The sequence below is a fragment of the Schaedlerella arabinosiphila genome (assembly GCF_003885045.1).
Taxonomy (GTDB): domain Bacteria; phylum Bacillota; class Clostridia; order Lachnospirales; family Lachnospiraceae; genus Schaedlerella; species Schaedlerella arabinosiphila.
In genome coordinates this window covers 1-115,343 of record NZ_RHJS01000001.1, presented here as the reverse complement: position 1 = coordinate 115,343, position 115,343 = coordinate 1, and the positions used below count along the sequence as shown (strand labels likewise).

102 protein-coding genes and 2 pseudogenes (1 of these 104 running past the window's edge) are annotated in these 115,343 nt (G+C 42.9%); 35 read left to right on the top strand and 69 right to left on the bottom strand.

What is annotated here, in order from left to right; genetic code table 11:
* From EBB54_RS00480 to EBB54_RS30320, 7 genes are all read left to right on the top strand, one after another.
* Nucleotides 1–1,028, top strand: partial view of a sensor histidine kinase gene (locus EBB54_RS00480; protein ID WP_243127455.1) — the 3' portion only. The gene continues 418 nt to the left of window position 1, outside the view; only the last 1,028 of its 1,446 coding nucleotides appear in the window; its start codon lies off the left edge, out of view; it ends in the stop codon at nucleotides 1,026–1,028.
* The gene (locus tag EBB54_RS00475; RefSeq protein WP_125125913.1) at nucleotides 1,012–1,350 is read left to right on the top strand and encodes a hypothetical protein; all 339 of its coding nucleotides are present in this window, start codon (nucleotides 1,012–1,014) and stop codon (nucleotides 1,348–1,350) included. Before EBB54_RS00480 ends, EBB54_RS00475 begins: the two co-directional genes overlap by 17 nt.
* 96 nt (nucleotides 1,351–1,446) lie before the next feature.
* Nucleotides 1,447–2,175, top strand: coding sequence for a DUF6033 family protein (locus EBB54_RS00470; RefSeq protein WP_125125912.1), 729 nt, complete (start codon nucleotides 1,447–1,449; stop codon nucleotides 2,173–2,175).
* A 94-nt stretch (nucleotides 2,176–2,269) separates the two neighbouring features.
* Nucleotides 2,270–2,893: a DUF6033 family protein gene (locus EBB54_RS00465; RefSeq protein ID WP_125125911.1), complete on the top strand. Its 624-nt coding sequence runs from the start codon at nucleotides 2,270–2,272 to the stop codon at nucleotides 2,891–2,893.
* A 16-nt stretch (nucleotides 2,894–2,909) separates the two neighbouring features.
* Nucleotides 2,910–3,473: a DUF3879 family protein gene (locus EBB54_RS00460; protein WP_125125910.1), complete on the top strand. Its 564-nt coding sequence runs from the start codon at nucleotides 2,910–2,912 to the stop codon at nucleotides 3,471–3,473.
* Complete coding sequence (locus tag EBB54_RS00455) at nucleotides 3,460–4,065, top strand: DUF3879 family protein (protein WP_243127451.1); 606 nt, start codon at nucleotides 3,460–3,462, stop codon at nucleotides 4,063–4,065. The genes EBB54_RS00460 and EBB54_RS00455 overlap by 14 nt, the downstream gene beginning before the upstream one ends.
* A 710-nt stretch (nucleotides 4,066–4,775) precedes the next feature.
* Nucleotides 4,776–4,934 carry a hypothetical protein gene (locus EBB54_RS30320; RefSeq protein ID WP_162307040.1) on the top strand — a complete coding sequence of 53 codons (159 nt, stop codon included), beginning with the start codon at nucleotides 4,776–4,778 and terminating at the stop codon, nucleotides 4,932–4,934.
* Between the two features lie 447 nt (nucleotides 4,935–5,381).
* On the opposite strand, the gene EBB54_RS00445 is transcribed toward EBB54_RS30320, so the two are convergent.
* Nucleotides 5,382–5,927, bottom strand: coding sequence for a Uma2 family endonuclease (locus EBB54_RS00445; RefSeq protein ID WP_125125909.1), 546 nt, complete (start codon nucleotides 5,925–5,927; stop codon nucleotides 5,382–5,384).
* Nucleotides 5,928–6,340: 413 nt separating this feature from the next.
* Between EBB54_RS00445 and EBB54_RS00440 the strand changes: the two genes are divergently transcribed.
* Entirely contained in the window at nucleotides 6,341–7,009 is a 669-nt protein-coding gene (locus EBB54_RS00440) for a hypothetical protein (RefSeq protein ID WP_125125908.1), read from the top strand.
* Nucleotides 7,010–7,617: 608 nt separating this feature from the next.
* The gene (locus tag EBB54_RS00435; RefSeq protein ID WP_125125907.1) at nucleotides 7,618–8,892 is read left to right on the top strand and encodes an ATP-binding protein; all 1,275 of its coding nucleotides are present in this window, start codon (nucleotides 7,618–7,620) and stop codon (nucleotides 8,890–8,892) included.
* Nucleotides 8,893–9,159: 267 nt separating this feature from the next.
* Here EBB54_RS00435 and EBB54_RS00430 read toward each other — a convergent pair whose 3' ends face one another.
* The 22 genes from EBB54_RS00430 to EBB54_RS29840 form a co-directional block, all read right to left on the bottom strand.
* The gene (locus tag EBB54_RS00430) at nucleotides 9,160–10,260 is read right to left on the bottom strand and encodes a tyrosine-type recombinase/integrase (protein ID WP_125125906.1); all 1,101 of its coding nucleotides are present in this window, start codon (nucleotides 10,258–10,260) and stop codon (nucleotides 9,160–9,162) included.
* A 296-nt stretch (nucleotides 10,261–10,556) separates the two neighbouring features.
* Nucleotides 10,557–11,267, bottom strand: a complete 711-nt coding sequence (locus EBB54_RS00425; RefSeq protein ID WP_125125905.1) for a hypothetical protein — start codon at nucleotides 11,265–11,267, stop codon at nucleotides 10,557–10,559.
* Nucleotides 11,268–11,459: 192 nt separating this feature from the next.
* Nucleotides 11,460–12,818: an ATP-binding protein gene (locus tag EBB54_RS00420; protein ID WP_125125904.1), complete on the bottom strand. Its 1,359-nt coding sequence runs from the start codon at nucleotides 12,816–12,818 to the stop codon at nucleotides 11,460–11,462.
* Nucleotides 12,819–12,917: 99 nt separating this feature from the next.
* On the bottom strand, nucleotides 12,918–13,694 hold the full coding sequence (locus tag EBB54_RS00415; protein WP_125125903.1) for a hypothetical protein: 777 nt from the start codon (nucleotides 13,692–13,694) through the stop codon (nucleotides 12,918–12,920).
* A 24-nt stretch (nucleotides 13,695–13,718) separates the two neighbouring features.
* A complete protein-coding gene (holA, locus tag EBB54_RS00410) occupies nucleotides 13,719–14,603 on the bottom strand; it encodes a DNA polymerase III subunit delta (RefSeq protein WP_125125902.1) in 885 nt (294 codons plus the stop codon).
* Between the two features lie 160 nt (nucleotides 14,604–14,763).
* Nucleotides 14,764–17,529, bottom strand: coding sequence for an ATP-dependent helicase (locus EBB54_RS00405; protein WP_125125901.1), 2,766 nt, complete (start codon nucleotides 17,527–17,529; stop codon nucleotides 14,764–14,766).
* A complete protein-coding gene (locus tag EBB54_RS00400) occupies nucleotides 17,526–18,356 on the bottom strand; it encodes a hypothetical protein (protein WP_125125900.1) in 831 nt (276 codons plus the stop codon). Before EBB54_RS00400 ends, EBB54_RS00405 begins: the two co-directional genes overlap by 4 nt.
* Nucleotides 18,346–19,173 carry a hypothetical protein gene (locus EBB54_RS00395; protein WP_125125899.1) on the bottom strand — a complete coding sequence of 276 codons (828 nt, stop codon included), beginning with the start codon at nucleotides 19,171–19,173 and terminating at the stop codon, nucleotides 18,346–18,348. The genes EBB54_RS00400 and EBB54_RS00395 overlap by 11 nt, the downstream gene beginning before the upstream one ends.
* Before the next feature lie 3 nt (nucleotides 19,174–19,176).
* Nucleotides 19,177–19,869 (bottom strand): ThiF family adenylyltransferase, encoded by a 693-nt coding sequence (locus EBB54_RS00390; protein WP_125125898.1) that lies wholly within the window; start codon nucleotides 19,867–19,869, stop codon nucleotides 19,177–19,179.
* A gap of 15 nt (nucleotides 19,870–19,884) precedes the next feature.
* Entirely contained in the window at nucleotides 19,885–21,372 is a 1,488-nt protein-coding gene (locus tag EBB54_RS00385; protein WP_162307039.1) for a Mov34/MPN/PAD-1 family protein, read from the bottom strand.
* Between the two features lie 19 nt (nucleotides 21,373–21,391).
* Nucleotides 21,392–22,087 carry a hypothetical protein gene (locus tag EBB54_RS00380; protein WP_125125896.1) on the bottom strand — a complete coding sequence of 232 codons (696 nt, stop codon included), beginning with the start codon at nucleotides 22,085–22,087 and terminating at the stop codon, nucleotides 21,392–21,394.
* 122 nt (nucleotides 22,088–22,209) lie between these two features.
* On the bottom strand, nucleotides 22,210–22,470 hold the full coding sequence (locus EBB54_RS00375) for a hypothetical protein (RefSeq protein ID WP_125125895.1): 261 nt from the start codon (nucleotides 22,468–22,470) through the stop codon (nucleotides 22,210–22,212).
* A gap of 72 nt (nucleotides 22,471–22,542) precedes the next feature.
* Nucleotides 22,543–23,496: a phosphoadenosine phosphosulfate reductase domain-containing protein gene (locus EBB54_RS00370; protein WP_125125894.1), complete on the bottom strand. Its 954-nt coding sequence runs from the start codon at nucleotides 23,494–23,496 to the stop codon at nucleotides 22,543–22,545.
* Nucleotides 23,462–24,055, bottom strand: a complete 594-nt coding sequence (locus EBB54_RS00365; RefSeq protein WP_125125893.1) for a hypothetical protein — start codon at nucleotides 24,053–24,055, stop codon at nucleotides 23,462–23,464. Before EBB54_RS00365 ends, EBB54_RS00370 begins: the two co-directional genes overlap by 35 nt.
* A 435-nt stretch (nucleotides 24,056–24,490) precedes the next feature.
* On the bottom strand, nucleotides 24,491–25,279 hold the full coding sequence (locus tag EBB54_RS00360; RefSeq protein ID WP_243127450.1) for a tyrosine-type recombinase/integrase: 789 nt from the start codon (nucleotides 25,277–25,279) through the stop codon (nucleotides 24,491–24,493).
* Nucleotides 25,280–25,543: 264 nt separating this feature from the next.
* Nucleotides 25,544–25,759 carry a hypothetical protein gene (locus EBB54_RS00355; RefSeq protein WP_243127449.1) on the bottom strand — a complete coding sequence of 72 codons (216 nt, stop codon included), beginning with the start codon at nucleotides 25,757–25,759 and terminating at the stop codon, nucleotides 25,544–25,546.
* A 123-nt stretch (nucleotides 25,760–25,882) separates the two neighbouring features.
* Nucleotides 25,883–26,038, bottom strand: a complete 156-nt coding sequence (locus tag EBB54_RS29985) for a hypothetical protein (RefSeq protein WP_154677757.1) — start codon at nucleotides 26,036–26,038, stop codon at nucleotides 25,883–25,885.
* A 132-nt stretch (nucleotides 26,039–26,170) separates the two neighbouring features.
* The gene (locus EBB54_RS00350; protein ID WP_125125891.1) at nucleotides 26,171–27,190 is read right to left on the bottom strand and encodes an Rpn family recombination-promoting nuclease/putative transposase; all 1,020 of its coding nucleotides are present in this window, start codon (nucleotides 27,188–27,190) and stop codon (nucleotides 26,171–26,173) included.
* Between the two features lie 60 nt (nucleotides 27,191–27,250).
* Nucleotides 27,251–27,529, bottom strand: a complete 279-nt coding sequence (locus EBB54_RS00345) for a hypothetical protein (RefSeq protein WP_125125890.1) — start codon at nucleotides 27,527–27,529, stop codon at nucleotides 27,251–27,253.
* Between the two features lie 34 nt (nucleotides 27,530–27,563).
* On the bottom strand, nucleotides 27,564–30,008 hold the full coding sequence (locus EBB54_RS00340) for a hypothetical protein (protein ID WP_125125889.1): 2,445 nt from the start codon (nucleotides 30,006–30,008) through the stop codon (nucleotides 27,564–27,566).
* The gene (locus EBB54_RS00335; RefSeq protein WP_125125888.1) at nucleotides 29,989–32,118 is read right to left on the bottom strand and encodes a hypothetical protein; all 2,130 of its coding nucleotides are present in this window, start codon (nucleotides 32,116–32,118) and stop codon (nucleotides 29,989–29,991) included. The genes EBB54_RS00340 and EBB54_RS00335 overlap by 20 nt, the downstream gene beginning before the upstream one ends.
* A gap of 528 nt (nucleotides 32,119–32,646) precedes the next feature.
* Entirely contained in the window at nucleotides 32,647–32,925 is a 279-nt protein-coding gene (locus tag EBB54_RS29840; protein ID WP_148099322.1) for a hypothetical protein, read from the bottom strand.
* Nucleotides 32,926–33,168: 243 nt separating this feature from the next.
* On the opposite strand from EBB54_RS29840, the gene EBB54_RS00330 reads away from it, so the two are divergent.
* Complete coding sequence (locus EBB54_RS00330; protein ID WP_125125887.1) at nucleotides 33,169–33,417, top strand: helix-turn-helix domain-containing protein; 249 nt, start codon at nucleotides 33,169–33,171, stop codon at nucleotides 33,415–33,417.
* Nucleotides 33,418–33,556: 139 nt separating this feature from the next.
* On the opposite strand, the gene EBB54_RS00325 is transcribed toward EBB54_RS00330, so the two are convergent.
* The 4 genes from EBB54_RS00325 to EBB54_RS00310 form a co-directional block, all read right to left on the bottom strand.
* Nucleotides 33,557–33,967 carry a HEPN domain-containing protein gene (locus tag EBB54_RS00325; RefSeq protein WP_243127448.1) on the bottom strand — a complete coding sequence of 137 codons (411 nt, stop codon included), beginning with the start codon at nucleotides 33,965–33,967 and terminating at the stop codon, nucleotides 33,557–33,559.
* Nucleotides 33,957–34,307 (bottom strand): nucleotidyltransferase domain-containing protein, encoded by a 351-nt coding sequence (locus tag EBB54_RS00320; RefSeq protein ID WP_125125886.1) that lies wholly within the window; start codon nucleotides 34,305–34,307, stop codon nucleotides 33,957–33,959. The genes EBB54_RS00325 and EBB54_RS00320 overlap by 11 nt, the downstream gene beginning before the upstream one ends.
* A gap of 867 nt (nucleotides 34,308–35,174) precedes the next feature.
* Nucleotides 35,175–35,708, bottom strand: a complete 534-nt coding sequence (locus tag EBB54_RS00315; protein WP_148099321.1) for a hypothetical protein — start codon at nucleotides 35,706–35,708, stop codon at nucleotides 35,175–35,177.
* Between the two features lie 75 nt (nucleotides 35,709–35,783).
* Nucleotides 35,784–36,761 carry a Kiwa anti-phage protein KwaB-like domain-containing protein gene (locus EBB54_RS00310; protein ID WP_125125884.1) on the bottom strand — a complete coding sequence of 326 codons (978 nt, stop codon included), beginning with the start codon at nucleotides 36,759–36,761 and terminating at the stop codon, nucleotides 35,784–35,786.
* 259 nt (nucleotides 36,762–37,020) lie between these two features.
* Here EBB54_RS00310 and EBB54_RS00305 point away from each other — a divergent pair, with 259 nt between their 5' ends.
* Nucleotides 37,021–37,269: a helix-turn-helix domain-containing protein gene (locus tag EBB54_RS00305; RefSeq protein WP_125125883.1), complete on the top strand. Its 249-nt coding sequence runs from the start codon at nucleotides 37,021–37,023 to the stop codon at nucleotides 37,267–37,269.
* A gap of 278 nt (nucleotides 37,270–37,547) precedes the next feature.
* On the opposite strand, the gene EBB54_RS29835 is transcribed toward EBB54_RS00305, so the two are convergent.
* Nucleotides 37,548–37,754 carry a hypothetical protein gene (locus EBB54_RS29835; protein WP_148099320.1) on the bottom strand — a complete coding sequence of 69 codons (207 nt, stop codon included), beginning with the start codon at nucleotides 37,752–37,754 and terminating at the stop codon, nucleotides 37,548–37,550.
* Between the two features lie 298 nt (nucleotides 37,755–38,052).
* Between EBB54_RS29835 and EBB54_RS32595 the strand changes: the two are divergent.
* From EBB54_RS32595 to EBB54_RS00285, 4 genes and pseudogenes are all read left to right on the top strand, one after another.
* Nucleotides 38,053–38,669: pseudogene (locus EBB54_RS32595) on the top strand (IS91 family transposase); the annotation flags it as partial.
* Between the two features lie 33 nt (nucleotides 38,670–38,702).
* Nucleotides 38,703–38,972, top strand: coding sequence for a sensor histidine kinase (locus EBB54_RS00295; RefSeq protein WP_193554331.1), 270 nt, complete (start codon nucleotides 38,703–38,705; stop codon nucleotides 38,970–38,972).
* Between the two features lies 1 nt (nucleotide 38,973).
* On the top strand, nucleotides 38,974–40,503 hold the full coding sequence (locus EBB54_RS00290) for a response regulator transcription factor (protein ID WP_125125882.1): 1,530 nt from the start codon (nucleotides 38,974–38,976) through the stop codon (nucleotides 40,501–40,503).
* Nucleotides 40,504–40,551: 48 nt separating this feature from the next.
* The gene (locus EBB54_RS00285; protein ID WP_125125881.1) at nucleotides 40,552–41,277 is read left to right on the top strand and encodes a hypothetical protein; all 726 of its coding nucleotides are present in this window, start codon (nucleotides 40,552–40,554) and stop codon (nucleotides 41,275–41,277) included.
* Nucleotides 41,278–41,325: 48 nt separating this feature from the next.
* On the opposite strand, the gene EBB54_RS00280 is transcribed toward EBB54_RS00285, so the two are convergent.
* From EBB54_RS00280 to EBB54_RS00265, 4 genes are all read right to left on the bottom strand, one after another.
* Nucleotides 41,326–42,549, bottom strand: coding sequence for an MFS transporter (locus EBB54_RS00280; protein ID WP_125125880.1), 1,224 nt, complete (start codon nucleotides 42,547–42,549; stop codon nucleotides 41,326–41,328).
* Nucleotides 42,550–43,130: 581 nt separating this feature from the next.
* On the bottom strand, nucleotides 43,131–43,697 hold the full coding sequence (locus EBB54_RS00275) for a winged helix-turn-helix domain-containing protein (protein ID WP_125125879.1): 567 nt from the start codon (nucleotides 43,695–43,697) through the stop codon (nucleotides 43,131–43,133).
* Nucleotides 43,698–44,770: 1,073 nt separating this feature from the next.
* Nucleotides 44,771–45,295, bottom strand: coding sequence for a flavoprotein (locus tag EBB54_RS00270; protein ID WP_125125878.1), 525 nt, complete (start codon nucleotides 45,293–45,295; stop codon nucleotides 44,771–44,773).
* Between the two features lie 40 nt (nucleotides 45,296–45,335).
* Nucleotides 45,336–46,616 (bottom strand): radical SAM/SPASM domain-containing protein, encoded by a 1,281-nt coding sequence (locus EBB54_RS00265; protein ID WP_125125877.1) that lies wholly within the window; start codon nucleotides 46,614–46,616, stop codon nucleotides 45,336–45,338.
* Between the two features lie 573 nt (nucleotides 46,617–47,189).
* Between EBB54_RS00265 and EBB54_RS00260 the strand changes: the two genes are divergently transcribed.
* Nucleotides 47,190–47,384 (top strand): hypothetical protein, encoded by a 195-nt coding sequence (locus tag EBB54_RS00260; RefSeq protein ID WP_125125876.1) that lies wholly within the window; start codon nucleotides 47,190–47,192, stop codon nucleotides 47,382–47,384.
* Nucleotides 47,385–47,992: 608 nt separating this feature from the next.
* A complete protein-coding gene (locus EBB54_RS29830; protein WP_148099319.1) occupies nucleotides 47,993–48,304 on the top strand; it encodes a hypothetical protein in 312 nt (103 codons plus the stop codon).
* Between the two features lie 573 nt (nucleotides 48,305–48,877).
* On the opposite strand, the gene EBB54_RS00255 is transcribed toward EBB54_RS29830, so the two are convergent.
* From EBB54_RS00255 to EBB54_RS30865, 3 genes are all read right to left on the bottom strand, one after another.
* The gene (locus EBB54_RS00255; RefSeq protein WP_162307038.1) at nucleotides 48,878–49,204 is read right to left on the bottom strand and encodes a helix-turn-helix domain-containing protein; all 327 of its coding nucleotides are present in this window, start codon (nucleotides 49,202–49,204) and stop codon (nucleotides 48,878–48,880) included.
* 635 nt (nucleotides 49,205–49,839) lie between these two features.
* Entirely contained in the window at nucleotides 49,840–50,400 is a 561-nt protein-coding gene (locus EBB54_RS30870) for a hypothetical protein (RefSeq protein ID WP_243127447.1), read from the bottom strand.
* Nucleotides 50,401–50,427: 27 nt separating this feature from the next.
* A complete protein-coding gene (locus EBB54_RS30865) occupies nucleotides 50,428–50,709 on the bottom strand; it encodes a hypothetical protein (protein WP_243127446.1) in 282 nt (93 codons plus the stop codon).
* Nucleotides 50,710–50,739: 30 nt separating this feature from the next.
* Here EBB54_RS30865 and EBB54_RS30860 point away from each other — a divergent pair, with 30 nt between their 5' ends.
* Entirely contained in the window at nucleotides 50,740–51,123 is a 384-nt protein-coding gene (locus EBB54_RS30860; RefSeq protein WP_243127445.1) for a hypothetical protein, read from the top strand.
* 682 nt (nucleotides 51,124–51,805) lie between these two features.
* Here the strand turns inward: EBB54_RS30860 and EBB54_RS29980 are convergent.
* From EBB54_RS29980 to EBB54_RS00140, 23 genes are all read right to left on the bottom strand, one after another.
* Nucleotides 51,806–52,003, bottom strand: a complete 198-nt coding sequence (locus EBB54_RS29980) for a hypothetical protein (RefSeq protein WP_162307037.1) — start codon at nucleotides 52,001–52,003, stop codon at nucleotides 51,806–51,808.
* A gap of 805 nt (nucleotides 52,004–52,808) precedes the next feature.
* Nucleotides 52,809–52,949, bottom strand: coding sequence for a hypothetical protein (locus EBB54_RS29975; protein WP_154677755.1), 141 nt, complete (start codon nucleotides 52,947–52,949; stop codon nucleotides 52,809–52,811).
* 2 nt (nucleotides 52,950–52,951) lie between these two features.
* Nucleotides 52,952–53,965 (bottom strand): hypothetical protein, encoded by a 1,014-nt coding sequence (locus tag EBB54_RS00240; protein ID WP_125125873.1) that lies wholly within the window; start codon nucleotides 53,963–53,965, stop codon nucleotides 52,952–52,954.
* 2 nt (nucleotides 53,966–53,967) lie between these two features.
* On the bottom strand, nucleotides 53,968–54,948 hold the full coding sequence (locus EBB54_RS00235; RefSeq protein WP_125125872.1) for a hypothetical protein: 981 nt from the start codon (nucleotides 54,946–54,948) through the stop codon (nucleotides 53,968–53,970).
* Between the two features lie 28 nt (nucleotides 54,949–54,976).
* Nucleotides 54,977–55,462 (bottom strand): hypothetical protein, encoded by a 486-nt coding sequence (locus tag EBB54_RS00230; protein WP_125125871.1) that lies wholly within the window; start codon nucleotides 55,460–55,462, stop codon nucleotides 54,977–54,979.
* Nucleotides 55,459–56,502 (bottom strand): hypothetical protein, encoded by a 1,044-nt coding sequence (locus tag EBB54_RS00225; RefSeq protein WP_125125870.1) that lies wholly within the window; start codon nucleotides 56,500–56,502, stop codon nucleotides 55,459–55,461. Before EBB54_RS00225 ends, EBB54_RS00230 begins: the two co-directional genes overlap by 4 nt.
* An 11-nt stretch (nucleotides 56,503–56,513) precedes the next feature.
* Nucleotides 56,514–57,101 (bottom strand): hypothetical protein, encoded by a 588-nt coding sequence (locus EBB54_RS00220; protein ID WP_125125869.1) that lies wholly within the window; start codon nucleotides 57,099–57,101, stop codon nucleotides 56,514–56,516.
* A gap of 37 nt (nucleotides 57,102–57,138) precedes the next feature.
* Nucleotides 57,139–58,857 carry a hypothetical protein gene (locus EBB54_RS00215; protein ID WP_125125868.1) on the bottom strand — a complete coding sequence of 573 codons (1,719 nt, stop codon included), beginning with the start codon at nucleotides 58,855–58,857 and terminating at the stop codon, nucleotides 57,139–57,141.
* A gap of 28 nt (nucleotides 58,858–58,885) precedes the next feature.
* Complete coding sequence (locus tag EBB54_RS00210; RefSeq protein ID WP_125125867.1) at nucleotides 58,886–59,431, bottom strand: hypothetical protein; 546 nt, start codon at nucleotides 59,429–59,431, stop codon at nucleotides 58,886–58,888.
* A gap of 46 nt (nucleotides 59,432–59,477) precedes the next feature.
* Complete coding sequence (locus EBB54_RS00205) at nucleotides 59,478–60,419, bottom strand: bifunctional lytic transglycosylase/C40 family peptidase (RefSeq protein ID WP_125125866.1); 942 nt, start codon at nucleotides 60,417–60,419, stop codon at nucleotides 59,478–59,480.
* 9 nt (nucleotides 60,420–60,428) lie between these two features.
* The gene (locus EBB54_RS00200) at nucleotides 60,429–63,245 is read right to left on the bottom strand and encodes an MFS transporter (protein WP_125125865.1); all 2,817 of its coding nucleotides are present in this window, start codon (nucleotides 63,243–63,245) and stop codon (nucleotides 60,429–60,431) included.
* A gap of 10 nt (nucleotides 63,246–63,255) precedes the next feature.
* Nucleotides 63,256–65,475: a VirB4 family type IV secretion system protein gene (locus tag EBB54_RS00195; RefSeq protein ID WP_125125864.1), complete on the bottom strand. Its 2,220-nt coding sequence runs from the start codon at nucleotides 65,473–65,475 to the stop codon at nucleotides 63,256–63,258.
* Complete coding sequence (locus tag EBB54_RS00190) at nucleotides 65,468–66,487, bottom strand: hypothetical protein (protein WP_125125863.1); 1,020 nt, start codon at nucleotides 66,485–66,487, stop codon at nucleotides 65,468–65,470. Before EBB54_RS00190 ends, EBB54_RS00195 begins: the two co-directional genes overlap by 8 nt.
* 15 nt (nucleotides 66,488–66,502) lie before the next feature.
* Nucleotides 66,503–66,892: a hypothetical protein gene (locus EBB54_RS00185; protein ID WP_125125862.1), complete on the bottom strand. Its 390-nt coding sequence runs from the start codon at nucleotides 66,890–66,892 to the stop codon at nucleotides 66,503–66,505.
* Nucleotides 66,889–67,239 (bottom strand): hypothetical protein, encoded by a 351-nt coding sequence (locus EBB54_RS00180; protein WP_125125861.1) that lies wholly within the window; start codon nucleotides 67,237–67,239, stop codon nucleotides 66,889–66,891. Before EBB54_RS00180 ends, EBB54_RS00185 begins: the two co-directional genes overlap by 4 nt.
* Nucleotides 67,240–67,317: 78 nt before the next feature.
* Nucleotides 67,318–67,689, bottom strand: coding sequence for a hypothetical protein (locus EBB54_RS00175; RefSeq protein ID WP_125125860.1), 372 nt, complete (start codon nucleotides 67,687–67,689; stop codon nucleotides 67,318–67,320).
* Between the two features lie 509 nt (nucleotides 67,690–68,198).
* Nucleotides 68,199–68,516 carry a helix-turn-helix domain-containing protein gene (locus EBB54_RS00170; RefSeq protein WP_125125859.1) on the bottom strand — a complete coding sequence of 106 codons (318 nt, stop codon included), beginning with the start codon at nucleotides 68,514–68,516 and terminating at the stop codon, nucleotides 68,199–68,201.
* 293 nt (nucleotides 68,517–68,809) lie between these two features.
* Nucleotides 68,810–70,084 (bottom strand): radical SAM/SPASM domain-containing protein, encoded by a 1,275-nt coding sequence (locus EBB54_RS00165; RefSeq protein ID WP_193554330.1) that lies wholly within the window; start codon nucleotides 70,082–70,084, stop codon nucleotides 68,810–68,812.
* Between the two features lie 74 nt (nucleotides 70,085–70,158).
* Nucleotides 70,159–71,160 (bottom strand): S8 family serine peptidase, encoded by a 1,002-nt coding sequence (locus EBB54_RS00160; RefSeq protein ID WP_243127443.1) that lies wholly within the window; start codon nucleotides 71,158–71,160, stop codon nucleotides 70,159–70,161.
* Nucleotides 71,161–71,239: 79 nt separating this feature from the next.
* Nucleotides 71,240–72,745 carry an ABC transporter ATP-binding protein gene (locus EBB54_RS00155; protein ID WP_279229953.1) on the bottom strand — a complete coding sequence of 502 codons (1,506 nt, stop codon included), beginning with the start codon at nucleotides 72,743–72,745 and terminating at the stop codon, nucleotides 71,240–71,242.
* 97 nt (nucleotides 72,746–72,842) lie between these two features.
* A complete protein-coding gene (gene ltrA, locus EBB54_RS00150; protein WP_004070134.1) occupies nucleotides 72,843–74,141 on the bottom strand; it encodes a group II intron reverse transcriptase/maturase in 1,299 nt (432 codons plus the stop codon).
* 759 nt (nucleotides 74,142–74,900) lie between these two features.
* Complete coding sequence (locus tag EBB54_RS00145) at nucleotides 74,901–75,806, bottom strand: Fic family protein (RefSeq protein ID WP_125125856.1); 906 nt, start codon at nucleotides 75,804–75,806, stop codon at nucleotides 74,901–74,903.
* A 74-nt stretch (nucleotides 75,807–75,880) separates the two neighbouring features.
* A complete protein-coding gene (locus EBB54_RS00140) occupies nucleotides 75,881–77,242 on the bottom strand; it encodes a hypothetical protein (protein ID WP_125125855.1) in 1,362 nt (453 codons plus the stop codon).
* A 411-nt stretch (nucleotides 77,243–77,653) separates the two neighbouring features.
* On the opposite strand from EBB54_RS00140, the gene EBB54_RS00135 reads away from it, so the two are divergent.
* Complete coding sequence (locus EBB54_RS00135; protein WP_125125854.1) at nucleotides 77,654–79,282, top strand: hypothetical protein; 1,629 nt, start codon at nucleotides 77,654–77,656, stop codon at nucleotides 79,280–79,282.
* A gap of 1,169 nt (nucleotides 79,283–80,451) precedes the next feature.
* The gene (locus tag EBB54_RS00130; protein ID WP_125125853.1) at nucleotides 80,452–81,693 is read left to right on the top strand and encodes a hypothetical protein; all 1,242 of its coding nucleotides are present in this window, start codon (nucleotides 80,452–80,454) and stop codon (nucleotides 81,691–81,693) included.
* A 739-nt stretch (nucleotides 81,694–82,432) separates the two neighbouring features.
* On the opposite strand, the gene dnaX is transcribed toward EBB54_RS00130, so the two are convergent.
* From dnaX to EBB54_RS00110, 4 genes are read right to left on the bottom strand one after another with little or no spacing between them, the layout of a single operon-like run.
* Nucleotides 82,433–83,917, bottom strand: coding sequence for a DNA polymerase III subunit gamma/tau (gene dnaX, locus EBB54_RS00125; RefSeq protein ID WP_125125852.1), 1,485 nt, complete (start codon nucleotides 83,915–83,917; stop codon nucleotides 82,433–82,435).
* Nucleotides 83,918–83,958: 41 nt separating this feature from the next.
* Nucleotides 83,959–84,870, bottom strand: a complete 912-nt coding sequence (locus tag EBB54_RS00120; protein WP_125125851.1) for an AAA family ATPase — start codon at nucleotides 84,868–84,870, stop codon at nucleotides 83,959–83,961.
* A gap of 18 nt (nucleotides 84,871–84,888) precedes the next feature.
* Nucleotides 84,889–85,941, bottom strand: coding sequence for a single stranded DNA-binding domain-containing protein (locus tag EBB54_RS00115; protein WP_125125850.1), 1,053 nt, complete (start codon nucleotides 85,939–85,941; stop codon nucleotides 84,889–84,891).
* Nucleotides 85,910–87,697, bottom strand: a complete 1,788-nt coding sequence (locus EBB54_RS00110) for a hypothetical protein (RefSeq protein ID WP_125125849.1) — start codon at nucleotides 87,695–87,697, stop codon at nucleotides 85,910–85,912. The genes EBB54_RS00115 and EBB54_RS00110 overlap by 32 nt, the downstream gene beginning before the upstream one ends.
* A 1,524-nt stretch (nucleotides 87,698–89,221) precedes the next feature.
* On the opposite strand from EBB54_RS00110, the gene EBB54_RS00105 reads away from it, so the two are divergent.
* Complete coding sequence (locus tag EBB54_RS00105) at nucleotides 89,222–90,070, top strand: ParA family protein (RefSeq protein ID WP_125125848.1); 849 nt, start codon at nucleotides 89,222–89,224, stop codon at nucleotides 90,068–90,070.
* Nucleotides 90,071–91,111 carry a ParB/RepB/Spo0J family partition protein gene (locus EBB54_RS00100; protein WP_125125847.1) on the top strand — a complete coding sequence of 347 codons (1,041 nt, stop codon included), beginning with the start codon at nucleotides 90,071–90,073 and terminating at the stop codon, nucleotides 91,109–91,111. It begins immediately after the preceding gene.
* A 101-nt stretch (nucleotides 91,112–91,212) separates the two neighbouring features.
* Here EBB54_RS00100 and EBB54_RS00095 read toward each other — a convergent pair whose 3' ends face one another.
* The 4 genes from EBB54_RS00095 to EBB54_RS00080 all read right to left on the bottom strand — a co-directional run bounded on the left by EBB54_RS00095 (nucleotide 91,213) and on the right by EBB54_RS00080 (nucleotide 98,713).
* A complete protein-coding gene (locus EBB54_RS00095) occupies nucleotides 91,213–92,433 on the bottom strand; it encodes a DUF3854 domain-containing protein (protein WP_125125846.1) in 1,221 nt (406 codons plus the stop codon).
* Nucleotides 92,434–93,674: 1,241 nt separating this feature from the next.
* Nucleotides 93,675–94,628 carry a hypothetical protein gene (locus tag EBB54_RS00090; protein WP_125125845.1) on the bottom strand — a complete coding sequence of 318 codons (954 nt, stop codon included), beginning with the start codon at nucleotides 94,626–94,628 and terminating at the stop codon, nucleotides 93,675–93,677.
* 46 nt (nucleotides 94,629–94,674) lie between these two features.
* Entirely contained in the window at nucleotides 94,675–97,143 is a 2,469-nt protein-coding gene (locus tag EBB54_RS00085) for a TraM recognition domain-containing protein (RefSeq protein WP_125125844.1), read from the bottom strand.
* Nucleotides 97,130–98,713, bottom strand: coding sequence for a replication-relaxation family protein (locus EBB54_RS00080; protein WP_162307036.1), 1,584 nt, complete (start codon nucleotides 98,711–98,713; stop codon nucleotides 97,130–97,132). Before EBB54_RS00080 ends, EBB54_RS00085 begins: the two co-directional genes overlap by 14 nt.
* 381 nt (nucleotides 98,714–99,094) lie before the next feature.
* Here EBB54_RS00080 and EBB54_RS00075 point away from each other — a divergent pair, with 381 nt between their 5' ends.
* Entirely contained in the window at nucleotides 99,095–99,298 is a 204-nt protein-coding gene (locus EBB54_RS00075) for a cold shock domain-containing protein (RefSeq protein ID WP_125125842.1), read from the top strand.
* A 264-nt stretch (nucleotides 99,299–99,562) separates the two neighbouring features.
* Here the strand turns inward: EBB54_RS00075 and EBB54_RS32070 are convergent.
* A pseudogene (locus EBB54_RS32070) lies at nucleotides 99,563–99,804 on the bottom strand (IS1182 family transposase); the annotation flags it as partial.
* A 106-nt stretch (nucleotides 99,805–99,910) separates the two neighbouring features.
* Between EBB54_RS32070 and EBB54_RS32065 the strand changes: the two are divergent.
* The 12 genes from EBB54_RS32065 (at nucleotide 99,911) to EBB54_RS31715 (ending at nucleotide 111,887) form a co-directional block, all read left to right on the top strand.
* Nucleotides 99,911–100,606, top strand: coding sequence for a transposase (locus EBB54_RS32065; RefSeq protein WP_243127454.1), 696 nt, complete (start codon nucleotides 99,911–99,913; stop codon nucleotides 100,604–100,606).
* 109 nt (nucleotides 100,607–100,715) lie between these two features.
* On the top strand, nucleotides 100,716–101,915 hold the full coding sequence (locus EBB54_RS00065) for an ATP-binding protein (protein WP_125125841.1): 1,200 nt from the start codon (nucleotides 100,716–100,718) through the stop codon (nucleotides 101,913–101,915).
* A gap of 38 nt (nucleotides 101,916–101,953) precedes the next feature.
* Nucleotides 101,954–102,229, top strand: a complete 276-nt coding sequence (locus EBB54_RS00060; RefSeq protein ID WP_125125840.1) for a hypothetical protein — start codon at nucleotides 101,954–101,956, stop codon at nucleotides 102,227–102,229.
* A complete protein-coding gene (locus EBB54_RS00055) occupies nucleotides 102,207–102,785 on the top strand; it encodes a YecA family protein (protein ID WP_125125839.1) in 579 nt (192 codons plus the stop codon). Before EBB54_RS00060 ends, EBB54_RS00055 begins: the two co-directional genes overlap by 23 nt.
* Before the next feature lie 97 nt (nucleotides 102,786–102,882).
* Nucleotides 102,883–103,119, top strand: a complete 237-nt coding sequence (locus EBB54_RS00050) for a flagellar export protein FliJ (RefSeq protein WP_125125838.1) — start codon at nucleotides 102,883–102,885, stop codon at nucleotides 103,117–103,119.
* Nucleotides 103,120–103,343: 224 nt separating this feature from the next.
* Nucleotides 103,344–104,351 (top strand): LacI family DNA-binding transcriptional regulator, encoded by a 1,008-nt coding sequence (locus EBB54_RS00045; protein ID WP_162307034.1) that lies wholly within the window; start codon nucleotides 103,344–103,346, stop codon nucleotides 104,349–104,351.
* Nucleotides 104,348–106,123: a glycoside hydrolase family 13 protein gene (locus EBB54_RS00040; protein ID WP_125125836.1), complete on the top strand. Its 1,776-nt coding sequence runs from the start codon at nucleotides 104,348–104,350 to the stop codon at nucleotides 106,121–106,123. The genes EBB54_RS00045 and EBB54_RS00040 overlap by 4 nt, the downstream gene beginning before the upstream one ends.
* Nucleotides 106,124–106,157: 34 nt before the next feature.
* The gene (locus EBB54_RS00035; RefSeq protein ID WP_125125835.1) at nucleotides 106,158–107,456 is read left to right on the top strand and encodes an extracellular solute-binding protein; all 1,299 of its coding nucleotides are present in this window, start codon (nucleotides 106,158–106,160) and stop codon (nucleotides 107,454–107,456) included.
* 182 nt (nucleotides 107,457–107,638) lie between these two features.
* Nucleotides 107,639–108,526: a carbohydrate ABC transporter permease gene (locus EBB54_RS00030; protein WP_125125834.1), complete on the top strand. Its 888-nt coding sequence runs from the start codon at nucleotides 107,639–107,641 to the stop codon at nucleotides 108,524–108,526.
* A gap of 11 nt (nucleotides 108,527–108,537) precedes the next feature.
* Nucleotides 108,538–109,383, top strand: coding sequence for a carbohydrate ABC transporter permease (locus tag EBB54_RS00025; protein WP_125125833.1), 846 nt, complete (start codon nucleotides 108,538–108,540; stop codon nucleotides 109,381–109,383).
* A 101-nt stretch (nucleotides 109,384–109,484) separates the two neighbouring features.
* A complete protein-coding gene (locus EBB54_RS00020; RefSeq protein WP_243127441.1) occupies nucleotides 109,485–111,389 on the top strand; it encodes an alpha-amylase family glycosyl hydrolase in 1,905 nt (634 codons plus the stop codon).
* Between the two features lie 306 nt (nucleotides 111,390–111,695).
* On the top strand, nucleotides 111,696–111,887 hold the full coding sequence (locus tag EBB54_RS31715; RefSeq protein ID WP_330554301.1) for an AAA family ATPase: 192 nt from the start codon (nucleotides 111,696–111,698) through the stop codon (nucleotides 111,885–111,887).
* Nucleotides 111,888–112,063: 176 nt separating this feature from the next.
* On the opposite strand, the gene EBB54_RS00010 is transcribed toward EBB54_RS31715, so the two are convergent.
* Together EBB54_RS00010 and EBB54_RS00005 are read right to left on the bottom strand one after the other, a co-directional pair.
* Nucleotides 112,064–113,788, bottom strand: coding sequence for an AAA family ATPase (locus tag EBB54_RS00010; protein ID WP_125125832.1), 1,725 nt, complete (start codon nucleotides 113,786–113,788; stop codon nucleotides 112,064–112,066).
* Nucleotides 113,789–114,645: 857 nt separating this feature from the next.
* The coding region (locus EBB54_RS00005) for a hypothetical protein (RefSeq protein ID WP_205128740.1) at nucleotides 114,646–115,343 on the bottom strand (698 nt) is incomplete at its 5' end.

Genomic DNA, 115,343 nt, shown 5'->3' with positions numbered 1-115,343 from the left:
TGGCCGGGACGCAGCTTATCCAGTATGCCGGCATCGCCCTGCTACTGTACTTTTCGCTGAGAAAGATTGTGCAGAATTTCCGGGAAAAGGATTATTTTATCAGCAGGACGGAGCTGCTGTTCATCCTTACCCCATCAGCGGTGGGCTTGATGATCTGTATGCTCCTGCGCATCATCATGATCACGCTGGAGGACGGCGTACCTAAAATGCTGTATGACAGATATCCAATCCTCGTCCTCGTGATTCCCGCAATCCTGCTCCTGTCGCTGCTCTCCATCCTGTACGGGGTGAAGCTGTTCCAGGACATGATCTGTTGGAACAGGGAAAAGAGCGGCAGGATTGTCCTGGAAAACCAGATAAGCAGCCTGCAGGAACACATGGAGGAGATGGAGCGCATCTATTCCGGCATACGGGGCATGAAGCATGACATGAAGAACACCCTTGCCGTCATCCAGCGCCTTTCCGCAGGGGAAGGGGGCGGGGAGCTGCAGGAGTACCTGTCGGAATTGAACAGGGGGCTTGAAAAGCTGGAAGTGCGGTTCAGGACGGGGAACACGGTGGTGGATACCCTGCTGAACATGAAATATCATGAGGCTGTGCGGGATATGCCTGATCTAAGGATGGATGCGGATAAGCTGCTGCTCCCGCAGGGAATCCAGATACACAGCTATGACATAGGCGTCATCCTGGGGAATGCGGTGGACAATGCGATTGAAGCCTGCCGGAAGCTGAAAGCGAAAGAGCCAGGGGCGGATGCCTTTATCCGCATAAGCTCCTTGCAGAAAGGGAACCTGCTCATCCTGAAAGTAGAGAACAGCTTTAACGGGCGGCTGGTGCTTAAGGCGAAGGAGGAGTTCCCTGTGACGGATAAGGCGGACAGGAAATCCCACGGGATAGGGCTTGTCAACATCAAAAGCACGGCGGAGAAATATCAGGGAACAATGGATTTCAGAGTAAAGGATAGGGTGTTCATCCTGTCGGTGATGATGAAAAATGAAAGGAGAGAGGAAGATGCAAAAAGATCTTGAACTTGCAGAGAAAGTGATGGCAAACGTTGAGAATTTTATCGCCACATATCCTGCAACTCCGGGGTGTTCCTATCTGATTGAATTGGATGAAAATGGAGAAATCTCCAAGTACCGTGTGACCAGCCTTGGAACAATTACCGTATCATCGTCAGAATTTGTTGAAGCCCGCAGAGCAAGGGAAGCAAAACACGCAGAATATGAAAGGCTGGCGGAGGAGGCCGCCCTGAAACACAAAATGTTGGCACAGGAAACGGACAGAAGATATTACCAGAGTAAGGCAGTTTCGATTGCCGCATATGAGGCGGCGGGCATTTTGAAGTAAGGGAGTAGTTGTCTGGACTTATTGTAAGGGAGCGGATTTAGTCCTGAATGACAGATGGCTGCGATATAAATATGTTTTGGAAGGAGAAGATTTATTGTGAGCATTTTAGGGATAAACGGTACTTTGGCGGGCGCATATCAGTATGCGAACAGGACACAGAAAACGGGCACGAATAAGACAGGGTTTGCAGAGCAGTTGCAGAAAACGGGAGAAGCGGCAGATACGTCAAAGGTGGATGCATACACGGAATACCTCCGGTCAAAGTATGGCAATGTGAGAATCCAGAGTGTCGGGAAAGACCAACAGAGCCTTGACAGGGTGGGAAAGAGCATGAATGGCAGTGATGTTGCTATTGCACCGAACATTCTGGAACAGATGGCAGATGACCCGGAAAAGGCAGCTTACTATGAGGGCAAGATAGATGATTTCTTTAATGCCACTCCGAGACTAAAAGCGTCTTTTGCGGCACAGGGGCTTGACTACCAGCCGTGCGGGGTAGTCGTCCATGAGGATGGGAGCGTTACCTATATCGGCGGTTGTAGCGATTCCCCAGAGCGTGTGGCAGAAGTGAATGCCATCAATAAGGCAAAGCGGGAGAAAGAGGCGGCACAGCGGAAATCGAGTATGGAGCGCAGCCAGGAGGCGGCGGATGAACGGAAAGAGCAGATGGAGATCATATATAAGCAAAGGAGCATGGCGGAGTTCTTTGTCAGCCATAAAGAAGATATAGGCAGAGTTACATATATGGGTACGCCGGGAGTTATGGGTTCTACGATTACGGCTTATGAGAAAAATATTATGGATGCGGCGGGCATTTTGAAGTAAGGAACATCATGCCCGGACTTACCATAAGGGGGCATGGGCGGCTCCGAATGACAGAGGGGCCGCAGGTAAGATTTTTTGAAGGATGATGATTATTATGGCAATTTTAGGAGTAACGGATTACACAAACACTTATGCGGCAGACAGGGCAAACGCGAGCAGTTCCCTTAACGGGGATTCGCAGGCGTACCTGAATAGTCTGAAAGAGAAATACCCGGATGTGAATATAACGGTGGCAGACTTCAGGAATGGGAAACAGGAAGATGCCTATATGCTTGGGAGCAGGGGCTATAACAACATAGCGGTTTCTTCCAGTATCGTGGAGAAGATGGCGAAAGACCCGGCAGCGGCGGCGAAGTATGAGAAAGTCTTTGCAGAAATGTCCGGCAATTCGGAGCGGATTGAGAAGTTTGCAAGGGAGAACAATGACGAGATACTCAGTGCAGGTGCCCTTATTGACAAAAATGGGAAAGTATCTTACTGGATGTCTGGCAGGAGCAGGGACATAATGGAGAACCCTGGCACGGTTTATAAAGAAAAGGTACAGAAGCAGATCGCGGAAAAACGTGCGAAGAAGAAAGAGGAGGAAGCCTTAAAGGAGAAGAAGCTGGCAAAGGCTGAATCCGTGGAAAAACTGATGGAACAGATAAAGGCGGGAACAAGCCAGCCTGTGAAAGTGCAGGAAGAAGGCAAAGGCACACAGTTGGATTTGACCATATAGAAGGAGGGATTTTATCATGCGTATAGGAAATAACAGCCAGGGAATCTGGCAGCTTTTATCAAGGATGAATGGGGGCAAAGCAAATACGAATATGCCTTTCGCCGGGGCAAGGCGTTCCGGTGCGGGCGGCAGGAATACTTTGGAGGATTTTCTTACCGGCCACCGTAAAAATTCTTATGGCGTGGAAGGTATGAGAATCACAGCCAATAGCAAAAGGATTATAAAAGTGTCTGATGAGATGAAGCAGCTTGTTTTGGATGATGTGAAAAAAGCGTATTACAAGTATAACGGAATGTCAGGGGAAAGTGGAGACGAATGGGAGGCATCTGCCCGTATTAAAAATAATTATTATAAGACGCTGAAAGTAGGTGACCGTTCAGCAGCATCGTGGACATTACAGCAGTTGGAAATAAGCATTGGAAGAAAAGCAGCCAGTGCCGTGAAAGAAAAGATACCCGGATGGACGCATGGCAAGCCTATTCCTGCGGGAGTTCTGGATGAGATTTTTGCGGATGAGAGCATCACGTCAATGGTATCAGGAAAATCATCCAGGACAAAAGGTTTAGATGAAAAAATCTGATAGAAGGAGGGATTTTATTATGCACATAGGAAATAACAGCCAGGGAATCTGGCACCTTTTATCAAGGATGAATGGTGGCAAGGCAAATACGAATATGCCTTTCGCCGGGGCATCGAAAGGAAACTATTGTGGCAATACCATTGATGATTTGCGTTCCGGACACTTTAAAAATTCCTATGGAGTAGAGGGCATGGGAATCACAGGAAGGACAGATTGGAAACGGATCGTCAACGTATCAGATGAAATGAAGCAGCACGTTTATGAAGATGTTAAAAAGGCATTTTATAAGTATGGTGGGATGTCTGGTGATAATACTGCTGAGACGGATGCATATTATGACAAGATTCATTCCTATGTGAAGTCATTAGATTTAAGTACCCGCCGTGCTGCACCGTGGACGTTGAGTCAACTCCATTTAGAAATTTCTGGAAGGGTAACACAGGCTGTAAAGGAAAAAGACCCTACATGGACAGCCGGAAAACCAATTTCCCATGAGATACTGGATGAGATTTTTGCAGGTGATACTATCTATCAGGACAGTGTAAATGCCTTGTACTCTAAAGGCAGCAAAGGGCTGGATATACAGATATAATCTTTACACCCTATTCCGCAGAGGCGCAAAAACCATGCGCCCCTGCTGGGGATTATCTGGAAGGAGGTGAAGGTCGGTATGGAATTTGACAGGGGAAGTTAGGTGGTATGTCTGCATAGAGGTATAAACCGCTCGGACTTATTGCGAGGGAGCGGGTACGGTCCTGACCGACAGATGGGCCGCAATAATAAAAATAGTGGAGGACATTTGGAGATGAGGCAGGGAACAGTTCTTCCGTAAGGAACAGTGTGAGGGCGGCGGGGCAGACTTCGGCATTGTATGCATACCGTGTATCGGCGGTTTTGGCAGTACGTAATGTAAAGCCCGCTTATGATACATACGAATCCGAGAATTACAGGATTGTGCCGGACAACGAGGCGGGGTGTTTTGACATCTATAATAAGCAGGGAGAAAGGATAGGCGCTTTTGACTATTCTGACATCAAAGTCAGGCAGGACAGCCAGACAGGGAAAGGTATGAGGCCCTTGCGGAGACCTACTTCAATAAATATCCCAACCTGATCCACGATAAGAACGCCGCATACATATGGGCTGATCTGGAGATAAAGGGGCTGGCGCAGCATACGAAGGACAGCATTGTCTCTATGGGCTTTAACGGGATGTCCTATAATGACAATTTGTTTGGCGCAACTAAAACAGATTAATTCATAAGAAATGAAACAAACCTTGTATGTTGAGTGTGTCGTGTTGATGTCATGGGTTGAGAAATGGAAAAGTGGAAAAGTGCAGAAAGCAAGGGATTTCCGGGAGTTGGGATTGTTTGGACAATGGTTTTGGCTACTGGATTTTTTGCGTTTAAAGGGCTGGTCGAAACTGATCTACCGTGAAAAATGGCGGAGAGTTGAGTAGACAGCTTGGATAAATGGTTTGTTGGGCATAGATAGGATTGACAATTTGATACAATGCACCCAAGAGAGTGTCAGATAATCTGTGTAAATTTCCAGACCACAATTCTAATTTTATCGAATTGTCTAAATCCTGTAAAGGCGGAAACCCTTGCCTTGACAGGATTCCGGCAATTCGAGTTATGATAATCAAGCAGTCAATGCGAATATTCAGACAATTTACTTACACAGATTATCTGACACTGCCGCACATCGGCAGCATTACGCCCAAAACTGGACAGCTTGAACGCGAGCACATATGAAACTAACCGCTTTTAAACGATTGTTTTAACTGGACAATCTAACCGCTGCACAGATATCTCTATCTGTATCTTTAGTATATGCGATTTCATAGAAAAAATCAATATCGTTCAAAAAATTTTTCCAGCTGTGCGGTTGCAATCCGACAGTTTTATTGCAGTAACTCGGATACTTTGATTGTCAGGCCGTTAAATATATGAACCGGTATTTCTTCATCAAATAAAAAAGCATTTGAGTCTTCTTCTCCCTCAAAGGAATAAGTCTGTACCACTTTTTTCAAAGGATTTACGATCCAGTATTCACGCACCCCGGCAGTACGGTATTTGAACAGTTTTACGGAATAGTCCATTCGTGAGCTGCTGGGGGAAACAATCTCAATGATCCAGTCGGGCGCGCCTTCGCATCCACGATCGGACAGTTTGCTTTTATCGCAAATGACGGAGATATCAGGTTCCACCCATGTTTTATCATTTGCTGTAAGGTTTACGGCAAATGGGGCTGGATAAACTTTACAGAAACCATTTTTTAAATGGATATAATTATGAATCGTAGAATAAAGTTCACCAACTAATTCCTGATGGATGCGGTATGGCGGGGCCATGGCGTACAGCTTTCCATCAATCAGTTCTGCGCGCTGGCCTTCTGGAAGGTTCCAGTAATCTTCGGATGTATATACCTGCTTTTGCGGCAGTGCCATAATATCACTCCTTTTCATGATTAAGTGCATAAAAGGTTAATCCTGATTTTATAGAATAAGCTTGAGCTATATATTTTTTTGAGTATATCACGATCCATCTGATTATTCAATTTGATATTATATTTTTTAATTACTTTTTTACATGCAATTCATTGCAATGAATTGCATGTAAACGACCTGTCGGATTGCAACTGCACAGCTGGAAATTTTTCGTTTTTTTCAGTTAACCGTCCAGGATGACGTGATGGAGAAGTTGCTCCGTGTAAGGAAAGGAATGTAGAATTATTTGAAAATAGTTTTTTCTGTAAAAGCCTTGATAATTATCCAGCAGGTGCTATAATATAACGATTTAGCAAATCAATGCTGAATGGGAGGCTTGGGAATAAATGAAAAACATAAAGGAGAGTAAAGCCATGCAACACGATTTTCATTTTATTTCTAAGAAAGAGCCAAAAGTAAAAAAGGCATATGAGGATATCCAAAATATGCTCAAAGAAGTCCAGAAGCTGGTCGGGGAGAAGTTTACATTCAGGTTTGATGTGGTGGGCAGCTATAAGCGGAACATGATCACCTACGATGCCAAATCAAATGTAGGATATGACTTTGATTTTAATATCGAAGTCAATGATGGCGATGAAAAGTATACGCCAAAACAGTTAAAGGATGTTCTTCGGAACGCAATAGGCGCTGTTTGTGTGAAATACGGATATGATTATCCGGAGGATTCCACGCGTGTCCTGACGATTAAGAAGAAAAACAGGAAAGAATCACGTATCCTCCATAGCTGTGATTTTGCAATCGTAAATAACTATATTGACGATGAAGGATATGAGTGCCAAGAATATATCCACTTTGACAAGCCTCATAGGAACTACACATGGTGCGAACAGCCGGGGGGATATTATATGCTGCCGGAAAAGATTGAATGGATCAAGGAGAATGGCTTATGGGATGAAGAGATGAAAGAGTTATACATTGAAAAGAAAAATAAGAATGACAATCCGGATATGTATTCGAGATCCATTTTTGCCATGACTGTTCATGAGATATGCCAGAAGTTCGGGTTTTATGAAGATAAATAACAATGGAGCCGTCGGTAAGACTGCTCTCTTATGTTGTGTGCCGAGTATGAAAGCCCCATATTTGTATCCACATACAGATATTCTGAAGAATCTTGCATGATATACAGGACAGGGAAGTGTTATCGTGCATGGAAGCAGAATATCCGAGTATACGGCCTGCTAGACAGATACTCCGCTCGTGCAGAAATTGCTGGAGTGGGGTATTTGTTTGTCGAGGTTCGGGCATTTGAAGTAGTTAACGTCCTAAGCGGGGGCGCGGACAGTCATTCATCGTCTGTCTGCGTCCTGTTCTTTTATTTCCTTAGCTCCCCTGTTATTTGAAACAAACTTTTAGAAAAATGTGTGCTCATCGGGCGCACGGTGAATTTGTTTAAAAAGATGCCGGAATAGTTTTTATAGAAACCAAAATTACGTTAAAATAAACGGAAGCAAAAGTATGAACCTATATTTCTTATTCCCCTGTATGCGGCTATTCAAAAATGTTGATTTGATTTAGACAGAATTTTATTGACGGTATTCCGGATTTTGGCTATAATAAAACTATAATTTGATTTAGTCGAATATATTTATTCAAATTACCTATACTGTAATGGAAGGGAGAGATTGTCATGGCATATATTAAACGAGCTGCAGAAGATACGATTGCACAGGTTTCTAAAATGTTTCCCGTACTGTTGGTGACTGGCCCAAGGCAGGTGGGTAAAACGACTCTGCTGCAAAGACTGGCAGAGATACAGCAAAGCACAGGGATAGAACGAAAATATGTAACCTTGGATGATCCTGACGTAAGATATTTGGCAAAACGTGATCCAGCGTTATTTTTACAGAGATATTCTCCGCCGGTATTGATTGATGAAATTCAGTACGCAACAGAATTGCTGCCCCATATTAAAATGAGCGTAGACCGTACCAAAAGAAAAGGCGATTTCTGGATTACGGGATCGCAGGTCTTTCGTTTGATGAAAAATGTAAGCGAAAGTCTTGCGGGACGGGTCGGCATTGTGAATTTATTGGGATTGACCGATGCGGAAATTTATCAGGAGCCAAGCGAACCATTCCAAACGGATGCGTCACACTTGATGAACCGTTTATCTGTAAGGAACCAGAAGGGCTTAAATGAAATTTACGGCAGAATTTTCAAAGGTTCCATGCCGGAGCTTTATGCAGATGAAAATGTGGACTGGGAGACCTATTACCGTTCCTATGTGAACACATACCTGCAGAGAGATATCCGCGATCTTGCACAGGTTGCCGATGAGATGCAGTTTTATAATTTCATGACGGTTGTAGCCGCACATACCTCAAAGCCTGTTGTCTATGAGGAATTGGCAAACGCCGCTGGTATTTCGGCGCCAACGGCGAAAAAATGGCTGTCTATTTTGGTATCGTCCCATATTATTGCCCTTGTACAGCCATACCACAATCATGCTCTGAAACGGGTTGTGAAGATGCCTCTCCTTCATTTTTTGGATACCGGTCTGGCAGCTTATCTCCTAAAATGGGGAAATCCCGAAGCATTGGAAAGAGGGGCCATGTCCGGAGCGTTCTTTGAGAGCTATGTGTTTTCAGAAATCTATAAAAGCTATCTGAACGCAGGAAAGGAGCCGCCTATCTTCTATTACAGGGATAAAGACCAGAAGGAAATCGATTTGCTGCTTTATCAAAACGGGATTCTTTCCCCGATAGAGATCAAAAAGGCAGCGTCCCCTGGCAAAACAGCAATTAAGAATTTCAATGTGTTAGAGCCCGTGACGCGCGAGGGGGCTTTCGAAGGTTTAGAATCTCTAAAAGTAGAGATCGGGACAGGAAGTGTAATTTGCATGGCAAACGACTTATTGCCTGTGGATGAAAAAAACTGGTTTGTTCCGGTTTGGTTAATTTAGTCAGTGGTTCGAGCCATTGAATATATAGCATAGGATTTTCTGCTGAAAGGAGATGCATCTGCCAATTTCCTGTAATATTTGTAGAAATCTTTAAAAACCCAATGATATTCAGTTTTTCCGAATGGATGGTGGAGGATTTTGGGCGTATTTAGAATATCAGACCTCGCCGTCAGACGACTTTTCATCGGGAGGTCTGATACAGTCATCAGTTTATGACTACAGCCTTATGACTCGGATATGCGATAGGAAGCCTAAAAAATTACTTTTTCATTTTTGACTGCCTTTTTTTATAGAAACGATATTCGCCGCCCGTTTCCGATTATCATTACTCATCTCGGCATAATGCTTTTTAGTAGTATTTACATCTTTGTGCCCAAGAACATCCGCCACAAGATAAATATCCCCAGTTTCTTTATATAAAGCAGTCCCATATGTGCTCCGAAGCTTATGAGGAGTAATTTTCTTATTCGTATTTATCATTGTACAGTATTTTTTCACCATTACCTCTATACTGCGGACCGCCATACGGTTTCCCCTAAGAGAAACAAACAGCGCTTTCTCTTCATCATTGCCTTTCAACAGGGATTCTCTGGGGGATAATGGCTTTATTTCGTCATTTGGCTCCTCCTGATTTTCCAGGATTCCCAAATAGTAGCAGAGTGCGTCCCGTATGTCATCTCCAAAATATATGTATGCTTCATTTCCACCTTTCCGGATCACCCGGAACGTCTGGTTATTAAAATCTACATCAGTAATATCCAATCCTGCCAATTCTGATACACGCATTCCAGTTCCCAAAAATGATGTTAAAATGGCACGGTCACGGGCCATCGTGAGGTTATGAAATTTTTTCTGGCGGTCCGTCATATTGGTCGGACTCTCGACCGCATCCATCAGATCAAAAATCTGTTCCTGATCCAAAGTAATAATGACTTTATCATGAACCTTGGGACGATCAACCGCAGTCAGCGGGTTATTTGATACGGCCTGGCGCTTATTAAAGAAGCTGTACATATTACTGAGGGCAGATAATTTCCTGGCTTTTGCAGATTCGCCGTTTCGGTATTCCGTACCTTCAAAAACATAATAATTAAGATGTTCCAGATATTCATCCATATCGGCCGGGGTCATTTCTTCAAGAACCTTTAAGGGTAGTTCCTTAATCTGATAATCCTTATAAAGCGGATTGCTCATAATAATAAACTGTAAAAAGGTATAAATGTCCCTGCAGTAACCGGTCTGTGTCCGCGGCAATGTGGATGAAGCGATGCCCCTAAAATAATCTGTACAAAACGGCGGCATTTCTTTTAACAAAGCCCGCAGAGCCAATATGTTTTGTTTTTTTACGGTTTCCGTATATTCACTCATAAAAATCATCCTTACTTTTATTTCATTCATATTATTGCGTAAAACCTGCATTTCACGCAATAATATGAATTGCTATTATTCTACTCCGCAAAATACAAATTGTCAATATCTCAAAAAATATTCCAACTAATTTGTGGAAATGATTCTGTATTTGTAAAAACACCAGTTTGCACCTTCCAGGTTCTTTTTGTTGATTGATATACTGAACGAAATCAAATGGCAAAAATCAGCCGGACTAAAAAAGGGTCGGTATGTAAACAGAATATACAGACCCTTTCCATTTACTATAATAACTACTAATGCAGTGTCCGGGCAGATGAAATTATATCTTCCACCTCATACAAGGTTGCCGGCATAACAGGCCTGCATAAGTTATAGAGTGTATCTAATGCATTATCTGCTTCCAATAATTGCTTAAGCTTATCTTCCGTCAAAGGCTTGGCTGTCACCACTTTTAAGATTGTAGCTTTGAGTGCCAGTTCCTCTGGATCAATTACAGAATCCTCTTTTTGACTATATAAATTTTTCTTCATAAGATTTTTGAGTTCATAGTTGAGTTTTCTGTCTAATGTATCTTTATTTTGTTTGGGAGTAGATGAAAGAATATATCTTGCATGAACATTTCCATCACCCATAAGCAGACGATAGACATAACCGCCAATATACTGCATGCGGTCAAAAGCCTCTTCGGACTCACATAAAGTTTTTCCTGTAATGAATGATATTTGCTTATATATCTTTTCCTCTGAAATAAAGACATCCATAGCAATATCCAAATAAATCCCTTCACTTCCACCCCATTGTGCATTACAGTGCAAACCGGAAATTTCAGGAAATGCTTCATCGACATAACGCATTGGATAACTCAGGGAAAAATATTCATCCGGACATAACCCTTCCTCTATCAATATTTTCTTTATGTCATTAAACACTTCCTGGATCGTTCGCGGTTCATAAATCTTGGTTCCATCGCTTTTTTGAATCATATTTTCTGTTTTCACTCTCATATAAATGCCTCCTCCTGTAAAAAAATATTTTTTGGAGAAATTCCTGCTCACGTATGTATCTCCAATCAAAATTTTAAACAAAAATAGCTGCTTCATTGAGCAGCCGTCTCTACCGTATTTCATTGAAAAATATTGTTCCTGAGTAAAACAGAGAATCCCCTTAAGAGATCCTCTGTTCATTGCCCTATTACGCTAAAACTTAAATCTTCCGATTCCATAAATTGGAATGGTATATACATTATCTGCAATTCCCCCATGGGTATTGCCTTTGGCAAATAAAATGAAATCAGCTTTGTTGCGTTCTAATACTGTCTGTATCGTTTTGCTGTTCTTTTTTCCCGCTTTAACTTCAATCGCATAACTCTTATGTTCCTTAATGGTCTTGACATAAAAATCTATCTCACCATTGCCCAGTGTTGCAAATGCAGGTGTTTCCAATGCAATCTCACTTGGATGGCCAATCCTGCGTCTCAAATCCAGATATACGAAATTCTCATTTACGATTCCTGCTATATCAGCTTCAGAGCAGCCGATATGCATCAGGAAATAGGTTGTAAGCCCGACATCCATAAAGTAACAACGGGATTTTGCCTTAAAATCCAAAATATTACACTCCGGAAGCTTCCCTGCAAAATCAATGATCCCAGCGCCGCTTAACCAGTCTATTGCACGATTGACAGACGCTTTTGTAATATTTCCGGAATAATTTTTTACCACAATATTTTGAAGTTCCTCACGGAAACTGTCCTTTTCAAATCCCTTTTTCTCTTTTACAAGAATCCGGGCGATACAGGAAAACATATTGTCATACACTTCTTCATCAAGAATATCCTGAAAGTAACGTTTGCTTTCATTAACAAAAAGTTTCAGGATTTTCAGTAATACTTCCCGGCAATCATCTATAGATTTACTCTTTAAATACTGCAATACGACTGCCGGATATCCGCCGATGGACGTATATATCTTATACAGGCCGTTTAGTTCTTCATAGATGGCCCCTTCACTGTTCCCATAAAGATCAACACCTTCATATAGAGAATGCTTCCCCATTGCTATAAGGAACTCTTCGAAATTCAGTGTCTGGATTTCAATGGAGTCCAGATCGCCGGCAGAATATTTGAATTCTTTATTCAGGATTCTTCCAAGATAACTTCCAGTAATGATAAAATCACTCTTCAGCAAACGGGTAAATTCGCGAATACGGTTATAAACAGCCGCTGATTCCTGGATTTCATCAATTATGATAACTGTATCCTCAGAATCTACAAAATCAGGCCGGTATCTTTTGATAAGCTCATAAACAGGGTTTTCACATGACAATCCTTTTTTCATCTCTTCTCGCAGATCATTGTAATGCTCAATAAAAATTTCTCCTGAAAATTCAAGAAGATTGACATATATTTTCTGCTTATACTGCTCATCTGCAAATTTATTAACAATATATGTCTTTCCTACCTGACGGGCGCCGGACACCTCCAGTGTGGAATGATCCGAATGATTTTTCCATGTAAGAAGGCGGTCGTATGCCTGCCGTTTCAAATAATTGTCCATAATCACACTCCTTGCGATACAATCACTCTGTCTAAATGAATTATAGCAGATTAACCCGTGATTTCCAACAATAACCTTTTCCATCTCTTTTAATCTCTTTTAATCCGCACATCCCCGCGCATATTTCCAAAACCAGTACATTTCCATATTTTCAGTGGCCGGTATCCCTGCTTTTTGCATCTGTTCGAATGATGGTTCCAATTCTTGCAGATAAGCTCCTTTGATAATACTGAACCCAATCTTATTTTCCGCCATTTTCGCTTCCTCGAAGATTTCACGATGGCAGCAATATACTTTATACCAGTGCTGCCGCCCTGCCTTCAGGCATCCAATACAATTGGCATGCTTGGATTCTGCGTAAATAGCCGGCCTTTGGATGCCGATTTCCTCAATATCATGTATTGTACGGCTCCATTCTGCCAATGGGAACATGCTCTGATATCCGATCTTCTGTAAAAGCCTTCGGCGCCTTTTGATTCGGCTGCATTCCGAGGAATCGAAGCCGTAGATCAACGTAATCTCCTTTGACATGCCTTCTCTGCAGATTGGATAATTTTCTTCCAGCCATTGGTAAAACGGCCGGGTTTTTAAAAAATAAGTGCAGATCTCACGTCCGGTACGGAATTTGAACATTTTGTATTTCAGGCTCAAAGCAAGCGGGGACATCTGCTCAAAATCTTCGCAGTTTGCATAAGTTACAGGCAGATATAGAGATGCTGCAACCTCCTGCTTAAATATTTTGATTTTTGGAGATTCCACTTTCGAGCTGATGTTATGATTCAGCAAGATCACATGTTCCCTGCCAAAACGCCAGACTGTTTCTACAGCGGCCAAGGCAGAACTGTGGCCGCCGCTAAAGCATACTGCATATTTCATAGATTGAATCAGCTCCTTACCCTTTTATAGTTCACACAGCTTTGCCAGTACAGTCTTTAGTGCAATTTCCGGCTTATAAAAGCCGCGTTTAACCTTATTGACAGCTCCGTCTAAAATATCCATGGCCTGGCTGCATTGTTCTGCAGAAAGTCTTGGGACAAAGGTTCTGTAATTGATTCCTAATTCCTGCATAGAGCAATTACAACGCTGCATTTTATAGGCAATACGGTAGCTGCGGAGAAGCAGCGATAAAATTCCGACCACATTGTTCGGCTGGCTTCTCAGCAGCAGGTCAGCCTGGCGGAATACATCTCCGTATTGTCTGTTCATGATCAGGCGGATCAGAGAAAATATATCTTCCTTTTCACGATCCATGACCATGCTTTCCACCACATCTTTTGTAATCTTTTTTACCGCACAGACACGTTTCAAAGAATGGAGTACGTCATACAGGTTTGTATCCTCCGAATCGTAATTCACCAATTGCAGAAAAAGCCGGTATGCTTCTGATGTAATTTCGCATCCGGCTTTTTTTATGTACTGCGTGATCGTCTTTTCAAGCGTCTCCTGTGGCAGTTTGTTATATACCTTCATTTCCTCTTTTTTAAAAGATTTAAAAATCTTGGTCCTTCGGTCTGCTTCATCACAGAAAATATAGACTTCTGCCCTTTTCCCCTGTACAGCGATAAATTCGATCAGCTCCGTACATTCGGTCAGCTTTCCGGCCCGGAAGATCATGATCTTTTTATCTCCTAATAAAGGGTATTGGCATAAAAATGCTTTCTCTGTTTCTCCAAATTCATTCGTATCCAGTAAATTAAATTCCGGAGTTTCAACTTTTTTAGTAAGCTCCTCCCGGAATTTGTCGATCAGATACGGTTCCTCTCCATAGATCAGATATTTCGGCATATCATATTCTCCTTGCTAATAATAAGACAAAAAGCAGGAATCCCTTTTTTATAAGGAGAATTCCTGCTTTAAAGGCGTTTCATTTTTATTTTCTGAAATAAACTTCAGAAACATACTTAATCTGTATCAAAAAAATCCAGAACTTATCAGGGCAAAGCTCTTAAGCATAATCTAAACCTCCCATTTCATCCAATTTTTCCCTGAACTCACGCAGAAACATACTCTTTCCTTTGCATATTTCCGTAACATACAGCTTTTCCTTTGCTCTTGTAAGGGCTACATACAGCAGACGCCGGTCCTCCTGCGGGTCTCCGCGTTCGAACGCGTCTACCCCATACACCAGCACCGTTTCAAATTCTTTTCCCTTGGAATCATGTGCCGTCAATAAATGAATCCGCCCCTTCTCTTCTTCGGAACCGTACAGGCGGGTCTCATCATGGAATTTTTTCACCGCAGTCAGATACTGCCATAATTCCTTTGGTGTCCGTATATTCCGTTCCCGGATCATTTCACCCAGAACTTCCGCAGTCTCCCGGCTGTCCGGACTGTTGCCGCAAAAAGCCTTGGTCACGTTGGGAACTGCCCGGTCCGGCGGCATGGAAAAAAGGCTGCTGGCGCGATAAATGCCTGCAAATGCCTGAAAGACGGCGCTGTATGTCCCATCAGCGGACAAATACACGCTTGCCTCCTCCGCATCAAAGGGCAGGATTTCGCCCTGATCCAGATAATCCTCATATAAAGTATTCCTGCAGTCCTTTTTATTCGGATGGATTCCGGATGCCAAAAGCAGGCGATACCAGATCTTATCCTCTGAATAGATGCCGAGATATAAAGCCAGCAGATCCAGGATATCCTGGAATGCAGGAGACTGATACAGATAATATTTTGGCCGGTCATACTGCAGTATATCCTTTTCAGGATGCTCGGAATTATATGTTTCCAGCATACTGCACATACTTTCCAGCTCCCGGTTTGTTCTGGCGATCACGGCAATCTGCTCCGGCCGGCATCCCCCATCCAGTAAGTCGTGGATAAACGCGCCGATGCGGTTGGATCGGAAATCTCGAATCAGGACAGGACGTGCATTTCCCTGGAGATGTGCCTGCATCCGGAACGGCACCCGGTCATGATTATGTCCGATCAAAGTATTGGCAGCGTCCAGTATGCCTGTGGAAGACCGAAAATTATCGGCCAGCCGGATATCTGCCGCCTCCGGATAAAGAACCGGAAAATCAAGCATAAACCGGTTGCTGCCCCCGCGGAACCCATAAATCGACTGATCCGCATCTCCGTAAATCGCAATATTGTTTTGAGGCGCTTTTACCAGAAGCCGGATAAAACGGGACTGCATCTCGTCCAGATCCTGGGCTTCATCTACCATGATGTAATCATAGGACTCCTGTACTTTCTGACGGACCACCTGGGATGATTCTAATATTTCTGCGCCGAGACGGACCTGGTCATCGTATAAAATATATCCCGAGGAATGGAATTTCTGGCCGTACATTTCCTTTATACAAAAGATTCCGGCAGTATCCTTATCCGGATATACCTCCTCAAACCGATGGATTCCCTGCTTATCAATAAAATCAAAATCCCTGAGCAGGCTGTCTAAAAACCCGTGTTTCCGGCCGGGCTTCTCATAGCATATCCCGTGAATGGCCGGCGCCTCGTTCAAAACCTGCAGCAGCATCTGCATACAGTCCACCCTGGTTGCCAGCCTCCGCCTTCCAACCATATATTCATGCTGCCGTACAATCCCAAAAGCAAGTGCATGAAGTGTCGAGACTACTGGTTTTTTACTTGACGTGACCCTCGCCAGGATTTCTTTTGCCGCGTTCTTTGTAAAAGTGACTGCCAGTATCCTCTCCGGGGAATGTCCGCCTTCGATCAGGTCCCGGATACGTGCGGTCAGAACGGCTGTTTTCCCGGCGCCAGGGCCGGCGCATACGCGTAATGGCCCGTCCCGGTGCCGGATCGACCGCTTTTGATCTCCGGTATAGTCCATCGAATCCTCCGGCTGCCTGACCGCCGGCTGTTCCCCGGGTGTATCGCCGGTAACCCTTATCGGACGAAGTCCGTCCGTCCCGCAGGGACATGCATTATGGGATGCCCTTTGGGTATGCCTTTTTGGATCTTCCAGGGGTGTCTGCACCTGATACCGGCAGATATCTTCAAATACACAATTTCTGCAGTTGGCTTTCCGCCTTCTCATCAGAAGCCCCCGAAGTGCTTCGGTAATGCCACCTTTCTCCATATCCGGAAAATCCAACTCGGTAAACCGTACCATATGATCTGTCCGGCTGTCCTCAAGTACCGGACCCGTCTTCTCTTCTGCTTTTTCAGGTTCCAGACCGGCAATCATGATATCAACCGCCCTGTCCGGATATTTCCTTTTCATACCGCCCATGAGGCAGAGCATTTCTGCCGTATAAAAGATCTTTTTTCCGGCAGCTTGCGCATAACGGCGGCAAGAATCAGGGAATTTCGGATACAGCAGGATACCCAGTACAGCGCCGTCCTTTTCCTCCGCAATCAGGTCTGCGGTTATCTGCAGACGCCGAATCCGACAGCCTTCGTATTCTTCCTGAAATTCCATTTCCAGGTCAGCTCCCGCATATATAGTGCCTCTGATATTTGCTCTGAACCAGCAGTACAGGCGTTTCATCCGGAACAGGCTGTTCCGGACCGCCTCCTTTTTCTGCCAGTGGAGCTCAAACCAGCAAGCTTTTAGATTCTCTTGAAGGAAGGCTTCCATTTTCCCGGATATTGCATCCCATTCTTTCCGTTCTGCCAGATACTCTGCCAGCATCCCAAGGGCATGCTTTTTTACGTTATATTTCTGGAACTCTTCGTCCAGAATCACCTGCTTCAATTCATACTTTTTCGGGCATTGGAGCAATACGGTGAGTTCCTCCGTCCTCATTGCTCTATCCTCAATTCCGTGTCTCCCCTGATTGTTTCTCTTACCTTGTTTTTAAAATCTTCGAACAAAAGCCGGAACACGAAACAGGACAGGGTCCATGTAAAATTTAAGCAGGTTATATCCAGAAAACCATAACCATTGTAGCCTGTATCGAAACAAATATAATAATATTCTCCCAGAAAACCATGGCTGTGTTCCGACTGAAAAAATAAGGGATATTCCAGGTCACTGACCACCGTATCCAGCGCCTCCCGCTCTTTTCTCAGGTACGTGTCCACGAACCCGCCAAATTTTTCACAGAAGGTATGGTAGATATATATTTCCCGGTTCCGGAGGATATAGACTTCGCCGTCCTCCATACAGCGTGCATCCTGGATCAAATTCAGATTCTTCAGGATGAAAGGCCTCCAGGACGGCTCGACCTGCCGCAGTTTTCTTTTAAGGTATGTTTTCCTTCCATACTGAGGGATATCCCATTCATTGTATTCGATTTGGATATGTATGATTTCGAAATGTGCCTGAAATGCCATATCCGCAAACAGATTCCAACAGTTTTCCTTATATTCGGCCATAAACTCTATCCCATCATCGTATTCTGACAGTTCTTTTATGTAATCGAGTAAAAACCATTTACTGTCATTGTCAACAATGTACATTTCCGTACCGTATTTTTGGTTGAATTTTTCCAGAAAACGTTGAATCAGCAGGATTGACAGCACAAAAAATATATCCGTATTTATAAAGCATAAAAGATTCTCATAAAAACTTTTTTCCCACTGTTCAGAAAACGGATGCCTGTCAATTTCCATAATTTCTTTAAAATTCATCCTCTTCACCTCTTCTTTGTAATGCCTCTGCAGTAAAATCGAATATCTCATCTGCCAGATCCAGCAGCTTTTCCAGTACATACAGAGCAGTAAAAAAATTCCAGTTTAAATCCTTATAGGAAATTTCGTCATCCAGGTCTGCGCCAAAACAAAATCCGATGATATACTCTTCCTTCTTTAAGGTCCATGCTTTTCTCCAGTCCTTCCATACAGGAAATCTCAGAGTTGACAGCGCGTTCTGAATCTGCCTGTTCTCCTGTGAGAACTGGTTGCCAATAATCTGCGGGTTTTCGTCCGTAAACCATAGATAGTCCGCCAGTCTTTTGCTGGTCAAATAGACGGTCTCCCTTCCAAATTGAAAATCCATGCTGTCCAGAACCGGTTCCGGCATCTGGCGGAACAGCTCCAACTGTTTACCGAAGAACAGCCGGCTTTGATGATCTATCAGGCTTTCTTTTCTGGAACTGTCATCCATTTGGAGCCAAAACTCCCATTCTGTTCCCGTAAGTTCTTCTATTCCGGCCAAGTCGATTATTTCCAGGTTGAAAGACGACCACTCCGGCATCGAGAACAACAGTGCTTCTCCTGTCATCTGCAAGATCTGATACACATCATTCAGCCTGTTTCGCATTTGCGGAAAACGGACATTGTGGAAAGGTATCTTGATTTCCCCGGCGGTCAGCTTTTTGAAATAAGCGAATCCCAGCATCAGCACATAAAACGTATGCCGTCCGTCATCTGTCAGCCAGGCTTCCCATTCGTCCCACTCCCTTGGAAAAGGCGCAGTGGTTATGCGTGCCAGTTTCTGCCTGTCCATCCATCACACCTCCTGAAAACGCAGAAATCCTTTAAAGGTATCAAAATAATAGATTCCGCCCTCCCATTCGTCGCCGGATAAAAACTCTACCGTACATTTCAGCAGTATATTGGCAGCAAAAAGATTGGTCAGCAGATGCTGAGGCGACGATATATTTGTTTGCTGGCAGCTTTCCCATCTTCTTGGAACAGACACATCCTCGAGAATCTCTGGAAAGTAATGCACTCTGTCCGGACTCAGTTCGGTCCCATCAATACGCACTGCCGCCACCACTTCGCCTGCGGAATACTCATTGGCTGCATCCAGATAAAAACAGGACTCGGCCGACTGGAAATAGTCATGCATCACCTTCCTGCAGGCGTGGTTATCCACGCATCCGACCAGCAGCATAACCATATTTTTGTCTTCAAATTTACTCAGGTCTGAGACGCTGTCTATATATTCCGGATAATATTCACAGGAAACCTGGAAGGCTTCCTGCAGGATCTCGGACATGACTTCCGCTTTTTTCCGCCCCACATCCTGGGGAAGAAACGGCTGCCTTGAAATATTGCTCTCTTCTACCAGGTCGCCGTCGGCCAGCAGTATGCGGCAATATTGCCGCATACTGTTCCGATAAAGAAATCGCCCCAGTTCCTTGATAAAATTTCCTCCTGTGCCGCCGCATCCTACAATAATTATGTTAAATTTTGACATTCTATATCCTCCTTTTTAAGCAGTTCCTTCCTGTACGAATATCTGCGGCAGGGACAGTGTCCCGAAGAACCCCGCCATCCCCGCGCGCAGTGCATATGTATGTTCCCTTTGGTCCAGGTTTCCGATGACCATATACAGCCGGATTCCTTTTTCATCACTGTTATCAACCCCGGAGAAAAAGGCATTGAACCGTCCATGGCTGTGTATATCCATGACCAGAACCTTTTCCCGTTCCATTTTCATATTTCTGCGGAATACGACGGTACCGGGAGTCGTTTGCTGTTCCGGTTCATAGAGCTCATAGCCTCTTGTTTTTCTGTCAAAGAAGATCTGTACAGCGTATTCATTGACCGGGTTCCTCTTAAAAACGCGTTCTGTCTCCGCAATCAGCTCCCAGGGTATCTTCGGTGCGGTCATTTCAAATCTGACGGCTCCTCCCGCCGAGATATTGCGCCGGAAAATTCCGAACGGGGTCGTTTCTACACGCCATTTCTCCCGATTTTTGTCCTTTTTGATCTCATGCCGCCATTCCGGGTCATTCGAAAAAATCTGAAGCCCCTTCCTGGAGCTCTTTAAGATCGGAACCACAAAATGCTGTTTATCATAAAGCATCTCCGTACGCTCCTTGGAATATTCCGGATAGGTGGCTTCCAGGACTTCCCGGATCTCGTCCAGCGTTGCCGAGTTCTGGCCATGGAAGTCTTCCGGCTGTACCAGGATAGAAAATCCGCCCGCTTTGAGCTCTACCGGTAGGGATATGTTTGAATTTCCTTTCGCATCTTCTTTTTCCGGAACCGGAAATAAAAGATTCAGTCCCTCCTGATAGGCAAACCCGCATTTGGAAAATTCCGGATACTTTTCGGAATATTTTTCCCGAAGTGCTTCCATGGTTACTTCCGCGGTCTCAAAATCCTCCGCCTGATAGGTTTCCTGAATATCCAGATATCCAACCGTCACAGGAAGCGTGTACGCCTTGCCGCGCGGTGCGCTCTGATCCATAAACGGAATCAGCAGTTTCTGCTTTTCATCGTATTGGAACTTGCAGCCTTCATATTCCGGATGCTCCTGTATCCACAGCCTGCGGATCTCATCCAGAGAGATCTTCGTATCTGCCCACAATGTTTTCTCGCCGGCAACGACTTCCAGCGGAAATTCTAGTTTTTCATCCTGTGTAAATGCGCTGTAGAGAATCTCCGGTTTGACATAGGTGCCGATATTTTCAGATCCTTCTTTTACATCTAAAACATGAATCTTAAAATAAATGCCTGCCAATTCCCGGAAGGTACGGCGTATTTCGCTCTTCAGCTTCTCTTCACTCCATGCGGTCTCATTCACGTCCGTAAAGACCCTGCGCAGATGTCCTCCGCAGAATTGGATCGGCAGCTTATACTTTGCTGTTGTCTTATTCTCTTTTTTCTTTTTTTCTTTCTTTGCCGCAGGCTTCTTTTCCAAGCCCTGCAGTTCCTCTTCCTCAATTCCAAATGCGGAAAATAAATCGTTCATTTTCGTCCTCCTCTTCATCCTAAAAATCCTTCCACAAGCTTCCGACGGTTCCCTTGCCGCTGTTCACCAGAATCTCATCCGGAAAATTCTGCCTTTTTTTCAGTTGTTCAAATACATTCCTCAGGTTTTCTATCTTCCATACAGTGGACTTTCCTGCCGTATATAAATCATTATTGCATGGGCTGGTGTAAAACATGGAGCAGATCACATCCAGCTTCTGCAGGTCTGTAATCTCCGGCAGCACATTGGTTCCCCAGCATACGATGTGGGAAGAAGTATTCACATTCCCATAGGGATAATTATACAAAACCGATTTTTCGTTCCACTGTCCTCCTTTCAGCGCATAGATTTTTGTGTTCATAACCTTTCCCTTTTGTATGGAATAAAAAAACAGCAGTGCAGGAAACGGGATTTCATACCGCGTATTCTCAAACTGCACGACTGTTTTTGCCGGCGGAACGATCATCTGGATCTTACCGCTGATTGCCATTTCTGAATCTCTTTTTATTGCACCGTCATAATAATGCTGCGGGAGCTTACCGATCCTGCAGAAATTGTCCTCCTTTACTTTGGCGCCGTTCAGCGCATTCAGAAAATGTTCCGCATCCACATATTTTGCAGTGTGGATTCCGCTATCATCAATCAGTTCCACGCGTACGGCCCGGTAATAATCTCCTCCGAAGCGTTTGTTGTCCCAGGTAGCTTTTATCTGCATATTGTCCTCCTTTTTTCCTGGACGGCCGCGAATTGTAACGCATCTGCCTCTTAAAGAGCCGCCTGATGGCGGGAGGCCAGATGACTGCAGCCGCTATTTTACTTGCCGAATGCCCTGCAGCTTTATATTGCCCTTCTTATGGAAACGCTGCTTTTAGGCATATTCTTTAGATCAATCATCGGGAAATCCTCCTGAAATTCCCTGGAAAGGATTTCGTTCAGATTTTCCAACAGCTCTGCAATGTCCTCTAATGTTGCTTTTGCAAAATATTTTTTATTTCCGGATACGATCCGCAAAACCTGTCTGTATTCGTCATTTGGCTCCGGCCCCTTCTCTTCCATTTCAAGAATCGCCGCCGCTAAATATCCTGCATCAAATTTCATGCATTTCCTCCTCTTTTTTCACATGGCTGTCCGTTTCTGACTGCAGATTTCCTGCAATCCTGACGTCTTCTTCTAATGTACAAAACCACAATAATTCAGTACATAATCGAACCCCAGGCCTCCGCTGTACAGCGGACGCATACAGTAATCATAAAGTGAATGGTTCTCCGCCTTCATCCGTTCAAAACGATTGGGGCGTGTTTCCAGATGGCATCCCATACAGCAATAGACACAGCCGCTCCTCCTGACACCGGTATTCTGATAAATACCGTTTTTAAAAATAATTTTTCCGTATATACTGCAAAAATGCAGTCGGTTTTCTGATATATACCGTAATATGTCCTGGCGGGTCCAGAACCCGAGGGGACGTGACCGCGGATGGTCCGTACTATATACATTACATCCATATTTGTTGTAATCCCTCTGTCTTCGAAAACCTTCATCCTGAGTAATCCCGATATACGGCACTCGCCCGGTTTCCCTGTTATACTGATCAAATGGCTGTTTTTTCATGATAGTGCAGCATTCTTCGCTGATATCAAATGGTGCATGAATTAAAAATTTCCATTTTTCAGCCAGCTTCCCAAAATTCCCCCTTTCATCTCCGTGTAGAAGGTAGTTCCGATAACGCTCGCTTAAGTTCCCGTGCCGCAGTTTTCGGATCTTAGATGCAGTTTCTTTGCTGATCAGCGGATAACCACAGACACGCAGCACATCCCGGAAGGACATTCTCGGTTTCAATACAGTTACATCATCATATCGGGAGACAAAAGATATAATCTCCGGATATTCTAATCCTGTGTTCACAAAAATAAGCGGTATTTTTCCCACGGTCTTGCGCACCAGATCCACAAGGACCGTAGAATCCAGCCCGCCTGAAAAGGAAACATAGACATCCCCGTCATGGGATTCATACCAGTCCCAAATTCTCATCCTGGATAAATAGACCTTTGCATCATAAGGGAGATATTTCCTTTGCGCAAACTGCCATTCATTTAGTTTCAAATCCTGGTCCATAATAAACATTTGCTTTCCCTCTTGTCTTTCCATGATTCCCTTTGTTCATAATAAAATGATAATCAATCTCCTCTCCTGCCAGATACAGGATAAAAACAGCCGCTTCATATAAAAAAAAGTTCTGAGAAATCAAGGCATCTCCTTTTTCATCAGAACTCTTCTTATATTTAGGCTCTCCGGATCTTAAAAATCTGTTGAGCCATTTCTGTGCCGTTTCTATCGCGTTCTCCCTACTTCCTATTATCCTGCCTTTTTCCAATGTACTTTCTGTCATGACAACTGTTTCTGCTGTGTCAAACCGATAGAGCCCGAGATTTAACTGCTGCTGAAAGTAACGCAGTGTTTTATGAGACAGGTACAGTTTTTTTATGACTGCGCTCACCTCATATTCATCAAATATCTCTCCATCCTCCACTATTTCCGCAAGTCGGAACGCATCTGCGGAATAGGCGCAGTAGAAGCCAAGCGCCGCATGATAGTTATAATAATCACTCCGGCCTGCCATTCCATGACAGGCCATGAAACCTATGATCTCCTGATCCATTTCCTGTTCTCTCAGATCAGCCATCCCGTACCTCCTCGCTATAGAGATAAAATTGCTGAGATGCAGGTTTCTTGCTCCGTTTCATTATTTTGGCTGCTGCATTTGTTGTCTGCATAAACAACGACCTCCTTTTATCAATTTTATAGAATAACAAAGAGTTTCGCTTGCGAAACTCGCGCCTACGGCGGTCGCATCACGACATCTACATTGTACGCCGCAGTGCGCATCCCCCGGAGGGTTTTTATTCTATAGGAAACTTCTCCGAATTTTCCTATAGAATAAAAAAGCACCTGGAAACCAGATGCCGCATTTTTTCATGCAGTCCCTTCGTTAAAAGATAAAAACCTGTTTCCAGGGATTCTGCATATTCTTATGTTCATAAAGAACAAAAAGATGAAAAAATGTACTATATGATGATTATATTGCAGCTCTCGAAAAAAGTCAAAATATGAGTCCCTGCTATTTTTCCGGAAGCTCTACACGTATCTTCACAAGCCCGTTAGCCGCACGCATCAGGCTGTCGCGGTATGCCATGTTCTTATAGCGTTTGATCTGGATTTCTGTAACTCCTATCTGCTTTGCTACCTGTTCCGGACTCGCATTATAAGCAAACATGGTAACCGCGCAGGAATTTCTTAAAGCCTCCGCGCTGTATCCAGGAACGCCTGCCGCTTTTGTATATTTTTTCATCAGACGGCTGATGTACATTGTATTCAGCTTATTTCCTCTGCTGTTATAAAAAAGATATTCATGCGCCGTCCTGGAGGCCAGATATTTTTGCAAAATGATAAATGCATCCTCCGGTACAAAACAGGAGTCATTTCTGCCCGCAACAAATACATAAACACCATTATCATACGCAGAAAAATCTTCTACCTTTAACTCGGCGATCTCCGTTGAGGAGAGTCCTGCACGCTGCATAAGGACAAAAATACAGTATGCCATTTCATCATCCTGGGCAACTGCAAGTATTTGGTCAATGTGATCGATCGGGATTGATTTTGCATGCCTCTCTATTTTGGCAACATGGTTTAAATATGGGAAAAAATAGTCCTGGAATGCGTCTGGGATTTGATAACGATCCCGTTCTTCGCATATAAATGCGGCCAGTGAATGAAGCTCCCGGAATTTTTTTGCCATTGTGCTTGGCTGAACAAGCCCTGCTTCCACTTTCTCCTGCATTTTTGCATAATAATCTTCTACAGTCCTGTCCGTGATCTGGAGAAGATCCATTTGATAAATGGACATAAATTCAATGACGTCTGTACGGTAGGATGCTTCTGTAGACTTGTTGCGGAAATGTGCTGTAAAATCCGGCCAAATGACTTGACAGAATTGATCGGATGCGTAGATGCTGTTCATTGGCTCATCCCCTCTCTTGTTTATTGATCTGCGGAGCAGATTTTTCTTTTGTTATTTATATAATTCATACTATAACATAATATGAAAATAAATCAATAATCCTATTAATAAAAGCCGCAGATTTTACTCCACGGCCTTCATTCATTTCGATCATATTGCTCTTTGCTTTTTAAACATATTGAGATATTCCTCTGCCTGCTTCACAGATATATTCAGCTTGTTCTGAAGCCTCTTCAAAATATCATTTTCCGGGATTTTATAATCATATCCTGTTTCAATGATTCCGCGGGCCTCACCTCGTACCTCGCCCCGAGCCTCTCCTATAGCTTCGCTTTCCTTTGCAATTTCGTCAAATAAAGTACACATACTCACCTCTCCTTTTTCAAACGCATTGTAATCAATCCTGCTGTTTGTCGCACCGGCGATCGTACACCTTCAGTATACCTGTAACCTCCAAAAAGTTCAAGGCATTACGGAAGTTTCCGAATCCTATTCCATTTTCCAATACAAAGTAATCCCTTCGACACCAATCTGCCATAAAACCAGATATGACAGCACCGCAAAAGGATCTTCCTTTTCCAGTTTCATAAAGCAGCCGATCACATCCAAATCCGTAAAATCCGCCAGTTCCCGATAACTGACCATGACTTCACAAGCCCTCCTCCGATACAAAACAGGAGTCATTTCTGCCCGCAACAAATACATAATATGAAAATAAATCAATAATCCTAATAATAAAAGCCGCGGATTTTACTCCGCAGCCTTCATTCATTTCGGTCATATTGCTCTTTGCTTTTTAAACATATTGAGATATTCCTCTGCCTGCTTCACAGATATATTCAGCTTGTTTTGAAGCCTCTTCAAAATATCATTTTCCGGGATTTTATAATCATATCCTGTTTCAATGATGCCGCGGGCCTCACCTCGTACCTCGCCCCGAGCCTCTCCTATAGCCTCGCCCCGAGCTTCTCCTATAGCTTCGCTTTCCTTTGCAATTTCGTCAAATAAAGTACACATACTCACCTCTCCTTTTTCAAACGCATTGTAATCAATCCTGCTGTTTGTCGCACCGGCGATCGTCATAACGACAGATTTATCTGTCTTATGCTCCTCACTGTATTGTATGGCTTTTCTTTTTGCTTCATTCTTTGGCATGCTCTTATCTAATATAATCTCAAATAGATGAAACAAATCCCTGTTGTTCGCGTTATGCAATACCAGATTATTTTTTCGTGCCTCTACCAATGGTATCTTGTAGTCATTTACACACTTTTTCATTTCCCCTGGTATATTCAGCATCTCGTGAAGAGTTGTCGCGCCATCCCACGGTTTATCCCCATAGTAGACCACGATCGAGACCACCGGAATAAATTTATCTGTACTTTTCATTTTTGAAAGATATTCGTCTTCTTCCAGCCCATCCCTCTTCGTATATTTTTGGGCGTTACTGTCATACTGTTTTTTGTAAGTACTATAATCGTATCCCATAATACGCATTGGCATCGCATAATGGATATTCTTCTGGCTTTCATTTCCAAACAGAACATACTCTATGCCGTATTCATTAGATTTCTTCCGAATCTTAATAGTATCCCGGGAGGCTTGAAGACTCTCCGCATAATCTTTATTTTCTAATATGGATGATTCCTCTGTGTCTACATCTTCTAATTCTTCCGGCCGAATCACCTGCTTTCCTTCGAATAAGACCGCATTAAACAGATCAGCAAACCGTTCATTATTACGCCAATAATTTTTCAATATGGTATCAGGTTTTAACCGCTGTATTTTGTTAGCCATATTATCATCCTTTCTTTTTACACCTTCAGTATACCTGTAAACGCCCGAAAAATCAAGGCATTACGGAAGTTTCCGAATCCCGGCCATTTTCCGATACAAAGTAATCCCTTCGACACCAATCTGCCATAAAGCCAGATATCCTGAATCCTCTGCATATTTGGTAAAAGCCAGCCCTTCAAATATCTGCCGGCGCGTCATAAGCTCTTCCCCTATATCTTCCCCATAATCCCACTGGGCCAGATATGACAGCGCCGCAAAGGGATCTTCCTTTTCCAGTTTCATAAAGCAGCCGATCACATCCAAATCCGTAAAATCCGCCAGTTCCCGATAACTGACCATGACATATGCCCTCCTTCTTTCTGTATTTCATACCTTATTCCAGCAGAAAATTATGTGCCTGGTAGCTCCCTTCATTTACTACACTTTTCGATCCGTCCAGACTGTCCAGATACTGGCTTCCGGCTTTTGATCGGGATATATAAATGGAAAACAGCGCATAGTGCATCCGCTCCGGCTTCCATTTGAGATAAGACGTGCTTGCGACTAACAATGTATTTAAAAGCTTTGCCTTTTGTTCCATCATCCGGAAGACCATCTCCATCACCAACTTCTGCATATTTTCCGGAATCCCGGCCGTATAAGCCTTTTCAAGAAATAAAACCAATTTTTCTGTTTTCTGCTTCTCACCTTCTCCGTCCTTTCGATGGGACAAATCTGCAAATTCTAATTGCGGCGGCTGCTTTTTATTGTGTTCTGCCTTTCCAAAAAAACCTTTTGTCAAACGTATTGCCGCACGCAGTACGATCTTCCCCTTCCAGGAAAGATAAAGGACCTTCTTATTCGAGTCGTGGCATGCCAGCAGGCATTCCTTATATACCCCTGTTTTATAAGAAAGACAGGTCTTACACGGCACTTCCCCGATCCGCATTACCGGAAGCAGGCCATCCTCCTCCCATATCCGCAGATCGCCCTTTTCCTCCCACAGGTTTTTCATCCATACATTCTTATCAAGTTCTGAAACCGGGTAATCCAGCTCCTTTTCCAAATCATTTCCAAAATATTTTAATTCCCGGAATCTTCCTGTCAGCTCCGCGTAAACAAGCCGCCTCAATTCCTCCGACTTATGCCGCATCCGCTGTAAATATATCCAGATGATGTGTGCTCCGTCATCAAATATAAAGTTTCTGATCCGCGCTTCATTTTCTGCAATAAATTCCTCTGTAAACTGAAATTCATCCTGCAGCTTAAGCCATTCCGGATTTTCTCTGAGCACTGCCTCCCGGATGTCTTCCATATCTTTATCCCTATAGGCACATGGTAGTGGATACCCTTCGGAATGGTACAGAAGATCCTTTGCGCTGCATGCGATATATCTTGCTTCTGCTGCTGTCCTGATATCCCAAACGAGATGCCCGATCCTGCTGTAGTTCTCCAATAGCCTCAGTCCCACTTCCGGCTCCAGCCCCTCGATATGAGAGAAAATCTTCTGCATCCACTGAGAAAATGGGCGGACGGACAGCTGCCCTGCAATGGACGCCAGATCCATCCCATTTTTCAGACAGCCTGCATGGATGATCTCACGGATCACTCTGAGCCGGTCATCTACACGGGGAATCTCCAGCAAAAAATACAGCTTTGCATATTCTGCGGGCATATCGCAGAGGATCGCAAACTCCTGGAACGTGCGGTCCTTGTCATAAAATATTTCCAGAATCTCTGCTGGGCAGTTTTTCAACTTGCCGCATTGCGTCAGGTTCTTCCGGTTTAAACTGTTTATATTTACGATGTGGGAATAAAATTCTGCCTGGAATAGTACCGAAGTACACGGCAGTGACATAAAAATATCTGTATTTTCCTGGATAAGACGGAGAAATGCTTTCTTCTTACGGGAAATTGCATAAATGATCAATCCCTCCATATATTCCCCTTTCCACTGGTCAACAAAAGGATTGTTGTAAAAAAATGAAATATACGCGATCCGGTCTTTTACCATCCGATGCGCTTCGATCTCATGCCCTGATTCCGCTTTCCGCCGGAGTGTCTCAAGATCATATTGCAGGGAATGATTTCCAATCAGAAGTTTTATGAAAGCCGGCTTTTCCTCCTCTGTAAAAAATGCCTCCGCCCATCCCAGATTTTTTCCTATCCGGACCGGTTCTGCCGCTATCTGCTGAAACGTATCGTCATCTATCTGTATACTGTGGCCGCTCATTTCAAAGACAGCCTGCAGAGCAGCAAAAACCCCTTCATCTTCTGCCATCCTTTTCAGGCATGTGTCATAATCCTGCAGCTTGAGCAGAAAGCTGCTTGAAACCAGTTCGCTGCATAGAAGCCTGCCGTGCTCCGCAAGAAAAGTGTCCTCCCTATCCTTCCGGCAGGAGAAATAACTTTTAAGGCCAGTCGGCAGCCTTCCTTTTTCCGTCTCTGTAAGATCTATATTCCTGTAATACCTTAGATAGATTTCCAGAAATTCATTTGATATTCGGTTGTCTGACAATATATCAGCTACCCTGTCGATCTCATAACCAATCAGCGTATCTGCTTCTATCTTTTCAAACACGGAATTACATCTAACCGCAGGCACCCCTTTTCGGAACAATTCAAAAATATATGCCTGCAGCTTCGGATTCTCCAGAAACTGCTCTTGTAAATCAATCTTCAATTCCCGGATCTGTTGTGCCGCCTTATTTTCCAGAATCTTTCCGGCGCCTTTTAATATACGCTGCTCACTGCATCGTTCCGTTATTTTTTTGTTTAACCCTGCTTCCAAAAGCATGCGGCAGCATTTCCTGTGTATCCTAATTTTCCGTAGATTCATCCTCTAAAACCTCCATTTTTCCCAATATGCTCAACACTTCTTTCAATCCTATTTTTTTATGCAGAAACTGAAAGAATAATTTATCTGCCAGCATAACGATCGTATTTCTTTTTGCATATCCCACAGGCTGCATTCTCTCCCTGAGCAGTTCCAGGCATATGGACATTTTCTCAGTATGCAATCTTAAATATGGCATCATCTGTATAATACTTTCCAATACATCACACTCTTTTTCAGCCTCCTGGATTTTCTGATATACCTCTTTCTGAAATGCCTCCAGGTCGGCCTGCTTCTGTTTTCGCTTCTGCTCTGCCTTTTTCTCCTCTTCCTTTTCCAGGAACAACTGCCACTCCTCTTTCGTATAATATTTTCGGCAGAGGGAATATTTATCCCCTCCTTTTACGCTTTCTTTGATCATAAGGAACAGCTTTCTGCTCTCTTCCGGGAAGATTTCTTCTGCCGAATCCAGCATCAAAAAAGCATAAAGAAATTCCTCATAATATTTCGGAAGCTTCTGGTAGACCTCCTGCTCCACCCAGCCGAAAACTCTGGCCTGCTCCGATGCCGTAAAAATATGTTTCTTAAAATCCATCCTCTGGAAATACTGACCATAGGTACGAATCCCTACCGCATTCAATACGGTATTGCTGTGCATAAGAAATGTATCTAATTGTGATATGCCATACCAATCATCAAAAGCCTCCCAAAAAAGATATGCCTCATGAGTGTCCAGTCCGCACACTGCGGATGAAATGTTGCTTTTCATGACAGACCATTTTGCTCCCAGCTCTTCCTCCGTCAGTTTCTTTTCATCCTCTGAATACTCATTGAGAAGCGCTTTTAGATCCACTTTATTCTTCTGTATATATAACTGAAAAATGCTTCTGACCGTATATTCATCGGATTTCCAGAAAATCTCATGATAGCTTTTTCCTGTCCTTTCCCGATAATTGTCCAGCCAGGAATCCATATTACTGCCATTGTGAGCAAGCATACTGGCCCCAAACAACTGTGTAAATTGTTCCGTCTCCATCCAGGAGTGGACATCGCACCATTCCTGCATGCCAAAGTCCGCATAAAACCAACTCACAGGCAGCTTATCCTCCGCATTCTTTTTATAAAGATATTGGAACAGCTCTGGATTTTTTATCCGTATATCCTGTCCCAGGCTCTCCACGATTCCTTTTTTTCCTTCCAGATAAATATAGTAGCTTTGGTATTGCCTGATCAGTCTCCTGCATAGTCTGAACAGGCCGGCATCCTCTATCACCTCCGCATTCAGGATTTCCTTTACCCCTGCCAGAGCCATCCGCTCCATTGTAATTGATTTCTCTGTCAGAGATGTTGTAAGATTCAGCTTTTTGGGAAGAGAAATGTTCAAATACAAGATCTCCTGTTCCGAATACCCTTCCTCCAGGAGCCGGTTCCATATCACAGTGTCCTTTTTTACATATCCGCACGCCAGCTCCAGCAGGGCTTTCAAAACAGAAATCCCTCTTCCCCTGTATTTTCGTATCTGTTTATGGAATTGTTTTAAAATCCATATGTAGATCTGTATATTTTCATATACATGGTAGTCCCTTTCTTTCCCCATAAAGGCTGCTCCATGCTTTTTTATAATCTCCCATGCATCCCTCCTGCTCTGAAACGTATATACGGCAAAGACTATTTCCTGTATACCCGCATATGCGCGGCCGCTTATCCTGTCATATAATCGTGTTTCTTCTTCCGCGCTGTCCGTAAGCAGATATAAAATACAGCAGAGAAAGAAATCTTCTTCTGCCTGTTGCCGTACCTTCCGTATAAAATCTGTATACTGTGTTCCTACAAACATCGCCTGATCAAGAACCGGTTTTGTTTCTGCCAACGCAAGCGCCAAAGCCATAGTCTGGCTCTTTCCGCCGCCGCAGCGTTCTTCATACCTTTCCAGGACTTCTCCCGGATATTTCAGATTATACTGCTCCTCCATCCGGCTTTTGACTTCTTTCTCTTTCAGCAGGCAGTTCCATTCTGATAATCTGCCATAGCTATTTTCGTTTGCTGTTCTCCTGATCAGGTCCTTCATTTGACCCAGCAGCTGCCGGTCGATCATACTGCAAAATAATTTCAATTTTGAACTCCTCCTTTTTCGTAAAGTACTGTTGTCATGAATAACAAATCTTTTTCCTGTCAGCCTCCTGTCATATTGTAATCATGTAAATTCTCGTTACAGGAAAGATCTGGTCAATGTGTGGCCTGTAGGCCTGCAAACAAATTCCCTATACTGCCTCCTTCTAAAAACACGCAAAAAAAGCCCCACAAATATATGTGAGACTATTACTGAAAAAACTTCCGTAAAATAGACGAGCATTTTGCGCGGTCATCTTGCGGAAATTCATTCCCGTTATTTTATTTTCCTACCTGTTTCCAGGGATTGCATCATATCGGCTACGGCTTATGCCATCACCGTAAAAAGAATTTACACTATGGAGATAATATAGCATTCCTCTCTGGTTGATGTCAAATCGCATACCCGTTACATGTCACCAAATCATAATGCTCTTTTCCAGGCATTCCACGAAACGCCAAGGCGTAGCTACCCCTGCTCCGATCGCTGTCAAATCATGATGATTTTAATACCAATTTCTATTCGAGACGATCATGCTATATTTTCCGCTAATCCTTTTTCCAATCCCCCTATCCACACCGTTTTTACACTGCTCTTGCTCCCTATTGTCAGTATCCTGTCTGTGAATGGGCGGAACTCTTTGCCATTGAAAGAAAATCTTGCCGTTTTTGTTTTCAGGTTGGCAGCATTTTTTATATGCTTTTTAAACAATAATAACTTTTCCCCGTCCTCCGGCCTGAACAGTTGGATGACGAGAAAATTCAGCTTGTCAGTTTCCTTGAGCATATATACCAGCGTTCCTATGATCATCTCTCTTTCGAAGGCATATGAATCTGTCGGTCTATCTTTTGCAGCTCCTCTCATATTATCTTTAGTTCTTTGAAGCTATTCCGGTAAATTTCTGCATTGGTAAAGTGTTCGATTTCAGTATATCATACAATCTTTACAAAGAAAATGTGTATGTCCATACAATAAGCTTTCATTATTTTCCTTCTCCCACCTTGTCCGTAAAATGTAATATTTGTATGAAAACTATACCAGGGAGGAACGATCATGACAAAATTAAGGACCCCGACCGGGGGAAAGAATCTGATCAGCCAGCAGTTGATCAGCCTTAGGAAACAACATCATTATTCTCAACGACATTTAGCCTGCCTGCTCCAGCTCGCAGGCTATGACCTTGATAAAAATGTGATCACAAGGATTGAAACGAACCAGCGGTACGTCACTGATTTAGAATTAAAGGCATTTTGCCAGATTTTTAGAGTTTCCTACGAATATTTAATAGATGGCAAAATTTAAATGAATAATCCCCCCTGCTGAAGCCAACAGGAAAACGTCCGAAACTCAGATAACCGCAAGGTTTAACTCACTCATAAAGGGGATTAGATGTAGATAAAGGGAAGCAGGATACACCCCACTCCTGGAATTCATCCTGCTTCTAATTTCCATGTTCCTTCTCTTTTTTCTCTAAATACATCTTCACTGTATGAAGAAACATTTTTGCATTATTTAACTGTACTTCTGAATCCTCTTTCGAAGCTATGAAAAAATCCGAATAATCGCATTTTTCTCGAATACGATAAGCACTATCAATCAATTTATATGTTGTTCTCTCAAATTCTCCTGTATGAACAAAAAATTGATTAAAATGGGCAATAACAGAACTATGTTTTGATGCATCAAAGCCATCTAATATATTAACTGCCCGAATGCTATGAAAAATCGCATAATAAGACCGATTGATAGCCGCTTTGTAAAAACCCGACTGATGATTATTTTCTGCAGTCAGTAAATCTTCTTCTGCCCGTGCCATCCTATATCTGCACAATGTATGCATATCAAGCGGCATATAACACAACCCCCTCCTTTGACACATTCTTATAAAGCGGCAATGTCTGCTTCCACTTCTGGTACTCTTGATAGCTGATATCGATAATAGAAAGAACTTTCAAATATTTAAGCGAAATATCCGTAGATATATCACTAAGCATTTCGTCGTATTCCCGAAGTTCTACATTATCCCCATCCACTAACACCATGATATCTACATCCGAATCATTTGTATACGTTCCCCTTGCCACAGATCCATAAAGTATCACTGCTTTTAGCCGTTTTCCATAGGCCTGATGCAAAAGTTCCGCAAGTTCAGACAACATTTTTTTCATGTGTTCATCTTTAATCTGATCCATAACATCAACCCTTCCTGCTTTTACATCTTAATGCTTTATCAGCCTTCTTATATATTTTATGAGAATCCCAAACTATTAGCCACTAAAACACAAAACTTTGTCTTAATAAGATTACTAAATATCCGATCTCATCTCTTACTTATTTGCATCTCCTCATCACAGCGACCTACAGTATATCAGTTTCTACACCAAAAACTGCGTAAATCCATGCTAATGCCTATGTACTTATAATCCTTCGCGATTTTCTCTATAGACCATTATATGTAATTGTCAAAGATCCAGTGGAACTACTCCGTTGAGTAATTATACTGGATCTTATCATGTATGTAGTAGATTGTCTGTAACTCTGTCTTTCTACCGTATAGACAACCTATGTGTGTCACTCCCCTGCTTCGGGCTTTCTCCATTTCTACAGTACCCCTCCAGAACCCCTCTGTTTATGCGGCTTCCCGGCCCCATTTTTGCAAGTAATTTACAGAATATTCTGAAAACTCGCTTTTTTTCCTCATTTTTTGGGCTCGTTTGTATTTTCCCATTCCCAAATACATATTCAGGTAAGTATTTCGTCTACTATACTTTCCGGATATAGATCATCCGTTTATTCACGATATCATAAATCCGTTTTTCCAATTCTTCAAAAATCGATTCTGATTTCCCCTTTGTTAATCAGATGATGAAGATAATAGCAATATCACAGACACCTTGCTTAATATCTATTCCGCGCTTCCATTAGACAATACTCTTTCTTCTGATTCCATTATATGCAGATACCACAGACATGTCAATTTTAATTATGAAGGATTCCATCGCAAAAGCCACCTATGGCAATACAGCATTCCACCTGACTGCTTTCAAATCACAATATATTCAATATTTGGCTTCCCAATTTCTATTTGAGACGATCAGGCTATATTTTCCTGTACCGCCAATCTTTTTTCCAATCCCCATATCTACACCATTTTTACAGACTATGACCCCTTCCACCGTCTCCCCCGTGGCCTCCGCATAAAGCTTCGCATTGCAGGCTCTGTACCCCATCATGTAAAGCGTTGGATTCAGATAGATCAGATCATTGGTAATGTATATATACCCCACCAGCGCCATCAGAAACACCAGTACAAAAACATCGACAATATTGCTCAAAGACAATCCGATGCAGGACAGCAGATAAACGGATATATAGCTGAAATAATGATTACTGGTTTCGTCCCGGACCTCCTGAACGATATAGCATTTTTCCGACTTTGTATTTCGTAATTTTATTTTCAAATATATAAAGGACAGGAGGCTCAGCGCGGCAAGCACTACGATAGCCCAGTCATTGATCTCATCAAAGAAACGGCCGTGCTTCAGCTTTTCACCGATGTCCACAAACTTTCCGCCTTCCGTGCATCTTTCCAATATATTTTTTGCTGTCAGCAGAACATATAACGGGATATATGAGGATATAAACAAGATCGCCTTATGCATTCATTTTCACCCTATTTCGTATTTTTCAATCGCCTTTGCTAACATTCTATGCTCCGTCAGCGCGCTGATGACATAATGATCCATCAGCAGGTTCAGTATTTCCGGCGTATCCTCCGGCCTGCTGTAGACAATTTTTTCATCATCCGTCAGCTCGATATTCAGGCCATACTCTTTTTTTATCCGGTTCAGTTTTGATCTGTATTCTACCAGGTTTTTAAATCCCTTCCCGAGTATTGCTTTCGTCAGACGCGGTAAATACCGTCCGTCATTTTTACACTGGTCAATAAATTCCTGTGCGTTCGTGATCATATTGGTATCAACGATCGCCTTCGTATGTTCCTCTACAACATTCAGAAAGGCGTCCTTATAGTCGAACATGGAATTGAACTTGTCCCTGTTTAAAATGTAATAAAAACCGTCAATCAGGAATGCTTCGGCATTGCTTCCGATCGTCAGTATCCGGTCCGTGAACGGACGGAACTCCCTGCCGTTAAAAGAAAACCGCACAGTTTTTGTTTTCAGGCTGGCTGCATTCCTTATATGCTTTTTAAACAACAGCAGCTTTTCCCCGTCCCCAGGCCGGAACAATTGAATGACAAGAAAATTCAGCTTATCAAAATCTACATCCTGATTCAGGGTATTCTCCTGATTTAACTGCTGTGTAATACTGCCGAGAACCGCATCCGAATGCAGCACATGGGACTTTTCTACATATTGGACCACCGCATCGCGCGACAATTCCAGGTCATACTCTTCCATAGACCGCCTGCCGATCTCCTGGATCATGTAGTCCAACGTTCCAATGAGCATTTCCTTTACACTCGCTTTATCACATTCCAGCATGTAGGTTTTATACGTCTTTGGTTTTCCAGGCATTTTTCTCACGAACATAATATCAACCTGGACCCTGCCGTATGTACTGAGAAAGGACTCTATGATCTGTGTTAATTCTTCTTTTGAATGTCTCTGTGGCCGTTGGTCCATCTTTTGTGGCTCCTTTCGATTCGCTTTATCCTATAAAATCGTTTTCTTCTTTAAAAATCTAAAAAAACTTTTTTATGCGCAGAATACTCCCTTAATCTTTGTTCTAAAATACATATACGACAATCAATTTTGAATTATTATAACATTTCCTCTATTTTACTACAATATCCTTGTAACCATAGAATATCCTTCTCTGTTTCACAATTTCTTTTCTTATATCAGTATAATTTATAAAATGTAATGCTTGGGAGGAAAAACTATGACAAAACTGAGGACCCCGTCTGGTGGAAAAAATCTTATTAGCCAACAACTGATTAAACTTAGGAAACAATATCACTATTCGCAACGGCATTTAGCCTGCCTGCTCCAACTTGCAGGTTACGATATTGATAAAAACGTAATTACAAGAATTGAGAGAGACCAACGGTATGTTAATGATTTCGAATTGAAAGCATTTTCACAGATTTTCCAGGTTTCTTATGATTACCTTATAGATGGAAAATGCTAAAAAAAAGTAATCACAAAACATGATCCCGGATGGAGACCGCTTTGGAGAAATCGTTATTGAGGTGGCTGTAACAATAGTGTGTTCCACCTACACGTTGTGGGTTGTCAATGCAGAAATCATGCCGTACATAAAGGAATTGGAAGCGTTTTAATTTTTTCGGAGATTTAGAAATTATATCTGTGGGAAAACCTGAAAAAAGAGCCAAAAAACCCATTGTTTCTTCATTCAGACAATGCATATTGGGAATTTGTGCCATACCTGTCGGCGTCAGTCGGTTATTATGCTGTTTTGAAAATTAACATCTGGCAGGGGTTGATATGAAAACCGGACGGATCTTTGATGAAATCCCATATACGCCAGGTATTGCAATCAGCGGGTGCAGATTTAAAAATATCATTGCTGACGAAGATACCAAATGCTTGCTCCGGAATAATGGCGGGCTTGTAAACTGATGTTGTATATGAAACAGATATCAAATTTCTCATAAGGTCTTATCGGCTTCCTAGCCCCTGCGCGGGACTTGGAAGCCAGCCTACGTTTCGCAGAGCATCCAAATCAAGGGCTGAATCATGGTTCTCTTGTTATTCGAGTTATGCATAATTCAGGCTGTTGATCCATAAGCCGAAAAATGTGTCCCTGTAAATAGTGTATGAGGGCACCTTCCGGTATCCTTCCCTTTTCTAGTGTCCTTTGGTAATGTAGTTAATGAGCAGACACTATTTAACATATCCATTTTCATTTTTCTTTCATCCACAAACAAAATTTATCCATCCACTTCCCTTTAAATGCAAGTCCGAGAGCCTGGGCTGTAATGTCAGTGTCTGTGAGGACTGCGGGCATACGGAAAGCCATAATAATTCCTGCCGCAGCCGGCACTGCCCCAACTGTCAGGCAGTATTAAAAGAAGTCTGGGTAGATAAGCGCCGTTCCGAAGTCATTGACTCTCCTTACTTCCATGTGGTCTTTATGCTTCCGCATGAACTTAATCCCCTGCTTTTCTGCAACCGGAAGCTGCTCACTCCCTTCTCCACAAATGCTGCTCACAGACTCTTCTGGATCTTTGTAAGGACAAAAAATATCTCAGTGCAGTCCCTGGCATCATACAGGTCCTCCACACTTGGAACCAGGAGCTTTTCTACCATGTCCATATGCACTGCATCCTCTCCGGAGGCGTGCTGATACCGAACCGTAAGCTCCGCTGTTTCAAAGAAAAGTTCTTCCTTCCGGTCTATGTTTTGCGGGACCTGTTCAAAGGGAAATATCTTGCGGGTTTAGACCAACTTTTCCAGCAAGGGGAACTGCTGTTTTCCGCTCCCTGTGAAAAGCTACGCAATTCCTATGAGTGGAAGAAATTCCGGGACAGTCTTTACAAAATAGATTGGTGCCCCTATATACATGATATCTGCATCTGCCCTGTATGCGACAGGTGTAACATGAAATTGATCGTTCAGGTCATTCCATCGGACGAAGCAGCTGTCATGGAGATTTCCATCATTGATAATGGAATTGGATTTGAAAGCATCCCGGAGATACAAAATATCCAGCCATCCGAGCAGGATACTCATACCCATGTAGGGCTCCGTAACCTTGATAAACGCCTGGAACTGCTCTTTGGCCCGGACGCCTGTTTACGTATCGACAGTATTCCTGAAAAATGCACCACCATTTCTTTTAAAGTACCAATCCGTACAGAGGAGGGATAACATGATTTTTAAACTGTTAGTTGTTGATGATGAAGCGATCATGCGGAAAGGCATTGCGAATTTTATAGACTGGGATTCTCTGGACTGTAAGGTTGCTGGGACAGCCTGCAATGGGATTGAAGCAATCGAATTTATCAAAACAAATCCTGTTGATATTGTCATCACAGACATCAAAATGCCTGGAGCGGACGGACTCGCTGTCGCAAAATTTATATACGAAAATAAGCCTGAGATCAGAGTCATCCTTCTGACTGGATATGCTGATTTTGAATACGCCCAAACAGCCATCAAATATAATGTGTCTGCTTTTATCCTGAAACCAACCAACAAGAAAGAGCTGCTTGAAGCAATACAGGATGCGCAAAAACAGATTGTCACCTCCAAGAAACATTCTTCGATTGCCAAAGAGGAACTCGCGTTTTTAAAAGACCAGCTATTGCTGGAAATGACAAGCTCTGCCTATCTTCCTTCTTTTCAGGAGCGGCTTGCAGCCCTTGGGATCAGCCTGGAGCATTATTATATTGCGGCCTTCCAGCTGGTTCCCTTGGAAAATGATATTGCGTTCTTAAAAAATATCATCATTAATGAAAAAAAGGATGCCTACTGCTACCGCTATAACAATCTCGTCATTGCAGTATATTTTTTAGATGATCATTATGAATATGTGCCCGGCTCTATTCTGGAGAATTGCCAGGAAATCACTGTCATCGCGCAGACACTGGATTCCCGGCAGATCTCTGTGGGAATCAGCCGGTATCACAGCAAAGCCTCCGACTTTTCCTACGCAGTATCTGAGGCGATTCATGCCCTGACATTAAACTTCTATTATGAAAAAAGCATCGCCCTCTTTTCAGACGCGCCAGAAAATGCAGACTATGACCTAACTGCAGAGAATTCCCTGGATCTGTTTCATTTTGAGAATCATTTGCATAATTGGCTGTTTGAAGATGCCAATGCAGTTCTGCATAAAATCTTCAATAAATTTAAAACCAACTTTGTCAATTCCGCTGATGCAAAAAATATATGTGCGCAGATTTATTATATTTGTTGTCGGGTGCTGATCAAACGTGAGAATGATGCGCCTTCTGGTGAATATCTTTCCAGAATCAGCAAGGCCACTGACATTTTTTCTTTGGAAAATACGGTATACGCTTTGATGGACTATACGAAAGAACACTCTGTAGGAAATGCGGCTGTGCAGAATAAATTATTTGATCATGCGATGAAATTCATACACAGCCATCTGTCAGAACCTTTGTCGCTGGATATCCTATCGGACCATCTTCATATCTCGCCATCCCATCTGAGCCGGACGTTCAAAAAGGTATGTGGGGAATCTCTGACAGAATATATCAATCATATGAGGGTTGAAAAGGCAAAGGAATATTTGCTTCAAAAGGATATTCTGGCTTATGAAGTTGCAAATCTGGTGGGATACAATGACGCGACATACTTTTCATCTATTTTCAAAAAATATACAGGAGTAAGTCCTACAGAATACCGTCAAAATTTGTTGAAGCAAACTTTTTAATCTTTCAGGGGCTAATTCCACATATAGCTGCTATAAGGAGCTTCATTTATGGATGTGGATAATTTTTCTGAGCAACTACAAGATTTCTTGAGAGTGAAAAGTTCTCTTCACTTTTTCCGTTCCGATGCTTTTTCTTTACGGCCGCTAAAACTTGCATGGCATCGTCTTGTTCAAAAAAAAGAACAGCTCTATCAATTAAATGGCAGGCCGCTGCTGATCGGAGATGGTACGAAACATCCAAAAGAAGGACGATATATGCCTGGTGTCAAAAAACTGTTCCAGGAATCAGAAAACTCTTCAAAACCAGCTTATATTTTCGGGCACATGTATGGCGGGGTTGCCGCAGTCATTTACCGGGAAGAACAGTATTTCGCCCTCCCCCTGGACCTCAATATCCAGGATGGACTGGCTGAAACTTCCCAATGGACGCAGGGGGATCCTACCCGCTCAGATTCCCATGTGGTACAGATGATACGTAATGGCTACGAAGCCGCCTCTTCGCTTGGCTCAGCCTATATGGTTCTGGACAGATATTTTCTTACAGTTTCCGGTTTAGAAGAACTTGACCGACTCAATCGGGAGAAGCCGCTCCTACAGGTTATTACGCGGGCAAAGACTTCCTGTGTCGCCTATGAACTGCCTTCCGTTTCTGATACTCCACGCCGGGGAAGGCCGAGAAAGAAAGGCTCTTCCGTCAAACTAAATTCTCTTTTTCAAACCAGGGCCCGTCATGCCTTTTTGGATAAAAAGAAATCTCATTGGTATAATACCTAGATTTTTCCTGTTCTCATTGTCAGAACTTTTCACTCACAAGATATATATTCAGTCCGATATACTAAAATCCCCTCTAAAACATTTCATACTTTTATAGCATAAAAGTGCAGTACCTAAAAACATAATAAGCGGAAGTAGAATCCATATATATATAAAATCAAATCTATTAAGAATCATACTGCCCAAAATAGAAGTAATGATTCCACCTCCACGCAAAAAAAGTGAAGAAATCGATATCATACTTGCTCTATTAGAATCAGATACCAAAGCGTGAAAAATTGTGTTTTCAAATAAATTTCCACACCCCAAAATAAAATAAATTACTATAAATATAGTAACAAAAAATATAGTATTTTTACATATCCCGAGAATTGTTATAAATATCGGTAGAAGAAATCTTAAAAACCAATAATATTTTTTTGATTTTGCTGGGTTGCTTGACAGTATTAATGAATTCCATAATATTTCAGCTACTTTATTTCCAATTAGCACCCCTATATATCCCATACAACTAATCATTCCCAAAATCCAGCTTAAATTCTCAGGCAGAAACAACTTTAAAGTTGGCTGCCAATACACCTCAACTGCTGATAATCCAACACCTAATGAGGTACTTTCTAACAGTATAACTGCTAAAAATCTTGAATCTTTTAGCGAAATTCGGATACACTTAAATTGGTCTTTTAATTGTTCGGAAAAATTATGCGATAAATTGGTCATCCATTTTTCTTTTATTATTAATGTGGAAAGAAGTAAAAGGATAATTTCTAAAATAATACATATTAATAAAAGAATCGTATATTTAGAACCAATATATCCAATAATACCTCCCAAAAAGGAGCCTACTGCCAATCCAATACAGTCTATTATGGCTAAAACACTATTTATTCTAGCTAAATTATCATTTCCATTTTCTTTTATATAAGATTCTATTTCCATAATCTCGACTGTACCAGAGCTAAATGCCTTTCCAAATCCTTGAAAAACACATGCAATTGAAAGCAGCAAAGAATTGTCGCTAACTAGAGTCAAAGTAAAATTAAATAATAGAAAAAAATGTGATAACAAATACATTCTTTTTCTACCATAGATATCGGTAAGTATACCACTTGGTAACTCAGTAATAACAACAATAGTAGAAATAATACCTATATAAAGAGACAGAGTTTTTAAAGTTGCACCATGCGATAATAATATTAGAGATAAAACTGGTATCGTAATACCTGAAGAAAATGAATTAATGAAAAAAAATACCTTATGACTTGTTTTCATAACTTTGCCACTCCTTTCGATTTGCCCAGGCACAAACAGGTAGAACTTTAAGTCTAGGCTATTAACCCTTTGAGATGCTCTTTTTCTTTTCTGAAAGTTTTGTCATGGTTTGCTCTTCCGCCAGGTCCATACGTGAACTTTTAAGTACATTCACTTTCTACCGAAAAATACTACTACTTTTAGTATATCGAATAATTAATTACTATCTATTAGATCGAGCATAGGATTAGTAAAGCATTGCATCAATAATCAAGTAATAGATGCCTGTCATTTGCACCGATACGACGTCATCGTCAATCAACAATGCCGCCGTATTTCCTCCGCCTTGTCCTGATGCAAAAATCAGGCATCTATTACTTCAAAATTAATACTGTACTAGTTAATTAATCTCCGATGTACTAACACAGTATAGATTCAGTTCACTCTGAATGCCATTTGACAGCTTTGTCATTTCCAGGAGTCATGACTGCGATTCCAGAAAAATCTATACATAATCTATACGCAAGAATAAATATAAGTAAGTGATTTTCCGAAAAGATCCTACTGTAAAGTACCAGATGAGCTATATATAATAAGTCTAATTATGGATCAATTTCATCATTGATATTACGTGGGAAAAATATAATAGCAGTTTCCCATGGATTTGTATTAGAACGAGGCATTGCATGGCTTTCGTAAAATTCTTGTATTCTATTTTTCAATTCTATCGCTTCCTCATTTGTCAAATAAACTATTCCAAAAGAGGTATCACCAATTTGACATGAAGTATCTGTATTTTCCAATAAAGATACATATTGCTTAAAATCATTCCATGTTTCATGTATTAAATAGTCAGAGAGAACTCCTCTCTCGGTTTTTAAATCATCGTGTCTGTCACTTCCGAAATTAACATTAACCGGTCTATGAATATAATATTTTGCTTGAATCCCATGAACCATCTCAATATTATTCAATGCTACAATCCCTAATTTCTCTAGTTTCTTTAAATGATAAGTAACAGCTGATGATGATATACCTAACTTTAATGATATTTGCTTAGACGTCACTGGGATTGCGTAAATATCCATCACCTTAAGTATTCGTTGCCTTTGTGGATTCATATATATATCTATTTGCTCTTTTGTAGTAAGGGTAATCTCCTTTAACATATTCCAAATCGCTCCTTTTGTTTTTATTTATTGTAACATTACATTTTATGTAATGTCAACTTTTTTTTAACAAAAAGATAAAAGTGTGCTTATATCCTTTTTCCAGTCCCGCCTTCCCTTCCTCAGTTTCTTTTTAAGTAGGAAAACATAGCAACCCGTCCCAAAAGACATTATCATCATTTTTACGTGCTTCTAAAAATATAGATAACTTTTCTGTTCCCGGTGCCCTGTAGTGGAAAAAGATTTTGGAACTCCCTGGTTTGCATAAATACATTTTGAGCGAGTCCAATGATAGACCGATTTATAAGTCCTACTATAAAACATAGCTTCTATAGTCCAAAAAGAGTACCTAACACTGTCTTTAACAGTTTCATGAAAAAAACGCTATAAATGCCTGATTTCAAAGCATTACAGCGATGTTTTTTTCCTTTTGCCTTTTTTCTTGTCATTCTTTCGTTACAGGCTAATCGTGTCCCTTCTGACGAGATCACCCTAACTGGGGATGGCAACTGCGTCCATGCTTAAAAAGGAATCTCACATCGTGATTGTCCGTGCTATCATTCTGACCCGAATGCCCATTAGAAATGAGACAGCAGCCTGGGCTGCTATTATTTTGGTTACACCCTGTAAATGCTTTCCTACCAAAATTCTGAGGAATGCATCTGCAGATCCGATTTCCGAGACCACCCTTATTTTGAAAAATATACGTTAGGCAATAGAACAGTTTGAGTAACAACAATCCCCGAATTCAAAAACCTAACAATTTAGTATAATAGTTTTTCTGGCAAATTATTGCGTAGCTTTTGGAACTTGTAAAAATGCCATATTATTTATTGCGTATTATAGACAATTCTTCTATCATATAGTCTCATAAAATATCCGAGACACAAGACTTGAAAAACAATCATCAATTGCATTAATGAAGCTACCTGTTTTCAGAAAAAGTAACGAAAAATGGACTGTTTAGGGCGGCCGCCTTGCGAAACAAAGCGGACATATGACCGTTGATATTACATATTGCGAAAAGCCAGTAGATAAATGTTTATCTCTCTACCTATTTGCTTCAACTATATTTATTTTTTTAGAATCTTAAGCAAATTATCAAATGATGGCATGCATGCGTCGCTGTAAACATCCTCACCGGTACATGCTTCTCTAGCCATTTTACTTTCATTAATAAAAATATGCCCCTTACTTTTTAGGTATTTTATATTATCTTGAAACACAGGATTATTCCACATTAACGGATTCATATTTGCAGCAATATAGACAGGATTTTCATATGCAAGCAATGTACTGGTTAATAAATTATCTGCAATTCCATGAGCCATTTTTGATATTGTGTTTGCGCTTGCAGGAAGTAACAAAAACACAGATGCTGTTTTAGCTAATTCAATATGTAATGGATAACAACTTTTAAATTCCTTATTGTAATAATTATTTATAAAGGTATCCAATCCTTTTGGTTGTACAAAGGCAGTAGCATTTTTTGTCAGAATTAAATCAATATTATAATAATCACTTAAAATACTAACGTAATTTACAAGTGAAATTGCACCTACAGAACCGGTTACACCAAGTATCATTTTTTCTTTCATAAGCACCTCTCTAACTTCTTACCCGTTCGTCATATATAATTTAAAAGAGTTTAAAATACCTTTCTATATATTTTTTAAAAGGCGGACAAGGTTCTTCGTGATGAATTATCTTTTCCAAAGGACAGAATTTCCCGAAACATATTGGTAAAAATTTACAATATTTACATTTTTCAGATGTTTCAAAACCATTATTATTCCAAAGGCAAAGTTTTCGGTTAATACAATTTAATTTTCCATTTTCGAGCTTCCCAACATTATTTACCTCTTCTTCAAAAGCAACTGTGCATTTATAAATATTTCCATCTGATCCAATTACAAAAGAGTTTGGATTTGCAGCATAACAAATCATACCACCAGGCTTATATAGCGATTTATAATAATTAAAATCTATTCCTTTACTTCGGGCGTAATTATAAAATGGAAACAAATGTGATGTATCACATAAATCTATAGTTGATTTTAACTCACCAGTCAAATCAGCTATTGCGACAAGATGAAGTTTAAAACGAGTATCATTACCAAAGTCCATATATATTTTATCTATATATGAGTTTACTGATATTTCAGTTTCTACGCCAATATTTGTCCTCAATATTACGCCAAAATTATCTTTAAAAGATTTCATTATTAATAAATTATTGTATATTTTAGAGAAGGTACCTTCCCCAGACATATCGACTCTTTGATTATCATGAGTTTCTTGACAACCATCTAAAGTAATTTGATAATCGTAGACCCTTGCATTTAATAGAAGTTTAAAATTTTTTTCATTTAGCAAAGTACCATTAGTAGTAATACCAGCATAATAAGTAACATTTTTTTCCTTGCATAATGCAATAATTTCTTTACTCATAGATTCAATAACATCAATAGCTAAAAGAGGTTCCCCTCCAAACCAAGATATATATAAAGCTTTATAGTTTTCTAATTTTTTTTCAAGAAAACTTATCACACTTTTTTGTAAATCTATAGTCATTGAACCTTTAGTAAATTTTTCATAGCAATAAATACAACGTAAATTACATTGTTCTGTCGGCAAAATTATTAAAAATAATTCATTATTATTAATATAATCCAAATAATTTTTTTCAATAATCTTTCTTTCATCAACTTCACAATTTAGAATCATACCTTTGTAAAGTAATTCTTTTTCTTTTTCGGAATTTAGACTTTCAGGTTTATATGCACTGGTATTACAATTAAATAAAGCAATTTCCGGTCCTTCTAATTTTGATATTTGTCCAGTTAATGTATTAAAAATAACTGTGTTATTATTATAATTAAAATAGTAATTATAATATGATTTCTTATACTTACTCATTTTGAAATCCTTTCAAAAAATAGATTAGAAAAAACTATAAGGGGACTTACAATAAAATGTCCCCTTACATTTTCCGTTTTAGCAAATTACATTAGTTCCACGTGTTTCCATTTTTATTTCCTCCTTTGCTTTTTTGGTAGTGTCAAAATCATATTTTAAATCCAGATTATCTCTAGCCAAATTTATGGTCGCATGGGTTATGAATTTTTCTTCTCCTGCTTTTGACTTAATAGACCAAACTTTGCATTAGAATCTCCATCGAGTCTGACTTTGATGTAGGTTTCATAAGCAAAATATAATCTGTTAAAGCAAATGAGATTTTCTTGATTATTTATAATAGATTTTACACTACTTTTGTATTATATGATTGTTTCTTTTTTTTAAAAACCTCTTTTAGTACCTAATTTATGTACTTTAGTTGGTCTACTTCCATACATTAAGAAATGTATTAACAAAATCTGCTTCTCTATGCTAAAATATCTATATATTATTTGGCATAGAGAAGCAGATTTATGTCAATCACAAAGCCTTACAATAAACATACAAATACCTATTACGCATACGAAACAACATATGAATGAGATGATGCCAAGCAAAAGAAAATACAACGCAAACATTATATCGATCAGTTTGACCCGGATACGGGGAAGATCATCCCAAACGGAAAAGAAAGAGCAGGAAATGGATGTGGAAGCTCTGGCATTAAGGCTTTCAAAAATCAAAGAATTTTTGCTTATACTTTTCAAAGAAATTCACAGCATGAGGTAAGAGATCCATCGAAACATTTCTGGCATCAGGTTGGATTCTTAAACTGGCATGCGCCCCCCTGACCCTGAAATCCAATTGGAGAAACACATATAGCAAGATTACGCTCATATCGGATATGGATCTCCCGTAAGGAGAGAAAAATCACCAGCATCTTCTGAAAAAAGCCACATCATCAAATGCAAGGACACGGTATGCAATCCTTCTTACCGCAGATGAGAGCAAACAAAAAACCGTGCCCATTTACAGTGAGATTGCGGCTACATCAGGTGCGTCTATCCCAACGATCATTGATACATAAAAAATACTGCCGGGAGGGGCTTGCTGCCGTTAGAACCCGAAAGAAACCCGAATTCTGACACAGCACGACTCAAAGCGACACGCGACATTGAGGCTAAGATCATTGCCAGGACATGCATGCCTCCGTCTGAGGGCTATGCCTGCTAGACAGTTACTTTGCTGGCGTAGCAATGTGAGGTTATCATGGAAGAGCTTTTAAGCCGCGCAACAATCGGAAGGATCATGCAAGCGCAACAAAATCCGGCCCCGTCTGAGACAACTACTGGTGTATTTCTATTTCACCAAAAGAGAATGCAGAGTTTGTAGCACATATGGAAGACATATTGGACGTTCACCGGCTTCCCTACAATCCTTTCTGCCCCGTATGGTGCATGGATGAAAAACTTTATCATATCCTCGGAGACAGCAGGGAGTCCCTACCGATGCGTCCGGGAGCAGAGGTAGAGCCGGAGGCAGAGAGAGTCAGTCTTGTCATGGATAACCTAAACACGCATTCTACCGCATCCCTTTATAGACATTCCCTCCTGAGGAAGAGCGTCGGATTACCAAAAAACTGGAAGTCCACTATACTTCGAAACATGGAAGCTGGCTGGATATTGCTGAAACAGGGATTAACATTATGACCAGAGAATGTCTTGACCGTAGGATACCCAGTATAGGGGAACTGCGCCTGGAACTAAAAGCATGGAATGACTCCTATGATAAGACCCCATCTCCCATCAACTGGCAATTTACGGCCTAGGATTCGAGAATCAGGCTGAAAAAGTTATATCCCGATATTGATAAATTCCGTGAGGAGCGTGAGAAACGGCGAAAACTCAAAGATGCCGGATGGCCATTATACTATGGAGCAAGAAATTTGTCCCATAGAATAACTGGATGTGCACAGCCGCATAAGGAATTATGCTACTGTGTAGTTGGCGCTATATCTTTAGCAATTTTCAATAAAAAATGATTAAGATGAAAGAGAGATATCTGGGGAATCGTTATATATTTCTTCTGTGAAACTCTTCAAAATAATACAAAGACCTTCCATATCCGTTACAAAACAAAACGATTCCCCAAAGTATTTACATAAATTTAACTTTATTTATATCTGTTCCTTAAATATTTATTAATAGTACCTAACCCGGATAAACCAGAAAAGCACGATACGAGAATTTTACCATTTTGCACAAGAAATTGTTCGTAAACGCCTAAAAAATTGCAAGCTGGCATATAGCATTAAATATTTTCACTACCTCCGCAATTTTCTCATCTGGAAATTGTTTCAGGATATAATCTATTTCTGATTTAGAATCGTATTCAACAACCCCATAAAGAATATAATCGCAACTAATACCTAATCCTTCAGCTAACATACATAATGTATGTGCAGAAAATCCTTTATTTCCAACTTCTATTTCATATAGAAACTTAGTGGATATATTTGCTATCTCCGCAAGTTGCTCTCTTGTATATCCTCTATTTTCTCTTAATTCCCTTATTCTATTTCCAGCCTGTACATATAAATCTTGAGTCACTCTCACTCCTCCTCATCTTCTGATGCTAATAGCAGATCTATTATATAAATCATTTATCTGTTTAGTAATAAATCGAAATCTTCATATCTATAGTGAATATTATTAAAATGAATATATAAACATTAATATTAAACTATGAAGAAAAGACTATGTATTTTTCTTTTGTATCAATTTTTTTCTTACATTACTCTATAATACAGAAATCTTAATTTTCTATAAATCCATCGTCACATCCCTCCCTTTTACTTTGATAGGCTCTCGGAATCTCAAAGCCTTATTTTATGTGACTTCCGAGAGGCGTTTTTTATAAATTCCCCCACTTTTTTCAAAAAAACTATTGACAAATCGCCTCAAAAATGCGGCGCTTCGCGCCCCTTGATTAACAAGGTAATTCGTTCCGGCGCAACCGGTACAAATTTTTTGATTGGGGCGATTTATTGAAACCTTTTAATCCTGGCGGCCATGCCGCCTATCAGGAACGTGTCCTGACTCAGTTGCGTAAATATTATCCGGATGCTATTTCCTCTCTCCCTGCCTCTACATGGGATATCATGGAAAAATTCTGGGCTCTTGACCTCTCGGAGCTGGATTCCCTCATGCAAGGCCGCTATTCTGTTTTCGGTCCTGCACCCAGACTACCTTCCGATATGCTCCGTTCCATCCTTCTTTCCGTCGAGTTCAAGGCCTCTTCCTATACGAAGTGGGCTGCCGACCTCAAGGAAAACCATCTCCATGCCATCCTTTCCGGCTTCTTCATCGGGGATACCCCCGGTACCGGCACTTTTTACGATTTCCTGGGACGTCTGTGGCTCTCTGACAAGGATAACCTTTCCGATCCCATCCATCCCCCAAAGGAAAAGCCCAAAAAGCCGGATAAGAAGGGCGACAAAGCTCCTACTGTTGAAAAAGTCACTGTCAAAGACCTTTTTCAGCAGTTCGAGGAGCATCCTCCCACTGACATGGAACCCTGCAAACTCCTCTACGAAATTTTTAAGGTGCTTTTTCTTGAACATTCCGTACAGGATGGGTTGGTTGACCTGCTCAGCCTTTCCCTTGCCGGTGATGGCACCCCTGTTTATACCGCTGCACAGGAACGGAAAAAACGCACCTGTGACTGTCTGGAAAAGGGTATCCATGACTGCATGTGCAACCGCATTTACAGCCAACCCGACTGTAACATCGGTTGGGATTCCCATCGGGACTGCTATTACTTTGGCTATGATTTATACATGCTTACTGCCGCCGATTCGGAAAATGACCTCCCGATCTTCCCTTTCCTCAGCCCCGCTTCCCGGCATGATTCCATCGGTTTCCTTTATAACTGGTTTTCCATGAAACGGTTCCTGCCAGAAGCCGTTGTTACAAAACTCCTGCTGGATTCCGCCCATGATGCAATGCCTTACTACGAATACTGCCGCGATCATGGCACCGTTCCTTTTATTGACCTGAATGCTGACAGAGGACGGCCTCCTGTCTATAAAGATGATTTTACCATCAACAATCACGGCGTACCCATATGTCGGGAAGGCCATGTCATGCGCAGGGACGGTACGGAATCTGCAAAAGGCAGGACAAAATTTAAATGCCCTAAGATCAGCTTTGCCGGGGGCAACGTTACCTGTACTTGTGAAAATCCATGTTCAACTGCAAAATATGGCAGAACCGTCCATCTCGTTTTGAAAGACAACCCAAGGCTTTTTAATGACCCTCCCCGCAGCAGCAAGGAGTGGAAACTGGAGTACAATGCAAGGACTTCTGCTGAACGCTGTAACAAACGTGAGAAAGTAGACTATAAATTAGAAGACGGCAGATACCGCTCCTCTAAGATGTGGTACTGCCGCCTGTTTGCCATCATGATGTGTCAGCATCTTGATGCATGGGATTTGCCAAAGACGCCCCGTCTAAAAGATGTACTTTGAACAATCCGCTTAACTGAATAAGCAATACCATTATAAACCCTGTCTGGCGCATGGTCTAGCAAACTGCGCCCTTTTTCTCAAAATTTATTTCAGCAATTCTATTTTGGACAATATTTACTTTTCAATGTTCAGTTAGACACCGAGTTTTGGTCGTCAGGCTTAAGATTCCGAGAGCCTATTTTGTCTGCTCTCGGAAAGTCAAAGTCCTTATTTTTCAAGGCTTCTACCATTTCCAAAATCACTTCATTACCTCTATTTTTCGCTATCATTTTGTAACATTTTCCTCCACATAACATCTTTCTTCTTGAAAAAACATGTTACTATTCACAGTCATTTCACTCACATGCGCAAAAACAGTCGGCAAAGCCGTCTGCCGATGCTTCGCATCTTGATTTTTTGCTTATGTGGGTGAAGTGACTGATTCCAGTCAGATAAAAACTGTCAATCGGCTTCTTACAAGCTTCGCTTGAAGAATCCGACTGCCATTTTTTATCCGACTGTGAATAGTAACAAAAACATTTTATTTTTTTCATAAAACTCTTGACATACATGCTAAAATGTGCTTTTGGGGAAATGCCCCGGTCAAAGACGCGCATAAATACCGATGTCCTTTAAAATGCGGCCGTATTAAGGCATGCCCTCACGCCGCCGAATGCTCTCCTGGCAGCTATGGACGCACGGTCTACATAAAGAATAAAGGAGACGTTTCCAGCCGCGTATCCCCAGGGATTCCCAGCAATATAAGGATCTTTACAAGGAGCGTACCGCCTGTGAACGCGTCAACGACCGCGTTCTCAATGACTATTTCCTGCAGAGCATGAAAATACGCGGCAAGGATCATTTCTCCTTCTGGGGTATGCTCATTGACATGTGTATACACCTTGATGCCAGATATAAAGCGGCACACTTGTACGCTGCCTGATCTATTATAAATGCCATAAACAAACCTTCTGCTTATCCTGTTAAAAAACTTATTTCTAACAGGCTTACTACTCTATGCCCTTTTTTCAGAACGGTTCTCCTCAATAATTTTAAAATGGTCAGTTTTCTCTCCACTTGCTGAACTCTTTCATACTGCTTTATTTTCTATTGTGGTTTCAGCGACTTTCCGAGACCACTCACCTTATAATACTGGTGCAAGCCTATATACTAAAGTATTCACTTCATTTAGTAGCAAGATAGAATTTCTAAGTTTCTATTCTTTCAATAAATATAAAAGTCTCATATGTTCCAATATTTGGAACTCTTGTGTGTATAACCACTAATTCATTTGCAATTTTTCTATATATTCTAATATCGTGTCTAAACTTCTTCATATTTTTATATCATTTTCAATTCAAAAACTCTAACTCAGCATTTTCTATATTTCTTTCATAATATACTAATTATAAACATAAAACCCCGCATAATAATTTCCCATCAGACCAAGTTGGCTTCAATCAATGATGTTATCAGTATCGCATTCTACAGCTTTACCAATTGAAAATTATTCTGCGGAGTTTTTGCAGTTATAATTCGGACAGTATATCAGTTGTGCTATATTTATATCCACATTGAATCAAATTTAGCCTTCCTTAATTATGGAAATATTATTTTACAAAAGATAGCACACCTAATATACTCTTGTATATATATCTTGTCTAAAATGCACTTTTTTCTTTCTCGTTAGTCAATGTTATATATTTCTACCTCCTCTTCCACCACTCATAACCCCAATACCCAATCACCACCATCCCCACTATTTTCACCGCCACCCCATACTTCACAAGCTCCAAAAATACCGCCGTCACCAAAATCGCCGCCGCAATCTTCTCTTTCTTCCTCATATTCAGAAAAACCTGTATGCCAGCTGGGATGAGACGCTCCCCGGCAGTCTCATGGTTCCGGCCGTTCCCTGTTTCAGTGATGTAACCCTGATCAGGCTCTGCATGATATCATAATTCACGCTTTTCAGGGATCCTTCCGCCGTATAGTAAACCTGTTCCAGCATCTGCTCCGGAAATACATTGCAGATCATCGTGCTGATCTTCCGGAAATCATCCACATCCTCGCATACGGCCACAAGCTGTACCTGACAGGACTCCTTTTCATGGATCTGTTCCATGTATGCACGCAGGCCATATACCTTTCTGGAAAGATACCGTTCCCATTCTTCCTTTGTAAACCGTTTAACATCTACCCGGGTGAAGAGAGGCTCAATGATCGTAACAAACCGTTTCCCCTCAATCTCATGGGTCAGCTTGGAATTGAAGGTCAGCCGCCCTTCCCCATCCCGGTAATCCGGCATAAAATCAAAAGCTTTTAGGTATGGGCTTTTCAGAAATTCAGAGCTTACCAAGGAAGCGGCAGCCCGTTCCAGAACCTCGATGGGCGGTATCAGATCCTTCTCCGGCCTTGCGTCTGTATTCATTTTTAAAGACTGGTATATGACCTTCGAAAATTCCGGTGTGGTGGAATACAATACGATGTTATTCCCATTGAGCTGATACACAAATCTGCGGAGCATCCCCATACCGCACATCTTTTTGATCCTGCTGAGGAGCGCTTCCCGGTCTATATTCTTCGGCACATTTTTCTGGGGCCAGAAGCTGCCGAGCACTTTGACCGTCGCCGCAACTACCTTGGGAATCGTATAGCGGTATAGTGAAACCGCATATCCTATGTACAGATCGGACAGCACAAACTGTTCCGCATGATAATAGCATGCTATCTTATCCAGCGAATTCCTCCTGTCCGATTCCGGCACACTGATCTCCATTTCCGGAATATAGGCAAAGAGTACCTTGTCCCCCATTGTCGCTACAATATCACGGGCCGCACGGCCCTCTGTCGTTCCTCCCATGCTTACACCTCCATATCAGCATATTCTTCTTCCCCGGAGTTCCCTTCGGCATCTTCCCTGGCAATCTGCTCCAAGGACAATGCCTGAAAGACTCTTGCCTTCAATGACCGTTCCTCTGCATTGATATAATAGATGGTCCCCATATATTCCATCCCCGGCACAATTGCAAAATCATGTCTCTGTGACGGATATTCTGCAAAAACCTGAATATCATCCAAGCCATTGATCTCTCCGAACCAGTGATTTTCCCTTTTGGAAAGGCACCTGATCTTCACGATATCCCCTTTATGATATTTTTCTTCCAGTTCCTTGCTCTCCCATGGATCCTGTACCAGTTCCTTCCTGGAGCAGGAATAATAATACATCCCGTTCTTCCGCTCTACCCGTTCCAGCACAATAACATCTACAACATCTCCATAAATGGCTTTCCCCCGGAGGGTTTCCGTAAAGGTCTTCTTCCAGTTGCCGATATAGATAAATGCAGGGATCCCGACTCCGCACAGATCCAGCCATACGCCGGTATCCACATTTTCCCCTTTCACATTTTTCGTCTGAATCCGCAGCACCTTGCCCTTTACGATCAGCGGTGTTTTTTCTTTTGATGAAAGATATTTCTGCAGTTCTTTCTCTATCTCAGGCCGTTTTTCCAATCTGGCTGCCTGATGGCTCACATACACGATCTTTCCGGCGGATTCGATCCCTGTCACCTTCACGCAGTACACGTCGTCCAACTTCTGTGCCCGGAAGCGCAGGTCATAGGGCTTCCCATTGATCTGATCCGCAGGCATGATGACCGTAATATCCTCATCCACCAGCAAAAGATCTCCTGTAACCGAATCTACCCTTGTAAACGACAGCATCATATATTCCCCGGTCTGATAGGCCGTATCATATTTTTTCAGATGTCCGCTGTTTTCCGGTGCATTCTCCCGGCCGCCCGCATTTCCTATAAATAATTCCATAATATTCTGTAATTTTTCCATATATCCTCCTACTTTTTAAAGTTCCTTTTTATAAAAACATACTCACCAGTTTCGCGATTCCAAATGTAAAAATAATACACAGCACGGGGATTGTCACTACAAACAGCGTAATCGCGAACCTGCGCAGCTTCTTATTCAGCTTCGCCGTCACGGCAATAAAAATCCCAACGATAAGAGAAAGCACGCCGATCAGCAGCGACCACGCCTTGATACTCACCAGATGCCTGTAAAATGTATTTGCAATGCTGCGCAGGATTCGTTCCGTCAGCGGCCCCTTGATCTCAATCTCATCCGTGGTTTCTAAACTCGCGAAACCATCCTCCCAGTTCTCCCGCATACTTTCCTGCAGGGAGTCATAAATATCATCCTGCTCCGCCGGATTTCCCTGCTCTGTTCCTGCGGCATATACCAACATGCTTCCCCCTTCAAAACCACTAAGCAGACAAATCAATGCCAGTCCTGCCTGGATACTAAGAATCAGCGCAAAAAACCTGATACACCAAAATCGCTTCATTTGCTCCCCCTTCCTTCCAGCAGTCCCAGAATATCCTCTATCTCTTCCGCACTGCCTTCATCGCAGATGTTCCCTGTTCTCCCCATGTTTTTTGCTGGAACGTCGGCTCGCTGTTCCTGTGCTTCCTCTGCCGCCTGCTTTTCAGATCCCCTTCTGGATACAGGATTCTTCTTTTCCTCCGTCTGAATCCATATATTCCCTGCCCTTCCCGCCTGGAAAGCTGATTCCAATTCCGTCAATACGTCTTTCCCGCGGGCAAGACACAGGATGACGATTTTCAGAGCCTTTCCCATCCCCTGATCTCTGAACGTGCAGTCTACCCCGGCGTATACCTCCTGACTGCTGTCTGCTGAAACCAGGACAATGGTATCTTCTGCCAAAGAATATACGTTCCCCAAATCCAGCCTCTTTATCTTTTCACAGAGACGCAGCATCTCTTCTTCCATCCGTTGCGCTCCCTTCGCCCGAACCGCTTCCCTGAATTGATTCCACCGAAAACCGCATACGATCATCAGGTGTCCCTGCTCCTGTATCCTCCCTGTCACCTGCCTGAAATAGGTTTTTCCCGGCAGATTCATTTCTGCATCAAGATATTTGTTGTATACCAACATTCTTTCATCCAATGAATGCTGTACAAAAAATGCCAGTAGATGTCCTGTCTTTAATATCTCCCTGTCCGGGCTGATCTTTTCTTTCCCGATACTCTCCATAATCCAAAGCCCCGCCGTCTCCCCTTTACGAACCATGAGCGGGATTACCCTGTGGCTGCAGACACTGTTTCGCACCGCGGAAAAGAAAAAGAGTCCCCTCTCACATTCTTTGAAATCTTTTCCCGCAGCTTTGACCAGAAAATCCGTCTCATCCGGATTCCGAAGGGTGGACGCGGCCAGTTTCCAACCGCACTCCCCGTCTCTGGCAAGGATCGTGTGCTCCCTGCCTGTATACCAGTTCGCAAGTAGGACCACCGCTTCTGAAAAAAATTCCCTCCCGCTGCTGTCATACAGCTCCATGAATTCCCCATATATTTTTTCCAATGCCATTTCCCACACTCCTACAGGTTTGCCACCTGTTCGATCACATCATCTATATACTGTATTTCCATGCCTTTAAAGATTCGGTTCAACAGATAATAGCGTTTTACATGGTATTCTTCCGCCACCTCCGCAATCGTTTTTCTTCCAAAAGCAATCTCAAGATACCCATACAGGCTGTGCAGATAACCCACGTTATAATTTAGGCGGAATCCCAGCTCCCCGCTGGAGCGTTCCAGCATTTTCCGATAGGTAGGCATCACAAGCTGCTTCCCCTGTTTGTTCACACACAGCCAGTCATCCAGCACTTCCTCGCTGGTCCCGCACACCGGAATACGCTGCAGGGCATACCAAGCCATTTCCTTACGGCCTTCCTCGCTCAATTCTATTCTCTCGCCCGCATACATGATCCGGGGAAGCAGCTTGATCCTGCCGTCCTCCCAGAAATATAGGTCACTGAGCTGCATATCCAGAATATCCTGTATCTGTAGCACCGTGTGCAGCTGGAGAAAAAAAGCAGGGTAGGCTCCTGTGTTATATGTTTTTACATGTTGTTCCAGTTTCTCCAGATCGTCCAAAATCATCTCGATTGATGGTGTTTCTACCATGCATCTTGCTCCTTTCCTTTTATTTCGGGCTCTTTTCTCACAACTGTATAAAAGAAATCTGCCCTTCTGCGCCACTTTCTGCCAGATAGCTGCAGGAGCCATCTACCATCCCGGCAATGGCTTCCGCAGAGAAAATCCCCTCCCCTGCTTCCCTGGTCTTTAGATACAGGCTGCTCCCTTTTTCTTCTTCCAGCCTGGCGATCCGGGCTACTTCCTCCCCGGTAAATATCTTGCCAAAATAGGAATCCGGCTGTTCTTGCGCCTTCCCCTCCTCTGCCGCAGTCGGCCTGCCCTCTTCCACCGTCACGCTGCCGGCAGTTCCTTCCCCGGGAATCTGCTGCGGTTCTGAAGGTTCCGGAGGTGCCGCTGCCTGGACTGCGGCCTGTCCTGCCTGGACCTCTGCCGGCTGGCCGGCTGCGGCTGGTATATCCACAGCCGTCGGTTCCTTCGCCTCCTGCATCCTTTGTCCCTTTTCTTCCGTATCTGTCGGTTTCTCCGCTTTTTTTGCATTAGTTCCGGTCTCTGTTCTATTTTCCTCATCTCTATTTTCTTTCCTTCCGTATGGTTCCCCCTCCGTCCTGTTCCCTGTTTCCGAATTCCGCCATACGCCTTTCCCCGCATCTCCCTCTGTAAGGTGTGAAATGACTGGAATACTGGTTTCTTTTTCTCTTTGCTCATAATATAAGAAAAAACCAAATAATATCGTTGCTGCCAGAAAAATCATCGCCCCTGAGAAAAGCAGGATCTTAAGCATCAGGCTCCACCTGGCTTTTGCTTTTATGTCTGCTTTTTTACTGCCTTTCCTGTCATATTCTTTTTTCTCTTCTCTCTCTGGTTGGTACTCCGGCTCTTCTTTCTTCACCGACTCATACCCAAAGGGAATCCCCAGTTCTTTCTCCCCCGTGCCAAATCCCAAAAGATCCGATATATCTTCGTCGATCAGATCTGCCACCGCATGACACTGTGCCTGCCCCGGTTCCTGCTCTTCATCTGCCCTCATTGCCGGGATCTGCGGCATCACTTCCTTTTCCGTCTCTTTTATTTTCATTTCTTTTGTAGTAAAGGAGTTTTTTATCCCAAAGCGCCATCGTTTCTTTTTCTCCCGGAGCATGACCATCTCCTGAAATATCGCATCAGAAGCTAATGCGGCCCTCACCCGCTCTGAGAACTGCCGGGTCAGATCTATGTTCTCTATTGTTTTCAGAATTTCTGCGGCATACCGGTATTTTTTCCGGATTTCCTCCTCATTCTTTGATTCCTCGATATAAGCAAGATATCCCTGCACCCGTTCCTCATCGACCACATCCAGGGCGGACATGGCATCCGCCGCCGTTGTGATCTGGTAGTATGTGCGGCATTCCCGGCGTGTCCGGGGATACAGAATCCGCTTGAAAATATTTTCCGCAGTAGCGTCCTCCTCATATAGCGCATTCAGGATTCCTGCCGTATAAAGTACTTTCATATACTGGTTTGCCCGATGTGACTTATTGATAGAAATGATGATATTCAAGTGGTAGTCATCCATCAGCTCTGCCAGTTCTTCCGCCGCATATGGATAATTGCTCTGCATCGCCTCCTGCAATATCAGGATGCGGAACTCCGGATGCTCACTGATATACTGCCGGATTCCTTCCTTGCGGTATCTGCTGACACAGACCGCCTCATACCCCAGTTCCCCGGCCTTTTCAGCCAATGCGCTTCGAAGCGCATTGCCGGCTTCATTGGACAGGCCGCACAGTATATATAGCTTTTCCATTTTTTTCTGCTCCTGCATCTCTTCTCCTTTACTGCTCCATCGTATCCAATACGGCACATTCGCTGACCTTCCATCCGTCCTCATCTTCCACAACCACAAGCTTTAAGATCTGTCTGACCCCATAATCTCCCGTACCTGACAGTTGATACCAGACCTCTGCCATTGCTTCGATCTTCCCTTTGGCAGTGGGCCGGAAATAGCAGGTTATCTCTTTCAACCGGGAAACCATCTGCCTTACTGGAATATTTTCCTCTTCTGCATCCTGCAGCGGAACAAGCTGCTCATATGCCTTGTCTGTCATATATCGGTCCGCGCCTTCGTAGAACATCCGCTCTCTGGTATCATAGGTATACAGAATTTCCGCAAATGCACGAAGTGTTTCCTCCGCAGACAGCTTTGCTTCCGTCTCACTTTCTTCCGTAAGTTCTCGTTCCTCTACGGAAACCCGTTCTGATCCATCCTGCGGCTCATGATCGAAACGTGAAAATATGCTTCCCGTTAAAATAAGCAGCGCGATCACCACCGCCATATATATAGAAATAAAAATCTTTTTCTGCCCGTTTGTCATTATCATTCTCTGCCTTTCTTTTCAATACACGAAAAGCCGTGCCTCCTGGCTTTTACCTGCGTCCAAAACATACGAAATGTTCCCTGTAATATCCGGAAAGCATGCTGAACTGGCAGCAAGACCCTCCCGCATGGAAAAACTGTCCGTTTCCCGTATATACCCCTACATGTGTGATATAACAGCCTGCGTCATATGTCCCGGTAAAAAATATCAGATCTCCCGGCCTGGCCTGCGCTTCGCTGACATGAGTTACCGAATCATACTGGGCCTGTGCTGTCCGCGGCAGCGAAATTCCGATCACCTGGTACAATTTCCTTGACATAGCCGAACAATCAATTCCTGACTTGGAATCACCGCCAAATACATACGGCACATTCTCATATTCCTTCATCATCGTGTACATGGCATCATAATTTTCTACCGTGCCTCCCAGTGCTGACATATGCATATGCGAACGGACATGTTCTACATATTTCACATCGCCGTAGCTGCTCCAGCCCATCCTCGCAGCCATCATGCCGGAGAAGGAGCGGGCAGCCTCTTCCGAATGCTTTCCCCCGTAATGATCCCGTACGTAATTTATGTATCCGCCGCCAAAATTGTAGGACTGAAGGGCAGTATCAATGTCTGTCCCCGCGGCCTTTCCCTGCTCCACAAGGGCCGCAAAATATCGGATTCCCTGCTCCAGGCTCGCCAGCGGATTCGTAATACTGTTTGGCGGCGCTCCGGCGCTTTCCGAACATTGCAGGATATCCGGATACCGGTCGGCGTCACCGCCGGATTCCTGTGCGATCATGGCCAGCAGGAGCTCCACGTATTCCCCAATTCCATATTTTTGCGTATACTCCTGCACATACGGGCGCCACTTCTCTACCAGTGGGGACACATTGGCCGTCCCGTATGACTGCTCCTCTGCAAAGTCACAGCCTACAGCCTGCAGGGCCAGAATCACTGCCAGAAGGAAACACTTTATTTTTTTCTTCTTTTTTATCATATGTCCCTCCTAGAATATATCCTTGTTCTGTTTTTCCACAATGGCATGTATTTTCTCCCGAATCAGCTTCCGTGCGGATTCAAATTTCTCAGTACCTTTCTCATAATCTGTCTGATAACTGAGCCTTTTCAGTACTTCCTCTGTCATGTATTCTGTCTGCAGTTCGATCCGCTTTGCGCGCTCCTGTTTCTGTGTAAGGCGGATTCCCTGTGTTTCCCTCACCGAGGCCAGATATTTTTCAGTCTCCACATTGGCGCGTTCCAATGCCAGTATGGCTGCACTTGACTGGAAGCCGCCGGAGGATGTGATCACTTTTCTCAACGCCTGCACACTGTCCTTCTCGACATCTGCCTGCATCTGTTCCCAAGTCATTGCTTCCTGTCCTATAGCCCCGTTTTTTACACTGTTTCTTCCGGTCAGGATGGTTTCTGTTTCTTCCGTTTTTACTTTCCGAACTGTTCGCTGCATGGGGATTTCCAAAGAGCCTTGTCCAGAGACAGGAGGGGCAGTTGCAATTCCTGGATCAGCGCGTGCCGCTGCCTCCGCAATCCGGCCCTTTACTCCTGCGTTATATATGGTTTTTCCCGTTTTTAAAACGTGTTCTGCACCACGGCCGGCAACCGGTTTGACCGCCTGCACCGCAGCCATACCGACTCCTGCCGTACCGCTTCCAAAGGCTGATCCGCCTAAGTCCCCTGCGGCGGCCATCATGACTGCTGTTGACGGCTGCATAAACATACCTGCCCCGCCCACAACCATGCTTCCGGCCGCCCCGCCTGCGGCAGATGCCGTACTCCTGGCAAATGAGACAGCGGCCCGTTTTCGATACAATTTCTGCATCTGTGCATTGGAGAGGTGGCTGCGAAACTCCGGCTGCTCAAAATTGTTAATATTTGCCTGTTTACAGATGATATCCGCCCGCTTTTCATCAAACTCGTCCGGGATCGGACCTGACTGACCGCCCCGTATCGCCTTTGACTGGCTTTTCAGCCGGTTCATATCCTGCATCTGCCCCGCAATCTTTTGTTCCGTTCCGGCAGCATGGATTGCCGCATTTGCCCGCTGACGCTCCAGTTCACGGTATTCATCAGAGCCTCTTTCGTAATCCAGCATCTGTCTTGCCTTCTGCTTCTCCTCTTTTTGATACTGCATTTTCTGTGCGCGCAGCCCGTCAATCATATCCTGTTTCTGTTCCATGGCATGATCCAGATTGCGTAAGATCTCATTCCTTGTCGGCGGTTGTGCCGGTACTTCATCTTCTATACCGCCCTCCGCATATGGCCGTTCCTGTTCCAGAGATTCTCCGTCAGCCTCTGCCCTTGCTGCGCCCCTGTATATATCATCCCCTGCTTCGCTGTTCATTTCCAAATCTGTATCTTTTGAGAAATCCTGTCCCGGAATCTCATCCGGACCTCCATCTTCATACCATTCTTCAAAGGAACGGCTTCCAGCCTGTTCTATATAGGAAGAATCCGGTTCTTCCGGCGGCTGCTCCCTGCCTGAAGGCACCGCGGCGCTCTCCTGCCCCAGTGCTTTCCCTGGCATCCCCCCGTCCTGGCTGTATCCGCTCAGCAGAGATTCCCGTTCCTCTTCATCCACATCTGCCAGCCCTTTATGCATCCTGCTCTTCTGCATATCCGAATGGATCTCCGACAGGCGCCCTACTGCGCCTTTCACTTTTCTGGCAGCTGCCCTTCCCAGAGCAGCCAACGCCATTACGCCCAGAAGCCCGCCCCGTTCATTATTCTGGACGCCCAACAGCATCTTGATCCGATTCCTGGAAGGGATGATCAGCATACACATCATCATCTGTATGATTGCGATTCCCCTGATCACGTCTGACAGCATCAGGCTTGTCAGGAGCGGCACCAATAAGAGCACCGCGTCCAGCACCGGGGTCAATATATCTGAAAATACCCCCATCACCCAGCCGCCCAGCAGATCCTTTTTCGGCGTGTGCAGCATACACATGACGGGAAATGCTACAAAGCAGATCAAAAGGTCAATCGCTGTCGCCACATAGACAAACGCAAAGTAGAGCGTCAGGAGTACTGTCCCAAGATACATCAAAGAATCTATAAATCTTCCGGTCCGCTCCGCATTCACGAGAAATGCGCCGGACAGGGAAAGCGTAGCACCCCCTGTGATCATCCGGCCGGTCATTTCCTTTATTCCGAACAGTGCCACATCTCGCACATACAGCGCCACATCGAACAGATACGGCATAAGCGTCAGCATAGAAAACTTCATAGCCGTCGTATAAAGTCCGGACTTGACCTGCTCCCGGCTTTGTGCCGTCTGCCCCGTCCATGCACTTTTCGCCAGGAGAAATACAAAACTGATCCCCAGGAATACGAACGCCTGACTCCGTACCAGTCCGTAACATACGGAAGCGGTTACACCATAGGGGTTTCCGGAGCGCAGTTCAAAACCATATATATTGACAGAATTTGGCCTTCCGCTCCCGACACGCCCATAGATGATACGGTCAAACCCCGCCCCCAGATTCTCTTCCAAAAGTGCGATCAGACTGCTGGCAGCGTTCCTTATAAGTTCTGACAGATATTTTTCTACCGAGCCCGGATCATCCGGTTCGATCTCCTGCTCTTCCTCCATCGTATCTACGGTATTCGAATAGATTGAGTCATCCGCATGATCCAGCCAGGGCGAGCCTTTGGAAAAGCGGCTTTCGTTCTCTTCCTTCACTTCATTTGTCAGATCATCTGATATCTCTGCCGCATAAATCACCGAGCTTCCCAAAAATATAATTACGATGTAAAGCACGGCAATGCTTATAATTTTTCTACCCTTTCTCTTCCGTTCCATAAAGCTCTCCCTATGCATACATGTCCTGGATAATCCGCGGATCTGTCTCCACAAATACAGCCTCCGCTGACTGCAGATAATCAATCTTGCAGAAACAGACCTTTCCATTGTCTACGATGCAGACCTCCCCTTTGCGGCTGCCGGAATCATCCTCGGGATCTCCGCCGAGCTCCAGAACCCGATCTGTCTGGCCATTTGTCAGGTTCAGCGCCTCCTGTACCCACTTACGGTCGGAATAGGACTGCTTAAATACAAATTTTGCCGCCGACTGTTTCAATAGTGCTTCTGTTTCCCTGCAGCAGTCATAATCTTTCAGCGCCTGTGTAGCTGTCCAGAGGGAAACCAGACGCTTCCTTGAAGTCCTTGCCACATAATCCAGGCTGGCAACCGCTGATTTCATATCAAAATTCTGGTGTACCTCATCTACAATGACCCCCAGGCACTGGGTTTTCTTTGGGTTCGTCGCGTTGGTCTTGATAAACTGTTCGTTTAGAAAACTCAATGCAATCTGCCTGGCAATCGGCCGCTCCGACTCCGGAAGCTGGGAAATATCAATATTCGTGAAGCTTTCGTTTTCATTGATCCTGATGGTGCTCTGCCCGTCATAATAGGATTTTGAGCCATGGATTTTGATGATTTTTCCTTTGCATGGACAGATCCCGTTTTCCTTTTTCCACTCCTCCCTTGTGAAAAATCTCATGCATTTCGGGCAGTAATATAACTCACGAACCCGGTCTTTGAGACTGTCCAGGATGATCCGGTATGCCTTTTTATGCTCCTCAATCGTATTATCTTTGTTTTTCAGCAGGGCCTTCCTGTAAAAATCCGAAAGCACCGGCATTTCCTTTTTGACCTTTCCGCTTGTCAGCACACCGTCTTTCAGTCCTTTTCCCGATTCATATAACGACTCCACCACGTTGTCAAATATCTGCCGCTCTTCATAGAGTTCCGCAATGATATCGGTAACAAGCCTCTCTACATGCGTAACAAGCGAAAACTCCGCCGGTTCTTTGCTCCCCTGTATGAGTGTCATCAGATCTGACTTGGCATTGGCAATCTTATCCTGCAGCCGCAGTACGTCATAAGTCCCGCTGATCTCCGACCATTCCTCTTCCTTGTCAATATCAAACAGGTTGATGACATTCCCGGCATTACTCTTGATCTCATAATTCGTGCCGCACATGATGTCCGCCAGCATAGCGTATTCTCCCCGGTTTCCTTTGGACTGGGAATCAATGCATACGAAGCGGTATCCGTTCTTCGTGATATACCGGGATGCTAAGATCTTCATGCAGGCTGACTTCCCGGTTCCGGTCATCCCGGCAAATACCATGTTATAGCCATTATGCTTTTTCTCATATACATCGAAAGCGACCGGCATCCCGGTACTCATGTTCCTGCCGATAATGATCCCGTGAGGGTGAAAGAAGCTGTCCTGTGTATGGTTAAAAATACTCGCTGCACTCAGCTTGTCCATAGTATGGCGTTTCAGCCCATCTGCCCGGATCGGTCCGGCCGCCGCCTGATAACGATACATCAGGGGCATCCCGGTAAGATAGCTTTCAGCCTGCAGGGAATAGCAGCAGGATATGATAATCTGCTTCTCCTTTGCCAGATTCCGAAACGCATCCGTCCTGCGGTTAAGCTGCTCCAGACTGTCTGCCATAATGGTAAAGAGGAAATATACATGGTACAGGCTGTTATCCCCCGTCTCAATCCTCTGTGCCCATTCCTCCGCATCCCGCAGTTTTGCATTCAGCTTCCGGATCTGGTTGCGGTCCGCGTTTTTTTCCGCGGTAATGATATTGGTCTCAATCTCTACGATACGCCCGTCCAGCAGATGTGACGCGCGCCCTTCCCCTATTGGCTCAATAAATACCGAACTGACCGCACGGTCAAAATTGAACAGCGCCGGAAATGTGGACGCAAATACGGTCCTCTTCGGAAGGCTGTCCACCGTAAAGCTGCGTACATAAATATCGTGGCCTGCATCATGAATCACAGTATACGAAAGAGGGTTCGGATTCATCCCGTCCGGCGCCGCCACCTTCCTCGCCTCACAGATTTTTTCCCGTTTTCTTTCCCTTTCTTCCTGAATCTCCCTTTCCAGCCCGCTTTTCCTTCCGTTTATCGTCCGGAATCCCAGGACAGTCATGATCAGGGCAGCGATCAGTAAGATCAGGATTCCTGCAAACGCAATTTCTATATGCCGCATCATCCAGTCAAGCATGCTTTCGCCTCCTTCCATGAAGCTTCGAACCTTTTTGGAATTCCTCTCCTATCTCCTCCACGATCTTTTGGTTGAACTCTTCTTCCAGGCTCCGCAGAGAATCACTGGTGACACAGATACTGTCATAGGCTGTCTGTACAATGTCCTCTACCGTCCCTTTTGAAGCAGATACCGGATGTGTGTATCTCCGGATTTCTTCCAAAAGCTCCACCCCCGACATCCGTTTCGCATGGACACCGCAGTTGCGCAGCGCCGTGATATATGCGTTTGCCTTTGCTTTGAGCTGGGCATCTGCACGCTGATATACTTCCTGGTCCTCCAGCTTCTGGGAAGAAAAATCCACTGCATTGTACTGCCAGTCAAATATGTAGATTTCCTCCCGTTTTGCTTCTGCATTTTCTCCGGAAATTGCCTGCATGTACTGTACCTGTGCATTCAGCTGCTCCATCTGATAGCCCAGAGAGACCAGCTCCCTCTGCATCTGTTTTAATCTATCGTAGTAGATAGAATAGTCTTCCGCAGAGAGCTCCGGATTTTCTGATTCTGCTTTTACATCTGTATAATCCAGATTCAGTGAAAAACGATGCTCCTCCATTTTTGCCATCTGTTCCTGGTAATCCTGTATCAGGTCATCCAGATTTACATCCCGGGCCGACTGACGGAACTGGATTGGATCGTTATCCAGCACATTGAAAAATGTGATATATCCCCTTATTGTCTGAAGCTTTTCTTCCACCTCCGCATCTGCGAATGAAAATCCCTGGCATTTAATCGCCGCAATAAACCGCTTTCCTCCATCAGATACCAGCATGTCTTCTGTAACATCATCAATCCTGATATATGCTGTCACGTCCTTTCGATTGAAGGAACTATAATCGCAATCCTTCTCTGCAGCCGGTCTTTTCCGCAGCTTGAACATGTAGATCCCAAGCCCTGCAAAGAACAGCAGGATCAGGATAACCGCAGCCGCGATGATCTGTACATTCCTTACCAAATCAGTTATCATCTGCATAATCTTTTTTCCTCTCTACACCAATAATTCAGAAAAATATTTAAAGATCCCCAGCCAGAATGGAATACTAAATAACATCACCGCAATCATCCCCTTCATGACGGCCTCCCGTTTTACTTCCTCCCGCACCGCCGCATTTTTTGTAAAACAGATGCGCAGAACCATAAAGAATATCGAAAACGTAATCCCCATAATGCCCACCGTGATTCCCAGTTCCGCCGAAGATGCGGCAAGGTTTGTAAGAGTGCTGTTCATGGAGATTGACGTATCCTCCACATAGGTCCATGGATTCAAATCCTTTGGTTCGCCCTGGAATATCTCTTCGCCTCCGTCCTTAGCACAGCCTGACAGGATACATATCCACAGAAACAGCCATGCCGCAGCATATCTTTTCTTCTTTTTCATAGTTCTTCCCCGCTCTTCATTCCGTAATTTTTGGTATAAATCTCCCGGTGCAGCTTCCGATATAAGACCCGAAATATCAGTGTATCTATGGTCAGGCCGCCGCCGGACAAAAACAGGGCGTCCACCGGAAGCCGGATCATCACGATCCCCATTGCTGCCAGTGTGAGAAACAGCATCAGGATGAGCGCCGGCACCAGCATCCCTTTTGCCGCTGCTGTCATAACCGCTCTGTAGTCCATGATTCCGCAGATCACAAGTACCAATGCCTGTTTCCTGTCAAAATACCGGAACCATTTATCTTCACTCTTAAACTCTCCTGGGATCGGAAATACTCCTAATCTGGACATTACACCGCCTCCAATCTTTTTTATCTCCAAAACTCTGTCCCAAAAACAAAAAGCAGGACCGAAAGTCCTGCTTTTTGTCTATAATCCTGTGCCGATTGACTTGAAAAAACCAATGATGCTAAATACTGAAAAAATAACAATCCCCGCTATACATATGACTAATGCATGGCTCTTCTGCTCCTCTTTCTTCTGGGCATTGCTCGTAAGCAGCAATGACACTGCCGTAAAAATGATGGAAAATACCAGACCGATGACCCCTAACGTCAGCATCAGTTCGTATCCGGAAGCTCCGATATCTTTCACTTTCAAAATCAGTGAATTGAATACTCCCGCATCTCCCGGGCTGATCTTCATAAATTCCCACTCCGATTCGGCAGCGACTGCCAGCAGCATCCCATTCAAATCCCTTACAGGAGCAGCAAGTCGCTCGGCTATACACAGTAACTTCAAGTGTAAGCCTCCTCATTCTATGAAATTTGCATAAATCACATGTGTTTATCCTTGTCATGCATCATATACGAAAATCAAGAAAACTGCAAGCTACGCGAACTTTCAAAAAGGGAAGAAAAGAACAGTTCTGCATGCTGCATTTTCAAAATACGACATCTTTGTGCAAAATCCGAAAAATTCGACAAATATCTGCCTGCCAGTGCAGAAAAAAAAGGTATGATCATTGACATACCTTGCTCTTGTTTTCCCTGATATTTCCGTATTTTGCCGGATCTACTGACAAAATACGGTATCTGTTTCTTTTATATTTTAGAAACATAGATTCTATATTGTACTCTTAATTTATAGACCATATAGCAGTATTTACCAACCGTTTATGCATAACTCGTCCTTTTTTCTTCCTAATTTTCTCTTCGTTTTATAGATCAGTTTTATACTATAAAACTGAGACAAAAATCGGCTGCCACATCATAGTTGATACGGCAGCCGACCTTCATCCTCTATATATCCTAATCTTCTTTTTGCCCTTCCAATAAGCGTTTTCCTAAAAGCATCCAGGTGTCTTTGTTATACTGATTCAAGCCTCTGTAAATCTTTAACATTTCTTCTCTTTGGTTATGGATCGGGGATTTTTCCTGCTGATCTTCCTCCAGAATATACTCAATTGATACATTGAAAAACTTTGCCATCTTTTTAAGAATATCTTGTGGTATATTGGCATCTTTGCTCTCATACTTACTAATCGTCTGTTGACTTACCTGCATTATTTCACCAAATTTTCTCTGAGTCAATTTAGCTTTTTTCCTAAGTTCCGAGACTCGATTCAAACAATCCACCTCCTAGTAGTGTTATTTTACACTGTATTTAAGTTTTAAATACCATGATTCGTGGTATTTTTTGTGTTTTTACTACAGTTCGTGGTAGTATGTTTGACCGGACTTCGTTTTTAAAAATAACTGGTTAAAAAAAATAAGCAACTGATCTACCAGCAACAGCATCATGGAAAACAGGCATTCACTATAATCTTGTAGCAGAAGGGAGAATCGATTTGCTGAAAGATCGGATGTGCAGAAAATTATTGAGAAGAATCAAATTATATACAGAGGGCTATGGCTGGTGATTATGCCAGCCCTCTTTTGATTAAATATTCTTTTTTTATTCCTTCGAAATAACGAATGTATCTTTTTAAAGTTTCTCTCTTATCTCCAGGCTGCCCCATATAAAACAGCTGATAATCTATCATTTTTTTAGTAAAAAAGCATTCCGGGGCTTCTGCCCCGTCTGACAAAAGACACCTTCCGCCGCATAAGTATCGATATTCACATTCATTACACGGCACTTTTTCTTCTACGCAAAAGCTCTCTCTGATTTCCTTCTCATGGAGTTTTGCTGAAAGCTTCTTACGGATGTGATCCGGCGCGGCTTCCAACAGATTGCCCAAACAGTACGTTTCCTTCTCCAGACACTGGCACATATATATATTTCCTTCCGGAAAAACTGCCAGTATCTTTCCATATGCGCCGCAGGAATCCCTGACCCGTACAGGCCGGCCCTCTAAATTCGATATTGCTTTTTCCTGATACCCCCTGTCATACGTATACTTTGCAATATCCAGGTTCATTTCCATTTTGTCCAATTCCGATAATATCGCTGAATTTTCTTTTGCCCTCCCGACCGGGGCAACCGAATTAATGAGGAGCCCCGTATCATACTCCGCCGCAATGTCAATCACCCGGTACAGCTCTCTTCTGTTTGTTTTTTCATAAATAAAACTCAAAACCACTTGCATTCCTGCCTTCTGGCATAGCGTGATATGATCCCGCAGTGCTGATTCCCCGGCCGGATTTTCAAGCATGTGCCTGGTACTGAGATCTATTTCCGCAATGTTTCCCCTAAGCCCCTCTATGATATCTTTGTCAATCAAAAGCCCGTTGCTTTGCAGCGTAATCGGACAGGACAATCCTCTATGCAGTGTTTTAATGATCTCTGATATATTCCCTTTGAGCAATGGCTCACCGCCGGAAACAATCAGTTTATGGGGATGCACTTCGCGAAAAAAGGGCACAACCTTTTCTTTTATATCAGAAATTTTAAGCTCCTGCCCAAGGCCCATACCCTGGTTTGCATTCATTGCACAAAATTTACAATCCATATTGCATTGTCTTGTCACCATCAGGTATGCCGTATTGATTTTTTCACGCTGCGCTTCGATTATTTTATGAAGCTCCAACTGTTCTCTCCAGATTGGATATAATTTTTCCTGAACCTCCGGCTTGTCCAAATGCTGAGCAATCCTTCTGCTCACCTTCAGGCATACCCTGTTCTTCGGATCAACCAGGACAGCCTTGTCTTTATGAAAAATCTTTGTAAATTCCGGCAGTTTGTTTTTTGCCATGTTGTTTTCCTCCTCAATAATCTTTTTATTCTGCTTGGTTTGCTTTTTGACAGAAAGAGCAAAAATAGGGTTTCTTAAAGAAAAAATTGAGAGATTACCATTCTATGATTTCTAAAAAAGCTCATTCTCTCAGATAGATTAAACAAAGGATATCTGAATACCCATTCTTTCCGCAGATTATTTTTCATACAATTGAGGAGCATATTCTTATATGGAAAAATATCTGAATAGCAGTCATGATCTATGAAAACCGTATCATATCCTTCTATCTCATTCCCACCATTCCACTTTTCCAGGATTTCCGGCCGGAACTTCTCATAGACAGCCGCATTTGTAATCTGTGCCGCAAACTTCTGCTGTAAAAATTCCTCCGGGCGGTTTGACAGAAAATAACACTTCTTTGTTTTTAACTCCTGATATGGGTAGTATCGATTAAGCGAGCTTTTCTGAAACGCATTTACCAGTCCGTAATCCCCTGCTTCACCACGGCTGAGAAGCCCTGTCACCATCGCGCAAGCAAAGCTGTTCCCATGGTGCAGCTTCGGGATTCCCAGATGATAAATGGAAAAATAACCGGATGAAAAAATGATGTCTCTTTTTTTCATATCAATCTGGATTATTCTTCCCGGTTCTTTTTCATCAACAGATCTGACGCCCAGCACGAACGGGAATGACGCAGGATAGGTCGCTTTCACATCACGGTTCGAATGGGCCGCAATCATAAGGATTCCTTCATCATATGCTTTTCTGCAGACATGTTCCAGTTCCTGATGATAAGTATGTTCGTTGCCGGCGCTGATATGAATGATGTCTACCTTTAGATCTATCAGCATTTCAATCCCCCGGATCAATTCCATGACCGTACACTTCATATTCGGCCCGAGGATTGGAAGTAAAAGGATCTCTGCATCTGGATTTTCTTTGTATATATGGGAGCAGACGTACTCCGCATGTGAAAATCCGGCTTTTTTCCTATTCCCTTCCTCAATCCTTTGCCCATGCCTGTTCCATTTTTTTCCTGCAAAATAGCTGTCAGTAAATGCTCCGTCCGTATCCAGTACTCCTATTCTAATCATATTCACCTCCCTATTGCTCAATCCGACTAGAAGCTGAACTCCTGAACTGCCTGTCCCGCACAAGTCATTCTGCTCTAACTTATTGACACAATTCAGCCATATTGATTACTTCATCTGCTTTGGCCAGTTCTTCTTCATTATGTGTTGAATAAATGATGATCTTATGCTCAGACAAGGAACGGAGCAGCGCATAAAAATCTCTTCTGCGTTTTCTGTCAATATTCGCCGTTGCCTCATCAAAAATAAGTACATCCGGGCCTTTTAATACATTTCTCATAATATCCAGACGCCGCATCTGGCCTTCCGAAAAGTTGCACGGATCAGATTTTATTTCCGTATCCCATACATTCGGAAGGCTGTGGATTTCCTCATATAAATCCAAGCATCTGGAAAGCTCATCCATTTGACTCACTGCCTGATCCTTGCGCCCAAAGGGCATCCCATAATGCATGCCCCTACGGGGCGGGCGAACTTCGTCCAATAGGGTATGTAAAGTCAGATTTTTCTTCACAGAATCTTTAAAAAATGTGGATCTTTGCATCACGAATCCAACCCGTTTCCAATAACTATACAGATCGGTTTCTGACATTTTCTCTCCGCCGATAAAAATTTCCCCTTCTGTCGGTTTATTGATCCCTGTCAGCAGCTTGAATAAAGTGCTTTTACCCTGCCCGCTCTTCCCAAGAACCGCATAAATCTTTCCAGTCTGAAATGTAAGATTCAGATTTTTAAAAACCATATACTCCGATCCCGGATAACAAAATCCAACATTGTCCAACGTAAGCTCCCGGACCTTCCGGATTCCGGTCTTTCCTTTTCTTTTTATATCCTGGCAGGAAAGCAGCATATGGATATCCTTCAGTGATGCCATGGCGGTATGGTACTCATTTGCAAAATCGGCAATCCCAAGGATAGGGTTCATAATGATATTCTGATAATTCATCAATGCCAATATGGTTCCAACAGTCATATTCCCCGCAAAAATCTCCCCTGCTCCAGCTATCCAGATCACTGCCGCGCCGATAAATTGTATCACCAGGACCAGCACAGTGTTTGCTATGTACAAGAGATTCTGCCTGTTTACCCTTTTCCTGTAGTGCTGGTTTCTCTGGCTGTATTTATCATGCGCATATCTGCCGCACTGAAAGATCCGGATGATAAACCAGTTGTTGTAGCTGTTTGTCAATGCATTTGTCATATCATTATATCCCTGCAGAACCTCTTCACTCGTCTGCTGGATATACGTCCCCAGCCATTTACTCACAAAAGGAACCGATATGAGCAGCAAGATATTGGTAACCGCGATCCCCTTATGTATGGATATCATATAGGGCGGAACTACAATTAAAACAGCGATATTGGAAACCAATGTTATGATACTGGTGATACCGCATCGCTTTATTGCTTCTGCGTCTTTATCCATTTTTAACAGAATGTCGCTCAATTCCATATGACTGAAAAATTCTGTCTGAACCGTTGTCAGTTTATCGTGAACCTTCTGCCGGATGTCCGCCGCAATCTCCTCTGAAATAGCCGACACAGTATATTTTTGGCAGTAGATCACAATATAATTTATCATCAGCATTGGTAAGTAGGTAAGTCCCTTGCGGGGCTTACCCCTCTCAGAACCGGACGTGCAGCTTTCCCGCATCCGGCTCCCTGCAAAGCTAATACATCTACAACTATCCGTATATACTGACATAGATACGTGGTCGGACGAGTGGGAATTGTCTCATCAATTCCTTATATCCTTCCTTTGTATAGCTTCTTCTCTGGCTTCTTCTATTCAGCCAGTAGAATAACCTGAACCATACTACATTATAAAATGAGTTCAGGCTTCTTGAATTGTCAGTAATTCCGTAGTAATGATAGTAACCAGTTAAGATTTCATTCAGCTTCTTTACTATCTGGTTTATGCGTAGGAATCTCATATCTCTTATCGTAGCATTTATTTCCTTGCTTTTCTTTGCTAGCTTTTTCTTACTGGTCTTCCTCTTCACTCTGAACTTTCCCGTTCTTCCATGCGAACAGTAATGCGTGAATCCGAGGAATGTAAAGGTCTCCGGTTTCCCGTCTCCACGTTCTTTCCGGTTCCTTTCTGCAAATCGGCCGAATTCTATCAGCCTCGTCTTTTTCTCCTCCATTTCCAGTCCAAAGTGCATCATTCTGCGCTTTAAATATTCATAGAACATCTCTGCGTCTGTTTTGTATTGAAAGCAGACTACAAAATCATCCGCATATACCACCAGCCCTGCGTACCCTTTCATGATCGGCTGCATTTTCTCCTTGAACCACCACACCAGTACATAGTGCATATATATGTTTGCGATTACTGGTGAGCAGACCGAACCCTGGCCGGCTCCTTCCTCTGTCTCTTCATATCTGTAATCTTCCATAATTCCGGCTTTTAACATCCGGCGTACCAGCCTGATGATATTTGGGTCTTTAATTCTTGATTCTATGAACTTTATTATCCATTCATGGTCCAAGTGGTCGAAAAATCCTTTTACATCCGCATCCAATACCCAGTTTGTCTTTTCTTTTTCCAGCATTCCGTTCAGCTTTCTTAATGCCTTATGACAGCTTCTCCCTGGTCGGAATCCCATCATTTCATCATAGAAATGCGGTTCGAACACTGCTTCCAGTACTCGTCTCAATGCTTCCTGCACCAGTTTGTCTTCATAGCAATAGATACTGAGCGGCCGTGTCTTTCCGTTTTCTTTCGGTATCTCCACTCTTTTTGCTGGCTTGGGCTTGTATGCTTTCTTCTTAAGCTTTTCCTCTAATTCTTCCAGATTTTCCTCCAGCCTTGCCCCGTATTCCTCTTTGGTTATCCCATCGGTTCCTACTGCTTTCTTTCCGTCCATTTCCTTGTGGCACTCTTTTAATAATTCCTTATTTATCAAATGCCCTATGGACGTAAATACCATGTCTGGATGTTCGCCTGATAGTTGTGATATTCTCGCCAATTTCGTTTCCATAGCTCCTCCTGTCTCTGCGTACAGTCTATGTTTCCTCTTTGATATGACTTTGCATGGCTAGCCTGCGAGGACAGGCATTTCTCGACTTCCACTGTATGTTTTACCGTGTACTATTCGGCCATCCGACTTCTGCTGGCCATTTGCGGTTCTCCCTTCGACAGTTGTTCCGCATACCTGATGTACGCAACTCATCTGGAACCAGACAGACCTCCTCCAGTTGACTTGAAATCCTTGATTGCATGACCAACCTCAAAACTCCGGGGAAGCAACTGTATTCTCGCTCTTAGTGACTACAGTTATGTTGCTTTCAGTGTATAGGAGCACCTCTGCCTTCCCACTTTCATTTTCATATCGAAGCTATGTGCAGTTATGCCCTGCAATCTCGCTGTCTACGCTTAGCAGACAGCATCTCTGCTGTCCACCCAAGACTCGCTTGGTGCGGTATAGCTTGTACCTTACACCGTAGGACTTTCACCCACCGAATTCCAAGCCCTTAGCTGGGCGCACCCTATAGAACAAAAAAAGCACCCGTTGGGTGCTTTCTTATCGCTCGAAACCTGTTACCAGGAATTTCCTTACTATTTCAGATCCAATGATCCGGAAACATAAAACAAATCAAGTTGTATTTAGTTTAGCATTCTTTCAGGAAAACCGCAATTTTTTCATGAGGTCATATTTTGTTTCTTTTGCCAGGGACAGGTTAAACCGGATAGAGAGAAAATCTTAACATTAAGGAATTCTCCAAAGAGAGTTTCATGACTAAATATCAAACATAGACATCAGTTTTCTAAAAGTATCTTGTCCGTCCAGACAAGTGTCTGTCAGATAGCCTTTCTCCCTTTCCCATTCAGAGAGCCCCCGATAATAATACATTTTTTTTGCATCCTCAATGATAAACGGAATAAGCCCGAAACGAAGGCACTCTTTTAAAGCGATCAGTCTGCCGACTCTGCCGTTGCCATCCTGGAATGGATGGATGCGTTCAAATACGTAATGAAAGCAAATGATGTCGTTAATCGTGACAGCAGTTTTGGCTTCATATTCGGATAGCAGAACTTTCATGCGTGGAGCAACCTCTTTCGGCTTTGCAGTTTCACGGCCGCCGACCATATTGGCTCTTTTCTTGTAATCCCCAACGGCAAACCATGCGAGCGTGGAATCCTTTGTACTTTGCTTCAAAATGCGGTGCAGTTCTTTGATTATATCCTCGGTAAGCGATTCTTCCGCCATATCAATACAAAAGTCAATGGCCCGAAAATGATTGACAGTTTCGATAATGTCATCAACAGGAATACCTTCTCCGATATTTATTGTGTTTGTCTCAAAAATCAGCCTAGTCTGATCTTCACTGAGTTTGCTGCCCTCTATGTGGTTGGAGTTATAGGTCATCCGTACTTGAAGTTCATGGTACAGACCTCCGGGCATACGGATGTTTTTCTCATCTCTGAGCGTTTGAAGCAAACGGTTATCCGAAATGGTCTGCCATAGTTCATCTGCAGAACAACTGAAAAAAACAGCCATTTTTTCAAGAACATAATCGGCGATTTTCTCTCTCCGTCCAATTTTTGCCATGGTGCGGGAGGAAATGCCAAGCTCCTTAGCCAGTGCAGTTTTCGTCAGACCTTTTTCATTCAGTTTTTGCAGCAGACCAGAATATGAAATCATAGTATTTACCTTCCTCCTTTACTTATTATACCCCCAAAAACGAAAAAGTAAAGTTTTCTTTGTAGAAAAGTAAATTATTCTTCACCATTTGTCACTTCAATACGCTGCTTCGTATCAGGATATTCCAGCCCCATCGTTCCGTCCGTCAGATGATCTGCGGCGGCTGCCAGATATACGCCGTCCCCTTTCATGATCCGGTATTCAAAGGTTCTCAGATTCTTATAATTCTTCGAAGCTTCCTGATCTCCTTTGTCTGATGTTTCATCAGTATTATTATTTGACAGCCGTTCAGATTCCGGATAAATATAAGATATCTCTAGACAGAAATCATTTATATCACCGGCCAATAGCTCCATAGAGGTGATCTGTACCTCAGAATATCCCGTGAACTGCCTCTGCATGGGGTCAGCCTGATTTGCAAGCAAGCCGATCTGAAAGATATCTGTAGAGTCTGTGACGATCTTACATCCTGTTCCATCCGTTAAGGGTGTATTTATGCTGCCAGGCACAAACACATCAAGCTTTGGATCCTCCTGTATGATCTTCTGCATCTGTTCTTTCAGCTGTATCCCGTTCTCATCCATTCTTTCCCACATGGTAGAAATACCCTCGAATACGAAAGCCGGCGCAGCGAGATTCTGGGGCATGGTTTCCTCCATCGAAACCTGGCATAAAGAAATGGTTCCCTTTGTGACCAAATTTGTGTCTTTATCTATGATACAATCTTTTTTTAATACAACAGTCCACTGCGGCGTCCCGTTTTCGTACAGCATCATGACCAGGCTGCCAAGCTGTACACAGTCATCATACCTATAAATCAGGTTCCGGCGGTCCTTCTTTAAATGCACCCCGTCTTCATCGGTACGCAAATACCATCCGTCAGTATTTTGATCCTTCGGTCCCCAGACACCGTCCAGCCTGGAGTACATCGGAGGACTGATATCCCCCTTGTCCCGGGCACCATATGTCATAACATATTGGTGGATATTTCCATCCTCCGGCGAGGTATATGTAACTGCGCACACGTCTTTTTCCAGCCATTGGATTTTTATTTTCTTATCTGCCGTATAGGGAAATGTCTCGGATTCCTGAACAAACCAGAGAATGCCCGGACGATAGGCAACCACTTTTCCTGTCTCCCGATCCTGCTTTAGTACCATAGCCGTACGGAGGTTTGGTGAAATACTGATAATATCACGAACCGGACCCATGCAGCGGATACAGAGGACGATATTTCCCAGAAAAAGCCCCGCCAGGCAGATCGAGAAAAGCAGTATCCCACGTCTTATTTTTGGGTCGGACTTCCTATTATATAGCAGCGAAAACAATCCTCCCCAAAGAAGGAGCAGACAGATACCGTTTACGGCGTACTCCATCCATTCGGCCATATATACCATATGGTATGCTTTTCCAACTGTCATATAGAGCAGCTGCATTGTCGTTCCCTGTATTAAGAAAAAGAAGCAGAGAATACAGGCAAGTCTCTCCCACTTTATTATTATTTTCTGCCGTCTGGCAATTAACTTTTCTGTAGAGCTGTTATCCATTTTATTTCTCCGATTATAGTATGATGTAAAGCTAAAAAATATGTCGTCATAATGAGATGCCCTTGAATATAAAATGCAAGGGCTCCTGACCTGCGTAAGGTCATATGCTGAACCGTGCAGTTACTGCACCATTTCTGCTCTCATTATATTATGAAATAAGAAAAAATCAAGGAAAAAGGTATAAAAGGACTTTTTTGATGTGCAAACAGATGAAATTTTTTTATTGTTTTTATACGCATTTTTTTGTATACTTTAATTCAAAGACGATTTACAGAAGATTTTTACCGGAGGTGAACAGGCATGGCGGATATTATAGACAATAACCAGTTTGAAAAATATGAGAAAATGGCAGTATTCATCTGCCCTAATGTCCAGTCCAATCTTGTCACGACCTATGAAAAATATATCAAGGACCGGGCCGCAGAAAAGTACATCTACGAGAACTACATCAAGAGTACCCGTTCCATCGTGTCAAAAAATGATCATTCTCTGGATGATCCTGCAGTCACTCTGGAAAATATCATCGCGGTCTGTACTTATATCGCTTTATCCAAAGAAAATATCGACCAGGCCATCCGGACTTACCGGGAGAACCGGCGGGTGTATAAACGGAACTGGTTCAACAGCATAAAGGAAGAGGTTACCGCCCCGGACAATATGCGGCCAAAAAATCCACAGCTTCTGAGAAATTATGCCGAATCCACCCGGCTGATCCGTGCCATGGACCGGTCCCAGACGTCAGATCTTACGATTGAGGATATCATGCAGGAAAAATATGAAGAAATCGACGCCTGGCGTTCGGATACTTCCGCGCCGATCACAGATTTTTGTTTTCTTGCGCAGAAACCGGTCAAGACCCTTGCAAACGGTTTTGTCAATGACATGACCTTTGAATCCCTCATTATTATAAAGAATGAATTCGGCAGTTCCATAGAAGGCTTTAATGTCAGATACCCTACGGATCTTGCCGACCATCCCATTTTCTCCTACCGCAAGACGGCTCTGGAACTGGAAGCGAACCTGGTAGAAAATGAACTTACATTTTTGAACTGTTATGAATATGAAAATGAGGACATTGAGGGGGAGATCACTGTAAAGTATAATCCGGATGTAGAACTGCCCGCTGTGACGACCAAAAAGTCTGTCCCAAAGATCTTAAAGCAGTTCCAGATTGATCTAAAGCAGCGGGAACTGGACATGATGGACCGTGAGATCGTAACCGAGCTTTTCAACATGATCAACGGGGAAAGCCTTGCCGGACAGCAGATTTACGTAGATTTAAGAGATTTCACCCGGAAGGTCTACCATATCAGCGTACCAAAGCATAAGCATTATGACGACCTGGGCAAGCGCCTGACCAAATTAAAGAATTATGATTATACGATCAGTGTAAGAAGTAAAGAGACCGGCGAGCTGATCGAGACTACGACCCTGGGGCTGCTGAATTACCTGTATATCAATTTCCAGGAAAATTATTTCCAGTATACCCCCTCCGACCAGCTTGTGCGTACCTATGTGCAGAAAAAGTATATCAGTATCCTGACGGATTCCTATACCAGCATCAATTCCCCTCAGACGAAAGGGATCATGATGATCCTGCAGCAGGAACGGCTCAGCGAGTATTCCAAAAACTCTTTTTCCACCACGCTGACTCTGAAATACTTCCGTTCCCATATGAAGCTGCAGCGGATGGGCAATGCCGCGCTGGTCAAGGAACTGACGAACCACCTTACGACTCTGAAGAATGAACATATCGTAGTAAAGGATTTCGGGTTTGTGAATAAAAATTCGGCGATCACGATCGAATTTCTGCCATTGGATTCCAAGGAGCTGATTGCATACGAGTTCAATACGAAAGGGATTGAGGACAAATCCAACATCATTGATGCAAAATATGTTGATGTGACACACAAGGCAGGGACTGATTAAACTGTCCCTGCCATTTTTTCATCCTGGCAGCATTTTTGCCGAATACCAATCTCAGCCATTTTGTCGCAATCTTTTATCCCTGTTACCGTTTCTCTCTATTTTGTCGGCATCTTCCACAGCCAAAACCCGCTTAAATGCATTTTGTCGCAATCTCCTCACTGCCTTTGCTGCATCCCGTCATTGATACGATTGATTTAGTCCGCTTTTCAGGGTCTATTTTTTCTATTTTTTTAATTTAGTCCGTTTTATAGGTGCCTTTTTTTTCTGCATTTGTTTTTGGTCCGCTATTTCGGGCTCATTTTTTTTGCTTTTTTTATTTAGTCCGCTTTTAAGAGCCTATTTTTTTATTCTTTCTATTTAGTCCGCCATTTTGGGTGTATTTTTTTCTTCCCGCAAATTTTTTTGAAGCCAAAAATCCTCTTTTTCCTGCTGTTAGGATTAAAAATGTCCTTAATCTGCTCTATTTAGTCCGCGAAAAAAGGAGCCTTTTTCATAAAAAGTTTTTTTTCCTCATTTAGTCCGCTGATTGCCGCCCTTTTTTTCAAAAAACTTTTTTCCAAAAATTTCACCGTGCCGTGGATATTGCCTGATATTGCCTTTTTCCTTTAAAATACAGGCTTTCAGCAACTTTTTCATTTCTTTCCGAAAGAAATGTTACTGGTAAAAATCGTTAAAACACAAGCTGAAATACAACTATTTTCCAATTTAGTCCGCTTTTTTGGGTGCGACTTTCTGATTTTACAAATCAGGAAAAATATAGTATATTAAAAAATGTAGATAACTTTCATAAAATTTGGCGGTTTTAGAAAAGTTATCCACATTATAATAAGCGATAGTAGCCGGTCTTGGCGGTCTGGCTACCATGTACAATATCGTCGGTACATCCGAGATATTCGCTTCCGAGATAGAAACTGAAAAAACGTAGACCGGATCGAATGCGATTTGATCTGATCTACCAGATATCCGATATTCGATATTGTGATGATATTATATACTATTTCTTTCTTCTTTTCAAGTATTATCGGTTACTGTGTTCGCAGTAACGTATTATCACAGAATCGATTGATAACGGATGTTTTTGTTGTGCGCAGAAAATCCATTTCCCATAGATACTCATGGCTGATAAAATCTCCCGCTCAATATAAGCATCCGCGTATGAGGTGATACACTTGAATTTATCAAAATATGCCCGGATAGGTAAGTCGCCTTTCATTAAGGCCATCGGGGTACAGAAAAACCACAAGGAAATAGTTTATACGGAAAGCCGTGAGCTGGACTGCGCAGTGTCCGGCTGTTTTGCGTGTGAGAACTACAAAAATATCGAATTTTATGAATATATGCCCAAAGAAGTTCAGGCTGCCGCAAAGCAGTGCTGTGAAAGCTGCCCCCATGCGGTATACCGTACTGTCATCCATGAATCCTGTAAATACATCAACGAAGCCAATATATTTGGAAATAAGCCCCGGATCAAATCCATTGCCCTGAAACTGCTCCTGGTTTACCATTTTTTATCCCCGGACGACCAGGGGATGGTCTGCGGCCTGTCGTCGCGTGAACTGGCTGGGTATCTGGACTGTACGGTTCGCTCGATAAAAAACGCAAACAGCGTACTGCAGAAATATGGATATATTCTCTACTCCCAGGATGGAGCCCATAAGCACAGATTTCAGGTTATCCTGACCGAGTACACATCCTATTCTCTGCCTGCGGACCAGGGCGGGCGCGGATATGCCACATTTAACCGGGAATGTCTGGAGGAACTGATCCGAATCAAGGATCTGAACCAGCTGAGGATCTTCCTGCGCGCGGCATTGGATGCTGATACCAACAGAAACCCCGAAAAGGAACTGATTATCTCACAGGATTATGAAACACTCCGTCGTTTTCTGCCGGCTTACTGTAAGCCGGGAATCATTCGCCGTGCCCTTTCCTCTGTTACGGCTCTTTTTTCCGTGGCTTTCGATGAGGAACAGATTTTTTTGAAAATGGATACATCCTGCCATGGGCGCCGCATGTTTGACGCAAGCAATGAAAGCCATACATCACAGATCAAAGACTACATAGAAGAGCTCGACCAGGCCATGAAAAGAGCCAATCAGAAGCTCCTCCATCATGGGACACCTGATTCGGATGATCTCTCATTTCTAAACAGGGAAGGGATCTGTTCCAAATACAAATCCCCATCCTGCAAAGAGCTCTACGTCTCTTTCGACCTTCATACGGATGATTTTAAGGATTTAGGGTTGCTCTGTACCACATTTTCTTTTGAAGATGTAAAGGGATGTATCAGCTATCTTTACGAAAATTATCAGATTGATTTTAAAATCGAATGTATCGGAGCCCTGATCCGGACGATGCTAAAAGAAAAAATGAAAAACCAGGCCGCGGCCCTGCTGTTTGCAAATACATAAGAACTGATAATGATCTATATTGAGCGGCTGATTGATCTGCCGTAGCTCTAATATAGATTGGATTTTTGAACCATCGGGTTTCTGATGGTAATGTTTCATGCCCTTTTTTATTTCTGCGGCTGCATGGTATCTGTTTCTTTCCATGTGATCTTGACTTCCTGTCTATTTCTCTACATTTTTCTCCAGTTCAAATCAGGCCAGCCCTCATGAAAATTCAAAAATTGGATTTTTCGGTCCTTTTTTTACCTTTTTGACGGCTTTTGTAACGGAAAAATTTCATCCACATTGAAAAATAATCTTCCACTTTCGAAATATATCATCGCAATGGAAATTTTTTCATTCACATCCCTAAAATTCATTCCACATTTGAAAAATCCCCTCTTTCAAAAAACGAAGGATTCCTTATGAACTCGGCAATCCCACATGTTTCATTTATCAATTATGTATTTCATTATGTTTTTAATATAAATAATTATGTACCGTAGATACACCTCCCCTCTTCCTACATACATTTCTATGTCCCAGACTGTATTACCAACCTGGGACATATTTGATCGTACAAAAATCCAATCTATAAACTTTAATATATTTTTTCATTATAATATAGACCGGGTACAGTTCCGTTATAAAAGAATATGTTTCCATTCCTTCTTTTATGCAACAGGATATTGCTGCCGCGAATATGATATCCTCATTCTTTAATCTATCCAATATCAAATCTTTTGGAAGATTTGCTTTGCTAAAGATAGTCACTGAGCAGGCCCAGTACATCATAATCATCTGCTGCAGTTTCTATAGGGCTGATCGGACTTTCTTGCATAAGTGATGGCGAAATCGGCCCATCCGGATTTTCCGTAGGAAGGGAAGCATCTTCTGTTTTGACTGGAGATGGTATCTCTACGCTCCCATCATTCGCCGGATGAGTGTCTTCCTTTTCCAGAGGTTCGGGAGAGGTCTCTCTCCTGCTGCTGTCACGAATTTGGATAGTACCGTCTGTGGAGCTGACAGTGGAATCGATGTTTTCCTGCAGCTCCGCGACTGACTGCTCCAGCTCGGAAATCCTGGCCAGAAGGGAGGATTCGCTGTCACTGAGCAGCTTGGGGGTACAGCATTTTATGATATAGATGAGTACATCCATATAGGGATTCAGACTGTCCCTGATTTTTTCACGCAGAATACTGAACTGCTCTACATACCAGTACAATTGTTCTGTGCGGCAATCCCGGACTATCTGATAAAGCTGGAATTGATACCCCGACGGACGCAGTTCATAGTCCGAAGGACATGGAATATGGCTTGTCTCTTTTAGATGCTCATCCGAACGGTGCAGTGCGGTTTCTCCCCATGATATATATAATACGATTCCGTCAACAACACAGTGGAGGATGTTATCAACAAGTAAAGAAAGGCTTTTTCCTTCTTCATATATTTTCCGCAGCAGCCTTATAGCACAGACGCTGTCGTTTTTTATGACTGCGGATAACATTTCGAGGGAGACTTCATCATCCATCAGGCATAAGCATTTTTTTACATGTTCTACAGTTAAACGGCTGCACGAGATCATCAGTTTTTCCATGATACTCAGTGCGTCTCTCATGGAACCGTCTGCCTGCCTGGCGATCAGATTTACTGCATCTTCATCGTACTCCTTTTGGAGTTCCTGCAGTACGTAAGTGAGCCTGTCGCGGATCGTTCCTGCGGATAGTGCATTAAACTGGTAGATGGAGCATCTGGAACGGATTGTTGCCGGAATTTTATGCAGTTCTGTTGTGCATAAGATAAAAATACAATGTTTAGGCGGTTCCTCGATGGTTTTTAGAAGCGCATCGAACGCGCTGCCTGATAAATTATGTACTTCATCAATGATGTAAATTTTTTTTGGAAGTACGGTTGGTGTATATTTTGTAGACGCGATCAATTCCTTTATGTCATTGATTGAATTATGCGATGCCGCATCCAGTTCGATACAATCCAATGTCGTATCCTTTAACATTGAACTGCAGTTTGCGCATTGGTTGCAGGGACCATCGGCTGTAGGGCTTTCACAGCAGATCACCCTGGAAAGGATACGCGCGAGCGTTGTTTTCCCTGTCCCCCTGTGCCCTGCGAAAATATAGGCGGAATCATAGTTTTTTGTTTTGGCCTGTTCACGGAGTGTGACCAGATTCTGTTCCTGCCCTGAAACCTCTTTAAATGTCTGCGGCCTGTATGTTGAATAAAGCATAATATCCTGTGCCTCCTTTTATTTTAAAATATATCGTTTGTTCATTCATTTACCTCTATGATAAAGCGGATCAGATTAAAATAATCATTTTTTGTATAAGACATATGTGACATGGATAAATGCTCCATGCCATGTAATAATATTTTCATTGCCTGTTTCCTGCTGTAAAATGCATCCGGAAAATGGTTCTTTGCACGGCAGCCTGCACATCTATTTAGAGTATATTTATAAAACGGGTATAGGAGCAGGCGTATATTCCATTTAGGATTTCCAGCATGGATACTGTAAAAATCGGAATCGCTTTTCTCTTTTATGGTATGAAGTATAAACAGAAGGTCTTCACGCATTGTGATTTTGCATATTTGCTGATAGCATAATATATATTCTTCCACTTCTTTTTTCCGGGAAGAGAATGAAAAGGGAGCATTTTCCGTCAGATAGCAGACGAAATCCAGATATTCGTTCCTTATATTGCAGCCTGTTAAATACTGCTTCATATCTTTTTCATTCAGTGGATGGAAAGAAACCAAATAGCATCGGCTCTTTATAGTATCCAGCAGGCAGTTCTCTTCCGAAATGAGGATCAAGATGTTTGTCTTGGCACGGTCCTCCAGCAGTTTCAGAAGCCGGTTTTGGGCACGGCGTGTAATGGTATGCGCCTGGTTGATCAGAAATATTTTTCGCCCCCAGATACTGCACCGCCGGCTTTTTTCTACAAGCAGTTCAATATCTTCCACTTTCAGCGGATCAGCCGTGGCAGTTTCGTAGTAGTCCGGGTTTAACTGCAGATCTTCTGCCGAACAGTTTAACAGACTTCCTGCTGCATATTTTGCAGCCTGTTTCTTTCCAAGCCCCGGCACTCCCTGCAGGATCAGCCCGGGAGGATTCGGCAGGGAAAGATAGTTGTCCAGGTCTTTTAAAGTATCCTGATTGATATTTGTTAGTTGTTCCATAGCGGATTCCTCCTTCTTTTACTGCTGCTCCGGATGGAGATCAGCTTCCATGTGGTCGGCGGCTTCATAAGGTATGCCCGAGGGCATACCTTCATGGCCATTCGGCCGTTTTACGAGATATATGTAATGGTTTAATTTGGGAATGAATACGGTACCGCTCTTCTGCTGGTTTTCAGTCAGGAAAAATTCCTGGCTGGATATGCGCAGGTAAGTCGTATATGCCATATTTAAAATGACTGCTTCCCGTATCATGGGCTTTTGATATTCTCCTTTATATGCACTCTGTACCATATGATACAGAAGGTTTTTATCTTCTATGGATAGAAAGCATTTCAGATCTTTTGAATAAGACTCGATCAGCTGTATGCTTAATGTATCTTTGGGCAATAGTGCATATTCATTTATTTTTTCTGCTTCAGGAAAAGGGGAATAGAGATTTGTAGTTCCGATGCCAAATAATAAGGAAGCTGCAATCAGAAGATCTTCCTGATAGTTTATTTTCAGGTCAGGATGGTAAGCATATATTTTTTGTGAACGCATGATCTGGATTGACATGCTGGTGACGGATACGGTCTGTACCAGAAGGCTCCCATTATACGCTCCTGCCTGGTGAAGGCTTACAGGGACTTCCGACAGCTTTTCCATTTGCCCGTTCAGAACCAGCTCGACTAATTCATGGAAACCATAATGGTGAATCAAGCTGACCTGCTTTTGTAGCATATGTAAATATTGCTTGGTTTCTTCTTCATTGAGTCCGTTGATGAAACGGCCAATCTCGTATTCAGTAACTGGTTCCATCTTCCATCCGATAAATTCCGGAAACTTCTTGCTGTTCAGGAGGACTTCCCCATATATTTTGATCACCTTTCCTTTTAAGTTTAAATATTCTTCTTCTATATTATTTTCCCAGACCCTGCCTGCCAGGCTTCCGGTTTTATCCTGGAGCATTAAATGCAGGTAAGGAATTCCTTTATCTTTTGTATATTTCATGAAAATATCCTTTAAATAAAATTCTTCTGTCAAAGCTTCTCCCAAATGCTCATTGAGCTGCGATATGTAGAGCTGTTTCATAGTGTTCCTTTCTTTTATCAATTTTAATATCCTTAAGCTGATCCAGCAGAGAACTATAATAATGATGGATTAAGCTGTTCAATGTATCGTCATCCGGATATGCAAAAGATTTTGTCTCTTCCGGCTTTAACAGCGAGCTCACAATATGAAGGATGCGGAATAGGTAGATTTCTCCGCACCTTGCAAAGATTTCGCACTTACGTAAATAGTAATTGATTCCATATTTGCCCCTGGCGGACAGCAGGACCATTCCGGTCTTCTTCTCCTCTTCTACTGCGTTTCTTAATAGTTTTTGATAACGTAAAGCTATTTTGTCAAAAGTGCATTGCAGGGACAGATCCCCTAGTGTATCATCCAGCATATGGAAATATTCATGGATAAATGAATCAGGATGGCGGAAATCTACGACCATTGTATTAATAGAAGGATAATATAATCCGCTTGCATGATGGCGTCCGAGCTTGCGGAAGCGCAGCGCAACATTATGATTTTTAAAATCATGGAAGATTTGGTGATTTAGTTTTTGGAATTCTTTTGTCACAAGGTCTACGCTTTTCAGATCCACTTCTTCATCAAATTCTATAAAGCCAAAATACTTGTTCAGTTCCGAACACTGCATTTCCTTAAGTACATGCTGAGGTATATTTCTTTTTGTCATATACGCCCGTGCGACCATACCGTCCAGCTCTTTTCGATGCTTTTCCTCTTCTTTGATATCTTGTACATTGGAAATAAAATACTGTAAAGATGATAGGATAAATTTTTCGTAATGGTACGGGAGGTAGAAGTATGTTTCGGAATCTGTTTTCCGTAATAAATCTTTTGCAGAAATCAAATTGCCGTTATAGACAAGGGAAACAAGATTTATGATATCCGGAATAAAATCAGACAGTTGTACAGGCGATTCGGCAGGCGGTTCTGGAATAATTTCAGAATGATAAGCAGTTTTTGTGTTTTCACTTTTTGGAGATTGACCGTGATCAGCCGATAAGATGTAACAATTTGTTTTATTGTCAAAAATATAACTGTTATCGGCTAAGAATGCTGCATACCATTCTGGAAGATTATCAGCATCCCAGCGTTTCTTCATCAGGCAGCCAGAGATGTTGCGGAGAATATACTTTAGTGCTTCAGATACCATAGTGTCTTCAAGAGCTTCTTTTTTTAATTGGTTCAGCCAACTGATTCCCCAAAGTGCAAAGAAAGCTGTATCTGCATGCAGCATATGGATTCTAAAGTTTGGATTACATTTATAATGGTAATCATCGTTTTGAAATCTTTTTTGTGATGTACATGGTACATAAAAGGTTTCTTCTTCTATTGTTAATGCGATGATATTTTGACTGCCGCTTACATCCTTTGCGAGCGTGCTGCCGGATAATCCTTCTGCAGGATATATCCTGAATCCAGGACAATCTTTGCTAAAACTCAATATAAAAGGAATGCCTTCTTTTATCAGGCACTCCTCGCTATGGACTGTTTTTAATCTCTTTTTAATTAAATTTTTTATTACATGCTCGATCTGTAGATAAATTTGGTATTCATGATTTGCTAAAAATGGAAATTTCAAGTTACATAGCCTAACGGTTAGGCTGTCAGTTTTAAATAAATTTCTTTTTTCCTTTACTCTGGCAAGCGATAAGATACGCTTACCTTCCTGCAGATAATTTGTTCTGTTCAATTCATTTTCGTCTGTCAGCTCATCAAAGAAATCAACAAGTCCGACCAGAGATAATAATTCTGTAAATTCACTCATATGTTCCTCCTTTTGAATAAAAAAAGACATCCGTGGATGCCTGGCCTAATATTGTCTTACAACCTATTTCTAGGGATTTATAACATGTAACGATCATAGGATTATTACATTAAAGAAATATGTTTTCATTTAGTATAGCAAGAGGAAATTTGAATGTCAATTTTTGATAGATTATTTTGAAGCAGCAACTGGTTATATGTTATAATTCACGGTCCATTGAAAAGTCGCCTAACGGCGGTCCTAAGCGTCAGCGACGCTTATTTAAGATGGACCGGAACGGAATGTAGACGGGCTGGATGCACGTAACCGCTATTTTACTGGCCGGATGCCTTGCAGCAGGGTGCAAGGCACCATGAACAGTAACCGGTTATATATCACATCTTTGGAAATAGCCTAAGTCATGTGCTGTTTAAATGTTAATACAAAGGAAAACCTAACCGTTAGGTTGATGAACTTGGATTATTATTGGTATCTTTTGAATGGCGTGTATTATAAAGGATCTACCTTAATACCATTGTATGCAGAAAAACTGCCAGTAACAGATTTTCTGTATTGTATCGCCTGATCAATATAGAAAGGTACATTGTAGATTCATATTTATCAGTATTTTCATTTTCATATTAACCAATTTATTGTATCAAATTATGATGGATTTAATTAGTGCTTGTGCGCTAAGGAACTATATGGAAATTCTTTGTATTCACAGAAGTACAAGTGAAAAATCTTGCCGTTTTGCTTTATAATGTGCAAAACACTGTACTGATTGACCTATTTAAGTGCTATGTTTCTTTTTCTATTTTTTTAAACTTAATTATGTAAAAAAACCTTTTTATAAGTCCTTATTTACAAAATCTGATTTTGTCTTTTGGTAATTGTATTGATGCTGTATAAATTATAGTGGATATGCATTTCCGCCCTAACTGTTAGGTTACAAATAAAATTATTCCACCTGTGTAGTTTGATGATCCACGAATCATCAAACCCATTGATCTATTTGAAAAAATGTTCTAAAGTTTATGCTGCTAACGTAGCCGCTTTTTTGCATACTAGTGTAGTAACTGAATATCTAAGCAAGCATGGTTACTTGATTTGCTGCTTCGTGGAAATAAATGGACTGCTTTCGATAGGCCTTTGCATTGCGATAAATTGCATGTAAAAGAACTCTAGAATTGAAACCGCACATCGGGGATGATACTGAAGGCCAGATAAATCTGCATTCAGTATCATGTGATGTAGACAGCCTTATAAGGAAATATATACTTTATAGTTTGTGCAATGTTAAATCCAGATTTATCATCTGCTATTATTGAATCAACTGCAATTAAAAATCATAGCATGCAATATTTTATCATACGGAATTTTGAGTCTGCTTTATATATTGAGAATAGGTAATTACTCCAATAAAAGAAAAAAAGAAATAAAACTGATATTTAACTTGCATTTAAAAGAGTAATGTGTCATAATAAAAAAGGAGTATAAAACGGAAACCTAACGGTTAGGCTCAAAAGACAAGGAGGAAGCAAAGTGGCAATAGTAATTGGTGATTATAACAGAAAAGGGGGCGTGGGAAAAACCAGCTCGATCATTAATCTGGCGGCAGAGTTTGCACTGTGTGGAAAAAAGGTTCTGCTGATAGACGGTGATTCCCAGACAAACCTGACTCAATTCTTTTTTTGTGAAGATGAGGAACTGTTTGACGGTGGAAGGATAAGGGGAAACGTTGATACGCTTTATCAGGTGCTTCAGGAAGAGATAGATATCCGTGATACCATCATGACGAAGGAATTTAGCGCACGTAGGAAATGGAGAAATAAATTTCGGAAGATCAGCTGTACATTAGATATCATTATGGGAAGCCGGGAGATGGATTACTATGATAATGAAGATATGGAAATCCTGAAAAAGAAGCTGTCTGTCCTGGAAGAAGATTATGATTATATTTTGATTGACTTTCCTCCTGCTCATAATCTTGTTACGATGACATATCTTCTCGCATGTGATTATGTGATCGTACCGCTGCATCTTGCCAAAGATACCAGTACATATGGTTATGAAGATGTGATTGAAAGATGCAGAGAGGCGCGGAATGAATACGGAAACAGAAATTTACAGGTGTTAGGTCTGTTCTATATCAATGTGCAGTTATATAAAGATGACCAGAAGATTTTGTATGAGCTCAGTATGGAAGAGGAGATGCGGAATGCAATGCGGCTGTTTGAAACAACGATCAAACATGATTATGGAGCTATGCAGATGAGTGAAAGTGAGAAAAAACCTCTTTGTATCACTAGTGGAAGCAGTGAAATAGCAAGGAATTATAGGGCCTTGGCAAAGGAGATCGAAAAAAGGATAGAAGAGGAAAGGGGAATATAAATGGCAAGAAAGACTTTGGCAAGTCAGGCGCTTAAAAAGAAAAATACATTATTAAATACTGCAAACCAGTCAGAAAAATTTCAGAAAGAGATAACAGATGAGACGAATGTAGCAGAGCTTCCGGAGGATGTCAAAGAAAAAATCTTATATTTGGATGATGACATGCTGGAAGATGACCCTTTTAACCAGGAAATATATGGAGGTGAACTGGAAGTTAATCTGCTGGCTGAATCCATGAAAACATATGGATTCCTTGGAATCATCATTGCATACCCTCACGGTTCGAAATATAGGATAGAGTCCGGGCACCGAAGAAGAAATGCGGCGCGTATAGCAGAGATTTCCAAATATCCGGTATTGATCACGGAGCCGCCCAAGACAGAATGGGAAAGGAAAATGCGCCTTTTTCTTGGCAATCTGCACGGGCGGAAAGAAAAACCGATGATACTTGCGCGGACCGCTCAGGGGCTTTATGAAACGCATAAAATGGAAATAAAGCATAAGCGTGAGAATAACCTTCTGGAAGAGGGAGAGATTACTGCGCTCAATGAGTTGGTTGCGATCGACATGGAAATTGACATCAAATCTGTTGAAAAATACAAAATGCTTTTGAAGTTGATTCCAGAATTACAGGAAATGGCGGATTCAGGGGACTATTCGTGGTCGGCATTAACTACGGCGGCAACATTGGATGAGCAGCAGCAGAAGAAACTGGAAGCTATGATCAGGGAGAAGACAGAAGCAGAAGGGGCGGCTAATGTTACCAGAACCTGGATTGTAGATATCAGTAATCGTTTGAAATTAGAGCAGAGTTTAGAGGATGTAAAAAAGGCTCAGGATGATGCTTCTAAAAAACAAAATACCAGGATACGCAGGAAGAACGGAACAAAAGTAATTATGAATTGTGCGAAAAATCTGCATGAAGTGCTGGATAAGGATTCGTTGATCAAAGAAGAGGAAATAACAGCAGTGATCGAGACATTGGAAGGATTAAAAAGCAGTATTGAGATGAAGATCAATGCTTTAAGGGAGCATGAGTAGCAGTAGATGGAAAAACCTAACGGTTAGGTTTTGAGAGGATGGGTACACCATCCTCTTTTTAGCCTTATCATGAAGACTTGATGTCTTTTATATACTCACAGTCAATGAATTTTGCCGTGAGTATCGCGGCAGACGTTGAACTCTGTGAGTATCGGCCGGACACCTAAGACTAACATGTCGTCCAAACCTTTCCCAAATCCAGGATTCCAATTTGCAATATAGGTATGGAAAGAAGCTTCGGTCAAAAGTTTTGCAAGCTTTTTTTCGCATCGTAAAACATTCTCATTTGTATACTTATCCGCATCATATGCCACGACTGCTGATCTGCAGCCGATGTCTGTCAAAAAATCCAGGACACATTTTTGGGAAGAATCTTTTTCTATCAATTTAGAATAAGATGTTATGCCTGGAAGTGAGATCACAACATGCTTAAGAAAAAAGTTTGCAATGATCGCCTTTTTTTCTCCCTCCGTGATATAACAGACAGTGGGATCATCCAACCCTGGATGGAAATAGATACCAATGTGGCTTTTGGCGCGGCATCCATTACGGTAGGCGTTCGAAAGAACACCGTTAACGTCTCTGGATTCTTTGTATGAGGAAAAATTCTTATACTTATTCCGCTCCTTTCCATGCTCGTCTGTTTCCGGACGGTCCAGGCGGAGCCGCAGCCGATAGAGGTTTCCGTCTATATCGTAAAGTGGAATCAGCATTCCGGGCTTCCCGACGAAAGTCCATTGCCCGGAGGCGTCCTGATAAAAACCAGGAACCCCCTCTAACGTGGAATGCTTTTCCAGGAGCCGGCTGCAGATATGGTATCTTTCGCTATGATCACTGTAGTATCCAAGTTTATTGTCATAGTGCTTTTCCAAGGCAAGTGAACGGATCATACTCTCAGTAATGAGAGTGTGAGGCCAGCCATCATCAGTCATTTTCCTGTAATGCGTTCCAATTAAAGGAAGCATTGTAAGAAAATCCCTGTAGATGAGATCCAATTCGGCATTGGATTTCGGCGGGAGTCCCTGATCATTGGTTTCTTTCGGCTGCTTCTGAACCGGATGATAAGAATATCCTGGATTGCTGCCGTACTGATCCTCCTTTTTGATATCAGTATAAAAGCTGGAACCATCAGGGAGCTCTTTTATAAAATAGTATGTTTTACCATTGCTTGGACTCTGGACTTCAGGAAGCTGTATGCGCCTGCAGACACATAATTCCTGACCGGGGTAAGCAGCCTGATCTGGCACAAGAATACTACACCAGTCAGGCTTTCCGCAAATGGGGCAGGGATTGGTTTTTGAGACATTTCGAAATGTACCCATATACACCTCCCGTGACAAAAAACAAAGAACATCCAACCCACCTTATTCATTCGTAAAATCCGTGCTTCGCACTTTTGTGCCTGCTAACGCAGTCACATTTTACTCATTAATGAGGTAGGTTGCTAATCCGAAGCTACATTTTCATTGCAATAAATTGCATAAAAATGTGACTTCGGATTGCAACCGTACAGGTGGAAAGTTTCTTGTCGGTCAATTACAAATGTAATTGATTGAAAATTGTATCAACCTGTGATACAACTGCAACTGCACATTTGATGAGTGTCAAAACAAAAGCTCTGATTTCATCGGAGCATAAAGCAAAAAAAATTCAGCTGTGCGGTTGGATACTCTAAAGAGTATCCGATCCATTCGCAAAATCCGTGCTAACGCACTCTTGTGGCTGCGTCAGCAGACACATTTTACGCATTAATAAATGTGGTGCTAATCCGACAGGTTATCTTCATTGCAATGAATTACATGTAAACGACTAGTCGGATTGCAAGCGCACAGCTGGAATAAATTTTTCATAGTATAGCATACTGTGAAAAGAAAAAAATTACAAATAAATGAAAATAAAACCAATAGAGGGATTATGAGACAAACTCTAACAATTAGGCACAGATATATAAGATAGAAGATTAAAAAAAACAGGAAACCTAACCGTTAGGTTTCCTGTATTAGAAATTAAGACGGTTTTGTATAGAGGTTGGCCTCATGCAGATACAAACAGTTCTGACAAGCCTGATCCAGGCATCTGCTGATAGGAAACCGATGTTTATCTGTGCATCCTTTTTTCTTTAAACTGATATTTACTATATCCATAAGAAAATCAATATCATCATCCTTCCCAAGATAATCAGAAGAGAGCAGAGTGGATATAGTATCATAGGTAGACTTTTTACAATGGAAAGATAGATTGCGTTCACTTGCGACCCGCGACAATAGCCGGCGAAATTCCTTATTTTTATATTGTGCGATTGTAATTGACATATGTAATATCCTTTCTTTTTGATTATAGCCACAGATGAAGATCTGCCGTGACTATTGCAATAGCCGCTGACGTAAAGCGGTATGAATCCTTAGGAACTGTGCAAAAATAACTTGCCTTTTTGCGCAGAACAAATTTTCAGACACAAGGCGGAGGAATGAGGCGTACCGGGGTACGTCGATTGACGACAACGCAGTGTATGAAGATTTGGACAAGTAAAATGGTAAGATTATTTTTGCACAGTTCCTTAGTTCTAAAGAGTAATCTGTACCCGATCGATCATACATTTATCGGACGAACCATCATCAGAACACCGGTACAGACATTCAAATAGGGGAAAAGCCAATAAATCAGTGTCCAGAGCAAAATAAAGGGGATAGTGAAAAAAACCAATATTGTGTGCAGCTACATTATGAAAAATGTTGGGAATTTCCTTAAAGTGCTCCAGTAAAATAATGATCATATATTGTCCATACTGGCCATGGTGCCGTTCGAGCCAACGAAAGAGGAGGTGAATCCGTGAAATAAGGCTTTTTGTACTTTCCGTATGACTGCGTCCGCAAAGCAGGAATAAAGTTACACTTTGAGAAGATTCACCGATACGGGACAGATAACGTATCAGGGCATCCAGCACAAAATCGTGGACACCAACCTTTTTCCGGACATTCCGATAACATGCTTTTATTGCATGCTCATATGACGCCTGGAAACGGATCAAAAGCTGGGAGGAGGCCAGATGTTCCATGACTGCATAGTCAGGCAGAGCGCCGCGGAAAAGGCAGGGGGATTCCACAAGCGGCTCAATGTAACTGCAGGCTCCAGGGGATAAAGAATAAAAGCGCAGAGGAGATACAATATCCATGTGCTCCCTGGTTTCCGTGTGAAGGCACAAGCAATGCTTCAGGAGAAGCCCGGCATGGACCAGCTTGCGCAGATTCCTCTGATAGTCCGATTTCAGATAGCATTCGGGAAGGCTTTGGCGAAGGGCAAATTCAAGATTGTGTGTATTCACATAGCGGCAGGCTGCCAACAGCTTTAGAATTTCAAAATCTGTATAGCTTAAGAGGCCTTTCATGGTTAACTGGTCGATTTCATTGTGGGTACAGTTTTTATTCTGATTTTCGATACAAATATTCCAACCCTCTTCCAAATGGAAAGGGCTTGGATAGATCAATTTTTTTTCGATTTGAGACTCTGTCGTATTCATTGCATTCCTCCTCGTAAAAAATATACAAAAAGTTCTAATAGTGCGGTTAAATGATTCCGTCCAGCGTTTCACTTCCGTCAGGGATGCAGGTTTGACGGGGCTGGGATGAGGGACTGACGGTATTGCAGAGAGAAGCATCGGGATCAGCCGAAGGAGTGGGGACACTATTTTCATCGTTTTGCGCTCGATCCGGAAAGCCCTCCTCCTGGCAATACCGGGAAACTAAGCCGGATGGTGTCTGATGGATTGCAGACGGCATGGTTTTGTGTTCCGTTTCTGACACATTTGTGGCAGATTTCCTGAAAGAATCAACGGATAATTTTTGCTTGATCCCTGGCTCCCAGTCGGAGCGGGAGAGAAACTGGACTTTGGCATGAAGAGGGGGAAGCGGGCAGCCATTTTGGGTAGTGAAAAAAGTGATTTCCTGGAAATCACGCATCCGGATATCCGCTTCCTCCAGGGCATTCTTCTGCACCAACGTTTCCCGGGAAGAATAGGAGAGTGCCGGTGAGTCTCCGGACAATGCGGTTTCAGAAACAGAGGTCTGTTCATCGATTTCCTCACGGACACCTGCCATGGATGAAAAGACTTCCATGTCTGACAGTGAGGAGCGCCCAAAGACCAGGATATGCGCACACCCCAGAATAACGCCTTTCAGATACTTTGTGATTTCATTCTTTTCGAACTGGTCCAATGTCTGGATCGCGCAGAACATGGCCACCCGGAATTTACGGAAAAGGGAAAAATTCTTTTCCAGGGAACTGTGGATCAATACAGGCAGCTCATCAATATAGAAAAAATGCGGAGTGCGAGTTTTTTCTGTTCCCGGCCGTGACAGGACGGCATTGTTAAAGGAGAGCAGGAAAAATAACCCAAAGGCAACGGCATTGCTGTCCCCGGATGCCAGGTCATAATTGCAAACCGTAACTTCCCCATTTTTCAGAATACGGTCAAAATCAATGGAAGTCTGCGCGCAGTAGACCTCACGGCTGCCGGGCATTAAAAGGAACTCATTGATGATATTACGTGTGCCGCGGCTTTGGTCCTCCATCTTGACCCGTCCTCTGCCGAGAAGATCATCACGGATATACTGCAGGATGAAGGAATATCGCTGCTGCCTGCGGTCCAGCTCCTCCAGTTTGGACACATACGGAGGGAGCAGATCAAAATTATTGATCAACATCTGCAGATCCGCGGGCGTAGCCTGACGATTCTGCAGAGGAGGGACTGTGTTCATCACAAGGATCGCCAGATTTGCAAGCATCTGCCGGTTCAGACCGGTAAAATAGGAATCTGCTTTTCCTTTTAGATCTGTAATGACCTGCATGACGTCGGAAAAGATGACGGCCTTTTTGACAATAGCCTGGTGCAGGGCATCCCCGGAGAGCATAGGGGATAAGAAAAAGGGGTTCATGCCGGTCCAGTTGGATTTGGGCTTTCCGTCAGCGGCCGGGGTCGCGTCAATCCTGTGATAAGGGATGTGCCGCCTGTCACATAGTCTGCAGACATCATCTGTCAGAGAATCCTCCGGGGCCATGACCGTGATTCCGCATACCGGATATTTGAGGCGGAGTTCCTCCAACATATCGGATGGAGAAGGCTGCTCAAAGCTGCGGGAGCTGTTCCGGTTATTGCTGCCGCCAGAAGGCTTAAAATCCGAACCGTGAAGATCCCCGGCGGTATATTTAAAATGACTTAGGGAGAAAAAGGCGTCATCCCCGGTGTAAGTATATATCCCTTTCTGCACAAGCTCCCACATGGCGGACATCTGCATTTGCTCTGCCGTACAGCGCATATCCAGGTCATTTTTTATCGCAGGGAGGATCGTGGAAGAGGTTTTTCCGGTTCCGCTCGTACCGTCTACAAGGGTGTGGAGAAAGCGGTCTTTTTCCGAAATGGCAATATACTTTCCGGTTGCGATGTCCCTTGCAATGGACAGGGGATACCGGATCTCACATGCGGTTTTCCTGTCTGGCAGATAATGGGACAATTTAAAAGCAAGGAGGGCATTTCTGCTTTCCGTTTCCCGGACAGGCCGCAGGAAGCCTTTCATGAGAAGGAGAAAAAAGGGAAGCAGCGGGAGTTCTACTGCCAGCCTGGCAAGGAAAAGGATCATGTCTTTTGTAAAAATCTCATCCGTCCGGATGGACAGAATGGACGGGAGAAACAACCTGGATAACAGCTGGAAAGCCATGGCTGTAAAAAGGAGCGCTTCACTGCATGCCGCCGCGGCATAGGCAGTGACTTTAAAGCGGTAAAAATTAAAAAAGTCAGCGCATGTGCCTGTGATCCAAACCAGTACAGGCAGGATGAGCATTACAGACTGGGAGAGGACGCCGTGGGGCAGTATGGAAAAATCAATCCGGTACAGGGCGATCATGAACCGTATGGTATATACGGATAACTGGATCAGGAACAGCGCGCAAAGAAACGCAGGAATAAACGGGGGCCGCAGGCACGAGGCTTTCAGCATATCCTGAATCCATTTGGAATGCGATATTTTAAGGTCTGACATAACCGGCCTCCTTTCTGATAAAGTGAAGCTGTCCATCGAATGCGTCACATTCAAACCGGACGGCCTGTTTTTCAGGGGCGGCTGTAAATATCTGCGGCGGCGGGTCCTGATACAGTGAAGTATCTGCATTGATCTGCAGGAGCACCATGCAGTTTTTTGCACGGAAGCCAAACATGGGTTCAAGCTGTTCGCGGATCTTTGCAGCTTCCAAATCTGCGGAGATAAGGATCAGAAAGACGGATGGATTCTGCCTGCAGTAATTTTTCATATAATGTAAAATCCGGTATTTTGCGCTCAAGTCGATGAGGAGATGCTCAATGGCGATATATCCATAGCTGGCATGGGAAAACCCTTGATAGAAATAGCAGTCCGGCAGATCTGGTATTTGGACCCGCAGCGGATGATGGTAGCTCCAGCCATCCGTATTGAGCCCGTTATAAAGCATGCATTTTAAGAGCTGTTCGGATAAATGATATTCATGCGGCATGATGTAGGGCTGATACAAAGGAAGCCGATGGTTGGGAACGGCAAATATAGGGATTCCCGTGAGGGCGTATGCCAGCAGCGCGGGATGCTCTTCATAAATACGGCGGAAATGAGACCGGCGTCGTTTCAGATACAATCGGTCCATCTCCTGATCCTGCAGCTCAGAATAGCCGGTATCATTCAGATAGGCCTTTTTCAGTTTGTCGGCATCCGCCAATGTGTCCGCTTCCGGATGGAGTGCATGCAGAGTATGCAGAGCCTGCATTTCAGTTGACGAGACCGTTTTTTGAATCGGAGAGGATTCCAGAACCTGAAGAAACTGCTGATAGTCAAGGGAAACCTGGTACTCCTGCTCAAAAAGGCTCCATAACCTGGTAAAATGCAAGAGAATGCGGTACAAGGAGAATGAAGGTTTTACAGCAGGCGGCTGCTTCCGTGGGAAAGCAAGGCAGAATACAAGCTGATTTCGCCCCATGCTGCTGGAAAAAAGTCCGCTTTTCTGATAGCGGCTTACTTTTTTGAGGATTACGGACTCGGACTGGGTGCTATTGTCCTGTTCGATATAATATCCGGCCTCAGGGGATATGAGCAGTCCATCGCACCTGGGCGGCAGCCCTTGCCCGGGTGAGCTGTAATTTGGCAGCGGAGCTTCAAGGACCCAGGGCATAGGAAGGCTTGCGTTCGAACCAGTATAAGCAAAGTAGAAGTCATTTGTACGAATCCGGTGCAGGACCTGCTGGATGCCGGCAGGGGGACGGCGTTCCCAGTTGATCTGCATTTGCTCCAGAAAGATGCCGGGGAAGAGCTCTTTTACAAGATTCCTGCCGGATGCAGTCAGAAAATAATATTTGGCAGCGCTCGAATCCGGGATTTTTTTCGACTGTATATAGCCCTGTTTTTCCAGCCGCTTTAGTGACAGACGTCCAGCCGCTTCAGTATTTCCATGGATTCTGCACATAGACAACTGCTGATAAGTGATGGTATTGGCCTGCAGAAGCAAAAATAAATCTGTCTGACCTTTTGATAAAGAAAAAAGTCCGGCGTATTCGCACAGACTCTTCTCAAATGTTGTATTTGATCTCATATAGATTCTCCTTTCGTTAGGAACAGTAGGAAAATAAGTTATTTCCATACCATTCCTAAGGATCTGTATCCTGCAGATCCTTAGCATAATAGGTAAAAGCAGTACAGGACCTGTTGCCAGGGATTTGTACAACCATCGCTTCCGAAAGGAACATTGATTAAAAAGTGGTTATAGTATAACAAGAAATATAAGGATTGACAAGACGTTTTTTTGAATATCATTGATGATGCGGGAAAAAACGACAGAAGCTTTTTGGATGAGAGCTTTCACATACAAAGGCGACAGAACGCTCAGGAAAGGCATAGAAAAGGCTTTGCAATCAGGAAAAGAATCGACTATTCTGTTGGTATAGAAAAACAACACAGATAAGGAGGAAGTCAGATGCATGGAACAGTAAAATGGTTTAGCGTAAGGAAAGGATACGGTTTTTTGACAGGTGAAGATGGAGAAGATTATTTTGTACATTACAGTAATATAGTAATGGACGGATTTAAGATATTGAAAGCCGGTCAGGAAGTTACATTTCAGCTAAAGGAGGATGACGGGAACAGAAGCCAGGCAGTGGATGTGAAACGCTGGTTATAAATCTTTTGATAGGCTTCTGTTCCGCGTGGGACATCTGTGTACAGACGGATATCCTATTTGGGCCTGGTCTTGATGACCCTGCTGTATATAGAAGAAGCACAGCGATTTTACATTTGGTACAAAGGTGTTTCCCGAAAGGGCAGCGTCACTTTACATTGTGTATTGATTGTGATACGCATAAATAATGCTGATTGAATAGGGGCTGTCGGGAAATAACGATTTATGCCCCTGATAGGTAAGAAAAAACAGTCCGGTAAAAATTCAGACTTTTTCAAGGCCCTGGATTTTTACCGGACTGTTTTTTTCGATCACTTTCCTGACCTTTTCCATCCCCTCGATCATGAACATCCGTGCTTCTCCAAGATCGTATTTTGGTCCATATTCATTCTCATACAAAATGCGTTGTACTTTGTATAAAGGGCATCTATGGTGTCCAAAAGACCGGCAAGATGATAGTTTATATTTCCACGTCAGACAAACGTATATCGGTTTGCATTCGCTTCCATCCATGAACTCGCTGACAACCCTTATCTTTATGCCAAACATCCGGGCAGGGATTTCACTCGGAATAGAAAATTGGGCTTTCAGGATTTCCTTATTCTCTTCCTCACTATGGAGGCTGAGTGCATTAAAGAAGAACTTTACCATTACTTTGATCGTGACACTTCTACTCCCTCTAAAGCTGCTTTTTGCAAACAGAGGAGCAAGCTCCGACAGGATGCCCTCAGGAATCTCCTCTTTGCTTTTAACAGAAAGCTCAAAAAAAACCTTTACAACGAAAAATACCAGTTCATTGCCTGCGATGGCTCCGGGTGTGATATTTTTAGAAAACCTAACGATCCGGATACTTTTTTTGAACCCAATGGGAAATCCACAAGGGGATTTAACCAGATCCATATCAATGCTTTTTATTCGATTCTTGATCGAAGATTTACTGACCTTGTCATACAGCCTGGACGAAAACGTAATGAATTTGCCGCTTTCTGCCATATGGTCGATTCCGCAGGCTCGGTTGGCCCCAAAACAGTTTATTTTGCCGACATGGGCTATGCCTCCTATAATAGCTTTGCCCATGCGATCGAAAACGGACAGTACTTTCTCATCCGATGTGACCCCAAAAAAACGAAGGGAATCCTTGGCTATCCACTTGATGATGTCAGGGAACTGGATTGCCGCGTTGAACGGATTCTCAGCAGGTCACAGGCAAAGGATCATGGATGTGGAAGGTCTGATCCGCATGGATCTCACCTCCCACTGTGTAGGGCTATCTATTTCCCGACAGCCCCTTTTTACATAGTCAAAATATAATTCAGAATCGAAAAAGAAATCTAAAATGAAAAGTTTTTACGGAATACCAGTAAGAACTATTGATTATTTGGATCTTTTTGGATATACTAATAGTAAAGGAGGCGATAGTATGATTGTTAGACCCCATTATTTAGATTTACTGAAAACTTACCGTAATGTACCGCTGGTGAAAATCCTTGCTGGTATTCGCCGCTGCGGGAAATCTACAATTTTAGATATGTTGCAGGACGATTTGATAAAAAGCGGCGTTCCTGCTGACCACATTATCAGCATGTGCTATACCTCTGAAGATTTTGACGACGGTATGACCGACAAAGATATGTATAACGGTATCAAAGAGAAAATGACAGACGGTGAGCGTTATTATCTTCTGCTTGACGAAGTACAGGAAATCACAGGCTGGGAAAAGGCAGTCAACAGTCTTTTGGAAAATGCCAATACAGACATCTATGTGACTGGCTCCAATTCCAAACTGATGTCAAGTGAAATATCCACTTACCTGACGGGACGGTATATCTCTATCCCCGTATTTACGCTGTCCTTTGCCGAGTATATGGAGTTCAAAAAAGCAAGCGGACGCACACCGAAAGAACTGCTTACCGAATATATCCGCATGGGCGGTTTTCCTATTGTTGCGCTGAGCAATTTTGACGAGGGCGCAGCCTACCAGATCGTCGAGGGCATTTACAATTCCGTTATCACCAGCGATATAACGAAACGGCACAACATCAAGAACTTTGACCTATTCAACCGTGTTGTGAAGTATATCGTTGAAAATGTCGGCAAGACCTTTTCCGCTAACGCTATCGTGAAGTTTTTGAAAAGCGAGGGGCGTTCTCTCTCGGTGGAATCGGTATATAACTATCTGGAATGGCTGGAAAAAGCCTTTGTGATTTATCGCTGTCAGCGATATGACCTGCAAGGCAAATCCGTACTGAAAACGCAGGAGAAATTCTATCTTGCGGACGCTTCTCTGAAATACTGCATGATGGGTTTTAATCCGAAATCCGTTGCCGCTATGCTGGAAAACATCGTGTACTTTGAGCTCCTCAGAAAAGGCTACGAGATGTATATCGGCAAGAACGAAACGAAAGAGATTGACTTCGTGGCGGTACGACGCGACGAGCGTATCTATGTGCAGGTATGCCGCAATCTGCCGGAAGAATCCGACCGTGAGGTTGTCAATCTGCTTGAAATCAAAGACCATTACCCCAAGTATGTCGTAACCCTTGATGAGCTTGCCGCAGGCAATATCAACGGCGTGAAGATCGTGCATATGGCAGATTTCTTGTTAAGTGAAAATTATTAAGTTATGTTTATGAGCAAATAAGGAGGCGATTATTTGAGTTGTTTTTAGCCGGTTATAATGCCTATATGCAAGTGACAAATGTAATAAACGATTTATCGGGTCCTAATGATAGTCCCGCAATGAAAAATAGGCAGTATCGTATTCCCACCTATGTATCAATAGTCGAAGGCTGTCTTACGAATCTATATCGTTTTATTGCACTAATCCTTAATCAAACAACAGATAAAGACTATGCAGCTAAGGAAGATGGTCAAAAGATAGATTTTCATTATACAGAAAATAAAGGAAGTCATGATATTCAATCCCTCTACTGAACCTATAAATTTGCAGGAAATTAAATACTTTCGCTTTCCGAACTACCAATGTGATTCTTACAAGATAAGCCAAATTGAAGATGCAAGTATGCCAGATAGAAAACGGCTAAAATGCCGTTTATATATCGGTGATGTTGACGAAAGAGAAAAGATTATTGAAATTCTTAGGGAAAGCATTGACTGGTTAAAAACGGTGAAAAATGTTGATTTACCAACCATCCATCATAAAAATGGAGACATGGAAGCAGATGCGCTCTATATAACTGTATATCGATATGATGCCAGAAAAAATAAAGAACTATATCCCAATAATTCTAATTTCGTATGTTTTGCAGACTATAATCAAAATGGTTCAACAACCTTGTTAAACGGAGGTCTACCCGCTAACATATGGTCTCAATTCCATCATGAAAAAATCGGAAACATAAATATTGCATGGCGAGAAGGCAAGTATTTAACACGCCATGTACAAAAGATAGATGCTAATTCATTATGTCCCTGCGGAAGTGGAAAAAAATTCAAGAAATGTTGCCGAGGAAAAGGAATTTTTGATTAAAGTTTAATATATGCAGGCGGGCGGCGTTAAAAAAGTGTAGTATTTTTTGTAAAAAAATGGTAGGATGTAAGTAATAAATTTGATTGGAGGACGAGCAATGGCTGGAAGACGTAAAAAACAGGAAAATATGACACGGGAAGAGCAGCTGGAGATCATCGAAAATGAGATTGCAGAATATAAGGAAAATCTGAAAGCGCTGAAAGAAAAAAGAAAAGAAATCCTGAGCCAAATCGAAGATGTGCAAAAGGATAGGTTATATAAGGCAGCAATGGAATCTGGATTAAGTATTGAAGAGATTCTGGAGATGCTTTCCCAAAAAGAAGATCAGGAATAAGAAGTAAGTTTTTATAATTACCTGAGCCGTTACAGGAATGAGATCCTGCAGCGGCTTTTATCATTTATGGAGAGAAAAATGGATTGGTGATAATAACCAAAGAAATATAAATTATAAAAAAATTGTTGACACTTTTGCTAAAATGAGATATGATAGATTTGTGCAAACGGTTGCACATATATTTTTTAGATGTTTATGCAAACGGTTGCATTAAGGAGGAAAAAATGGGAGTGACGATAAAAGATATCGCAAAACAGGTCGGGGTATCCCCTTCTACAGTTTCCAGGGTGATCAATGGGAACCAGTTGATCTCCGAGGAAACGAGAAACAGAATACAAAAAGCCATGGCGGAACTGAACTATCACCCGAACAGCAGGGCGAGAAACCTGGCAAATGGCAGGACCAATATGATCGCGCTTGCGATTGACGCGGATGATGAGAATACGTTTTCAAATAATTTTTTTAACCGGAGCGTTTACGCGATTGAGAAAGTGGTCCAGAATAAAGGTTATAATCTGCTGATTACGAACGATATGGATGCGGCCGGCTCTTCGATCAGTTCTTTGGTCTATGAAAAGAGAGTGGACGGCCTGATCCTACCCTCATCAAGCGTCAGGGAAGGACTGCTGGACCTGCTGGCTGCTGAGAACTGTCCGTATGTTGTGCTGGGGGAGCCTGCGATCTATTCGGATCTCCTGACCTGGGTGGATGTGGATAACGAAAAAGGGAGCAGGATGGCGGTGGCGCATCTGCAGCAGCAAGGGTATGGCAGGGTAGTTCTGGTGGTGGAAAATACGACTACAGTATTTTCCTGCAAGCGCCGGGATGGATATCTCAAGGCGCTTGAGGGGCAGCAGCCGCCGGAGGTGATAGAATGCGGTTCTGATTATTCGCTGCTAAGAAGCAGGATACCAGAAGCGGTGAAGGAAAAAGGAGCAGACGCGTTCCTATGTTCCAATAATGTGATTGCATACCATGTCATGAAGGCGCTGAAAGAGAAGAAGATCAGGATTCCGGAAGAGGTGGGAATCATCACATTCGACGATCATCCATTTGCGGCCTATATGGACCCGCCTTTAACGGCCGTTGATGTGGATACATACCGGCTGGGAAAGAGGGCCGCGGAACTTCTGATCGGAAAGATCCAGAAAGAGATCACAGACAAAAGGGCGGAGCTGATCGATACGGCGGTCATTTTCCGGGAGTCGTCAACAAAGGAAGGTGCGATATGAAAATAGAAGCCACAAGACACACAGGGACTTATCCGGATCTGTATCTGAAAGACCGCAGAACAGTAGTCATAACACTGCGTACTGCGAAAAGGGATTGTCATTTTTGTAAAATACATATTTTTCCCCGTACAGATCCAGAGAAAATCCGCGGCATCGAAATGAAATGTATTCTCAGAGACAGAGTATTTGATTATTTCCAAACCGAGATACGGTTTTCGAAGGTGGCAAGATACCAGAAGTATTATTTTGAACTGTCGGACGGTGCGGCATCATGGTATCTCAATTCGTGGGGGATTTATGAAACGGAACCATCGGACGGGTATTTTGAATTTTTGTATGCAAACAGGACCGGGATCGTACAGGTGCCTGAATGGAGCAGAGGACAAGTTTTTTATCAGATATTCCCGGAGCGTTTCTGCAACGGAGACCCCGGGAACGATCCGGCGGATTGTGTGAAATGGGGCAGTGTTCCTACCCGGGAGAACTATATGGGAGGGGACCTGAGGGGGATGATAAAAAAACTGGATTATATCGGGGAGCTGGGGGCAGAATGTATTTATCTCAATCCCGTGTTTGAGGCCGATTTCAACCACAAATACGCCACAACCGATTATTTTAAAGTGGACCCGATGTTCGGTACGAATGAAGAGCTCCGCGAACTGATTGCAAAAGCGCACGGAAGGGGAATCCGGGTTGTTCTGGACGGCGTCTTCAACCATACAGGGATTCATTTCAAACCTTTTGAGGATGTGTTGGAACATCAGGAACGATCCGAATACCGGGAATGGTTTTATATCACGGAATATCCGGTCCGGATCTCACACCATTGTTATGAGTGTGTGGGGGCTTATAAATATATGCCGAAATTAAATACGGCAAATCCGGAGGTACGCCGGTTCATTCTGTCCGTCATGGAATACTGGGTCCGGGAGTACCAGATTGACGGATGGCGTCTGGACGTGGCCGACGAGGTGGATGAAGGGGTCTGGACAGAGGCCAGGATGCTGCTCAAAGAAAAATATCCCCACATTTTACTGCTGGGGGAAACATGGGGAGCGGGCCTCCGCCTGATGAACGGAGCCCAGATGGATTGTATGATGAATTATATATTCCGGGATGCGGTCAGGGACTTTATCGGATATGAAAAAATTGACGCGGCAGAATTGGATCACCGGCTGCAGTCCATGCTTGCGGACTACCCGGAAGAGATGAACCAGGCTATGTTTTTACCGCTGGACAGCCATGATACAGAGCGTTTTTCATTCTTCTGCGGAGGAAATAAAAGAAAGGTCCTGCTGGGAGCAGCCCTCCAGATGTGTTTTGTAGGATCGCCGTCCTTATACTATGGAGACGAAATCGGGCTGACAGGGGATAACGATCCGGACTGCAGAAAATGTATGGTCTGGGAATCAGAAGGGCAGGACAGGGAATTATTAGAATGGTATAAAAAGCTGATTGCTTTGAGAAAAAAAGAATCTTGTATAAAAACCGGTAAATTTACGGCAAATTTATGCGAAGGGAGGATTTATGGTTTCATCCGGCATGACGGAAGGGGGGAAATATATGTGGTTTTGAATGCCGGAGAAGAAAGCAGGAAGGTGGAGGTACCGGTATTTTATAAAAAGAGCTATGTCAATGTCATAGACCAGCAGAGCTATGCCGCTTCGGAATGCCTGGAAAAGGGATACTTAAATTCCGATATCAGGGATTACGGAGGGATACTAAAAGTAAATATGGAACCGTTTAGTGTAAAAATATTCAGGATGCAGTAAATAGGAAATCTGCTGCAGGATATGGAGGTGTTATATGAAAAAGAGGAAAAAAATACCGACAATTATACTCACAACCACGCTTTGCTTGGCGGCGTTGGCTGGTTGTGGAAAATCGCCGGCAGTATCTGAATCCACTCCGGAGAGCAAAAATTCAGCAAAGGGTGAAGAAGTTACGATCAACTTCTGGCATCATTACAGTGCGCAGTCAGCGGAAAATGAGACGCTGACCAATACACTGATCCCCAGGTTCGAGAGTGAGAACCCCGGAATAAAGGTAAACGCGGTCTCCCATGAGTGGGCGGACCTTCACGAAAAAATATTGATCAATGCAAAATCCGATCAGCTTCCTGACGTGGCCCGGCTGGACAGCGCCTGGATTCCGGAATTTCAGAAAATGGAGATCCTGGTTCCGCTGAATCAAGACTTTGATGATTTCCAGGCGACGGCCGACGGCCTGCTGGAAAGCGCTATGAGCACCGCACAGATCGGAGACGACAGTTACGGGCTGGCGCTCAATACAAACACAAAGATTCTGTTTTATAATGTAAAAGCCTTCAAGGACGCGGGCATTGAAGCGCCGGATTCCATGGAAGCATTTGTGGAAGCATGCAAAAAACTATCCGGTACAAACGAAGCAGGCCAGCAGGTATGGGGTTACGATGAACCGGCTCTTTCGGGCTGGAATCTGTGTCCGTTTATCTGGAGCAACGGCGGCGAATTGACAGATCCGGAACAGACAAAGGCCACCGGATATATCAACAGTCCCGAAACCGTTGCGGCGATTGAGATGCTCTCCGAGTTATACAGCGGCAAAAACATTACCGGCTGGAACAGCGGCGATATCCCTATGACCGACGGCTTTGGAACAGGCAGGTACATGATGATTCTGGACGGCCCATGGAAAGTAGCTGAAATGCAGGGCGCGTATCCGGACTTCGAATATGGGACAGCCCCGCTTCCGGAGGGCAAGGCAGGTTCCTATTCGGTGCTTGGCGGAGAGGATATCTCTATGTTCCATACGGCGAACCAGGAGGCCGCCTGGAAATTCATGCAGTTTATGACAGGAGAGTATGCCCAGGAAGAAATGGCAAAATGCGGGCAGATTCCGGTCAATAAAAATGCATTGGAAAGCGATACTGTAAAAAAGGCTGATTTTGCTCCTTTCATTGAACAGATCAAAACAGCAAAATCACGTCCAACCGTGGCCGCATGGTCTGAGATTGACAGTGAACTGTCAACGGCGGTAACATCGGTCATGAACGGCGGCCAAAGTGCGCAGGAGGCTATGGATGAGCTTGCCGCCAAAATAGATGCCCTGTTGGATGAACCCTAAGAAACAGAGCGTTGCGCAGCTTTTATTATATAATCAATCCTTTTGTTCGTCAATGTATTATTTTTTGAGATTTTCAGTGCATGTTTGAAAAGGATTGGCAGGTTTTTCATTCAGGAGGCAGATCTGTATCGGACAGGTGGAAATAGCGATAGATTTACATGCAGATTGTTTGAGAGGAAAGTATGATGAATAGGAAAATAAGCAGTAAGATGCAGATCGGGGTGCTCCTTGTTCCGGGGCTGTTGATCTTTGGGATTTTTACCATATATCCGATTGCGAAATTGTTCGTGATGAGTTTCTTTAAGTGGGACTTTGGCTCTATTTTCGAGCAGCCGTTTATAGGGCTCCAAAATTACAAAGACGTTTTGACAGACAAATATTTTCAGACCGCCTTTGTAAATTCCATCGTTTATACGTTAGTGACAGTCCCGGCGCAGATGATCCTGGGCCTGCTGATCGCAATGCTGGTTAACAGCATACATAAAATGCAGATCGGATTCAGGGTGGTCTATTATCTGCCGGTCATTACTTCCTGGGTGATCGCCTCTTTGGTGTTTAAGTATACCTTTAATACGGAAGGCCTTTTGAATTATTTTCTGACAAATGTGATCCGCCTGACCGGCGAGAACATCCGTTGGCTGGATACGCGCTGGGGCGGCCTGTCTGTAGCTATGCTGCTGGGGACCTGGAAAGGCATCGGCTGGAATATGGTCGTTTTCCTTGCGGCGCTGCAGACCTGCCCCCAGGAGCTGTACGAAGTCGCGTCTATCGACGGCGCGGGGAGCATCCGGAAATTTTTCTCGGTCACCCTTCCCTGCATCAGGGGAACGATCCTGTTTGCGCTGGTCATGCTTACCATCGGAGGATTTAATGTATTTACTTCCATAAAAATGATCACAAACGGCGATCCCGGCCATGAGACGGATACGGTGCTGACATGGATGTATTACAAGGCGTTCAGTACAGGAAAATTCGGGTATTCCGCAGCGCTGTCCTTTATCATTGCCGTCGTTTTGGCAATCCTGGCTGCACTGCAGTTTCGTTTGATGAGAAACAAAGATCAGAATTAGGAGGCGGAGAATTGAAGCTGACAAAAAAGAAAATCATACACGGACTTATTTATATGATCCTGATCGCCGGGATGCTGATCGTTGTTCTTCCTATGATCTATATGATCAGTACATCGCTCAAACCGAACGGGGCTTTATACGAATATCCGCCGAAGTTCTTTCCGGAATGGAAAGAGATTACGCTGGAAAATTATAAATATATACTGGAGCAAAGTAAATTCTACAGGAATTTTTTCAACAGTATCTTCGTCTCTGTAGTTACAGTCGTGATCGCTGCTTTTGTATCCGCGGCATTGGCGTTTTGTATTGCCAGGTTCCGCTTCCCGGGACGCAATTTTTTATTTACATTTATTATGCTCACCATGATCATTCCCGGGACGACTTTGATCGTTCCCCAGTATGAACTGGCAGTAAAGCTGGGCGCGATCAACAGCCTGCGTGGGCTGATCCCATTTTATGTGGCGTGGGTGATCCCCTATTCAACATTTATGATCAAAGGATTTGTAGAAAATCTGCCGAAAGAACTGGATGAAGCGATCTATATTGACGGAGGGAGCGTCTTTACGGTTTTTTTCCGGATCATTCTGCCGCTGACGAAGCCGGGCATCGCATCCATTTCCATCTTTAATTTTTTGACCGCATGGGAGGAATTTCCGTGGGCCAACACCGTGATCAATGACGACTTAAAACGGACACTGCCGATCGCGATCTCAGGATTTTTCGGACAGCACCAGTTTACCCAGTGGGGCTATGTTTTTGCACTATCCGTATTCAGCCTGATCCCGATTTTGATCGTTTTTATCTCCTGCCAGAAGTTTTTTGTGGCCGGATTAACGACGGGCGGCGTGAAAGGATAGTAGTGGAAAGGTACAGTAGTGGAGAAAGGTACAGGCATTCAATGAAAATAGAAGGTTTTAAAACATAGAACAGGAAACAATATTTTGTGAAAGGAACAGATATGAGTAGAAGAAAGCAATATACAAGAGCGATAGCCGGTTTTTTAAGTTTTGTAATGATCATCTGCAGTGTGGTTTATCTGAACCCGTCAGAGTCTCATGCAGAAAAATCAGATCATAATTATACAGAGGCAGAGATTCAGAAAACAGCCAGGGAAGTCCATGCATCGAGCAGCGGTGTCTTAGATGAAAATGACATCATATATATGGTTCTTACGGACCGGTTTTATGATGGGGACCCATCGAATAACGGTACGCTGGGAGTGGAATACAGGCCCGGAGAACTAAAATACACGCAGGGCGGCGATTGGGTCGGACTGACACAAAAATTAAGCTACATTAAAGATCTGGGTGTGACTGCGATCTGGATTTCCCCAGTATCCAAAAACGAACTTTTAAGCAGAGACCAATCCGAATCCGGATATCATGGTTATTTTACAAAAGATTACGCTGCAGCAGATCCGCATTACGGAACAAAGCAGGAACTGATCGACTTCGTAGATGCTGCCCATGAAATGGGATTGAAGGTGATTCTGGATGTAGTACCCAATCACACAGCAGATTATTTAGAACCGGGAGCGACTGCCTACAGCTCAGAAGATTACCAGCCGGCTCCTCCGTTTAATAATCCGAACTGGTTTCACCATAATGGGGATATCACGGACTGGAATGATGAATGGCAGGTGCTGAACTGCGATCTGGGTGGCCTTGATGATATTAATACTGATAATCCGGAAGCCAGGGCAGCAATAAAAGAGGTATATAAAACGTGGGTCGAAGATACAGGCGCGGATGCGGTACGTGTAGATGCAGCCCGTTCTGTCGATAAACAATTTCTGGCTGAGTTTGAGGCGGAGCTCGGAGTTCCTTCCTTCGGCGAGATCTTTGTGGGGGATGTAGATTACGTCAGCGAGTTCCAGGACTACGAATGGGGCGTATTGGACTTTCCACTGTTCTTCCAGGCAAGGGAAGCTTTCGCGCGTGATGCAAGTTTTTATAATGTAAAAAATATTTTGGACCAGGACTATAAATATAATGATGTCAATCATCTGGTAACATTTATTGACAACCATGATCGTGACAGATTTCTCTGTTTGGCGGATGACAACTACCAGAAACTCCGGCTTGCCCTGACATTTTTATTCACAGTCAGAGGAATCCCGGATGTTTACTACGGGACGGAGCAGGAATGCTACGGCGGCGGAGTTCCGACAGAGTGGGCGGGAATCGCAAACAAAGAAAATCGGGAAATGATGCCTGGATTTTCCCAGGACGGAAATATTTATCGGTATATTCAGCGCCTTACAGAGCTGCGGAAGGACTATGCCTGCCTGAGGTCCGGCACACAGAGAGAAATGTGGGTAGAAGACAAGGTATATGCGTATTCAAGACGGGATGATGCCACAGGACAGGAGATCATAACGGTGATCAATAACGATGTACAGAATCTGACAAGGACAATCCCGCTGCGTGCGGAAAGCTCTTTAAATATCGGAACGACTCTGACAAACCTGTTGAATACTTCCGATACGGCATCCGTTGCCGCAGGCGGCGTGACAGGGAAGCAGATCACATTGACGATGCCGGCAAAAACAGCGTATGTATTTACAAGTGATGCGCCGGAGACATTTGCGGAGCCGGAGAAGACCGTAACTACGATCAGAGTTCATTATGACGTTGGGTTAGGAAATACCATGTACTTACGCGGGGCACAGTATCCGTTAAAATGGGATTCCGGAAGGCAGATGTTAAATATCGCATCGGACGTCTGGATCTATGAGATTGAACGGTATGGTAAAGGAGAGACATTTGAGTTTAAGCCGTTGATCAATGATACGAGATGGTCTTCCGGAGATAACTTTACCGGGGTAGGAGGAGATACGATCGATATTTATCCTACGTTTTGAGCCGGATAAAAACATTCCTGCCTGTGCAGATGACAATCAAATGACAATTGCGCATAAGGGGATTTTGAATGGAGATAGATGAATTTAGATTAGGGATTCCTCTGTTATATTGAGGGTTGGATGTATAGGTGGGAGGTTTTTTATTGATGGGGGCTGTCGATTGACGGCCCTTTTAAGTTGAATGCCCGTCTTCATCCGTTATTGGTTCGTAACTTTTTGCTTACTTTTCTGAATCCAGAAATTAATACGAAACATGCTCAGTTGATTTTTACGACACATGACACATGGCAGTTGTCAAATCAGCTTTTGCGCAGGGATGAAGTGTGGTTTACAGAAAAAGATGAACAGGGAATTTCAAAATTGTATTCTCTGGCAGACTTTGTAGATGAGTCTGGAGCCAGAATTCGGAAGGATGAGAGTTATGAAAAAAATTATCTGATAGGTAAGTATGGCGCAATTCCTACATTAAGAAGTATTGACATCTTTAAGGAGGAGTGACAGCTGCCTATAAAGAGATCTATAGGCAGCGCACAGTCGCAGAACGGATCAATAACAGAATCCTGAATGACTACTCCTTCCTCTTTGCCCATAGCCTACTATACCATGCAATCCCTCTGGACTACCCTTGAATTGTATACATTGTTTACAGGGTTTCCGAGACTACTCTAATACGTCTATTCTTCTTCAAATACCACTTTACATTTTTTCTTATAACAAGCGATTCCATACTTTAAAATTTTGTAAAATCCGGCGTCTTTTAGCTCAGTGGCATAACCTGTATTTTCGATCTGTTTCATAGCACTTTCACATTCGGCAGATAGCTTTGCATCTTCAGCATATTTGAGTTCAATAATCATTCCAATACCCTTATCCTCAATTTTGATAATGATATCGCCGAAACCATTACCAGCTTCTCTGTTCGATTTTACATACCAGTCAGTTTTGAATCCTAAAATTCCAAGCATAATGCCATGATAAAAGTTCTCTTTGGTCGGCTTTCTTACAAACGTATCGCGAATACTTATCGTTCGTTTCAAGTATTCATCAAATAAACGCTCCACCTCTACTGCCTTTCCAGCTTCTAATGCATCACAAAATTCCTGTAATTTTTCACCATCCCTTTTGGTATTTTCTTTGAACATTGTCATAATCTGCTCTGTAAAAATATTTCGAATCTCCATATTCGGTATTGCTAATTGGTAACATTTCCCATCCAGATTCCCCCTCTGCGTCAGATATCCGGTAGTAAAGAGAACACTCCAGATATTATCAATCGAATCATATATATGGTCATAAGTCAGATCCATGTGGATATCCTTGGTTACAATTTCACCGGCAACCAATGCTTCAATTTCACTTTTAGCTAATCCTTTGTCTACCTTTTCAATAAAATATCTTACAATATCATTCCCACTGGTATTTGACCAGTAGTCCTGCGGAGGCAAAGTCCTTTTTTTTCTAAGCTTATTAACGTAACTGACCACATCCCACGGACAATACACATCTGAATCTCCAAATCGGTATCCGTTATACCATGCTTTCATGACATCATATTTATCGCTCAGCTCATAATACTCCAACAATTTCCGCACTTCATAATCAGTGAATCCAAAATATGAATCACAATCCTCATCAATAATAGAAAAAATATTCGTATTATTTAATCCTGTAAAAATACTCTCTTTTGATACCCGCAAACATCCAGTCAAAATTGCAAAATAGAGGCTATCGTTCGTTTTCAGTACCTGTTCAAGCATATTCCGCATTAAAATTATCATTTTTTCATAGTAATTTTGCTCATTTGCTTTGGCAAGCGGTACATCATATTCATCAATCAGGACGATTACTCTCTCACCATAATGTTTCTGCAGCAATGTGGAAAGTATTTTCAGGCTTCCCATCAACACTGAATCTGGCATGATGAAGCTTTCTGTATTATTGGTATCCACCTTTATCAGTTGTTTGTACTGCTTTTTTTCTATCTCATTTAACTGGTCACTATTTATCAATAATTCATAGAACCTTAATGCCTCGTTTCCAATCACAGAGCACATCAACGATCTGGCGGTTGGATAATCAGCACCATTTATTCCCTTCAAGGTAATCGAAATTACAGGGTATCTTCCCATATAGGTATTACAAAGCTCAGTTTCTTTGGCAATTTCCAATCCATCAAACAACGCTTTATTACATCCTATTTCAAAAAAAGACTTAAACATGCTCATATTTAATGATTTACCGAATCTGCGCGGCCGGGTAAATAGGTTTACCTTGCCCCACGCATCAAGAAAATCCCGAATTAAGCCAGTTTTATCCACATAGTAGAAACCTTCTGAACATATTTCATCAAAAGCTTCAATACCAATCGGCAGTTTCTTTTTATTTATACTTTTCCCCATATAACACACTCCTTATCAAAAGTCAGTGAGCCTTTTAAGTATCCGGCAGAAAATCCTATGTTATATATTCAATGATATCATTTTACCATAAACATTGCAGTAGTTCTATAAAAACATTTTATGCTGTTAACGTATCTTTTACTGATACAATTCATACTCAAATATGTTTTGTTTGATGTATGCTTTTTTATGATGCAGAAATACAAATAGATATTTGTCTGACAGCTCCCATATACAATATTGCACGATATCAGTCCTGTTCTGCTCAAAGTTCCCGCAAATCTATGCGGTTATTCTTTCGATACATCAGACATGTTGTCCCCAGAAGCAGTACACACAGAATAGCCCTGGGAAGCCGCATAAACAGAGATAATTTGGATGGTACCGTAGAAATAGAGAAAGCCCGAAGTAGGTCATAATCCGGATTTTATGAACAGGAATAATAAAAAAGATATGGCTGTTGAAACTACACTGTACAGAGAGAACATTGCAGAACTAACTTTGTATCGTAGAATATGTGTAAAATATCACAGAATATTCTACACCCAGAAACATCATTTAAAAGTGAATATATTCTCTAACCTTAAACATCAAAAAGTATTGAATCCACGGCGTTTTTCCAACATTTTTTTATCATGTTGAAAGAGATGCCTGGAATGAAACGATTAGAAAGAATATTACCAGAGAGAGATGCAGATTCCAATGTTTTATGAGAGTCATCTATCAAGTCATAAGAAGATAATCATTTCCGCATCTAAGATTATATTTTTTTCTTTCGCAATGTGATAGTATGAATAATACTAATAACAATCCGCCCTCCGCTCCCTCCCTGCCCATCCCATCAATCGTCTCCAAAATCACGATTCCACCATATCACTCCACAGACATTCATCAATATATACTGGCAGCTTTCCACACTTTTCCGCAAGGTAACAAGCGAGACGGCTGACCAGTTCACAGCAGTATTTATATTCCGAGTCTGCCACGGCAAATGCAGCCCCGTGGCTGTGAAATGCCAAAATAAAGATATCATGTCTTTCCTGCACCTTATATTCCGCAATTTTACCAAGCAGCCCTACAATGGGAAAGCAATCGTTACTGTTCCATCGGATTCGGAAGCACACAGCCCTATAAGGAGGCTGCAAGATTTCTTTTGAATCAGACCCCTGGGATATCCCGGAACCTATATCTTTGCGGGACGGACGGACTTCGTCCGACAAGGTATTCCCAAAGGGCATCCCATAATGCATGCCCCTGCGGGGCGGGCGGACTTCGTCCGGTAGGGTATAGCTAAAAATATAGCCATCCATGGTCTCCTTCGAAAATAAGCGTCCTGTAAATGTGGAATATATATCCATACGGTAGGAGCAGCCTAACAGCCTGACAAGATTGCATTTTTCCTGGTAAGCGGCCTTTTGATCCGGCGTTATTTTTTCCAGTAGGTCTGTCGCTTTTTGATACAGAACCTGATAACACGTCATGATCTGCATAACGTCAGTCTCTTTCTTCGGAATCTCCATTCCGCAAATCTGCTTTAGAAGAAAGCCGGGGCTGC

What these genes read in the sequence shown, in the direction of transcription:
- EBB54_RS00325 (WP_243127448.1), bottom strand. Translation starts at nt 33,967, where the DNA reads ATGCCGCTTGATATGCATACATTGTGCAGATATAGGATGGCACGGGCA.
- EBB54_RS00205 (WP_125125866.1), bottom strand. Translation starts at nt 60,419, where the DNA reads ATGATAAAAAAGAAGAAAAAAATAAAGTGTTTCCTTCTGGCAGTGATT.
- EBB54_RS00100 (WP_125125847.1), top strand. Translation starts at nt 90,071, where the DNA reads ATGGCAAGAAAGACTTTGGCAAGTCAGGCGCTTAAAAAGAAAAATACA.
- EBB54_RS00010 (WP_125125832.1), bottom strand. Translation starts at nt 113,788, where the DNA reads ATGGGGAAAAGTATAAATAAAAAGAAACTGCCGATTGGTATTGAAGCT.
- EBB54_RS00160 (WP_243127443.1), bottom strand. Translation starts at nt 71,160, where the DNA reads ATGATTAGAATAGGAGTACTGGATACGGACGGAGCATTTACTGACAGC.
- EBB54_RS00215 (WP_125125868.1), bottom strand. Translation starts at nt 58,857, where the DNA reads ATGGAAAAGCTATATATACTGTGCGGCCTGTCCAATGAAGCCGGCAAT.
- EBB54_RS00050 (WP_125125838.1), top strand. Translation starts at nt 102,883, where the DNA reads ATGGCTGGAAGACGTAAAAAACAGGAAAATATGACACGGGAAGAGCAG.
- EBB54_RS00020 (WP_243127441.1), top strand. Translation starts at nt 109,485, where the DNA reads ATGAGTAGAAGAAAGCAATATACAAGAGCGATAGCCGGTTTTTTAAGT.
- EBB54_RS00295 (WP_193554331.1), top strand. Translation starts at nt 38,703, where the DNA reads ATGAAATTGATCGTTCAGGTCATTCCATCGGACGAAGCAGCTGTCATG.
- EBB54_RS00285 (WP_125125881.1), top strand. Translation starts at nt 40,552, where the DNA reads ATGGATGTGGATAATTTTTCTGAGCAACTACAAGATTTCTTGAGAGTG.
- EBB54_RS00310 (WP_125125884.1), bottom strand. Translation starts at nt 36,761, where the DNA reads ATGGACCAACGGCCACAGAGACATTCAAAAGAAGAATTAACACAGATC.
- EBB54_RS00110 (WP_125125849.1), bottom strand. Translation starts at nt 87,697, where the DNA reads ATGAGTGAATTTACAGAATTATTATCTCTGGTCGGACTTGTTGATTTC.
- EBB54_RS29830 (WP_148099319.1), top strand. Translation starts at nt 47,993, where the DNA reads ATGGAAGACATATTGGACGTTCACCGGCTTCCCTACAATCCTTTCTGC.
- EBB54_RS00095 (WP_125125846.1), bottom strand. Translation starts at nt 92,433, where the DNA reads ATGGGTACATTTCGAAATGTCTCAAAAACCAATCCCTGCCCCATTTGC.
- EBB54_RS00290 (WP_125125882.1), top strand. Translation starts at nt 38,974, where the DNA reads ATGATTTTTAAACTGTTAGTTGTTGATGATGAAGCGATCATGCGGAAA.
- EBB54_RS29975 (WP_154677755.1), bottom strand. Translation starts at nt 52,949, where the DNA reads ATGAGGAAGAAAGAGAAGATTGCGGCGGCGATTTTGGTGACGGCGGTA.
- EBB54_RS00390 (WP_125125898.1), bottom strand. Translation starts at nt 19,869, where the DNA reads ATGTCAAAATTTAACATAATTATTGTAGGATGCGGCGGCACAGGAGGA.
- EBB54_RS00475 (WP_125125913.1), top strand. Translation starts at nt 1,012, where the DNA reads ATGCAAAAAGATCTTGAACTTGCAGAGAAAGTGATGGCAAACGTTGAG.
- EBB54_RS00420 (WP_125125904.1), bottom strand. Translation starts at nt 12,818, where the DNA reads ATGGACAATTATTTGAAACGGCAGGCATACGACCGCCTTCTTACATGG.
- EBB54_RS00370 (WP_125125894.1), bottom strand. Translation starts at nt 23,496, where the DNA reads ATGTTTATTATGGACCAGGATTTGAAACTAAATGAATGGCAGTTTGCG.
- EBB54_RS00280 (WP_125125880.1), bottom strand. Translation starts at nt 42,549, where the DNA reads ATGAAAACAAGTCATAAGGTATTTTTTTTCATTAATTCATTTTCTTCA.
- EBB54_RS00200 (WP_125125865.1), bottom strand. Translation starts at nt 63,245, where the DNA reads ATGGAACGGAAGAGAAAGGGTAGAAAAATTATAAGCATTGCCGTGCTT.
- EBB54_RS30320 (WP_162307040.1), top strand. Translation starts at nt 4,776, where the DNA reads ATGTCATGGGTTGAGAAATGGAAAAGTGGAAAAGTGCAGAAAGCAAGG.
- EBB54_RS29835 (WP_148099320.1), bottom strand. Translation starts at nt 37,754, where the DNA reads ATGAGAAATTTGATATCTGTTTCATATACAACATCAGTTTACAAGCCC.
- EBB54_RS00120 (WP_125125851.1), bottom strand. Translation starts at nt 84,870, where the DNA reads ATGGAACAACTAACAAATATCAATCAGGATACTTTAAAAGACCTGGAC.
- EBB54_RS00180 (WP_125125861.1), bottom strand. Translation starts at nt 67,239, where the DNA reads ATGTCCAGATTAGGAGTATTTCCGATCCCAGGAGAGTTTAAGAGTGAA.
- EBB54_RS00345 (WP_125125890.1), bottom strand. Translation starts at nt 27,529, where the DNA reads ATGGTCAGTTATCGGGAACTGGCGGATTTTACGGATTTGGATGTGATC.
- holA (WP_125125902.1), bottom strand. Translation starts at nt 14,603, where the DNA reads ATGCCGAAATATCTGATCTATGGAGAGGAACCGTATCTGATCGACAAA.
- EBB54_RS00430 (WP_125125906.1), bottom strand. Translation starts at nt 10,260, where the DNA reads ATGAGTGAATATACGGAAACCGTAAAAAAACAAAACATATTGGCTCTG.
- EBB54_RS00185 (WP_125125862.1), bottom strand. Translation starts at nt 66,892, where the DNA reads ATGAAAAAGAAGAAAAGATATGCTGCGGCATGGCTGTTTCTGTGGATA.
- EBB54_RS00330 (WP_125125887.1), top strand. Translation starts at nt 33,169, where the DNA reads ATGACAAAATTAAGGACCCCGACCGGGGGAAAGAATCTGATCAGCCAG.
- EBB54_RS00425 (WP_125125905.1), bottom strand. Translation starts at nt 11,267, where the DNA reads ATGAGAGTGAAAACAGAAAATATGATTCAAAAAAGCGATGGAACCAAG.
- EBB54_RS00265 (WP_125125877.1), bottom strand. Translation starts at nt 46,616, where the DNA reads ATGAGTAAGTATAAGAAATCATATTATAATTACTATTTTAATTATAAT.
- EBB54_RS00455 (WP_243127451.1), top strand. Translation starts at nt 3,460, where the DNA reads ATGAAAAAATCTGATAGAAGGAGGGATTTTATTATGCACATAGGAAAT.
- EBB54_RS00270 (WP_125125878.1), bottom strand. Translation starts at nt 45,295, where the DNA reads ATGAAAGAAAAAATGATACTTGGTGTAACCGGTTCTGTAGGTGCAATT.
- EBB54_RS30870 (WP_243127447.1), bottom strand. Translation starts at nt 50,400, where the DNA reads ATGGGAATCCCAACCGATGTTACAGTCGGGTTGGCTGTAAATGCGGTT.
- EBB54_RS00385 (WP_162307039.1), bottom strand. Translation starts at nt 21,372, where the DNA reads ATGAACGATTTATTTTCCGCATTTGGAATTGAGGAAGAGGAACTGCAG.
- EBB54_RS00210 (WP_125125867.1), bottom strand. Translation starts at nt 59,431, where the DNA reads ATGATAATGACAAACGGGCAGAAAAAGATTTTTATTTCTATATATATG.
- EBB54_RS00080 (WP_162307036.1), bottom strand. Translation starts at nt 98,713, where the DNA reads ATGAGATCAAATACAACATTTGAGAAGAGTCTGTGCGAATACGCCGGA.
- EBB54_RS00035 (WP_125125835.1), top strand. Translation starts at nt 106,158, where the DNA reads ATGAAAAAGAGGAAAAAAATACCGACAATTATACTCACAACCACGCTT.
- EBB54_RS00365 (WP_125125893.1), bottom strand. Translation starts at nt 24,055, where the DNA reads ATGGCTGATCTGAGAGAACAGGAAATGGATCAGGAGATCATAGGTTTC.
- EBB54_RS00240 (WP_125125873.1), bottom strand. Translation starts at nt 53,965, where the DNA reads ATGGGAGGAACGACAGAGGGCCGTGCGGCCCGTGATATTGTAGCGACA.
- EBB54_RS00225 (WP_125125870.1), bottom strand. Translation starts at nt 56,502, where the DNA reads ATGGCATTGGAAAAAATATATGGGGAATTCATGGAGCTGTATGACAGC.
- EBB54_RS00305 (WP_125125883.1), top strand. Translation starts at nt 37,021, where the DNA reads ATGACAAAACTGAGGACCCCGTCTGGTGGAAAAAATCTTATTAGCCAA.
- dnaX (WP_125125852.1), bottom strand. Translation starts at nt 83,917, where the DNA reads ATGCTTTATTCAACATACAGGCCGCAGACATTTAAAGAGGTTTCAGGG.
- EBB54_RS00355 (WP_243127449.1), bottom strand. Translation starts at nt 25,759, where the DNA reads ATGTGTACTTTATTTGACGAAATTGCAAAGGAAAGCGAAGCTATAGGA.
- EBB54_RS00460 (WP_125125910.1), top strand. Translation starts at nt 2,910, where the DNA reads ATGCGTATAGGAAATAACAGCCAGGGAATCTGGCAGCTTTTATCAAGG.
- EBB54_RS00320 (WP_125125886.1), bottom strand. Translation starts at nt 34,307, where the DNA reads ATGGATCAGATTAAAGATGAACACATGAAAAAAATGTTGTCTGAACTT.
- EBB54_RS00220 (WP_125125869.1), bottom strand. Translation starts at nt 57,101, where the DNA reads ATGGTAGAAACACCATCAATCGAGATGATTTTGGACGATCTGGAGAAA.
- EBB54_RS00375 (WP_125125895.1), bottom strand. Translation starts at nt 22,470, where the DNA reads ATGAAATTTGATGCAGGATATTTAGCGGCGGCGATTCTTGAAATGGAA.
- EBB54_RS00360 (WP_243127450.1), bottom strand. Translation starts at nt 25,279, where the DNA reads ATGTCCATTTATCAAATGGATCTTCTCCAGATCACGGACAGGACTGTA.
- EBB54_RS00395 (WP_125125899.1), bottom strand. Translation starts at nt 19,173, where the DNA reads ATGGACAGGCAGAAACTGGCACGCATAACCACTGCGCCTTTTCCAAGG.
- EBB54_RS00055 (WP_125125839.1), top strand. Translation starts at nt 102,207, where the DNA reads ATGATATTCAATCCCTCTACTGAACCTATAAATTTGCAGGAAATTAAA.
- EBB54_RS00165 (WP_193554330.1), bottom strand. Translation starts at nt 70,084, where the DNA reads ATGGCAAAAAACAAACTGCCGGAATTTACAAAGATTTTTCATAAAGAC.
- EBB54_RS00135 (WP_125125854.1), top strand. Translation starts at nt 77,654, where the DNA reads ATGGCGGATATTATAGACAATAACCAGTTTGAAAAATATGAGAAAATG.
- EBB54_RS00040 (WP_125125836.1), top strand. Translation starts at nt 104,348, where the DNA reads ATGAAAATAGAAGCCACAAGACACACAGGGACTTATCCGGATCTGTAT.
- EBB54_RS00350 (WP_125125891.1), bottom strand. Translation starts at nt 27,190, where the DNA reads ATGGCTAACAAAATACAGCGGTTAAAACCTGATACCATATTGAAAAAT.
- EBB54_RS00435 (WP_125125907.1), top strand. Translation starts at nt 7,618, where the DNA reads ATGGCATATATTAAACGAGCTGCAGAAGATACGATTGCACAGGTTTCT.
- EBB54_RS00195 (WP_125125864.1), bottom strand. Translation starts at nt 65,475, where the DNA reads ATGCTTGACTGGATGATGCGGCATATAGAAATTGCGTTTGCAGGAATC.
- EBB54_RS00415 (WP_125125903.1), bottom strand. Translation starts at nt 13,694, where the DNA reads ATGAAATATGCAGTATGCTTTAGCGGCGGCCACAGTTCTGCCTTGGCC.
- EBB54_RS00155 (WP_279229953.1), bottom strand. Translation starts at nt 72,745, where the DNA reads ATGCTGATGATAAATTATATTGTGATCTACTGCCAAAAATATACTGTG.
- EBB54_RS00045 (WP_162307034.1), top strand. Translation starts at nt 103,344, where the DNA reads ATGGGAGTGACGATAAAAGATATCGCAAAACAGGTCGGGGTATCCCCT.
- EBB54_RS00030 (WP_125125834.1), top strand. Translation starts at nt 107,639, where the DNA reads ATGATGAATAGGAAAATAAGCAGTAAGATGCAGATCGGGGTGCTCCTT.
- EBB54_RS32065 (WP_243127454.1), top strand. Translation starts at nt 99,911, where the DNA reads ATGGAGGCTGAGTGCATTAAAGAAGAACTTTACCATTACTTTGATCGT.
- EBB54_RS00465 (WP_125125911.1), top strand. Translation starts at nt 2,270, where the DNA reads ATGGCAATTTTAGGAGTAACGGATTACACAAACACTTATGCGGCAGAC.
- EBB54_RS00445 (WP_125125909.1), bottom strand. Translation starts at nt 5,927, where the DNA reads ATGGCACTGCCGCAAAAGCAGGTATATACATCCGAAGATTACTGGAAC.
- EBB54_RS00085 (WP_125125844.1), bottom strand. Translation starts at nt 97,143, where the DNA reads ATGTCAGACCTTAAAATATCGCATTCCAAATGGATTCAGGATATGCTG.
- EBB54_RS00235 (WP_125125872.1), bottom strand. Translation starts at nt 54,948, where the DNA reads ATGGAAAAATTACAGAATATTATGGAATTATTTATAGGAAATGCGGGC.
- EBB54_RS00400 (WP_125125900.1), bottom strand. Translation starts at nt 18,356, where the DNA reads ATGAATTTTAAAGAAATTATGGAAATTGACAGGCATCCGTTTTCTGAA.
- EBB54_RS00190 (WP_125125863.1), bottom strand. Translation starts at nt 66,487, where the DNA reads ATGCAGATGATAACTGATTTGGTAAGGAATGTACAGATCATCGCGGCT.
- EBB54_RS00275 (WP_125125879.1), bottom strand. Translation starts at nt 43,697, where the DNA reads ATGTTAAAGGAGATTACCCTTACTACAAAAGAGCAAATAGATATATAT.
- EBB54_RS00145 (WP_125125856.1), bottom strand. Translation starts at nt 75,806, where the DNA reads ATGATTTCATATTCTGGTCTGCTGCAAAAACTGAATGAAAAAGGTCTG.
- EBB54_RS00115 (WP_125125850.1), bottom strand. Translation starts at nt 85,941, where the DNA reads ATGAAACAGCTCTACATATCGCAGCTCAATGAGCATTTGGGAGAAGCT.
- ltrA (WP_004070134.1), bottom strand. Translation starts at nt 74,141, where the DNA reads ATGGAAACGAAATTGGCGAGAATATCACAACTATCAGGCGAACATCCA.
- EBB54_RS00075 (WP_125125842.1), top strand. Translation starts at nt 99,095, where the DNA reads ATGCATGGAACAGTAAAATGGTTTAGCGTAAGGAAAGGATACGGTTTT.
- EBB54_RS30860 (WP_243127445.1), top strand. Translation starts at nt 50,740, where the DNA reads ATGCGCAGGGACGGTACGGAATCTGCAAAAGGCAGGACAAAATTTAAA.
- EBB54_RS00405 (WP_125125901.1), bottom strand. Translation starts at nt 17,529, where the DNA reads ATGAGGACGGAGGAACTCACCGTATTGCTCCAATGCCCGAAAAAGTAT.
- EBB54_RS00440 (WP_125125908.1), top strand. Translation starts at nt 6,341, where the DNA reads ATGCAACACGATTTTCATTTTATTTCTAAGAAAGAGCCAAAAGTAAAA.
- EBB54_RS00230 (WP_125125871.1), bottom strand. Translation starts at nt 55,462, where the DNA reads ATGAAGCGATTTTGGTGTATCAGGTTTTTTGCGCTGATTCTTAGTATC.
- EBB54_RS00380 (WP_125125896.1), bottom strand. Translation starts at nt 22,087, where the DNA reads ATGCAGATAAAAGCTACCTGGGACAACAAACGCTTCGGAGGAGATTAT.
- EBB54_RS29840 (WP_148099322.1), bottom strand. Translation starts at nt 32,925, where the DNA reads ATGATCATAGGAACGCTGGTATATATGCTCAAGGAAACTGACAAGCTG.
- EBB54_RS29985 (WP_154677757.1), bottom strand. Translation starts at nt 26,038, where the DNA reads ATGGTCAGTTATCGGGAACTGGCGGATTTTACGGATTTGGATGTGATC.
- EBB54_RS00090 (WP_125125845.1), bottom strand. Translation starts at nt 94,628, where the DNA reads ATGAATACGACAGAGTCTCAAATCGAAAAAAAATTGATCTATCCAAGC.
- EBB54_RS00260 (WP_125125876.1), top strand. Translation starts at nt 47,190, where the DNA reads ATGAATGAGATGATGCCAAGCAAAAGAAAATACAACGCAAACATTATA.
- EBB54_RS00340 (WP_125125889.1), bottom strand. Translation starts at nt 30,008, where the DNA reads ATGAATCTACGGAAAATTAGGATACACAGGAAATGCTGCCGCATGCTT.
- EBB54_RS00140 (WP_125125855.1), bottom strand. Translation starts at nt 77,242, where the DNA reads ATGCAGCTGCTCTATATGACAGTTGGAAAAGCATACCATATGGTATAT.
- EBB54_RS00065 (WP_125125841.1), top strand. Translation starts at nt 100,716, where the DNA reads ATGATTGTTAGACCCCATTATTTAGATTTACTGAAAACTTACCGTAAT.